This window comes from Chloroherpetonaceae bacterium (genome assembly GCA_033763895.1).
Classification (GTDB): Bacteria; Bacteroidota; Chlorobiia; order Chlorobiales; family Thermochlorobacteraceae; genus JANRJQ01.
In genome coordinates, this window is the sequence record JANRJQ010000014.1 from 115,344 (window position 1) to 230,686 (window position 115,343).

The following is a 115,343-nucleotide window of genomic DNA, read 5'->3' on the forward strand; positions in this document are numbered from 1 at the left end:
TTGCGCAGGCAATGACGATTGAATAAAAATTGCAAGGGCAAAAATTATTGCAGGAACTTGATTCTTTAAAAATTTCATTTTTATCTTTTGACTAACCACCGTTCGGGGTCAACTTTTTCTTTACCACGCCAAACCTCAAAGTGAACCAACGCTCCGCCCTCTGGCGAATCGCCTGCGGTTCCAATTAAAGTTCCGCCATTAACTTGCTCTCCTTTCGCCACTTTGATTTCTTCTACATTCGCATAAACTGTAATAAATGAAGAGGGATGACGAATAAGCACGATATTCCCGAAAGTCGGCAAATAGGAAATTAAGGTGACCACCCCTCCAGCAACAGCATACACCGCGCTGCCTTTACTCACCGATATATCGACTCCATTATTGAACGAAACCGTTTTCAGTTCTTTGTTTTCGATTTGTCCATATTCTCGAATGACCACACCGGCACGAACAGGCCAAGGCAATTTACCTTGCAAACGCGCAATGTCTGAGCCTTCTGGAAAGGTATAGTCTGCTTCAGGAATTTTTCTTCCCTCTTCTTTATTCGGATTTCCTGCAAGAGCGCTTTCCCGCCGCTCCTTTTCTTCGCGCTCTCGCTTTTCACGCTCAGCGATTTCTCGCTCAATTAGGCGCTGAATTTCCACTTGAAGATTTCGACGCTTTTCCTCTGCGCGTTGAATCTCAGTTTGAAACCGCGTTTTATCAAGCCTCAGTTTTCCAATCAATTTCTCGCGGTCTTGCTTGGCATTCTCCATTGAAGACGCCTGATCCTTCTTCGATTTCAACACTCTCGCATTCTCTGCATATCGCTCGTTCAGTCCTTGTTTCACCAACGCAATTTCATTTTTTCTTTGCTCAATATCCTTAAGCTTTAACTTCCCAGCTTGTTGGAATTGACGAATATATTCGCTTCGAATCAAGCCTTGATTGAGGCTCGAAGCTGAAAACAACAGTTCCGTATTGCTTCGCTGGCCGTATTTATAGATTCCAACCGCATACCGCGCATAATCATCTTGGAGTTTCTTAAGGTTAAGTTCAAGCTTAGCCAGTTCGGTTTGCTGTTTTTCTATTTCTGTTGCAATTGCATGCAAGTTATCTTCTTGTTCATTGATGATAACCCGATACACCTCAATTTGCCTCGAAAGATTCTCCATCGCCATCACTGATTCTGTCTCTGATTCGGTCGCAGCTTTGATTTTCTCTCGATATTCACTCACTTGTTTTTCAAGCAATTTCAGGTTTGCCTCAATCTCCCTTCGATTTCTGGGTTTGCGTGATAGCAAAACACTCTCGCTAGTTCTTCCTTTGTCTCGCGAAATGGAATTGGACTTAGGTTGATTTCCTTTCCTTTTTATCGCTATACCATTTGCTTTTTTCTTACCCGGCTTCAATTTTGATTGTGCCTTCGATACCGGCTTCCTTTTTATTGCAGAGGGGTTCTTTTTTGTGGAAGTACTTGATGGAGCAGGTTTTTTTTGTGAAGGCTTACCCAAAAGCGTAAAGTAAGTGAATTCAAATGAACAACAGGCTATATTCAAAAACACTCCGTAGATTAGTGTTTGTAACAACAACACCCTCTTTTGAATGGTAAGAATCTGGATTTTTCTGTGTTTAAAATTCTCTTTCTGCACTCGCTTAGGAATGGTTATCGAAAACCGGAAATTAAAGAAAGACCGAATCAACAAGTGGAATTTGATATTAACGTAGCTTAAACGAAATCGGAATTGTGATAACACTTGGCACCGGTTTCCCGTCCATTATGGCAGATTTAAATTTCACTTCTTCCGTAATGACGCGAAATACTTCTTCATTCAACAATGGGCTTGCCGAGCTGATGAGAAGCACCTGAGAAACATTCCCCTCACGATCAACCGCTATTCGAACAACGACCTTCCCCTCAATTCCCGCTTTTTCAGCAGCCATTGGATAAACAAGTTTCTTATAAATTGTTTCCATTCCTCCTTCTACCTCAATTTCCTTTTCTGCAATCGTAAATTCAGATTCAGCAAATGTTTTTGCGTTGGCTTCGGCTTGTTTCATAGCAATTGCCAAAGATTCATCCTTCTGTTGGGCTGTGAATGGTGATGCTGGAGTTTCTGAAGTCTTAGCTTCATTGGGTTGTGAATCTTGCGCTTTTGAAGGAGAGGAAGTTATGGCACTCACGCGTTCCTTTGGCTTGTCTTCGCGCTTGGGTTTTGATTCCACAGGCACAGGCTGTGACGGTGAAATTGAGGCTACAATTGGCTCAACCCCTAATCGAATATCAAGACGCTGAGTTTGTTCACTTGAAATCGTAATATTTTGTCTCCACGGCGTAGTGCCACGGCGAGACGCTTTTAACTCATAATTTCCTTCGGGAACGGCCAAGAAAACATAATAACCTTTTGCGTTTGAAATAGTAGCTTGCGATGACGCAGAACCTGAAATAAACACGGCAACACCTGAAACAGGAGCTCCATCTTTATTTACAATTTGCCCCATCAATTTCCCTTGTGACAAAAGCTCGCCACTTGAAAATCCTGTTAAGAATAGGAAAAACCAACCTATGAATTTTTTCATGATTCAGATTATTTAGCCATTCAATCAAGGTTTAAGAGATTATTTAGCGCCCCTTGTCAGGTTTGAGATGAAACAACTCATTTCATCGAAATAAAAAAAGCCGACTTTCACTCGGCTTTTTTATTCGAACCCGATTCAATAATCGGCCGAGAATTTACAATCCGCAAAAGAATGCCGGATGGATTACTGCTTTAACTTGAACATAATGGGAATGGTCATAATACCAATCACCGGTTTACCGGCCGAAGTAGCAGGCGTGAATTGAACTTCTTCGGTCAATACTCGAACCACTTCATCACTCAAAAGTTTACTGGGCGATTTCATCACATCCAATCGAGAAATCACTCCTTGCGGGGCAATGTAAACCCTTACAATCACTTGCCCTTGAATTCCGGTTCGCTCGGCATCGCGAGGGTAAGTAATGTTTTTGTACACAGCAGTCATACCTCCAATAATATCAACTTGCGTATCCATTGAGGCTGCTCCATTTTCCATTTGAGTTAGGGTTTCCTCTTCCCTTTGCGCCTGCTCGACCGCCAGTTGCAAATCATTATCAACAGGTTTCGGTTGTGGTGCATTGATGACTGATGCATTCGGTTGCGAACTTGCCACTTGATTTTGTGCAGGAATCGGCCTTTCTTCCTTTTGTTGCTTTTCACGAGTTTGAGGTGATGAACCCGGCTTCACTTCTTCACGCTTGCGTTCAACGGAGGTCGAAGTGACCGCCACCGCATTTGTGACAACACCTGAAGGCGATTCTCCTAATTTCATATCAATACGATGCGTTTGAGCAGATTGAACTTGCACTGAACTTTTCCAGTTTGGCAAACCCCGCCTCGTTGCCTTCACTTCGTAAGTTCCTTCGGGAACAGAAAGAAAAACATAGTAGCCTTGTGCATTTGAAATTGTGGCTTGTGTGGCTTGCTGACTCGAAATAAACACCGTAGCGCCGGAAACAGGATTCCCGTCTGTTCCAATAACTTGACCCATAATTCGACCCTGCGCCTGAAGTTCAGTGAAATTTGAAAGTAAAAGGATTCCAAGCAGAATCACCAAAAAGCAACCTGCATGACTTACTTTCAATTTTATTTCTTGATACAACGAAAGGCGCATTTTTATCATCATGTGTTTTAAACCTACTTTTTAATTCGAATTCACTCTCTTCTGAAATTGACATTTCCTGATTACTAATCGAACACTAACATATCCTTAACGGTTCGTTAATGAACGATTCTTAACTTTCAATTTTGTCTTAAGGTTATCTCTTAAAAGGTTATCAAATGCCAATAAAATAATCTTCCCAACCTTTCAAGTTGCTGGGAATCATTGTTCAGGTGTAATTGGAAAATTCAGTAATACAGAAGGCAAAATTTATGGAAATTGGTGAGAGGAATGGACACCTCTGATTTCCGTGTTTATTTGTTTTGGATGTAACACAAATATATAGATTTCTTTTTGTTAGATAAAAATTTTAATTATCACGAGAAATGCGCTTACATTTTTTGACTTTTTCCGCTTTAGGGCTTGTGAATTTGAGGCCGAGTTTCTCAATGACATTAGTTCTCCACTTATCCGGAATTTTATTGTATTGCCTGACACAACACTCACCTCTTTTCTCGCAAAATAAAGTCTTAGGGCGTGTTACTGACGGCACCGGAGAACCCGTTTCTGCGGCTACGGTTTCCATATATAATTCTAACTCTACACTCGCTGCGATCTCAAATGCGCAAGGCTATGTCGTTTTTCTCAATGTGGGTGATGGAACCTATACCATAAGAGCGACAAAACGAGGGTTACCGGATTGGAAACAATCTCTCAATGTAAGTGGTGCCATTACAAAACGAATTGAAGTCCGACTCACTGAAGAGGATGTTACTTTAGCTTCAGCGACTCCGTCCGCCACTACTCCTTCGTCGAAAAGAGAGAAGCCCGCCGCCTCGCAGAAACCTCAAGAACAAAAGAATGAGCCCAAAGTTGCCCAATCCGCAAAGCCCACAGTTCCTTCGGTAACCCCACAGACAGCATCATCTCCGTCCCAATCTCCTGCATCGTCACCGGCTGCAAATGGGCCGCAGTTGAAGTCGGATGAAGAGAAAGCCCTTGCCGACGCCGAAGAGGCCCTTTTGGCAGAGTCGGGAGTTCCAGATACCGAAGCAGAAGTTCAAGGAGGAATCGAAATGGTGCAGCGAAAAATTGTTTATCCTGATGTGGCACGGAAACTTAAAATATCCGGCAATGTCACAGCAAAAGTCTTTTTAACAAAGGAGGGAACCGTTTCTCGCATTGAGATCCTTAAAGGAACTGCCGAACCGCTTAACAATGAATTGATCCGTGTTTTGACCGAAGAAGTGGACTATATTCCTGCAAAAATTAACGGCAACCCTGTTCCTAGCGTACTCGTGGTACCCGTAAAATTTGCAATCAATTAATCGTAGCCGTTTTTGGTTTATGATCAGCAATAAGAATCTCAAGTTCCAAATCGCAATTGAGATAACGCATAATCGGTAACGGAAGGGCAAAAAAAAACCTCGCATTTAGCGAGGATTTTTTTTTGCTCCGCGAGTAGGGCTCGAACCTACAACCCTGCGGTTAACAGCCGCATGCTCTACCATTGAGCTATCGCGGAAGGTAGATTGAATTGAGGGTGCAAAAATAATACTCCTTTTCATTTTTACAAGAGCAATCTGTGAATTTTTGTCTCAAATTCTAAAACAGCCTTTTGGCTTTGTTTTTCGAGTTGGATCGGCGGATGATAGTTTTTCATTTCATGTTTTTATGAAATGAATCGCTTTTTGTATCTTCGCAAGATTTTTTCGAAAGCAAAATGCTACTTTTTTAACACACTAATATCTCATTTTGGAGGAACAAATGACTGCAGAAGAAGTGAAAGCCAAAGTCTATGACATTATCGTCAATAAGATGGGCGTTGCTAAAGACCAAATTAAAGACGAATCAAAATTCACCGACGACTTAGGTGCAGATTCACTTGATACCGTTGAATTGGTAATGGAGTTCGAAAATCAATTTGGAATTCAGATTCCGGATGAAGCTGCCGAAAAAATTTCAACCGTTAAGTCCGCTATAGATTACATCGTTGAAAAGAAGAAGTAAATTTTCCAACGATTAAGAAGCTATTTAAGCCCAATTCCGTTTTTAGGAAAACTGAATTGGGTTTTTTATTCCAACCGCTTTTCAAATGACTTGTTGATAAAGTGACAAATAGAAGAAGAATTGCCATTACCGGAATTGGTGCAATTACACCGATTGGCGAAGGAAAAGATGCCTTTTGGGAATCTCTCAAAAACGGCGTTAGTGGTGCCGGGCCGATAACAGGCTTCGACGCTACCGGTTACGACACCACCTTTGGATGCGAGGTAAAAAATTTTGAGGTGACGAAGTATATCGATAAGAAAAGTTCACTAAGAATGGATCGTTATTGCCAATTCGGCGTTTCTGCTGCTGAAATGGCAATTAAAGACTCAGGGATTGATCTTAAATCGATTGATACCGGTAAGTTTGGCGTTGTCGTTGGGAGTGGTATAGGCGGAATGATTACCTACGATGCACAGTTTCGAAACTTATTGCAAGGCGGGCCAAGCCGTGTAAGCCCCTTCTTTGTTCCAATGATGATTTCGGATATTTGTGCAGGTCAAATTTCGATTCGCAATGGACTACGAGGGCCAAACTACGCCACTGTTTCAGCTTGCGCAACATCGGTCAATGCGATTATCGATGCCTATATGATTATGCAACTTGAACTTGCCGACTATATGATTTGCGGAGGAGCTGAAGCTTCCATAACGCCGATGAGTGTTGCAGGATTTAACTCTGCTCGTGCACTTTCTACAAGAAACGACGACCCTCTCAAAGCTTCACGACCGTATGATAAAGACCGTGATGGTTTTGTTATTGGTGAAGGTTCAGGGGTTCTTCTTCTTGAAACGGTTGAATCTGCAATTGCTCGCGGGGCTCATATTTATGCGGAAATTGTTGGTGTTGGAATGAGTGCCGATGCCCATCACATCACGGCTCCGCATCCGGAGGGTGAAGGCGTTATTCTTTGTATGAATATGGCAATGAGAACTGCTGGAATAAAGCCAGATCAGGTTGATTATATCAATACCCACGGAACTTCCACGCAACTTGGCGATATCGCTGAATTGAAATCAATCAAAAAAGTTTTTGGTGAGCATTCCTATAAACTTAACATCAGTTCTTCCAAATCGATGACAGGGCATTTGCTCGGAGCAGCCGGGGCCATTGAATCAATCGCTTGTGTTCTTGCAATTGCAAATCAAACCGTGCCGCCGACGATCAACATCGAAAATCTTGATCCTGAAGTTGATGTGAATGTCACGCCTAATACCGCTCAAAGTCGCAAGATTGACTATGCGCTCAATAACGGCTTCGGTTTTGGTGGTCATAACGGAACCATCATCTTTAAGCGCTATCAAAGTTAACTTCAACGATACATTCTTGTTTCTGGGCACTTACTGTAGGGTGCCCTTTTTTTTGACGATATTCAGCGGAAGTCTCATTAAAAAAGATATCACCAAAAACCCTATATTTCATTTTGCGATATCGCTGAAAAGCAACACAAAGTGAAAAAATGAGGGCAATCAAAAGTTTTGCGTATTGGCTCAAAGAGCGTGCACCCATTTTTTTTGGTTTACCTTCTCCCTCAAAAACGGAATTAATCGCCCCGTTGCAATATCCCTCGGTGTCTTTACTTGACATTAATCTTCATGAATTGAAGCGGAGCGCATCTTATTTATCGGGTTATCCGATTCGCGATGTTTCGCTTTTCGCACTTGCGCTTACTCACCGCTCTGTGTTGGATAGCCTTCGGGACGAGCGAATTCTTTCGAACGAACGTTTAGAATTTTTAGGTGATGCTGTGCTTGACTTAGCGGTTGGAGAATATTTATTTCACAATTACGCTCAGTTTGATGAAGGGAAGCTAACAAAATTACGGTCTCAAGTGGTGAATGCAAAAACCCTAAGTATTTTTGCACGCAAACTTGAACTCGGAAAGCTCTTAATTGTCAGCGATTCAGCTGAGTCGATTGGTGTTCGAGATAGCGAAACCACTCTTTCAGATGCGTTTGAAGCCTTAATTGGGGCAATATATCTGGATGGTGGATATGAAAGAGCCAATCAATTTCTGCATCACCACCTTCTGAGTCAACTTGACTTTGCGGCGCTTATTGATACAGATGAAAATTATAAAAGTGCCTTGCTTGAATATGCACAAGCTCAGCGATTGCCATATCCCACTTATCTCGTCCTAAATGAAGATGGGCCTTCCCACAAAAAGATTTTTACGGTTGGCGTTCGCTTAGGCGATGACTATCTGGGTTATGGATCAGGCAAGAACAAAAAAACGGCGGAGCAGTTGGCGGCAAAAGAAGCACTTGATAAAATCAAAACAAAAAAACTGGAAAAGTCTTTAAGGGCTAATGCATTCGCAGCAGAAAAAACAAATATTGAGCTAAATTCCGGAAGGATGGGATAAGAAAGCCTTCCGTGAAGAATTGGTTCAGGACGGTTCTACTTGTTTCAGTAACCGCTCCCGCTCTCCGGCCTCAACCCAAGTGGCAACGGTTAAATCTCCGGTAACATTTACCACTGTTCGGCTCATGTCTAAAATTCGCTCAACCCCTAAGATAATTCCAATACCCTCCGCCGGGACACCAATTTGTTGAAGCACAACCACAATCAGCGGAAGCGACGCCCCCGGAACGCCGGCAGTTCCAATGCTTGCAACCACGGCTAAAAAAACCACTTGAATTTGCTGCACAAAGGTTAAATCAATTCCATAAAATTGAGCGATAAAAAGAACCGTCATCCCCTCGAAAAGCGCTGTTCCATTATGATTAGTTGATGCCCCAATTACCAACACAAAATTTGAAACATCCTTATTGAGCTTCAATTCTTCATGCGCAACTTTCAGGGTTGTGGGTAAGGTTGCCGATGAGGAACTGGTAGAAAGCGCCGTGAGCATTGCTTCTCGAATTGCTCGGAAAAATGCCAATGGACTTCGCTTTGCGCCAAACCAAACCACAAGGCTGTAGGTCACAAATTGATGAAGGGCAAGGGCAAGAAGAACGGCCGCTACATACTTTCCAAGCAGCACAACCACTTGCAGCCCCAATTGTGACGATGTGGTGAAAATCAATGCTGCGACCCCCAGTGGCGCAAGCTTCATCGCAAACGAAATAATTTTCAACGAAACGGCGTAAATAGCTTGAATCCCACGAGCCAGTGGCCCAACGGTTTCCGCCGGAAGTCTTGTCATTGCGGCCCCAAACACAACAGCAAAGAACATGATTGCAATTAACCCACCGCCACGATAGTTTGGATCAAGGAAGAAGGTCAGTTCGATAAAGAGATTTCGAGGGATGATATCAAGCAAGGTTTGTAGTGAGCTTTTGGCATCACTGGCTTTGGTTACAATTGCGCTGGTTTGTTGATTATGTGCAAGCAACGAAAGAAGTTTTTCCTTTCCGGCGGCGTCAATTCCTTTGCCGGGCATAATGATATCGGTAATGATTGCACCGGTAACGACCGCGAGTGTTGCAACAATAAAAGTAAAGAAGAGGGTTTTTGCGCCAATTCTCCCAATTTTTCGTAGGTCTCCTAAATCATATACACCTAAAACAAGCGAAGTAAAAATAAGCGGCGCAATCACCATAAATATCATCCTGAGAAATATCTGTCCAATCGGATAAGCGACCGAAGTGGCAACCCACTTCACCTCCGGACTTTCAGGGAAAAGAAGATTTGCCCCAAGACCAAAAAAAAGTCCGATCAGAAGCCCAAGAAAGATTTGTGTATGAAACGGAATATTTTTGAACATGCCTTAAAATCTACATTGATGTGAAACTGCTAAATACGCATAAGTTTCAAAATGAAACGGAGTTCTCAAAAATGATGTCCAATCTGCCAAGATCATTAAAGGCGAAATCCAACCTCACCGTTACACGATATCCCCCCACCAAAACAATCCCGAAACCATACCCATATTTATAGGCTTGCCAATCGAATTTGGTTTGGCGTGATCCGTTAAATCTTGTGGCAGGGTTATACCAAATATTGCCTGCATCAAAAAAGGTTGTAATGAAAAGCGCATATTGAAAAAGTTGAAACTGCTCAAGGGGCATAAAATCGAGCGTGGTTGTTCGAAGTGAAATAAGTGGATATCGCATTTCCACTGAATTGAATTGGATATTATCTCCGGCAAAGATTCGCTGTGTATAACCTCGAACGGCTAATCGATAACCAAAAAATTGACGTTCAAAATTGGGAACGGGTTTATTGGTAGAAAGGCTAGTAAAGTTTCGGAAGCCTAGACTGAGTTCGCCCCAAATTTTTTCATAGATGCGAAAATCGAGATACGCTCGTGTAAGATTAAACGATTCTGTTGATTCGCTGGGGAACCCTTGCTGTTCAAGTCCGAAATAGGCAAAAATTCCTTCGCGCGGACACTGATTGAGATCCGTTTGTGAATAACTATATGCCAAAAATACGCTTGGGTAACGGTCTCTTCCGTTCTTATCGATTGCGGCGGCAGGTTGTGTGGAGAGTATTTCAGGAGGTTGCACATAGGAATTTAAGCTAAAGGTAGCCCCAATGGATTCGAAGGTAGAAAGCCGCTGAGTGATGGAAGCCGAAACACCGAGTGTGTATTGGGTATATCGCGCGACTTCCTCAGTTACGGGGTCGAGGGCAAGATTATTAAGCTCTCGGTATATGGTTGAAATCCCAAATCCAGTTCGGGTTCTTCCAAAAAAGTATGGTGTATAGTAACCAAGGCGAATATACGGGTCAAAGCCGACCCCAAAGCCCAAAGAGAGGGCGTCGCTATAACCGGTTAGATTTTGGTGCGTTACGGTTAATCCCCAATTGATATTCGCGATAGTCGGGTTCCGAATCCATTGCGTCATACTGATTCCGCGGAGTTCCGCACGCGGTTGTGGAAAGATGTACCACCTTTCATAAACGGAGATGAGAACCGCAATAATAGGTTCTCCTGTAGCGTCGGCTTCTGCTTGCAAACGGCGACGAACTGATGTGAGGAGAGTGTCTTCGTCTGTTAGGCTCACTGGTGTGCTATCTTGAGGTAAAAACTCACGGGCAGAAACTTGGACAAGATTAAATAGCTGAAGATTATAAACGCGCTGTTGAGAAAGTTGCATTGCTCGTAAGGTCAGGGTATCTCCGGGCTGAAGAAATAATTCTTGTTCAATCACAAAATCTTGGGTGAGAGAATTTCCAATGATTTGAATCTTTGTAATAGGCTTTCCTATGCAACGAGCGCTTTCAAGTGGGCTAAAACCTCGTCGGAGTGAAGGTTCATCGGCTTCAACGATGTTTGGCAAAATGAACGAAAGGCAAAGCCAAAAGATGACTAGACCAAGCCTCGCTATGCGTTTATTGCTGATGATGATTTTCAAATGGCTGAACCGTGTTAAGCCGATGGGCATTCAAAAAATTGAGGGCGTAGTGGTTGAAGATTTCAGGTTGATCAACATTGCAAACATGTCCTGAATTATGAACAATTTGCAATTTGGAATAACTGTGTCTTCTCACGATCGCCTGAACGGGAGGAAGAAACATATAATCTTCTTCACCCATTAAATAAAGGGTTGGTATAGGTAATTCTTTCTCTTTGAAATATCTCAATAAGGGATTGGCTTCATTGGTGAGCTTAAACCACTTAATAAACTCCTTTTGACATAATTTTTTGGCTTCGTTGATAAACATCAATCGAGATTCTTTATGCCTTTTCCGTGGCATAATAATCCAAGCAAAAAGTGAATAAAGCCACATGTAAGGAATGAAGCGCTTAACCAAGTGCCCTGAAAATATGAGCAATTTCGAACGAACATTCAAGCGAGTAATAGCACCGCCCAAAATCATGCTTTGGACACGATTAGGATCAATTTCGCCGATTGAGCGGATGATGATGGTTCCTAAAGAAATGCCAATAAAGTGAGCTTTGAAAATACCCGCATCGTTGAGTGTTTCGATAATTTCTTTGGCTATCTCATCGAAAGTGTAATTCGCTTTTGCGGAAGTACCAAAAGCTAGATGACTTGAGCGGCCGTGTCCTCGAAGATCAATCAGCATCAAATTAAAATGCTCTTTGAAATCGCGCAGCTGTTTGTACCAAATGCTCGAACTTCCCCCTGCGCCGTGAATAAACACAACCCAGTCTTTTTCGGGAGATAAAACAAAGGTTTTATAATGTAGTGCCGACATGTGTTTTTGACCCATCTATCCTCATTTCTCTGCGCCTTGAATATACAAACAAAATTTCCTTCAAGGTTTTGAAAGTTTTCGTTACGGTTTTTTTGGCAAAGGAACTTCTCAAGAATTGACTACGTTAGATGTTAAAAAAGGAAAGTTCACTTATGATTATGGCAACATTTTTGAAATCCCTCAAATGGTATCACGGTATTATTTTTTATATCGCGATTAACCTTCTATCCGGCGGAAGATTAGCAACTCGAGAATATCTTGATACGGTGGGAAGACCCCCTTTTATGCCACCGGATTGGGCTTTTGCTCCGGTATGGATTACCCTTCAAATCTTCATGATTATTGCCGGATTTAAACTTATCCAAGTCCTAACTGAGGAAACTCGCGGAGAATCTCTTTTAATCAGTTACTCTCTTCTTTGGGCATTTTTTTCAATGTTCAGTTGGTTTTATTTTGGGCTTCACAGTCCTATCCTTGGGTTTCTGACAACATTCGGAATGTTTTTGAATAATGTCTTTAATTTATCCTCCGGCTTTCAATTAAAGAATAAAGCATTTGCTTGGCTTCTTACACCGCTGATGGTTTGGCTCACAATCGCTTCCGCCATCGCGGGATGGCAGATGCTTTACACGCCTGATGAGCTTTTTGGAACCTCAGCTTTTTTGAATTAAATAATGGTTGCGGTTGCATTTATTCTTATCGTTCTTGTTGCCTTGCTTCACGCCTATTTTTTGGTTCTTGAAATGTTTCTTTGGGAGACCGTAGGAAAACGAACATTCAAAGGGTCAATGCCCGATGAAATGTTTGCATCAACGAAAACACTGGCTGCAAATCAGGGATTGTATAACGGGTTTCTCTCACTTGGACTATTTTGGAGTCTCTGGATTTCAGATCCGATTTGGAAGTGGAATGTTGCACTATTTTTTTTAGGGTGCGTAACCTTAGCGGGAATCTATGGGGCGTATTCGGTATCTCGTAAAATATTCTTCGTTCAAGCACTCCCGGCAATCCTCGGAATTCTTGCAATCCTTTTGGCATCTCGTTAAAAGAAGAATCGGCAAGATGAGATTCATTTCAAGTAATTTTCTAAAACTGCTCTGAATGTGTTTCATCTTATCAATTCTTCATTACGCTTAACTTTTTTTTTACCTTTTTACAAGTTAATCAGTTATTCATTTTCGCGTTCGGGAGCCTCAGGTAATCCGCCGTTTTCTTTCATTTGCTCGCGCCTTGCTGCACGAATGACTTTAGTGATATCGCGAAGAAAATCACGCTCGAAGATGACAAGTTCTGCGGCTTGACGGGCAGAAAGCATTTCTCGAAAATTTGAAAGATACTTCGGCAAAATTTCGGTAGAAGCGTTTCGCAATTCGAGCACTTCGCGTGTTTTGGCATCGATTTCTTTTTCAGAACCATTTCCCATTTGCAATTGCTCTAAGTCTTTCATTGCGCCTTGAAGCCGCTTGAAATTATCGGTAAATTCATCTTGATATTTGCTATAGCGTTCCATAAAGCGTTCGCGCTGTTCTGCGGAAAGTTTTAAGCGCTCCGACATTTTCTCTGCTTGAAACTTTCTCACCATCAGTGTGAAGCGATCTTGCTGTTGAGCTCGGTTTTCGAGGCGATCTTGAGCCCCCGGTCGCTCGCGATTTTCGCGTTGTTCAGCGCGAGCTTTTCGCTGTTCTGAAGTAGGTCGCTCTCTTTCTTGAGAAAACCCGTTGGATGCGCCCACAGATAGGCTTATAGAAAGTATCAGCAATGCCAAGAAATGCCTTGAAGCAAGTAGAACATTGTTGCACCGGCTGAAATAAAAGGAAATCATCGATTGATTGTTATAGTGTTTGAATAAGTGTTTGAATGTCTTCTGGTGAAAGGGTTTGATAAGCATCGCCTTCTTCCTCATCTGTCGATTCAGATTCTGCCGCCTCAAAAGCCCGACTCAATTCTTCCATTGAAAATTCGCTGACGGCTAAATCCTTTTCAGCATTGACTTCCGCCTCGCTGGCAGTGAACCCTGCAGCAAATTGCCAAACCGAAAGTGAAGTAAGGTCTTCCTCAGAATGTTTCACTGCAAATAAAATTTGACGCTCAAGTTTCACGGCATTGAGTTTGGCCATTACAGGAGCTTGTTCAGTTTGCAAATCAGATGCTTTTGTGAAAATGAACACCGCAAGAATCACGGAAGCCATAGCTCCTGAAAGCCTTGCATAAGCGAAACTGCCGCTTTCGAGAATAAAAAATTCTTTTACGGTTTTTATCAACCCGCGCCAGCCCAATTCTTGCTCATTGGAAATCCGTTGAATTAGCCGATTCGAAAAGTTTGCGAAGTAGAGTGGCGTAGCATCCTTCTTTCCCTTTCGAAACGATGCATCAGAACCTCGCTTCAATATCGAAGTAACTGAACCTGAACTTTCGTACTGTGATTGATTTCGTGACATGTTTTTCTTCTTTTCCGTCTTTAATACACTTTTTCGATTGTCTAAAAAAGAATTTCGTTTCTTTTTTTAATCTTCTTTAAGATGATCTTTAAGAGACCCCAAAGGTTCTTTCAAATTAAAGCGTTGTTTTAAAAAGGCCTCTACTTTTGATAGGGCGTGAAAGTAGTTCGCTTTCAAACCACCCACACTTGTACCCGTTACTTCTGCAATTTGCTCGTAACTCATTTCATCATAGTATCGCATCACAAAAACGGCGCGCTGCTTTTCTGGTAATGACGCAATTGCATCTTCGACAGCGGCACGCTCTTCATCAAGCATCATCGATTCATCCGGCGAAATATCCGAAGCGGCCGGGTCTTCGACCAAGTCGTCAATTGAACTTGCCCGCCGAACCGTTTGCGAGCGAATCATATTGATGGTTTCGTTGGTTGCAATTCGATACGCCCAAGTAAAAAACTCCGATGTTTCGTTAAAATTATCCAACGCATGATACATTTTGATAAATGCATTTTGCGCGGCGTCATCGGCATCGTCGTGCGAATTGAGCATTCTTCGACATACCCAATAAACCCGTTCTTGATACTTTCGGACAAGTTCATTGAAAGCCTTCTCGCGCTCGTTTCCTTTTGAAGTTTTGAAAACGGCGATAATCTCGCGGTCAGCCTTCATTCGAGAATTTTATCTTATGGCCATTCGGCATTCATTTGCTCCACTGCCCATTCGTTTTGAGTATGACTCAATCAATGGTATTTCGGTTTAATTGAAAATCACATTTTTTCTTCAAAATCACCTCGATTTCGTTAAAACCGGATGATTTTTCAATCGGATGATGTTCAGCACCGATTTTTTGTTTTTAATTAAGATTAAGTTATTAGAAATTTCTGATGCAGTTGCTCAATTTTTTTGACTGCTTTTAATTTTATACACTCTGCTCATTGCGGTTCGTGAAAGCCAATCATTGACATTGAACACCGTCATCCACTCTGGAATCGTTTGCGCAAATAGCATTGTTTGAAGACCGTACTCCTCAAATTCATTTGTTCGGTCGCGCCCTTCACACACCACCCAAATCTCTTCACCTGATAAGGTCAGTTTTGCCAAATTTTCAATAGAATCGACCCTTTCAATTTTAAGCCCTTCAGGTTTGTAGAACGAGGCATTAAGCCCCACATTGCCGTAAAATGTGGCTTGATAGCCATAAATCACCCGTTTTTCTTTCGGCAAATTTTGAAACTCATGATAAATGGCTTGATAAACGGGGGCGGTCTCGTTTGCAGGTCGAAAAGAACTGATAACAAGTAAAATCCCGTTAAGAGTTACAAAGGTGATTTTCAGCCCTTTTGTAAGAAAAGTCGTTTTTAGATTTTCCCATTTCTTATGGAGATTTTCGTTGCTTAGGAGTCCATCAACTCCCAAAGCAGCGATTATCGATAGGAGATGCACAACAGGAAAAAGAAATCTCATTTCTTTATGCCCTACAGCGGAGTGACCAATCACGAATGCAAGAAATGCCCAAACAGCGGGATGACGGAATGATTTCCACAGAGCCAAGGTAACAGCTCCTAAGAGTGCGATACTCAAGGGTGGCGCTGCTGTAGCGATAAACTCCGTCAGATACCACCAAATCGGTTGAACACCGAATTCAGCGGCTTTATGTTCAAGTATGTTGATTCGAAAATAATTCCACGCCACGGGTTCAAAGCCTCCATAAAACCAAACATCAGCCATTACCCCAATTCCGGTTGCAACGAAGAAACCAAATGCCATTAACGCCCATTTCATAAAAGAAAATCTTCCACAAATCAGCATCCAAAGCCCAAAACCAAGAATTCCAAATGCCATTTGATATCGAAAGAGAAACGCAAACCCAAAGAATAAACCGGCTGCAAAAAAGCTTTGGCTCTGCATTGGTTGATTCGATTCTTTTTTGTTCAAAAACGAGGAAATACCAAATGCAAAAAACGCAGCTGAAAAGCTTTCTCCTGAAAATCTTGAATGCAAATAGGGTAAGAACCATAGAATGAAGCTTCCCCATAAAAAGCTTGTGCGCGCTTCTTGATGACTTAGCCCTGAAATGCCGTTCTTAATCACCATTAATCCTGCCAATAAATTAACACCTGCAGCGAGCAAACGAAGAATGAAAGCAAGGGTAAAGGGCGAGTAGAGATTGAAGGAAATCATTGCTTTTCCGATGACGAAGGCAATGAGGGGCTGAAGCGCCGGTCTCATGTTATTTTCAAATTCCCACGCCAAATCGACTTCGGGCGTGAACCCGAGCTTATAGGAAGCGAATTCAAGGACTTGGAAATGCTCGTCTGCCTGATGATACCCGATGTTGAAAAAAGCGGCAAAGAAGTGAAATCCGAGAGAAAGGAAAAACCATTTGCGCCACACCTTTTTTTCTTCAATGCTTAGCCCAAGCGTGAAGAAATCGTGAAGTTGATGAATCATTTTCATGTTGATTTTCCCTAATCTTTATAAGTTTTTGGGGTGAAGCAACTGAGTTAATTTTTCGAGCGATTCGGCGAAATGGCTCCACGAATATTTTACCCGTTCATTTTTGATAGCCTCATGAAAGTTATGACTCGTACGATGTTCAAAGAATTCTTCCACGCCATCGACGATTGCTTTTGGTGACTCCGGCAGCACGACAACGCCTGTTTTTTTGTGAAGAACCACTTCAGAAAGTCCGCCGACGTCAGTCACGAGCGCAGGAAGCCCAAAGTGATAGGCAATTTGAACAATTCCTGATTGCGTTGCAGAGCGGTAGGGTAACACAGCAAGATCTGCAGCTGAGAAAAATTTAGCTACTTCACCGGTAGGGATGTAATCCGTAGCCAACAACAAATTCGGCGCAATGCCAAGTTGGGATATTTTTTCTTTGTAAAAGGCTTCATCGCCGTAGAATTCCCCGGCAATGATGAGTTTTACTTTAGGCCGTTTTGAGATGATTTCCGGCATTGCTTTAAGTAAAATATCCAAACCTTTGTAACGGCGAATGTAGCCGAAGAATAAGAGTACATCTTCATCGTCGTTTAGATTTAGAGAACGCCTCGCATCGGTTTTTGAAATGGGATTTCCAAAGATATGGTAAATCGGATGTGGTGATTTGACATAAGTCGCATTTGGGAGCGCGATTTTTAAGTCTCGTTCCACAAGGTCAGACATTGCGATATAACCATCCGTCAATCGGGTGGCGAGCCAAAGAAGCAGCGAATCGCCGAAGCGCTTTTCATGAGGCTTGAAATTATCTAGGATGAAAATCACCTTGGTATTTCGCCGGAGTTTTGCAATCAATGAAATCACAAAATATGCCGGTGCAAAAAAGGGGATCCAGTATTTAAAGAGTAGAATCTCAGGCGAGCCTTCATAGACTCGGAGTCCAACACTTAGCCACGAAAGTGGGTTAATTGAATCGAGTAAGATTTCTGCTTGTGGGCGTAACTCTTCTTCGGTGGGTGAAGCGAGTTCCTCTTGTGATTTCCCCGGGAAGAAAAGTTTCGGATACTGACGCGAAAAGGTTATGGCTTGAAGGCTATGCCCTCGCTTTTGAAGTTCTTCAAAGAGCAGGGCATTAAAATGTGCGATTCCCCCGCGAAGCGGATAAAATGTACTGATGTAGAAAATTTTCATTTACAGTTTTCCTGCTTTTCGCTGAATAACCCATTCATAATGAGTTTCCCTTTCTAACTCACTCGTTTAAATTTCTTGGTTTCAAGCTTCATCAGCTTTAGTACCCCTTCTTCAAAAATAGGAAGGGCTTGTGAAGAGTCGATTCTTGCAGCATGAGCGATATCTGCGCTAAAGCCAATGCTTGTAAGATATTTGCCGTGTTCAGAATCTTTCAGTGCCGAAAGCTCATTGCCTCTGTACTTTTCATAGAGAACGCGTGAGGCGCCGGCGGTATCGGTGAGCAAAAAATTAATTTGGCGTTTATCAGCAATGAGTTTATCGATTAGCAATCCGGCGCAAATGGTGTCTTCAAGCGCGAAGCGGTCATCCCTTCCGGCACAAACGATGACCAAATGACAATCGGCATATTCTGGTTTAAGGATAAATTCTTTGACGATTGAAATGTTATTAAACCCTGCAATAGCAAGTGCTCGCGCACCTTTCGCCGCAAGCAAGGCCTTCGTTCCGTTTGTGGTTGAAAAAACGAGTGACTTTCCCTTTACGCGTTCTTGAGTGAATTCGCCGGGGGAGTTCCCAAGGTCGAATCCGTCGATCATTTTTCCCAAACGCTCACCGCAAAGAAGCGGATGATCTTTAGAAAAATCATTGCCTAATCCGCCGGTGGCCACTTGTTGTGCATCGGCAACGGTAAGCACGGGTATGATTTCTTTTGCGCCATTTTGAAGTGCTGCTATCATACTGGAGCTGGCACGGAGCACATCAATGACGACGACGACGCGCTCCGAGAGATTTTGCTCTTCAAGCCCAAACGGTGTAAAATATACTTCGATCTTCATCTGTTTTTATCGGGGTATCCGTTCTTCATTTTGTAGTTTCGTTTGCCGCAGTTTTTTTGTAAAACGGTGGTTTATGAATTTCTGCTTCCGCCATTTGACCCCGAACTTTAATCATGATACGGTTTCCTAAGGTTGATTCTTCGGGAGTTACAAATCCGGTCCCAATTGGCACATCGAGCATTGGTGACAGCGTGCCACTTGCAACCGCGCCAATGGTTTCTCCCCTAAGATTGCAAATTTCATAGCCCTGCCGAGCGACCATTCGCGAAAGCATTTTGAACCCAACTAATTTTTTATTGGGCGTTTTTTTCGAAAGCACGGCCGCTTCTTTACCTAAAAATTCTCCTTTATCCGGTTTTGTTACCCACCCCAACCCGGCCTCGTAGGGCGTGGTTTGATGGTCGATTTCATGTCCATAGAGCGCAAAGCCCATTTCAAGACGCAAAGTATCTCGGGCACCCAATCCGATTGGCTTCAATCCAAAATCTTTTCCCTTTTCGAAAAGTACTTGCCAAACCTTTTCGGCATATTGGTTTTCAAAACACAATTCAAACCCAATCTCCCCGGTGTACCCGGTTCGGGCAAGTATCATTGGAACGCCGCAGACTTCGGTTTCTTTGAAATGGTAATAGCCAATGTCTTCAAGCGGCTCATTTGTGAGGAATTGGAGAAGGTCGGCCGAGCGCGGCCCTTGCAAGGCAAGAAGTGAGAGTTCTTCCGATTGATTGATTAACGCCACATCGGAAGGCTTATGCTTCATAAGCCAAGCAAAATCCTTTTCAATGTTGCTTGCATTGACAATAAGCAGATACTTTTCAGATGAAAACGAGTAGATAATTAAATCATCAACAACGCCGCCATCGCGCATGCCGGGCTCATTTTCGTAAAGCATGATGGAATATTGCGCTTTTCCGGAAGAAAGCTGATTGATATCGTTGGTGGTTACTTTTTGCAAAAAGTCTTTTGCGCCTTTACCCGTAACAAGAAATTCTCCCATATGAGAAACATCAAAAACACCGGCGGCCTGACGAACCGCTTTATGCTCAGAAAGAATTCCTTCATACTGAACCGGCATCTCAAATCCGCCAAATGAAATCAACTTTGCGCCGGCGGCCTGATGCAAATGATAAAAGGGTGTTCGTTTCACAAGAAAGAAATGGTTGGAACAGAAAAAGAATGAAATGAAATCGCTTTAGAATGAATTCGCGAGTTTTTTTCCGAAGAATTTCAAGATACAAAATTTTCTCCTGTGATAAACTCCACACGACTTGATTTTGAGAGCACCCTTCAAGACTTGATTCTGTTAGGTTTGTTCATTCAAACTTTTTCAGATGACACACTACGACCAAAACACGATGCCAAACCGATTCGATGCCGCCGAAAGATTCATTCTTTCTGCTCACCGTTACACCTACCGCTCGATGTGGGTTCAAGCGATTGAAGATTATGAATCTGCTTTGCGATTAATGCCTACCAATGCGCTGCTTTATCGCGATACAGCCATTGCATATATCAAAATCAATAATATTAAAGAAGCAGATGCCAAGTTTTCGCGTGGTTTTTTGCTCGCAGTTCGTCAGGCGAAGATTAGCGAAGCCCAATTGATCTTGGATGAATTCACGCGTCATTTTCCGCATTCTTCTTCGATTCAAAAATTTAGAAACGAACTTCAAAGACTCCAATCTCATGCGGTTGAAGCTGAAATTTGGAGATTAAAATGGGGCGAGGGCTTTTCAAAGCCGGAATAGCGAAGTTCAATCTATTGTTCGTTTCGTAATTTGTTCGTTTCTTAATGGTCAAGGCCGTTTTGTATCTTCACCTACTCCTGAATTTCACAAAACCAAAAAGTGACCGTTCATGCCAGTTAAACCAAAAGCAACGATAAAGAAACGTCCGGCTTCTTCATCAAAAAGTGATTTTATGAAGCGATTTGAAAAAACGCTTCGCACCGTGCCGGATTTCCCCAAACCGGGCATTCAATTCAAAGACATCACACCAATTCTCCAAAATCCAATCCTTTTTAAAGAGACCTTAGAGGTACTAGCAAAACCTTATAAGGATAAGCGTATCGATGCTGTTGTTTCCATTGAATCTCGCGGGTTTATCTTTGGTGCAGCGCTTGCCATAAAGCTTGGTGCCGGATTTGTTCCACTTCGAAAGCCCAATAAGCTTCCTTATGAAAAGTATCGTGAAGTTTATGCGCTTGAGTATGGAACTGATGCGTTAGAAATTCATATTGATGCCCTCAAAAAGAAGTCGAGAGTTGTTTTGCATGATGATGTCTTGGCAACCGGGGGAACCGCTGAAGCAGCCGTAAAGCTCATCCAAAGAGCGGGTGGAAAAATTGAAGGGCTTTGCTTTTTGATTGAGCTTGGCTTTTTGGGCGGAAGAGCGCGACTTTCACATTTGGGAATTGACGCCGATTTGATTCGCTCGCTCCACAAGATCCAATAATCAATGAAATCATATTTGCTTGTCGGGTTTGGCTCGTTTCTTGGGGGTATCTTTCGATATGGGTTGAGCAATTTTATTCTTACCCGTTTTCCTTCAGCATTTCCGTTTGGAACCCTTTCTGTTAATCTCCTCGGATGTTTTGCAATTGGATTTATTTTGGGAATTCTTTCAAAAGCTAATAACGGAAGGGAGTGGCAACTTTTTTTAGCGACCGGGGTTTGCGGCGGCTTTACCACTTTCTCTTCATTTTCAAATGAAACTTACGCTTTATTTCAGGATGGACTTTGGACCTCCGCTTTGTTATATGCAGCTATTAGTTTATTGATTGGGGTACTCGCAACAATTGCCGGCTATGCTTTGGCACGAATATTCACATCATAACTTATGGAAAACCTCTCGCTAATACTGATTTTATTGGGAATTGCAACGGTGCTTGCGGTTGCAGCCAATCGCATTTCTCTTCCTTTTCCGATTCTCTTGGTACTGGTTGGTGTAGGCATTGGTTTCATTCCGAATTTGCCGCACATCGAACTTAACCCCGATATTGTATTTCTTATTTTTCTCCCGCCAATTCTTTATTCGGCGGCGTGGTACACCTCTTGGCGCGATTTCAAGCAGAACTTAAGACCCATTTCACTTTTAGCTGTTGGATTAGTTTTAACCACGACCACCGCAGTGGCCACAGCGTTGCATTTTGTTTCTGGAATAGAGTGGAGCATTGGTTTTGTATTGGGCGCAATTGTTTCACCTCCCGACGCCGTAGCCGCAACGGCCATCACACAGCGGCTAAATGTGCCAAAACGCATCATTACAATCCTTGAAGGGGAGAGTTTGGTGAATGATTCTACCGGCCTTATCGCTTACCGCTTTGCTGTGACTGCTGTCGTAACAGGCTTTTTTTCATTTTGGAAGGCAACCGCACAATTTTTTTTGGTTGCGATTGGCGGAATCGCGATAGGACTTGCCGTCGCTTATGCTGTGGCGTATTTACACAAGGTGCTCCGAAATAACCCGACCATCGAAACCAGTTTAACATTATTAACCCCCTTTTCGCTTTATCTCTTAGCTGAAAGTTTGCATGTTTCGGGGGTGCTGGCTGTTGTTGCTGCAGGGCTTCATCTTACTTGGAAAGCACCACTTCTCTTTTCTTCTCGAACTCGTTTACAAGCGGTTGCCGCGTGGGATACTTTAATTTTTTTGCTTAATGGATTCATTTTTATTCTTATTGGGTTACAGCTACCCGATATCATGAAAACCATTTCCGGTCAGTATGCACTCCCTGAACTTTTTTTGTATGCATTTGCGGTTTGCTTCACCGTAATCATTATCCGGATTGCTTGGGTTTTTCCGGGGGCTTACTTGCCTAGATATTTTTCGAAGCGGATTCGTGAGCGTGAAACCACGTTCAATTGGAAATTTGTAACCGTTGTTGCTTGGACAGGTATGCGCGGTATTGTTACACTGGCTGCTGCTCTCGCTTTACCATTAAAAACCGCTTCAGGAAGCATTTTCCCTCATCGCGATTTAATCATCTTCCTTGCATTTTCAGTCATTCTTGCAACGCTTGTCATCCAAGGGTTTTCATTACCTTATTTGATTAAATCACTCAAAATTGACGCTGTTGATGAATCTGAATTGGAAGAAATGCATGCGCGCAGTAGTGCCGCAACTGAAGCCTTGATTCGCATTGAAGAGATGTATGATTCGGGGTTAATCACGCTTGATATGAAACAGCGACTTCGAATTCGATATGACCTTGCTTTGGCACGCCTTACCTCAAGCCCTGTAATCATTGATGGCGCTGCTCATGAAAGTTATGCAGAAACCGAAGAACGATTGATTGAGGAAGAACGAAATTTGATTATTCATTTGAGGAATCAAGGCATTATAGGGGATGAAGCGATGCGCCGAATTGAATATGAACTTGATTTGGAGAGTTCACGCTTGGAGCGAAGTCGGCAATTATGGGATTCAAAATCATATTAAATTTTTCTTAATCCCCTTTAATATTACTTTTTAAGTTTGAAATCACTAGTAAAGTTTGTTTATTTCGGTTGTTATAAATGCTCTTTATTTAATTTTCGCCATTTCCTAATCGGTTTTTAACGATACATTAAACAGCAAAAACTATGGAAGCTCAAAAGGTTGATATGTATTTGATGACCAATTCGAAGTACTTCGAAAGCCATCAATTGCCTGCGATTCGTCAAAGGCTTTTGGATCTCGATGATTCAAAGTGGGTCATGACACAAAGCCTTGAATTGAAAGACCCGACCATCATTCTGGTTGTTTCGATTCTTGCCGGCACACTCGGAATCGACCGGTTTCTTATCGGCGATGTCGGTCTAGGAATCGCGAAATTGCTCACTTGCGGCGGCTTAGGCATTTGGGCAATTGTCGATTTATTTTTGATTATGGGCGCAACCCGCGAGAAAAATATCGAGAACTTTAATCGTACATTGCTCTAAGGGGTAGCGGAGAAAAGAAATGCTGAAATCAACGCGTTCTTTTTACCTTTTTTTCTCCGCTTTTTTACTTTCAGGTTGGATTTGGCTCTTATTTCAATTCTCAACTTTTCCACACTTCCCATCTCATCCCGTTTGTATTTTTAAACATGTAACGGGCATTCCTTGTCCTTCTTGCGGCGTTACGCGTGCGTTGGAGGCATTTTACCAAGGCGATTATCATTCTGCTTTTCTGATTAATCCCCTTTTTTTACCCATCTTTTTCGCCCTTCTTTTTTTCCCTTGTTGGATTGTATTTGATTTTATTTCTAAACGCGTTTCTTTTATGAATGCGTATGACTCCTTTCAAAAGGTTTTCCAAAAACCAATCATTTGGATTCCTTTTTTTGGGTTACTCCTTGTAAACTGGATTTGGAATATTGCCAAAGGCAATTGAAGTTCAACCATTAGTTTTTTCATAAGATTTTAAGTCATATTTGTTGAAGATGTCATCGAAAAAGAAAACTTGGGAAGAAAAATTTCACACGCGAATTGAACCCGAAATCAAGCGGATTGATAAGGCTTTTGCTGATATCCCTGAAAACGGGTTAATGCTCATCGCAACGCCTAAGATCATCGAAGATTATGTTCGTCAAATTCCGAAGGGAACGGTCGTCTCAATCAAGCAAATGCGCCGTGATTTAGCCGCTGAATATGGCGCTGAATTCACATGCCCCGTAACTACCGGAATTTTTTTACGGATTGTTTCTGAGGTCAATTATGAGCGTTATCTCTCAACTCAAGATGCCTCTCAAGTCGCTCCATTTTGGCGAGCGATTGAAGCGAAATCTTCAATTTTGAAAAAATTGACATTCCCTGTTTCGTTTATTTCCGAATGCCAAACACACGAAGCTTCGGTTTCATAACACATGACCTCACCGAATTTTATTGCGAACTATCTTATTTTTCCTTGATAAGTTTTTGAATGATTTCTATGCGCACTTTTTTGATTTTGTTGCTTTTTTTCTCCCTTCTTTTTTCTAGTTGCCAAACAACGATTGTCCCAATTGAGCAACCTTTTTCGACTGAGCTGATAAAGCCTGTTCAGGTTGACTTGAGGGATTCCATAGGTCTTCACGAGCACTATGTTTTAAGGGCGAATTCAAACCGTCGAAATCAGTTGGTCTTGTTTTTGGGAGGAACTTCAAGTGTCCCAAAACACTATTCCTATCTGTGTGAATTTCTTGTCAATAAAGGATTTGATGTGATCAGTCTTTCTTATCTCAATAGTGTATCTACGCTGGCATTCAAGGATTTATCGGATTCACTCGCGTTTACACGCTTTCGGGAGGAAGTTACTTTTGGAACCCCAATTTCTCCGCTTGTTCAAGTTGATTCCCTTAGTTCAATTTATTCCCGTGTATCAAAACTTCTGAACTACCTTATAAAAACACACCCCGAAAGTAATTGGAGTATCTATTTGACTTCCTCCGGCGAAATTGATTGGTCTAAAATTGCCGTTTCAGGACATTCGCAAGGGGCAGGGCATGCCTGTTTTCTTGGAAAAAAATTTCATGTCCAAAGGGTGGTTATGTTTGCAGGCCCTAATGATTACAGTACTTACTTTAAGCGACCGGCCTCTTGGTTAAGAGCCCAAGGGCGAACCCCACTTTTTAAACAGTTCTCCATTATTCACCCACAAGATGAGTATGTCCCGTATGAATGGCAACTTGAAAATCTCAAAGGATTGGGAATCCTTCGTTCAAATGATTCATTGTTTCAGGCCGCGAATGAAAATTTGCAGCTGATTCGTCATCAAGTGATTTCTGTTGGCTTTAATCTCGGTTCGCCTCATGCGGTTCCTGTCGGAAGTCATCCGTCTATGCCGGCAATTTGGTCTTATGTGTTTTTTTCACATCAAAACCCATAAGGGGTGATTTTGTTAATCACTTTTCAGAATCACGCGCCACGAATCCGATTCCTTCCACTCGGGTTGCTCTTTTTTTGAAAAGATGAAATCACCCAAGGCAAGGTAGTCCATCTCCGTTCGCATAAAGCAGCGGTAAGCATCTTCGGCTGTGCATACAATCGGCTCGCCGCGAACATTAAAACTTGTATTGACAATGACACCAAACCCTGTTCGTGCCTTAAATTCTGAAATCAAGCGATGATAGCGCGGGTTGGTTTCGGGGTGAACGGTTTGAATTCGAGCAGAGAAATCGATGTGCGTGATTGCCGGAAGTGCAGAGCGAAGTGTGTAAAGCTTCTCTTTCATTGGCAAGGCGTGGTAATTGCTCGGCAGTGGATGTCGATACTTTGTATTCACATTCTGAACCAAAAGCATATAAGGTGAGCCTTCCTGAAGTGGGTTTTCAAAATACTCGCCTTCATCTTCAATCAATACTGATGGCGCAAACGGGCGAAACGACTCGCGATATTTGATTTTCAAGTTCAATTTTTTTTGCATCTCGGGGTTTCGTGCATCACCCAAAATACTTCTCGCCCCAAGTGCCCGTGGGCCAAATTCCATTCGTCCTTGCACCCACCCAATCACATTGCCTTCATCCAAAAGCCCAGCCACTTCTTTGCACAGCGTTTTTTCATCATGCCGAGTGGCTTGCGCTTTATATTTTATCATCACACGCTCGACGCTCTCGTTTGTGATGCTATTCCCCAAAAACGCGCCTTTCATTGCATCGTTTTGAACTACGGTAATTTTCCGCTCCGACCCGAAATACACATACTCCGCCCCAAGCGCCGCACCGAGCGCCCCGCCGGCGTCTCCTGCGGCTGGCTGAATAAATAACTGCTTAAAAATCCCTTCATTCTGAAGTTTTCCATTTGCCACACAGTTGAGTGCCACACCGCCGGCAAGACATACAGCATCGGCATTCGTAAGGCGCTTGGCTTCGCGAGCCATTGCCATAACAGCATCTTCGGTCACGCGTTGAACCGCAAGTGCTAAGTTGCAATAGGGTTCTGTGAGTTCCGATTCCCCTTCGCGTCGTTTCAACCCAAAAAGCGATTCCCATTTTTTATCGCGCGTCATTCGAAGCCCCGTAGCATAGCCGAAATATGCTTGATTGAGCCAGAGGCTTCCATCCGGAAGTATTTTGATGAGATGCTCTTTTATCTTTTTTTCAAACGCTGCAACCTCCGCCGATTCCGGATTCCCGTACGGCGCAAGCCCCATCATTTTGTATTCTCCCGAATTGACGCGAAAGCCGAGGTAGTATGTAAACGCAGAGTAAAAAAGCCCGAGTGAATGCGGGAAATGCAATTCCTTTAGGGTCGTGATTTTATTTCCTTCACCAAGCGAAATCGAGGCGGTGGCCCATTCCCCAACCCCATCGAGCGTGAGAATCGCGGCGCGTTCAAAACGGGATGGATAAAATGCGCTTGCTGCATGCGAAAGATGATGTTCCGAAAAGAGCAGCGGCGCAAGCGATGCCGGATTCCCCATTTCCTCCCCAAGCGATTTCAATTCTTTTTTTAGCGTGCTTTTCAGGAAGAGTTTTTCTTTAAGCCAAACAGGCATTGAGGCGATGAATGATGTTAGCCCTTGCGGTGCAAAGGCGTAATAGGTTTCAAGCAGGCGTTCGAATTTCAGGAGGGGTTTATCGTAAAAGACGATAGCATCGATAGAGCCAAGGGTTTCCCCATTTTCTTCCAAGCAAAAGCGAATGGCATTTTTCGGAAAGGCGGGGTCGTGTTTTTTTCGCGTAAAGCGTTCTTCTTGCACGGCGGAACAGATTTCCCCATTACGGGTAAAGACCGCGGCGGAATCGTGGTAGTAAGCTGAAATACCAAGAATTTTCATTTCACTTCAATTTGGGGAAATATAGAAATCCTTTCGCTTTTGCGCCTTTATCTTTTCATAGAAGTTTTTTATGATTTTTGAATCAATCTCAAGTTAATGATTCAAAATGCGCGATTTAGATTTCAAACTGTAAGTTCAGTGCGTTTGAATTCGCGCGGTTTTTCTTGGTTCAGCTTCCTTTTATGAAAAAGGTCTTGCATAAATTCAATGCAGGCATCGCCATCGAGATTCATTGGGTCGAAGGTCGTTTCGTGGCTGTATCGAAGATATTCGGGAAGAAATTCATTTGAAGTTGGAAAAAAAACAAGCGACATTTCCCAACCGCTGAAGGCGCGTTTATGTACTTTTGAGAAGTCAATAAGATTGACATTTTTATGGCGGAGATCAAGCAAGATGCGTTGAAAAAGCTTATTGACAGGGTGAAGCCCACCTTCAAGAATTTGTAAGAATTTTCCTTCGCAATACAGCAAACCTCCCGTGAGAGCATTCGCACGGTTTTTCACACTTGCCTTGGCGGCGATTTCGCGCACATCCTGCACGGTAAGTCCTTCGGCGGCTTCACTGTAATAGACCAATCTGTAGAGTTGCATAAATCATTCGGTTTAGATTGATGTGATAACATATGATTTCAACTAAATCGTTGCAATTAATCACATTATTTAATGACACTGAACGATAATCATTTTTCTCGTTCAAATCCCATATTTCCAAAACCCCAACCTAAATTGATATAAAATATTCCACCATTGAGGGCTGATTCGCGACTCATCATAATACTATATCCCACCTGAATTCTTCCAATTGATCGAATCTCTTCACCCATATTAAAATCGAAAATTAATCCACCTCCTATAATCGGAGAATTAAAAGAAAATTCTGGTTTAGGCTCTTCATTCTGCATTTTGGTGTTCTCAACTATACGCATACCCCCATTAATAAATCCAATTAGATGAAAATTTCCTTCGTTTTGAATTAAATAACCCAAAGCACCTGTAATGTCATTTATCGAAGTATTTTGACCTTTTTCCCATATTTGATTTAAAAATCCAGTATTCTCCTTCGTTTTGATTGCACCAAAAAAATTCCAATTTAACCCGAACAATAGAGAATTTTTATAATATTCTATACCCATACCAATTGTGGCTGCGTCATTAGTAAATTGTTTTCCAAATTCACCTGTAATTCTTCCATAACCCAAAGAAAACATAAATTTTAATCCGCTTTCAATAGGTTTTACTACAAATCTTATATCTTTAATTGCTGGGTTAAAGGGTGAGTTTGGATAATTAAATAAGTATGTATTACATAAAGAATTTAATGAATCTTGGTAAGCAATTTTATCTACAATTACTCCTTGATTATCATCTGCAAAATAATAATTTACTATTAACAGAAAATCCTTCTCAAATCCATCAAGATTGAGTGCTTTAATGTTCTCGTCAATAGTATTCTTTCGTTTTATATGAGTGTTAATTATCCTTTTCCAAAAGTCGTCTTTATTTGGATATATATCATATATACTTTGCTCACTTTTATCTGAATTGTAATGTTTCTTATACTCTGAAATAATCTGTAAATATTCTCCAAAAAGTAAGTTTATTGAGATTTTCTCGAACAGATAAAAGGGAATAATAGATTTATTTTTATATTTTTCAATTAAATAATCTCTTGTTTCTTTGGCCTTATCATAGTTTCCTGCTTCGATTTGTTCAATAACAACCCTTCTTCCCTTTGAAATAAATGAAATATCAGCTTCCTCCGCTTTATTGATTTCCCTTTCAATTTCACGATTTCGTAAAGAATCAATGTTTTGTGCAAGTGTTGTCTTACTTGTAAAGTATTCCATTCCAAATACAAGAATCAGAATGAACGATACATGAAATTCTTTTGGTAAAGCCGTTACGTTTATTTTTGAGTTTTTTGATTGATGCGTAGGCATAAGAAGGGCGGTTTGGTTTTTGAATAGGTAAAATTATTGCTTTTTTGTAAAAATAAAAAGGGAGCCCTTTCAAGCTCCCTTTCATCATTCTAAAAACAAATGGTTTATTTCACCAAAAGCATCTTCATTGTTTGGTTGAAACTGCCTGCTTGTATTCTGTAAAAGTACACCCCTGTAGAAAGTTGCGATGCATTGAAAGGCACTTCGTAACGGCCGGCGTCTTGGCGGCTGTTCACAAGTGTTGCGACTTTTCTTCCCAAAACATCAAAGACTTCCAATTGAACCGAAGCTGCGCTTGGCAATTGATATGCAATGCGGGTGCTTGGGTTAAACGGATTCGGATAGTTTTGCGAAAGCGCAAATTCTCTTGGCACAGCGACTTCTCGCGGCGAAGAAAGTGAGGTTTCATCCTTAAAGGCATAGACAGTTGTTGTTCCGCTGATTTCATTAGCAACAATCACAAGCGGATAGCCATAAGGGCTTTGTGCTTGCGGTACAAACAAGATGCCTTCCGGTCCTAAATCTCCTGAGAAGGAAGTTAACACAGCACGGTTTGTTGTTGGCCCAGAAACTACTGCAGCTCCACCGGGAGAAACACTGAGATTACGGTTATTCAAATATTGCACAAAACCGGGTGCGTTTGGATTGGTCACATTATAGACCATTACTCCGCCCATTCGCTCAAGCCCGATAAAGGCATAGACGCTATCGCCAATGGTTGCAAGTGTGACTGATTCAGGTTCCGGACCTTTGTCGTCGCTACGGTTATCTAATGCATTGCTTGTATTACTGGCATTAAAGTTACGTGGATAGAGTGACGCGGTAATTTGTTCAAACTGATCTCCGCTGTCATAAACTCGAGTGAGCGAATTGGCATTAACGCGGAAGATGCTGAATGAGCGTGCGCCAAAGGAATAAATCGCTCGAAATTGACCTGATGAATTGGTATCGGCTAAAGCGGTTGTAATTGTTAAACGGCCTAAAACAGCATTGGAACGAACGGTTGCCGCATTGGCTGCACCTCCGAAAACAGTGGTGTCGAGTGTGCGTGAAGAACCAAGTCTTGATTCTTCGGAAAACCCTGTATAGTCGCGTGCGTCGCCTTCATTGGCTGTAATGACATAAGTTTCGCCGGCAACACGATAGGAAGCAATACCATCCGGTTGATAGATTCCAAATAGCGGTTGAGGAAGAATACGGATAGCAGCGACATTGGCGCTATCACGATCGCTCGCATCAAGTCCGGCACCTTGAACATTATGATTTTTTACACCGAGCGGGCGGATGGAAATCACTTGCGCGGTGCTGATACGAACTAATACCATTGCGTTATTTTCTTGGCAAGAGACAAACGCGGTATCGCCTTGAACGGAAATGTACTCCGGCTCTAAATCTTGCGCTACGGTTGCTCGAGGACCAAAAATACGCACGCCGGTGTTGGTGGTATCGGTGAGTTCAGCGCGGCGACTTCCACCAAAGTTGAAATCAGTAAAACGCACGTGAGACACTGTGCTTGCAGGAACATTGCTTCGGTTAAGCAGAACAATTGTCACAGAACCCTCAGGATCAATATTTCCGGCGTTGTAGTTGTTCGGTTCTCCTTCGTTTGCCGTGAGAACATAAGCCCCATCGTTTGAAAATGTGACCATATCGGGCAGTGCTCCGGTTTTGAACGACGCGGCAAACACCGGATTTTGGCCGGAAGCAAGCGTATAGAAATCGACCCGGCCGCTGTCGGTTTTGGCGGTAGCATCAATTGCGATTGCAAGGAGGTTCCCGTTTACGGCAACGCTATTTGGCGCTCCGTTGGTGATGGCAATTTTCGTTACAAAAGTCGGCGCACCCGCAGAAACCGGAAGTTGAAGCACATCGACGCTTGGGTCAGTGCCATTGGTACCATAAGGATTGACGACAAAGATGTGGCGATTGATAGGATCATAAGCGGGAATTTCTGATGATCGAGGGTCAGCATCTCGATAAACCCCAGTGCCAAAAGAACCAATGTAGGTCAACGCTTTTCGACTTTGCGCTTTGGCGATTGTTCCCGAACAGATTGCTGTTACAAGAAACAATGCTACAAATACATTTTGTAATCTCTGTTTCATAGATTATTGAATTTTTGAATTAAAGAGGTACTACTTAAAAAGTTTGAAGGTAATTGGCTCAATGTTAAGCGAGTCTTAACGATTGATTAACAAATATTTACCTTACCAAGTCACCTTTTTGATGCTGAAGTTCAAAGGAACAACGATTGATGAAGCAACGGGTTTGCCGCCTTGTTCTGCGGGACTAAACTTTGCTTCTTCGGTGAGTACACGAACAGCTTCTTCGTTCAAGAGCGGATGTGCTGTTTTCAGAAGGGTGACAGAGCTAATCATACCTTTAGAATCCAAATTTAATTTGACCACCACTTTCCCTTGGATTTTGAAGTTGATGGCCGTTTCAGGATAATTGATTTTTGCCATTACGGCTTCGATTCCGCCAATAATCTCTGCTTCTTTTTCAACGGTTTCAGAAATAGAATTTTCCAATGCTTCAGCCTCAGCCTCAATGCGCTTCAATTCTTGGACTTTGGCAGCGGCCACCTCTAAAGGCTCTGAATTTTCAACTGGTTTCTTTTCTTTTTCTGAAGCCACCGATGACGATTCTTTCTTCGATTGAGCCGTGCTCGCAAGTTTAACCTCAGATTGTACCGGTTTCTTTTGTGCGGCGGGTTTTGAGGTTTCTTTTGACTTGGCTTGTGTCAGTTCGGCTAACATTACCGTTTCGGATTTATCACCTAAAGCAAGATCTAGTCTCAGTGTTTGTGCAGCGTTGAGTGAAATTTTTTTTGGGATAAAATTGCTCATCCCTCTTTTGAGGGCCTTCAATGTATAATTTCCTAAAGGAATCGATAAAAAAACAAAATACCCTTGCGAATTGGTAATAGAGGCATAATTATGTTCTTCATTGGAGATAAAAATCGTAGCCGCAGGCACGGGCGATTCTGATTCATCGACCAATTGTCCCAATATTCTCCCTTTTCCCTCCTGAGCTTTAGTAACTTCAAACCCTAAAAACAATAAGAATAAAATTAAATTTTTCATAATTCGGGCGTAATTATTTGATAATAATAACCATCTAAACCTTGTAATTTTATTTGTTCAAAAGTACAATTTTCAGATTACCCCAATGTTAAGCCGCCGTAAAGCCTAACCGAATTATCTTATTTTTTACACTTATTTTTCCGTTATTATTAAATTTTATTTCTGTTAATTATTTTTTTTGAAATAGGAGTTTATTTTTTATCAATTTTTATTGATAACGGAATTTATAAAATTAAAAAGGGGCTTAAAGCCCCCTTTTTTATTATTTGACAAGAGAATTAATAATTCTTTTTGACATCCAGCCGATTTCTCAATCGATCTAAAATACCGGCAAGACCAAGATTGGGTGTAATTGGCGGAGGCGTTTTAGAAATAAATATTTCCTCTTCAATTCGGCGTGGATTTGTTTTAGGAGCCTTACGGTAAAAATTATGGGTCAAAACAGATTGAAAAACAATCTGCTGTAAAACATCATTTGAAACTGGTTTCAACACATAGCGGAAGATATTTCCTTCATTGATAAGCCGCCCAGCAAGCTGCGTATCACGAGCGTGGGTGTACATTACCAAAGAGGTATCGGGGTAAAGCGTGCGAAGCATTGTTAAGAATTCAACTTCATCAATATGATTGTCTTGAAGCGATTCAAAAAGCACGACGGATACATTCCAAACCGGAAGTTTTGTAAACACTTCGCTCACGGTTGAGGCCGTTATAACTTCATATTGAGAGGCAAACAATGCCCGAAGTGTTTCCAATTGGGAGGCATCGTGACTAACCACCAAGATGTTTTGCCGTTCAGTAATTTCGCCTTGAAGCGGGATTAATGCTCCCGGGGAGGCAATTCGATCATAAATTTCTGTTGCCAGTTTCACGGTTTCAAGCAACCGCGCTGCATTCCAAGGTTTATTGATATATCGGAAAATTTCGCTTTCGTTAATTGAGCTTACAACCGCATCAAGGTCGGCAAAGCCGGTAAGCAAAATTCGCATTGTGGCTGGGCTGATTTCCCGAGCTTTTGCAAGCACTTCGTTCCCGAGCAATTTCGGCATCCGTTGGTCACTGACAATCACCTTAATTTCGGTTGATTTCAATCGTCTAAAGAGTTCATCAGGTTCGGTTGTTGGGTAAACCGTGTAATCATCTTCGAAAAGGCGTTCTAAAGAACTTAAAATCATCGGCTCATCATCGATGAGAATAATATTGGCTGATGCTGGCATACTGATAGAAATAGGATAGTGCGAGTGCTTTTTGGTGCGATGAACTGATGCAAGATAAGAAAATTCAGCTGAACTCTTTCAAAAAAAATATAATAATTTTAAGTTTTTTTAATAATAAGCTTAATTTATTTAGGGTGAACCGCAAAATACTTAAAAATAAGCGTTATCACGGCTGACGACCAATATAGGTTCGAAATGTGAGGTTGACACGCGGTGTTTTAACCTTTGCCGATTTCGGCAGCTCATGCAACCAAGCCCTTTGGGTCTCGCCGCGCATTAGAAGCAAACTCCCGTGTTCAAGCGTGATTTCTATCTGTTCTTTGGTTCGCTTATGCTTAAACCTGAATTTACGTTCTGCACCAAGCGAAACCGATGCAATAGCCCCTTTTGGCAGAAGTGTTGCTTCGTTATCGCTGTGCCAAGTCACTCCTTCATCACCTGAATGATAAAGGTTTAAGAGGCACGAATTAAACGTTGCACCGGAAATAGATTCGCAAAATGACTTTATTTCTGCAACTCTTGGCTGCCAAGGCAATGCTTTTTTTTCTGTGTGAGAATATGCGTAAGTGAAATCGCCATCTGCCATCCACGCGACTTTTCGTTTGGTGGTTATTAATCTTCCCATCATCTTTACCACGTCGTGTTCCCACGCAACGCTAAGAAGCAATTCGTTATATAGCGCTGTGGCTTTTAACTCATCGAATACTTTTCCAAAGTAAATCGTCTCTCCATCATAGGGAAGAATTTGAATTGACGAGAGCAAAGGGAATAGCGATACCATTAATATGAATCCTTGGGTATAAACTCGACGAGGTTTAACACAGATAAGTTTAGACTACCCCGTTCAAACCGAAACGGTGAGTGTTTCACCGGGCAAGTTCAATTGGGTTAACGCCGTTTCGACTTCCGCCAGCGCAATTTCAAAGGCCTGATGTGCCTCTGGTTTTTCCAGAGTCATTTTCGGAGAGATGATTTTGTAATAGCGAATGCCTTCCAAAAGATTATCTCGAAAAGTCTTAAAGTAAGTACTTTGTTTTGCAGAGACCAATCGCTCGCTTGCTTCAACTTCCGACTTCAAGTAATTCAAATAAAGATGCAATTCATTGATAAACAGATGCGGCCGAGTAATATCATTTAGCAAATTGGTTCTACCATAAATATGGCCCACCATTTCTTCAAGTGTTGAAACTTTGGAAAAAAAGGCAAGATTCGGGCCGGGGCAAAGCGTCACTGAAACAAGGTTATGCGGCTCAGGAACTTGATTTTTCAGGAAGAACGAAGTTGAAAGTCCTTGGCACAAACATTCCTTTTCAGTAATATTTTCAACACGCTCCGCCACCTCGGCTTCAGAGAGATTTTCTGTGACTTGCACCTCTTTTAATTTAAGGAATTGATACTCTCGCGAAGCCGTGCAAATTGGCCGCTCGGTGAATTCGGTATTGAATGTGAGGTTTTTATTAAAGCATGCGCTTCCGGGTCTTTCTTTATCGATTTTCTCCAAGCGATCTTTGTTTCCGCTGCTTCTTCGGAAATTATAGAATTTCACTCCGAGCGGCGAGGCGTTGCTGAGATAAAAATCCTCGGGCGAAGCGTTCGAGAGTTCTTGCAATGTGGATTCATCAACATTCGTTGCCTCGGGCACCAATAAAAACGGGCTTCCCCAGCCGGTGCTTTCTACACCATAATAACTCAGCAAAAATTGATCTTCTTCATAAGTTCCGATTCCGCCTTGAACGGTCACGCGGATTTCGGGTGGCACAGAAAATGAATGAATACCCTTTTGTGCATGTGCTTTCGAGACTATTTCAAAAAGCTCTTTGCGCAATTCTTCGCGTTTATTTTTGAATTCTTCAAGAATCGGACCAAGCAAAAAGCCATCGGTTGCAAAAGCATGTCCGCCGCAATTAAGTCCCGATTCAATTCTGAACTCTGAAATCCACAATCCTTTTTTAGCGAGGAATTTTCCTTGAATCATCGCCGAGCGAAAATCACTTACTTTTAATATGATTGATTTTTTCGCCAATCCGGTTTCATCTGGAAAAAATTCGGGAAGTGATTCGGCGTAGCTGTAAAGTCTTGGATTCATTCCGGCAGAAAAAACAACGGCTGAGCGCAAAGTGCTTTTCACAAAGCCGCGTAATGCGCAAGAGGCATCTGAAAATTCGGGCGGAAGTATCTCGCCATTTGGGGTGTAATTATTCTTATCAATTTTCGTCATGATATTGACTTCGATCTTCCCCGGTTTAATGGCTGCTTTTAATTCGTTTTCGATGGAAGTTTTCTCTGAGCCTTCGGGTAAGTAAAGGAATTGATTATAGCGTGCTTTGAGTGGCGATTGTTCAGGGAGCAATTCGAAGTATTTGGCCGTGTCGGTTCCGGCAAACAAAGGCGCTGCCTTCATTTGGTCTACTTGTGCTTTTAGCATTCGGTCAAGCAAATCAAGGTAATCTTGAATGCGGCGCGCTCGGAAATCGGGTTCTTTCTTAGAGATTGGAACAACGGGCGAGCCTTCAACGCCGTGGTAAAATTTTCGCACTTCTTCAATCAGATTATCCTCAACGATTGAGACCACAGAGGTAATCCCAAACCGCCCGACTTTGAGTGGAGAATCGATTGTAAATGCCAATCCCATAACAGGGATATGAAAGGTATGGTATGCGTTCATAGTCACCTCGCTCATTTTAATTCAAACTTTTAAAATGTACGGAAATTTTCCTCGAAATACACCGAATTTACTCCCCTGTATTTAGGATGGAAGCTTCTCGGGCGATCATTGCTGCTTTGCGAGTTTTTCCCCAATGATACTCACCAAAAATTCCGGTAGATTGAATTACGCGGTGACACGGAATGAAATAGGCAATAGGGTTGTCTCCAACAGCTGTCCCGATGGCTCTTGCCGCTTTTTTATCTCCAATTTGTTCCGCGATTTTGCCATACGAAGTTAACGACCCAAAGGGAACTGAAAGCAGCAGTTCCCAAACCTTTAATTGGAATGGGGTTCCTTTGAGATGCAAGTCGAGCTTTGGCAGACTTGTGGCTTGTATTTTGTTTGATCGGGTAAAGAGAAACATTTTAGAAACGCTTCCTTTTCCTTGAGAGGGGAAGAAATCAGTGTTGCATTTGGAAATTCGTTGGATATCAATTCAAGAAATTCTTTGTGCTGGTTTACAAAAGACGCTCGGCATAAACCGCGGTCGGTTGCAGCAAGCCCTACAAGACCAAAAGGCGTTTGAGCAATTTCATAATGAATACAAAGCCCTTTGCCGCCGCTTCGAAATTCCGCCGGGGTCATTGCAGTGATGTTCACAAATAAATCGTGAAGGCGAGCCGTTCCTGAAAGTCCGGCATTGAAAGAAACATCAAAGAGCGAGGTGGATTCGGTTTGAAGTATCGCTTTTGCGCGTCTGTAAGAGAGATACTGTTGAAACTTTTTTGGGCTCACACCCGCCCACGCTTGAAACAACCGTTGGAAATGAAATGGGCTTAAGCCAAGATGCGCCGCGGTTTCGTCAAGCGAAGGCTTTCGGTGCGCTTCCTCAACGAGGAAATGAATGGCCTTTTCAATTTGAAGAAAATGATGATTCTCTTTCATTTTTTTTTCTCAAGATGCAAACGGGTTTCATTTTATAAAACCCGATTCTTGCGAATTGCCGTTTTGAACCGTGAGAATCTTTAGTAGCTCAATTTGTAGGCTCGCATTTTTTCCCATTCCTCTGAAGTGAGAATTGGGCTTAGGGTATCACTTTTTTCAGACGAAAGACTGAGGATATGTTTTGCTCTTTCTTCCAATTCGGGGTGAGTGCTAAACCAAGATAAGGCTTGCAAAGACGCCTCGTCTTCATCTTTAAGTTTATAAAGAAACTCGGCCAAGCCTTGTGGGTTAATTCCGGCATTTTCCAAAAAGGTTACTGCCGTTTCATCGGCTTCTGTTTCCAATTCACGGTCATACGCCGATGAGGAAAGGGTTTTGGCGATTGCACCCAATTGTTCGGTTGCAGAATTGTTGCCGCTTGCAGCGGAGAGTAAAAAGGCTAATCCTAATTCTTTCATCAATTTTTTCATCACATGCCGCTTGGCGATATGTGCCATTTCATGCGCTAAAACACCGGCGAGTTCCGCTTCTGATTGAACTTCTTTCAGTAAACGACTATTGACCACAATAAACCCGCCCGGCAGTGCAAAGGCATTGATTTTTGAAGAGCGCACAACAATGACTTGAATTTTTACTGTATCGAGTCCATTTTTTTCGGTTAAGCGAGATATCAACTTCATCACCGGCTTTGTTACAACCGGCTCGGTAATTACTTCCTCGGTATTTCGAATGGATTTGCGAATCAATTCTCCTAAGTGGGTTTCAGAAGATTCGTTGACTTCTTTGACTTTCAGAAATGCGCGCCAATCGAGAAATGCAAGCGCTTTCCACATCCCAAAAAAAAGAATGAGAAAAATGGCAATGTCTCTAATCAACCGATTCATTTTTTGAGTGAAGATTCTGGTTATGAATTATTGTTTTGGGTGGAAAATTGAAATTCACTTGTTTCTGGTTTGCACAGTAGATTTGTCAAGTTCCCATAAAGCCACCACTCGACATGAATTCCTTTTCGGGTTTGAACGGCAGTATAAATAGTGGCGATGAATTCTATGAAATTGAAAAAGAGAACGGTTAGGATGTAAGCCACATATTCGTTTGAAAGCAAGGTTTCAGTAAATAAAATATCCATACTCCACCAAAAACCGACACTATTCATTACCACAAACGAAACCTGTGAGAGAAGGGCCTGTGTGCAATGCCAGCGCACAAAGTAAGTTGATTTGCGATTGGCCCAATAAAATGCAGCTGTCGCCAAAAGATTGATAATGGGTAATGGAAGACCGGCGATGACCGCCACAACGGACATCAAATAACTTGAAGATGCTTTTTCTGACTCCGCAATGCTTGGGCGTAACATGTGTTGCAATTAAATTTAAAGGACTTCCTTGCCAAAGTGTTATTTATTCAATAGTGGCGAAAGATCTTGACTTTTCGAAGCATTTTCTAATTCAGACTTTTTGGCTCGTTGCAAAATATTCCAAACCATTTTTGCGAAGAGCAACAGTGCACCAAAATCATCTGCAAATCCGAATGGCCCAAAAAAGGCTTCAGGGAAGAGGTCAATGGGAGAAATTGCATACAATACCAACACAAAAAAAGTTGCTTTTTCCCACCCGGTGGCGAATTTCCAAATCTTTTTGAACATGCGTTATACCATTTGGTTTATTGAATTTAAGTAAATCATCTCTACGAAGAATATAAAAGTATGTTAAGGCTCTTTGACCATAGGGGAATCCTCAACATTCTCAAAGGAGGTTTCGTTGCTGCTTAGCAGCACGCCGCTTTCGGGCGTAGGCAATTGATGCGCCAAATAGATGCACGCAAGTGTTGCAGAGACGGCGATGAGCCCTACCAGCCAATACAGTGTCACCTGCCCGGCTGAATTTTTCCCGATAATCAACCCGGCACCAAATGAGCCGATTCCCGCTGCCAATTGCTGCGCCGAGGAATTAAAGCTCATAAAACTGCCGCGATACTTGGGTTCGATAACCGTTGTCACCATTGCCGTTGCGGGAACAAACCGCCCGTTCATTGTCACCATAAAAAGCGTTGTGACAATCAGCGCAGCTGCCAGTGGGATTGGTGGAACAGAAGTAATTCCAATCAGCGGCCCAATCGAGAGAATGGCCATTACAGTAAAGACTTTTCGCTTGCCGAATTTATCTGCCAAAACACCCACAATGCGTGAAGAAAATATTGTCGCCGCGCCGCCAAAAAAGTAAATCAAAGGGAGATCAGCTTCGGTAAGGCCAACATTTGCAACAAAATACGGGCTGATATAAGGAATAACGGTGAAGCCCGCAATCATCAGCATAATCATCATCACCAAGGCTTGTTGATGGGTTTTGACTTGGATCATTTCTCGTACGCCTTGAATTTGATGACGCAAATTGAATTCTTTTGGAAGACTCGCTAAATGACGGTCAACCTTAGGCAGCGAGCGATAAGCCAAGCCCCAGACAATCACCGAAAGCAATGTGAGCGTAAGAAAAACCATTTGCCACCCGAAGTGATTGGCTAAATAAAGTCCTGCAGGCACACCGGCAATTGAAGCGACTGCAAATGACGACATCAAGGTGCCCATTGCCGCGCCGCGCCGATTTTCAGGAATGCAATCGGCGATTATCGAAAGTGCCTGTGCACCCATTACGCCGCCGAAAAAGCCGGCTACAACTCGCGCCATCGCGAGCAAATAGGCTGTCGGAGCCAAGCCGCATAAAAGTGTTCCAATTGAAAACCCTGCGTATAAAAAAAGAAGTGCCTTGCGCCGTTCGAAACGGTCAATAAAAAAAGAGGCAATAAATCCGGAGATGCCTGCGCTAAAAGTGTATGAGGCAACAATCAACCCGAAGCCTGAAGCAGAAATGTCAAAAACCCTCATTAACTGTGGGCCTAAGGGCATCATAATCACAAAATCCAACACATTGGTAAATTGGATTGCAGATAGGGTTAAAAGCAGGAGCCATTCACTTCGCGGTGCTTTTTGAGACGGTGTGATTTTTATCGATCCCGAATCCTGCTCGGGTAAACTATCTTTCATAGGTGATCCAAATTTTTTATTTCGCTAAGTTAAGCCTTTCATTTCGGCTTTTTGACGGCTCAATGTTAATTCTCACCGTCTTCTTTGATGTGAATCGAAATAAGTTGAGCTTCTCTTACAGACTATTGTTCAATTTTTCTTCATGAGCATTTCAATCAATTCCAAAAACCGTGCTGCGATTCTCATATTTTTTAAGGAACCGATTGCGGGTAAAGTGAAAACGCGCTTGCAGCCGCAGCTTTCAGCAGAGCAGTCCGCGGAACTGGCCCATCTATTTTTGAAAGAAACCTTACTTGAAACAAAGAACGCTTTACTTACCCTTGAACGATTGGGAATCACCACAGATGTCTTAGTTTTTGGAGATTCTACTCCCAATACGGATTTCCATTTTTCACTTCTTGATTTTCTTTATCCGTTCCGCACGCTCTTACTTCAACAAGTTAAAGGCGGGTTAGGAGAGCGAATGTCTCATGCGTTTCATCATGCATTTGAATTGGGTTATCGCGAGGCGGCCATCTTCGGGACAGATTCACCCGATTTACCACTTCAGACTCGCGTTCAATCGATCCTTTCACTTCGAAAGGGAGAGGCAGAAATCGCAATCGGGCCAACAGAAGATGGCGGGTATTACACCTTAGCAATGAACCGATTTCACCCTTCTCTCTTTGAAGGCATTACTTATAGCAGCCATTCAACTTTTGAGGAAACCCTTGCAAAAGCTCAAAGCTTAAAGACAACGTTGACACTCTTGCCGATGTGGTATGATATCGATGCATTTGAAGACCTTTTGCGTTTGAAAATCAATGTTTTTTCAGCCAATGCTAAAAGCGAAAACTTACGCTTGATTCGGGAGTGGTTTCTTAAACGCAGTGATGATTTGTAAGTGAATCTTCTGTCGGCTTACTTTTCTTTGATTGAATCGGAGGTTGAAACTTCTCTTTTTTTTAGAACGGTATTTAGAATTAAAAATGCACCCAGCATTCCAATCGCACATCCAATAAGAATACTTCCCCACATTGTTAAAGTTTTACTTCCACTTGCACGCAAAATGAGTCCGGGCAGACTGATTTCAAGATAGAGCGCGAAAAGATTGTTCACCACCGGAACAATTTTTGTGATTACTACTGAAAGCGCCGACCCCACCAAACCCATTGGCGTTCCTCTAATGATTGCTTTGAAAAACTCTTTGGGATTAAATTCAATTGCAATCGCATCCTTTTCTTCCCACACTTTTGGAAGTGCACTCGCAAATAGAACGGCAAGAAGCAGCCCAACCCCACCATTAATTAGAATAAAAATGACAGAAAGACTTCCATCCTCTCCTTTAACAATCGCATTTGATTCGCTTACTTGCTTGACTTCAATGCCGTAGTTCGTGATTACCCAATCAAGCCCGGTGAGAATAAGAAAGGGAATGGCGAAGATGAGAAATGAGGCAAGAAAAGATGGTGTTCTTTTTCGTCCTATCATTTGCTTTTTTCTACCAACGATACGGCTTCGTTATACCTGTGTTGCAATGCTCTCCAGAATACAAGCAAATCACTTTTTTGTGCATATTCTTGCTCCACCCGCTGCATCTTCTCAGTTGTCATTCGAAACGGAAAAAGATAAACGGGGATTTCTTTTTGCCCGCTTGATTTGGCATACACGGCAAGGAGATAAATTTCTTTGATGAGGTCATCGGTCATTGGCAAGCAGCCGATGGTCACACAGTCGCCGTGGATGTAGATATCGCCGCCGAGCTTTTGGGCTTTGCTACGCTTGCGATCTTCCTTATTGGGGTAATTGAGCCCGAGCGAAAGATGAAAGTTGCTCTTGGGGTTGAAGTGTGCAATGTGATAACGGCCTTCAGGCACTTGTTCATCACCTTCTTGATTTTTCGGCCCAAGTTCACCTGAACGAGCGCAAACTTTGTAGGTTTTCAAGATTTGGTACTGAGGCACGGCGGGCGGTTTCGCATAGACTTCGAGAATCTCTTCTTCTTTAATGTGCACCATCATGATTTCGATAGAATCCTTTCGAAGTCTATTTTTTTGGAGAAGATCGGCCAAGAGTTGTCCTTTTTCCTTTTCAGCATCTCGAACGCGCTCAAACTTGAGCTGTTGCGAAAGGAAACTATCGTCTTGAGCGATTTCAGTCAATGGAGAAGCGATGAATACGGTTGAAAATTGAAGCAACGTTGTAAGAAGAAAAATAATGTAAATGAAAGGCAAGGCTACTCGTGTCATTATGAAATTTGAGAGATTCATTTTTTTGATTGGCCTTATGTTTCTTTCTAACCTTCAAGCAGTTGATAATCCAAGTGCATAATAAAGCCTCGTTCCGATTGTTCATAATGCCCCACGCCTTCAATACCTTTTAGTTCTCCCCGGCCGGAGTCTTTCACGATCGCAATATCACCCATAATTTTTCCTTCATCATACAATCCGATTTCTGCAATCAAAAAGCTTCCTTGCTTTCCATCCAATTTTCCACTGAAATGAATAAAGCTATGATAAAGACATCTTGATTTATGACCATCCTTTGGGTCTTGAAATTCGTAATACATTTGTGAGGTTACTTTTCCGGTTCCTTCCAAATTTCCGGTGAACTGATAGGAATAAACCACAGAGGTAATTTTATTTTCGGGCGAGGTTTCAAGCAAGGTTTGTTCTTGCCAATCGTGAACAGTGATGCTGCCGGTTGTATGCATACAGTTTTGGTATTGAATGATGAATGTGATGATGCTTTTGGAAGATAATGAGAAAATGAATCGCTCAAAGTGATATATGTCCTCTTTAATGGATCTTATGAAAGCGTCAGGAGCGATTTTTTTTAGGTCTATGGATCGTAATTGTCCTTCAAGTATTGCCGTTTTAACGAAGGCTGTTATTTCATTGTAGAAGACGTTATGTCTTTGCAATCAAGGATTCGATTGATTTTATCGTTTCACGCACGCATTTCTTCCACGAAAAGCCGGCGACACGCTGTGCCCCATTTTCAATGAGCCTTTGACGCGTAGCTTCATTGGTTGAGGCCTCGTAAAGGGCATTAAAGATTGCATCGACATCGCGCGGATTCATCATCAGTGCACACGCGCCATTTTCTGTCATTTCAGGAAACGAGTGAACATTGGCCGAAACCACCGGCACACCCGATGCCCACGCTTCGAAGAGCGGATTACCGAAACTTTCATAGCCGCTTGGGTAGGCAAAAACACGCGCATATTTGTAAAGATATTTGAGTTCGCTGTGTGAAAGCTGCCCGGTAAATATGACGCGGCCTTCAAGCCCGCGAGATTTAACCAACTCCCTCAGTTCAATTTCGTAGGCATCGGCTGTCGCAAGTCCTTTCCCAACAATCAACAGCTGATAATCCAATCCCTTTTCTTTCAATAACCTTTCGAAGGCAAGAATCAATTTGTCTTGATTTTTATATCGCCACAATGCCGAGGCATAGGTGATAAAGGGTTTGTTGATTCCATATTTCATGAAAACGGATTCTCGTTCTTCATCATGATAATTCTTTTGGAACATCTCCGTATCCACGCCGTGATTGATGACCTTAATTTTTGAAGCATCAATGCCCAAAAAATTCACCACGTCGTTTTTAATGTCCTCCGAAGGCGTGATTATGATTTGCGAAAGTTTTGCGGAAGGTGGGGTTAGAAATTTTCGGAAGTAAAGCCTTGCTTTATCAATGGCTTCGGGGTAATGATAATACAGCATACTGCGAATGGCGACGGCATTGCTCTTTGGAGAAAAAAGGGTGATGAAATTCCCGGGAAAGTAAGCGATATCAGCATTTGATACAAGCAAGTAGAATGGCATCAATACTTGCTCTGCAAATACTTTTAAAAGTGCATTGCTGTAGCTGAACGGCACTTCAACCACAGTAAAATCATCTGTAAGAACTGAATCTATCAAATGTCGTTGCTTGGGGCTGAGGTAGAGTGTAAATCGATGACCCCACTTTTCTTCACGGTTTAAGGTTGCAGCGGCCTTAATAAAATTTATCAAGTAATTTCGCCCGCCGGTATCTTGCGAGACATTCCCTAGAAGAACAAAAGCAATATGCACGGTATGTTAGGCCTTTTCGGCGATAAGGTTGTTTTGCAAATTCGCGCTAAGATACAACCAAATGCTTCCCCCAACACCAGCAAGAAATGATGCAAGGAGAATTCCCATTTTTGTAATGATAATCAGTTGGTCTATCTCTTTAATTTATGGAGCAGAGGGCGGCTGTTTCATTACAAGAGTGAGATCGGTTCCCCTGCCTTCATCTCCCTTTTCAGGAAAAAGTAACACTCGCCTTGGAAGAGCAAATGCAATCCCTGCATTGCAGAGTTCTGTATGAATTTGCTCGCGAAGCATCACCTCGGTATCGAACCTTTTGGTAAAATCAGTTACAAAAGTTTCTAAACGGCATAGGACTCCGGAGTCTTGCAAATCCATTACTTGCATTCCGCTTGGAAAGGCATCGCTGTAATCAGGTGCGGCGGTTGCTAATTTCAAGACTATCTCTCTTACCTTGCTTAGATCAGTTCCATAAGCCACTGAAAAGAGCACCAAAACACGGATGGGATCATTGGGGTAAGCGAAGTTAATGATACGGCTTCGTATCAGTTCCGCGTTTGGCAAAATCACCAAGTTGTTATCAAAATCCTTAATCTTTGTTGAGCGCAATCCGATCTCGTGTATATCCCCAATCTTCCCGTCAAACAATTGCACTCTGTCGCCAACACGAAACGGCTTATCAACGGCAATAATGATACCTGCAATGATGTTCGCAAGTGTATCCTGTGCCGCGAGTGCCACAGCAAGCGAGCCCACACCAAGCGAAACGAGCAAACTGCCAATGTTTATATCAAAGTGATCAAGTACGATGACCAACACAATTGCGATACTAACGAGTTGCAACCCCCGCCGAATAAAGGGGGCTATACTTGCAATTTGTTTTGACTCAAGGTGTGAGGGCAAATTGTGCAAATACCAATCCACGCCTTCACGAATAATTTTTCCAATTACCCGTGCTGCAACAAATACCAACCCAATAAAGGCAATGTGTCTTAGCACTTCAATGGCATCATTCGTTCGCTTTGAGGTTTCGGGCAAAGCCAATTGAAATTCCATTAAGGCATACTTAAGCGCCAAGACGAAACAAAATGCAGCCGCGTGATCTTTAAGAATCGTTACGATTTTATCATCAATGTTCGTATCAGTTTTTGCAAAAATAAGCTTATGTGAGAGCGCCAAAATCAACTTCAATCCAATTGCAATCGGGTAACTTACCACGAGGATCAAAACAGCGCGAACAATACCAAATAGAAGCGGGTTAGCTTCGAGCGAAGTGTTCCACTGTTCAAGAAATAGATTTAAACTTTCCATTTTAGATCGAAGGATAACTTTGGATCAAACGGCACACCGTTTGAATCATTACATTGCTAAAATCTTTATGAGTCACAAGTCGAATCATTCCGGGTTTAATGCTTGAGACAAGCACCTCATTTTTTTTGAAATAATCGATTACGCCGGCTTCGCGATTTTCGCAGCGGCTTACATCAACCGCTACAATGTTCGTTTCGACACTTGAAAGATCAATTTGAAAGCAGCTATTGGCAGAAAATGCAGCAGCAAGCTTTTGGGCGTTCTCATGATCGTTTTTTAGTGCTTGATAATTTTCTTCCAAAGACTTTTTCGCCATCGTTGCAATAATGCCCGATTGCCGCATTCCACCGCCCCACATTTTTCGGATACGCCGCGCTTTCGCAATCGCTTCTTTTGAGCCTGCAAAGATTGAACCTATCGGTGCTCCCAAACCTTTTGAAAAGCAAACTGACACCGTATCAAAATGCTTGGCATATTCTTTTACTGAAATTCCACTTGCTACCGAAGCATTCCAAAGCCGCGCACCATCCAAATGCATTTTTAGGTTGTGTCGTTTTGCAAGTTCGCTGATTGCCGCAATTCCATCAAGAGGCAAAATTCTTCCTCCTGCGCGGTTATGTGTATTTTCAAGGCAAATGAGCGCAGGCGAGGGATACCAATCTGCTTTTGGCCGCAGGGCACTTTTAATCATCTCAGCGGTTAAAATTCCATTTTCACCTTTCACCGGCGAAAGCTGCACGCGTGAAAGCACAGCCGGCGCTGCCGTTTCATAATGAAATATGTGTGACTCTGCCTCAACAATAACTTCATCGCCCTCGTTGGTGTTTACCCTCACGCCGAGTTGATTGGCCATTGTACCACTGGTTACAAATAAGGCCGATTCTTTTCCTAATAAATCCGCTACAAAAGCTTCACATGCCGTTGTGGCCTTGTCTTCGGCAAATACATCATCACCGATTGAGTCAAGCAAAGTACCAAGCGACTCTTCGTTGAAAATCTTTAGAAGCAATTCTTTCGAAGGCTTTGTAACAGTATCGCTGCGTAAATCAATCATTTGAATTCTTGTTAAGATGCATCCTCCACCGAAAGAATCGCAAATTTCAAATATTTGGTTTCAGGCATGATTGGATGAATGGGGTGATCGGGTGCTTGAGAGGCCGTCTCTAAAATCCTCACATGCTTTTTTACCCTTACCGTGCTGTTGAAATCGGTAATTGCCTTTTCAAGCATTTCATAAAACAGTGTTTCACTCAAATGATGCGAGCACGACGCTGTTGCAATCACGCCGCCCGGCTTTGTCAGTTGCAACCCCAACCGATTCAATTTCCGATAAGCCTGTTGTGCCGCAGAAAGATTCTTTTTTGATTTTGCAAGCGACGGTGGGTCAAGAATGACAAGGTCATACGATTTCCCCTCTGCCACCATTGCTTCCAGCCTTTCAAATGCATCTGCTTTTTCTGTCATGATGTTTGTAAAGCCGTTCAATTTCGCATTGGTTTTGATGCGAGCCAAAGCAGTTTCACTGCTGTCAAGAGCAAGCACCTGACTTGCCCCCGCCTTTGCGGCATGCAGCGCAAAACCGCCATCGCTTGTAAAGACATCGATCACATTTTTTCCTTTTGAAAGTCGCCGAATGCGTTTTCGATTTTCACGTTGATCTAAAAAGAACCCGGTTTTATGACCGTTCCACAAATCAATCACAAAACGCAAATCGCTATCGAAAATCTCGACACCCTTTTCCGCTTCGCTTTCTGAACCAACAATCATCTTTTTGTAAGTCTCAAGCCCCTCAAGCTCCCGAAGCACCGATTCATTGCGAATCACCAATAATTTCGGCGAAAAGATTTTAATCAATGCTTCACAAATCAAGTCGATATGCTTTTCCATTCCGATTGAAAAGATCTGAACCGAAAGTGCACTTCCGAAGCGGTCAATAATCAGTCCCGGGAGCTCATCCGATTCAGAATAAACCAATCTATACGCGTTGGTTTCGATTGAAGGATAAAGCAATTCGCGAAGCTTTTGCGCTTTTCGAATCCGGGTTTCAAAAAAAGCCAAGTTCACTTCAAATATGATTTCAAGACTCCCTTCATTTTCAATTTCGATGTTCTTATCTATTGCAGACTCTTCGATCCCGATTAGAGGCAAATTGGCAAGTTTTCGAAAGGCAATTAGGGACTTAGGATTATAAAACCCTACTGCGAGCGGTTTCCGATGAAAGGAATACAAAGCAACGAGATCGCCGGTGGTTACCACTTTAGGAACATCCATTAATTCATTGCTAAAGACCCACGGATGTCCGGAAAGAAATCGTTTTTCTTCCCCTTTTCGTAAATATATTTTATTCAATGGTTTTTACTTTTTGTGTATGATTCAGTTTGCACCCACTCGTATCTAATGGTTGAACCCGTTGTTGGTCTTTTACGAAGCCAATACGACTTAAGGCAAAGACCCTTAATTTACGATAGCCACACCGTATTGATGAAGAAACTTTTGGACGAATCCTTTTTGAAACGAAAAACCCCATAATTTGGGTTTTCAATGAGTGTGTTTTTAAATGTTTTCTGCTTAATTGACTCATCTCTTGAAATGACCACTGAACTCAATCCATCCCTTACTTCAACAAATTCCTTCTCTGTAGGCGCAGATTACACCGCTGATTATCTCGTTCCGGTTGAGCGGATTCGGCTCATGAATTTCCTTTCTAACCCAGAGACTTTTGAGCGATATATGCCCAATGTCGAAGCTGTTCGTTATGAAGGGAAAAGCGATAAGGGAGCGGCTCTTTATCAATGGATATATCTAATTCCAATGCCTTTTGCCTCGCCGCTTCGTTTAGAGATTCCAACAGTTTACGAAAAAGCAGATTTTGCGCTTTACCATCGGGCGCGGAGAATAGATTTGCCCAATTTTATGCAATGTGAGTTGAAGTTCAACTTGGGTAAAGATGAAAATGAAACGTTGGTATCGATGCATTTGGAGATTCAATTACACCGATCAAGCGGATTCGACATTCATCCTTTAGCGTATGTTATGGGAGAGCGTTTTATTTCGTCTCAAATGCGAAATCAAATGGAAGAGATTGCCACCACTTTTCTTCAAAAGAGTGTGGAAGCAATTTATTTAGCATCTTCTGAATCAAGTCCGTCTTAAATCTTAATATTCAATTCGTTTGAACTAATGCCGCTTCGTCTTATTTTGGCACGCGAAAATGACTCAGAAGAGTGTTTTCTTCCACTCGGGTTAAGCGGGGAAAGCATTCAAAGTCTTGCTGCCAAAGCCAAGAAAACTTTAGGCGGTCTTTGCGGCGGTATCGGTCGATGCACCACATGTAAGGTAGAAATCCTTTCAGGCGCAAGCGCGATTTCTCGGCTATCAAGAGAAGAGAAAGAGTTCAGAAATCGCGGATTGTTATTGGACAATGAACGTCTTGCCTGCCAAAGCTGTGTCGAAAATGGCACACAAGAAATTGTCGTAAAATATCTGTTCTAATTTTTTTAACATCAATCATAAACTTATGCCATACACAGCAAAAAAATTTACGCTTACCGGCCTTGAGGGCATCTCCGATAAGCAACTTGATAGCCACTACAAATTGTATGAAGGCTATGTCACCAATTGCAATAAAGTCAACGACCAACTGCTCGCTCTCGCCAAAGAAGGCAAAGGCGGCACACCCGAATACAACGAGCAGAAGCGCCGCTTCGGCTGGGAATTTGACGGCATGCGTCTTCATGAATTCTATTTCTCCAATCTCAAAGCCAATGGCGGTGAACTTTCCGCCACGAGCCCGCTTTATGCAAAGCTTGTTGAAACTTGGGGCAGCTACGATGTTTGGAAAGCCGATTTCGTGAACACCGGTCTTGTGAGAGGCATTGGATGGGCGGCACTTTATATGGATAATCTCACCGGACATCTTTTCAATGTTTGGGTGGCCGAGCACGAAGGTAATCATCCCGCCGGCGCTACACTTCTTCTCATTATGGATGTTTGGGAACATGCCTATGTAGGTGACTATCTTCCCACAGAACGCAAAAAGTATGAAGAAGCCTTTATGAAGAATATCAACTGGGCAATTGTTGAAAAGCGCTTCTCGCAAGTGAAAGTCGGCGATGTCGCTGTATTTGAATAGTATTCAAGGCTATCAATTTCCAAAAAAGGCTCTCGGTTTCGAGAGCCTTTTTTTATTTTTGAACAAACTCTGACTTTTACATCAAGTTATGAACGTAATCTTTCCAAAGCATTTAGAAGAAATTTCATCTATATGCAAGGCGCATCAAGTTAAACATTTAGATCTTTTTGGATCAAGTGTTTCACAGTCTGCAAACAATCCGCATGACATAGATTTTGCAGTTAGTTTTGATGATTCTTTGATTGAAGGATATACTAAAAACTTTTTTTCGCTTGAATCGTCGCTTCAAAAATTGTTTAATCTCCCGGTTGACTTGATTGATTACACAACCATTAAAAATCCAATTCTAAAAAATTCCATTGACGCCTTTCGGGTTACTCTCTATGATATATCCTCAAACATTAAAATAACTTTTTGATATTCTGTCTTCTATTGAAGAGATAGAAAGTTATTTTGACGAACAAAGTACCTTTTCAGACTTTGTAAAGGACAATAAGACCCAAAGAGCCATCGAAAGAAATTTAGAAATTATTGGTGAAGCACTTAATAAGTTTACTAAGCAAAATCCTTCAATTTCAATTCAATATTCAAGAGAAATTATTGGCACTCGAAACAGAATTGCTCACAGTTATGATTCTATATCTTATAAATTGCATTGGGATATTTATCAATCTTATCTTCCACAATTGAAACTTGAGATTCAGCTATTGATTGAACAATCCAATAGCTCACTTTAGATCATAAACATTTCTCTTTGCAACCCCGACTTCCTTTCCTTAAATTAAGTCAGTTTATTTCGTGCACATGCCCGTAAAGATTTCAATGAACGACAGCTTCGGCTGAGAAATCGTACGGTTGTGGCTTGCCTCGCGGCGCCCAAATGCACACATTTTTTAACAAAAGGAGGACGCTATGATCATCGATTCCACATATCATGCCACAAGCGAAACTGGGGAAAAAATTGATACCCAAAAGTTTCTTGCGGTTATGAAGCAATTCAAATTGAAACACAACCCCGTTGCAATCACCTACTGTCGGGAAACACCGCCCGAAGGCTATTCACCACTCGCCGATGTGCCGTGTTCACTCGTGCATCACGCCGATATTGGGAAAAAGGTGTACATCAATGCCAATAACCACGATTGCAAAGTTGGTCTTTATCATCTCGGCATGCTCGAAAACCCGCCTGAATACATTACCGAAGGCATTTATATGACCGATGTTCAGCAGTTTTATACCGTTGATGCCGCCCGCTCGAATAAGCATAACACCATCAATTTGCCGCAAGGCGAATTCAAAGCGCTTGCTGCTGCACCGCTCGATCAGGTAGAGGATGAAACTCTCATTCATTCCATCATTGTCATTTGCGAGCCACAGTATGCAATGATTTTGGCCGGTGCTGCCTCAACACGAATTGGGAAGTTCCCAATTGGTGAACTCGGAATGAGTGCCTGCGCCTCGATTTTCAGTATGCCGTATTTGGAAAACAACAGCATGTTTGTTGTCGGCGATGGTGGCGGAAGAATTCATAATAAACTCACCACCGGCGAAATGTTTGCGATTATCCCGCGCGATCACATCAAGCATCTCTTCGATGTCGCGGATAGCTTTAAGATCACGCCCGGCGAAATGCGCAAGCGAATTCGCCCATCTTATTTTGTAAACGGCGTTGAATCGCCGGTGTATGCCGCACCAAAGGTTAGTGCACCAACCGCGAGGGTGTAACTGATTTTTACCCTAAACAAAAAAGGCTTCGAGTTTTCGAAGCCTTTCTGTTTTGAAACCGTTTTTTTATTAGAAATACACCATCGCCTGCACAATCAATTCACCGCGGCTGTCGGTTTTTTCAACGCGCGTGAGCCCATCAGGCCCATCGGTTGAACCAGTTACCGTAGTATAGATTGGGCGTTGACGCCAGAGGAACGAATATTTTGCATGATGCCCTTCGATCAGATAATTTGCACCAAGCTCCCAAGTTAGTCCTGCATCTTTGAGCCGATCAAATTTCATAAAATTTGCTGTAGCAAAAGGCTGAAGTCTTCCTCCAAAGTTGAAAACTGAAGATGATAAAAGGTATCCTGTTTCAACCCGAAAAAGATTACCTGTTCCAATGAGTGGATAAGCATTTCCTGCGCCATTAAAACTCGTGGCGCCTGTGATGCCTGTTGAGAAATTCATGATTCCGACATTTCTAAAATAATTTGGTCCAAAATCATATTTGTAAAAAACGCCGTAGGTTGTAAGTGCGCTTTTTTCTTCCCCTTCACCAAAAGGTAAATCCAAAAAGACATCAACACCAATTAGAAGTTGGTTATGTGTTGTTAGAAAATTTTCGTAATTGAAACCAGCTGTATTTGGTGTGCTCACGGTACCTGCGGGAAGTGCATCAATCACACTTTGCGCTTTACGAGTCGCACTACCTTTAGGATGGAAATAAAAGCCTGCACCGATGTTAAAGACTTTTTTTGTACCAAGGTAAGTTCCCACAGTAAAAGGCAACAAGTTCGATTCCTGATCCCAAAATTGCCAGCTGAAATATCCGCCAAAAGACCACGTGTTTGCGAAGCCGTTGAAACTTGCAATCTTATCGTTATAGGCAACAGCGGTAACTTGATCGGGTGCAACAACTGTACTGGGGCGAAATGGCTTATTGACCATTATACGATAATCCAACTGTTCGATCTTACCTTTGAAATACACGCCAAATTGACGTGCAAATTGATCTGTTGCTTCAATTTCCGGCCAGTTATATATCGGCGCATCAAGGGCTAAGAAGTTGAGCGTGCTTGCATTGGCTTCGCGTGAAATTCCCCACCAATAGTGCAACCCAACGCCCATCGAAAGTGCTTTATCAACAATTTTCTGCTCATACCAAAAATCGTGAATAAACACTTGCGGTTTTTTTCCGGGGCCTGTTCCTTCGCCGGGGGCACCGCCATTAAGCCACGTTTGGTTATTGATTCCAATATGAAACAAGAACAGGGAACCTTTTCCAAATTCCCCAAAAGCAAGGAATCGACCACGCCGCATACCTAAATCTGTTGATGTTTCTGAAGGCATTCCGTTGACACTTGACCCGGGGTTCAGTTCTTGATATCGTGCCCACATTTGCACCCAAGTGATAAAGCGAATGTAGTGCGAGCCGCTTTCATTGAGCTTGATTTTTGCACCTCCTCCGTAATTGTCCATTCCCTGTGCGAAGAGGGACGATGCTGAATTTAAAGTAATTGTAATTAAGATGAGAATAGATAAGGTTAAGAATAAAATTGACTTACCTAAACTTCGTTTTGCTGAATCGTGATTGTTCATCATTAGCCTCTTAGAGTTTTTTTTGCCAATCGACGATGATTTTGACATATCGATTGATAGACTTAAAATTTAAACTTTCATTACAAAAATTTTTTCTTTGTACTTCTTTCAATTCATTTCACAAAAATTAATTGCTTTCATACTCTCCCTTAAAAGCGAAATACCCAAAGAGAATAAGGCTTGAAGCAATGAGCGGCATCAAAACTACAATCACGATAGACCAGAAAATCCAGTTATCAGTTGTGCCTTTTTCGCCAATTTCATGTGAAGCCCTCATCAGGACGAGCGGAATAACCGATGCCCCCATTAGCATCCACACAATTCCGGTAAATTTCTTTAATGCATTCATTGTCTACGTTTGTTTTAAGGGTTGATTATTCAATTTCATTTTCATGAGACTTATTCGGCAAATAAAGCACGCCTATCACAAAGCATACAGCGGCAATGAGCATTGGGTAAAAGAGCCCGGCAAGCGGATCTGCTGGTGGTAATCCCGGACCCGGTCTGCTGGCTTCAACCAACCGCGTTGAAATTAGCGGCACAAGTCCCCCAAATACGCCATTTCCGATATGGTACGGCAGCGACATTGATGTGTACCGAATTCTTGTCGGAAAGAGTTCGACAAGGAAGGCTGCAATTGGGCCGTAAACCATCGTCACAAAAATGACCTGCACTAAGATGAGAAACATCATCATCCAAAAATTTCCGCCGCCAAGCGATGTTTCTTTTTTCACTTCAGGTGGCGGTAATTTCTTTTCCGCTACAGCCGAAGCGCGTTGTGCACTGTCAGCAGGAAAAGTTTCCTTTTTCACTTCTTTGTAAGTCGTCCCATCGGTGTAAGTCTTCAATACTTCCGTTGTTATAACGGAATCCGCACCGACCAACGCCGGTTTAATCGAAGTCATGCGTTTATCTTCGACTTCCGTCTTTGCTTTAAGGTTTGCCAATTCGAACATCGCCGTATAAATTGGGCGATAGGCAAGCACGGCAATAATCATCCCAGCCATCATAATCCATTTTCGCCCCACCTTATCCGAAAGCCACCCAAAGACAATAAAGAATGGCGTTCCTACCAACAAGGCAATTGCGACCACATTATTGGCTTGAACAAATTCAATACTGCAAGTATTTTGAATAAATGAAAGCGCATAAAATTGCCCTGTGTACCACACAACGCCCTGACCCATCGTTGCGCCTAAAAGGGCAAGCAGGACAAGTTTCAAATTGGCCTTTTTCTTAAAGCTTTCTGCGAGCGGATTGCTCGATGTTTTTCCTTCTGCTTTCAGCTTCGCGAAAAGCGGCGACTCCGCCATCTTAAGCCGGATATAAATCGAAATCGCAACCAAAAACACGGAGAGCACAAATGGAATTCGCCAACCCCACGAATTGAAATCAGCTGCTGTGAGATTCAACCTAACCAATAATATCACACCGAGCGAAATAAAGAGCCCAAGCGTTGCAGTGGTTTGTATGTAACTGGTGTAATAACCGCGCTTTGCAAGCGGGGAGTGCTCAGCCACATAAGTTGCAGCACCGCCGTATTCGCCACCTAAAGCAAGCCCTTGTAAAAGACGAAGCACGAAGACAATCGCCGGCGCCGTGAACCCGATAGATTCATAACTTGGAACGATTCCAATCGCGAACGTGGATCCTCCCATTAAGACCAATGTGAGTAAAAATGTGTACTTCCGTCCAACGATATCGCCTAAGCGCCCAAAGAGCAGTGCGCCAAATGGGCGAACGACAAACCCAGCCGCAAATGTTGCGAGCGTTGAAAGCAGTGCCGCCGTTGGATTTGTTTTTGGGAAAAATTGGGTAGAGATAATGGCAGCCAAGCTACCAAAGATGTAAAAGTCATACCATTCAATAAGCGTGCCGACCGAAGATGCGGTAATAACTCGCCTTATAACGGATGAATCTTCATTCGTTTGTGTCATAGTTTATTGCCCTCCAAAGAGGTTGTTTTGTTAAATGTAATTGTTGGCAAAAAATGTTCTTCGAGATTACTTTTCTTTAACGACCATTACAGGGCATTGCGCACGGCGGACAACCGATTCTGCAACACTTCCCATTAAAAGACGCTTTAACCCACGCCTACCGTGAGAACCCATAATGATCAAATCCACATTGTGTTTTGCGGCGTGTTCAATAATACTTTCTTCCGGCATTCCTTGATAGACGACCCATTCGACTTGGTAACCCGCATCAACTTCCTTTTTGGCAAGCTGTGCGATTTTTCTTTCAGTTTCAGCTTCCAACTCTGCCACGGGCACTGCCGAATTATCCATCATCGGATCCAGTTCCACGACACTTATCAGCATCAACTTCGCACCATACCGTTTCGACATGTCATGAGCCGTATCCAATGCTTTATGTGATAGCCCCGAGAAATCTGTAGGGCATAAGATTGTTTTAAACATAGTTTTATAGTTAGCGTTAATAATGCACATCAAAGAACCTCTTCAATACTAAAGCGGCTCTTACGACGGTGATTTTACCAAAGAACAAAAAATCGACTTAAGAAAAAAAACGCATAACTTCTGTAGACGTGGGTACACATTGGGAATAATGTTTTGGCCGCCAGACTAAATTCTTTCGTTAAAAAAAGCTTAATTCTTTGCGGTGACTTATCTCACAAGTTCTTAAAAGGTACAACGAAATCTCACTAATTTTACAAATGATTTTCAAAGTTCAAACACATTTTTTTTATTTTTTTTTCAACATCCTGTTGCGTCCTTAATTCTCATCAAATAAATGTGGTGCTTAAGTTCATTATTCTTGCCGTGTCTTTTTCATCTGTTCTCAAAAAAGCAATCCGTTAAATCGATCTCTCATCTTAACTTCCATTGATTCTAATCCCCTTTGTTTATAACATTTTCTTGATTTTTTATAAATCCTTTTACTTATCTTACACTGAAAGTAAATGCCTTTTTGGGTTACTGCGTTACTCTGATGAAGTATATTCCGATTCATTATGCCTGCTGCCGTCACTGATATTACCGAATCCTTTACTATTTTTTCATCTCTTCCCATCCCTGTGTTGGTTACAAATCACGAGGGTTTAACGGTTTGGATAAATGAGCCATTTACTTTGCTCAGCGGATACACCCTTGATGATTTGTATGGAAAGAAGCCCGGCAAATTTTTGCAAGGCGCATTTACCGATAAAGAAACTGCGCAAAAAATAAGCACAGCCATTCGCAAACAGCAAGCAATTGAAGATGAAATTTTGAACTATACAAAAGATCAAAAACCGTATTGGGTTAGGCTTCAGATTTATCCTTTCTATAATGAACAGAATGAAATAACCCATTACATTTCCTTTTCACACGATATCACAGAACGGCGAGAGATGGAGCGCCAATTGGTGATGCTTCAAGCGAAGATTGCCAAAGTAAAAATTCCTCAGGGGTGGGTTACGAGGTGCGCTTGGAAGAATACTTTAGTAAGTTCCGACGGCTCCTACCGAATGATTGAAGAATGGTTTGCTCATAATTCAGAAGCAAGAATTTCACACGGGATCTCCCCGGAAGCAGCCGAAGAACAGCGTGAAATATGGTTGAATCGAAAAATGCAACAAAACATAGCCTCAGGCTCTAATGCTGCAGAGCTTCCTTGATTCTCACGGTTTATTTTTATTTGTATTCCTTACATATCAGGACGAGGATCATCGACAAGAATTTTCATTTTTCACTTTATTTTATGCGTCTTTTCTTTCTTACTCTCTCCTTGATTTTACTCCCTCATTTTCGATTTGCTTATGCACAGTCTTCTCAAGTACCCAAAAAGGCGCTCATCATCATTGATATTCAAAACGATTACTTTGAAGGCGGCAGTTCAGCTTTGGTGAACCCGCTAAAAGCAAGTGAAAATGCAAAACGCATTTTGGAGTGGTTTCGATCTGAGCGATTCCCTGTTATTCATATCCGACACCTTTCTGCCAACCCGAAATCGAAATCTTTTAATGGCCAATCGTTTGGATCACAAATTCACAACAATGTTGCGCCAAAATCCGATAGCAGTGAAAGAGTAATCATTAAGCATTTTCCCAATAGCTTTCAAGAAACCTCACTTCGCGCCTATCTCAATGAATTGAAAGTAACCGATTTAGTTATTGTTGGGATGATGACTCACATGTGTGTGGAAGCCACGGTACGAGCGGCAAAAGATTTTGGGTTTCAGAATACCGTGATTGCAGATGCTTGCGCAACAAAGGATTTAGAACTCAATGGTGAAAAGATTGCGGCAGAAACCGTTCATAAAGCCTTTCTTGCAGCAATGAATGGGTACTATGCGAAAGTAACATCAACAGATGAATTTCTTCCACCCACAAGACCATAATTGAGGTATCTTTCAGCAAAACAAAAAAGCGAGGGGTTGCCTCGCTTTTTTGTTTACTCATTTATTTACGATTCCTGAAGTGCATTGGCACCACTGACAATTTCAATCAGTTCTTTTGTGATTGTGGCTTGACGCGCACGATTGTATGTAATGGTGAGTGATCGAAGCAGTTCTTTGGCATTGGAGGTTGCCGCATCCATCGCGGTCATTCGTGCTGCTTGTTCAGCCGCATCTGATTCCAAAAGCATACGCCAAATTTCTGTTGTCAATTGTAACGGCGCTAAACCGCCAACAATGGTTTCTGCATCGGGCTCAAAGATATAATCAATCTTTTGCTCCTTCTTTCCGCCGGCAGGTTTCAATGGTAAAAGAATGTCTGTTCGAAGATTCGGAGAAATCGCATTCTTGAATTCATTGTGAATAACGACCACTTTATCCACTTCCCCATTGATGTAAAGTCTTGAAACCGTTTCAGCAATTGCTTTTGCCATTTCGTACTTCAATGCACCGGTAAAGAGGGCGGCATATTTCTCAACAATCGGATACCCACCTTTTGCGAAGTGCTCCGATGCTCTTCGTCCTAAGGTTATCATCTTAAATTTTTTGGCAGCCGAATACGCTGCATACTCTTTATCAATAACTTGATGCGCCACCTTAAACAATGCCGAGTTAAAACTGCCACATAAGCCGCGATCCGAAGAAATCACAATGAAGAGCACATTTTCAACTGATTTTCTTTCAGTCAAAAGTGGAAATCGTGAGGTATCAACCGATTGACTTAATTCAGTCAAAAGTTCACGAAGCTTTTTAGCATAAGGCCTCGCTTGTAACGCGCGCTCTTGAGATTTTCTGAGCTTTGCTGCGGCCACAAGCTTCATCGCTTTGGTCAATTGTTGGGTTGTTTTCACCCCTTTAATCCGCCCTCGGATTTCTCTCAGCGTTGGCATTTTAGTTCAGGTTGTGCTTTGCATTAAACGAACTCAAAAACTCTTTACAAATGTCGTTAAGCTTGGCTTGTGTTTCTTTATCAAGATTTTTTGACTTAGAAATAATTTCCAAAATGTCTTTGTAGCGCATTTCAAGCATCTCAATAAATTCTTGCTCAAAAGTGCGAACATAGTTCATTGGCACAGTATCTAATACGCCTTTAGTACCAATGTAAATTGATATGACTTGCTTTTCGACCGAAACGGGAGAGTATTGATTTTGCTTCAAGATTTCGACGAGGCGAGAGCCGCGTGTGAGCTGTTGCTGCGTGGCCTTATCCAAATCGGCACCAAACTTTGCAAAAGCTTCGAGATTGCGGTATTGCGCAAGGTCTAAACGTAAAGTACCTGCAACCGATTTCATTGCTTTGATTTGTGCTGAACCACCAACACGCGAGACCGAGATACCGACATTAATTGCAGGGCGAATTCCACTATTGAAAAGATTGGACTCCAGATAAATTTGACCGTCGGTAATTGAAATCACATTGGTTGGAATGTAGGCAGAAACATCGCCTGCTTGGGTTTCAATAATCGGAAGCGCAGTCAGCGATCCTCCGCCTTTAACCATCGGACGAATGTCATCAGGAAGATCGTTCATTGCCTGAGCGATTTTATCATCTCGATTGATTTTGGCAGCCCGTTCCAACAAGCGAGAGTGCAAATAGAATACATCTCCGGGATATGCTTCACGTCCCGGCGGACGGCGCAGGAGCAAAGAAACTTGGCGATAAGCCACAGCTTGTTTCGATAGATCATCGTAGATAACAAGCGCATGACGGCCAGTATCGCGGAAAAATTCGCCCAAGGCTGCACCGGCGAAAGGTGCGATAAATTGCATTGGAGCGGGGTCACTTGCGGTTGCAGAAATGACGGTGGTGTATTCCATAGCGCCATACTTTTCAAGCGTTCCCACCACTTGCGCAACGGTTGACCCTTTTTGACCGATGGCCACATAGATACAGTAAACCCCTTGTCCTTTTTGGTTAATAATGGTATCGAGCGCAACGGCGGTTTTACCGGTTTGACGGTCGCCAATAATTAACTCACGTTGTCCGCGGCCGATTGGAATCATTGCATCGATGGCTTTAACACCCGTTTGAAGCGGTTCTTTAACCGGTTCGCGGAACATCACGCCCGGCGCACGGCGTTCAATCGGCATGCGAACGGTGGTTTTGATTTCCCCTTTTCCATCAATCGGTTGACCAAGCGAATTAATGACACGACCAACCATTGCTTCACCGACAGGAATAGATGCCAAAATTTTCGTGCGTTTAACGGTATCGCCTTCGCGAATCAGTTCACTTTCTCCAAAGAGCACGGCACCTACATTATCCTCTTCAAGATTGAGCACCATTCCCATTACGCCGTTTTTAAATTCGATAAGTTCTCCGGCCATAACTTGCGAAAGTCCATAAATACGCGCAATTCCGTCTCCGACTTGCAGAACCGTTCCAACATCATAAACATCGGCCTCGGTATCGAAACCTGAAAGTTGTTTACGTAAAATTGCTGATACTTCGTCGGGTTTAACTGATGTTCCCATAATTGTAAGTCAGTAAATTGATATAATTGATAATAACTTAGAACCCTTCTCAAGACGATCTCAATAACTTGTCAGCACTATTTCTAACAGAATCTTTAGCCTAACAGAATCTTTAGCCTAAACAGTCTTTAGCCGAACAATTTTGGGGATGCTAGAACCGTACTTGATTTAGAAAATAGGGCGCAAAGTTACATAAAACCCTGTAGAAACAAAAGGAATCCCTTTTTAAAACCGATCGAATTTTTCTTGAATGAAACACGGAATGTGTTCGATTTATTCATCGATTTTGAACAATACTACTTTTTTCACTCCATTTAACCGGTTTGCATCGATACTTTGCCTCTGATTTCAATTATTCAAGTTTTTTAACCGATAAGAATTTGTCATTTTTTTTGAGATTAAATCTTATAGATATTGACATTCATAACTTCAAGAGTATTAACTTTGTTTACACTTGGACATAACTGACTGCTATGCGTACCGCGATTCTGACAGATTCAAATTGCGATCTGCCTCAAGATTTACTCTATCAATATGACATTCGTGTCATTCCCACAAAAGTCATTGTGGAAGGTAAAATCCGTTACGACAATTATCACGATTTCGACCGCACCCAATTCTACCAATCTTTGTTAGATGGCAAAAAGTCACCGGACTTAACCATCGAAGCCCCTTCTTCCGAAGAATTTCTCCAGACTTATCGAAAGCTTTGTTTAGACTACGATGTTATTCTCTCCATTCACGAATCCTCTAAATTTGGCGATACTGTGAAGAATGCAAGACAAGGCGCCGTTGATGGATCAGATACTTTCAAGCGGCTTCGGCTTTTGAAAAATATTGGTGCACCGTTTCAGATTCGAATCATTGATTCGAAAAATACTTCCTTGGGGTTAGGACTCTTGGTGCTTCGTGCTGCTGAATTGCTGACTCAGCAAGTTTCTTCAACAAAGCTTGCCAACGAATTGGAAGAACTTGCTGATAAAATTTTTCTCTACCTTATTCCAAATGATTTGGGGTTTCTTCGCAATGCCAAAAAGGGCGTTAAGGTTGGGCTTCTTGGCGCAGGGCTTGCTTCGATTACCGATACGAAACCTGTTTTTGCCGTTCACAGAGGTGAAATTATTCAGATAGAAAAAAAGCGTGGATTTGATGCGGCCATCAACGATGCAATGCAACAAGTGATGAAAAAATTAAGTGAAGAACGCTCTTATGATAAGGTTGGTATTACCTACGGCGGTGAAGCATCGCTTTTGGAAACAATCGAGACCGTCACTGAATTTAGGGTGCAATTGGCCGGAATGGGTTTGGGATCTTTGCTTTCAAATTTGACCCCTCAAGTTGGTATTTTTATGGGCCCGAAGTCTTTGGGGTTATCAATGATTCATAGTGATATCAACATCACTTCTGTTTTTTCAAAACCTACCTGACCAAAAAAAACCGCCTGAGCTCATTTCAGGAATCGCCGCTGCTGCTCCGGCAACTCAACCTACTTTGACACTCAAGCGGATAAAATGAGTCGATAGTTATGAACCATTGTATTTTGTGTTGAGCGATTTAAGATGATGACTTCTGCTAATTAAGCATTTGTTTGCCGTTGAAATGTGCGAAGTATCACACGGCTCTTTTGGGCGCTGTCTTTTTCGATTTTCAAATTTTTCTCTGATATGTCGGTTGATTTAAAACAAGAAATTGCATTGGAGTCGGATGCCCTATTTAATGATGTGGTTCGGCTACGGCGTGATTTTCATCAGCATCCTGAACTTGCTTATGAAGAACACCGCACTTCGGCCATTGTCGCAGAATATTTAGAAGGCCTTGGCATTGAGACGATTCGCGGCGTGGCAAGAACCGGTGTGGTGGGACTATTGAAAGGTACTAAAGAGACAAATGAAAAGCCGAAGCGCGTTGCGCTGCGTGCCGATATGGATGCTTTGCCAATGCCTGAAAAAACCACCCACGCATTTCCTTCGAAATTTGAAAACAAAATGCACGCGTGCGGCCACGATGCACACACGGCTTCACTCTTAGGCGCGGCAACGCTTTTGGCCAAACATCGAGATGATTTTTCTGGCACGGTTCAATTCTTATTCCAACCTGCCGAAGAAGTTTTGCCCGGCGGCGCAAAGCCAATGCTCGAGGCGGGCGTTTTTGATACACCGCCCGACGCCGTTTTTGGCCAACATTGCATTCCACAAATCCCCGCAGGGAAAATTGGATTCTGCCCCGGCCCAATGATGGCGGGCTCGGATGAGCTTTATTTTAAAATCACGGGAACCGGCGGACACGCTTCGGCGCCACATCGCTCGCGTGATCCGATTGTTGCGGCCGTTCAACTCATTACTTCGCTCCAAACCATTATCAGCCGCAATTTTCCACCGGCATCGCCTGCGGTACTTACCATTGCTTCGATTCACGGCGGCAGTGCAACCAATATCATTCCCAATGAAGTAACAATGATGGGCACTTTGCGCACAATGGATGAATCTTTACGGGAAATGGCACACGAGCGGCTTCGGGAGATGACCGAATTTACGGCCAAGGCGATGGGTGTTACGGCAGAGGTGGAAATTCGCCGCGGGTATCCGGCACTTGTGAATGAACGAGACGCAACACATTTTGCGTGGCAAGCCGCGAAGGATTACTTGGGTGAATCCAATGCCATAGCCGCTGAACCGATTATGGGAGCCGAAGATTTCGCGTATTTTCTCCAACGCGCCCGCGGAACATTCTGGCAATTGGGTGTAGGCAATGAATCACGCGGAATTGTGCACAATATTCACTCCTCCCACTTCGATATCGACGAAGAAGCCCTTCGCACGGGCACCGGATTGCTTACCTATGTGGTGCGGCGGTTTTTGTTCTGACATTCTTGGTGAAGGTTCTACTTTTGGCAATGTGGACTTTGGCCATCACAAAGGATTATTCAAACCCTATCACGACTTTAAGGTCATTAAATTTGCTAAAATCCTTGCTTTCATGTTGTAAACGACCCGCCACAATACCCGGAGAAATACGAAGGCTTTTGGCAAAGTCAATTATTCTTGGCTTAGTGAATGGTGTGATTGAAGTAAAGTTTGCCCATTCCTGAGGTGGAATAAGGAAGTCGGCGGCGAAACGGTTTGCCTCAATTTCCTTTTGTGATTCGTTCTCTATGCCTTCCAAAAAGACATCGCGTTTACCGTGTTTCAGAATATGCCCAACTTCGTGGAAGAGCGTGAACCAAAAGTAATCATCGCGCTTACCTCGTAAGCTAAGTTGAATTACAGCTTTCTCAGGTGAAAGCCAATGGGTTGCGCCATAGACGCGGGTTTTTGGCAACGCGGGTGTAAAGACCAATGCTACACCTGCTTCTGCTGAGATTGCCACTAGTCTCTTGGCAAAATCATCATGCATTTCGGGAATGAGTGTTCGCATTTCTTGAATTGCGGATAAAAATCGTTTTTCATCAAACGGTTTTGTGGATTGCTGTTGGGCTAGGTGTCTCCCTTGTTGTAGCCACGTGGTTGTACTATGAAAATGGCTTGTAAAGCTTTTTTGGCGTTTATAATTGACGGCAAATTGATTCCATATATCCACATGTTTTTCTGGATTTGAAATTTGAAAAAATGAAAGTAACTCCTGAATTGACTTTACGGATGCTTTTTTTTCACTAATCCAACCTTGTACATAAAGTTCTTTCAAAGGAAATAGCTTTACCCAATCTTCATAATCAGCTAAACGCTTCGCCTCATTGCGTTTTGCGACACACTCCTGATACTGCCGTTCTCGCTCATTCCAAAATTCGGCTGGTGTTCCTAATACACGTTCAAGGCGTAATGACATTTCTGCTGTAATAGATGCTTTACCATTGATGATTTCATTGATATGTTTTGGTGTAACATCCATACGCTTTGCAAGTTCGGCTTGCGTAAGATTCCTTTCTTGCAATAAGTCGGCAAGCGTTTCACCCGGAAAGCTGACGCTATCGGGTTTATAGGTGTATGTTTTACTCATCGTGTTTTTAGTGATAATCTTCTACTCTAAGAATTTTTACAGTTTGAACGCGTCTCCAATCTAACCCGCCGTCTGTTTTGAGCGGGAGTGGTTCATCACTGCTTTCAAAAATTAGACGCCACCCGCCATCAAGGTCAAGCGCGAGAGTCTTTTGACGGTTGCCGTGCAATTCGTGGCAACGTCCCGGAAGGAAACGCATCGCTTCAAGATTCGGTGCGGCAGATAAGTCATCTAATCTTTTGCGAATCAGTTTCGCTCGCTTATCCCCGAATTCCTTAGTTAATTTTTTTATGCTGTTAAATAGGTCGGCTTTTTTTCCCGATTCAAATATAACTATCATTGAGGAGTATCACTAATTTAATTAACCAAAAAGGTTAAGACAATCGTTCCCATTATTTACGAGCCGAGCGCGGTTTGAAGCTCATCAAGTAGCACTTGAAACTCGGTGCCAAACAGTTTGTATAAATTTCCAAGGGTAATTGAGATATGACCTTTCATCATTTTTATCCATACCATTCTTGATAGCGTTTTTCTAATGTTACTTAATCGCGCATGAGTTTCCGAAAGAGAGTTTTCTTGATTCACCCATTCCCGTAAAGTTTTGGGTTTATGAAGAAGAGTTCATGTAGAATGGTGTTGGATATTAATTTTTTCTAATCTTAAAATAAAGGTGTCATAATTTCAAGATTTATTTTTACGCAATTTTTTTTGGCTTACCTCATTGCATCTTCTTATCGTTAGATCCTCATATAAATGCTCGTAACAATCAAAAAGCCGCCTTGTGGCGGCTTTGCAATTTGAAGTATAGGTTTGATTTTTCAGATTATTGAGAATGAATTTCTTTTTTTGTGTTTAAAACTCGTGAATTTTCTCGAAACCTACCTTTACGGGATAAAGAACGTTCACCTTTTTTATTACTCGTTTGTAAGTCCTTTTCAAGTATCTTTTGAAAATTCTTTACGATGGCTTTTGTTGCAGTCTCAAATCCGCTTACCGCTGCGCTTGATGATAAAAGGCTTACCACAAATTGATTCAAACTCGTGCCTTCTTCTTGGGCTCGTTGCGCTAAACTTCTATGGAGTGTTTTTGGCAAGCGAAGAATGAATTTCCCACTGTATTTTTCTTCATCTTCATTTCTTGGTTCTGGAATGGGTATACCTTTTTCCAAAAATTCTTCAAAGAGCATTTTTTTTGATACTTCAAGTTCTTGAAGTGCCTCTTCAATGGTTGCCCCATCGCCCTGAAAAGCATAGCGCCCTAACTGAGGGATGCAGGCATAAAAACCTCCCCCATCTTCTTGGGTTAAGCGTGATATTTCAATTGGGTAATTAAGACCGAGATAGTAATTGAGTGATTTATTCATTTTCAAGTTGATATTTGCGGTATAGCTCAATTGCTATTAGAATTTGTTTAATGTAGAATGGCTTTACCTTGTTGCCTTTTACAGGAATTAAAAATGTGCCTTTGGGCGCAAAGTGTGGATTCTGTTTCAACGCTGGATGCGAAATTATATATCGATGAGAAGTCCCCTCTCTAATTTTAGTATCTGGGAAAAAACGAAAAAGCACCGACTTAACCTCGTTTGTTGGAACAGGTTGATTTGAATTTTTCCATTTTTCAAGTGTTTTTTCAACTTTGGACATTTACACAGGGAATTGAATTAAAATACTACGGGTAGTATCAATTTCCAAGAAATCGATATTCTCATTTTGGGGCTCGAAGTTGCTCTTTACACCTCTGCCAACTTCTTACACGATAGAATTGAAAGAGATGAGTCTTTGAAATCGAGATAAAAATTCAGTGATTTTTATAAATCAAAAAAGCCGCCTTGCGGCGGCTTTTCATTCCCGTTGGAAGCTTAGGTTTCCTCTTCGTAATAAATCTTGTAGAACTTGCGGCCATCCTTTTCTTTGCCCTGCACAATGAGCTCTTTGCTTCCGCCCAAAATGTGAATCTGAAAATTTTTATCAAGCTTAATCACCCGCTTAAAAATCTTGGCTTCTCGCTTCACCGCATCTTCCGAGATATCGAAGGTATCGACAGCCTCGAGTTCGCGGCGCTCGCGATATTCTTCGTCATATTTGCGGAAAGATTTAATGATTTCCGGCTCTTGAAACACATCCTTTTCGAAGGTTCGCTTCGTGAAGGTATCGCGGTTTTTGAAGTAATCAACCGTGCGGTTTAAGATTTCAATCTGCTCCGATTTTGGAAGTTCCAATTCCGCCGCAAGCTTTTTGGTCACAAAGTTTTTGGTGAGCGCAAAAATTTCTTTGGTTTGATGGTACTCGTCGCTGCGAGGCTTAAGCTGAAGGAAGGTATCTCGCCAGTATTGAGCTTCAAAGGCTTTATTGGATTTATCGACGATACAGACTTTATAGCCAAGGTCGGCGTCACTTTCAAAAATGAGGCAGCCTTTATCGAGCTTATCAATTGCGATTCCATCGTCGTAATGAAGTTGAAAGTCATTCGATTTTGAGTTGAGCTTTAAGAACGGCTGCCTGTTTTCAGATTTGAAAATACCGATGGCATCGGTGACTTCATTTTCCATCACAATGTTTGTGAAGTGCGCCACAAAAAGGTCTCCGGGCTTAATCTGCGGGTGGGTAGAAAGCTCGTAAAGATGCTTTGCCACATTGATTGAACTGCGATGAAAGGGTTTCCCTTCAAACATTTGAGAGGTAAATGTATAAATCGGATTGAGCTTGAAGTCGCCGTTGGTGAAGGTGAAGGCATAAACCTCGAGGTCGCTGAATGAGGAGAGAAAGTATTGCATTAAAAGTTCTTTCAAGCGCTCATCCGTCACTTCAAGCGAATTCGCGGAAAGCTGCAATTCTTCACCATTCGTTTTACTTCCGATATGATGAACGGAGACACTTTTTAACGTGCACTTTGAGTAATCAATCATAGTATTATTAGAACTTAGCCTTTAAGAATAAATGTTGCAGGTTGCACTACGGCAGGTTTTTTCTCACAAGGAGATTTCTCAATATGTCAAATTTTTGGGAATTGAATTGTGAAAAATTGCTTTGATGAAACAGTATTACGCTCCATTTTTTTCATCATTTTTTCACCAAAAACAGTACATTTTATTATTTATGTCCAGTTTCGTTAGGCTGTTGAATCATCTGGTTAAGCAAATAAACCTTGGCTTTCTTTGGCATCTTAAAAGTGAAACGAATCTCGGCAGGGTTTAAGTTTCTTTTTTGATATTGAAAGGTAAGGCGTCTTTCATTTCCCAATGAATCAGCCAGCGCTCTTGAAAGGAAGGTAATTTCTTTCGGTAGGGTTACGGTTCCTTCTCCAAGAATTTCCGATTGAAACCGAGAGAAAAAGACGCCGGTAAATATGCCTTTGATGCTGTCGCTTCGGGCAATGCTTTCTAGGGTGCCGCTCGCTGAATCAACCACAATTTCCTCACGAGCTCCACCTTGATTTTTGAAGAGATAAACAATTTTTCCGGTGGTGTTGATGACATCCGTCAACGAATCAAGTGCTGACTCCGGGTCAGGTAAACCCAGAAAGAGATTGATGATAGATTCAAACTCCGCGTCAATTCCGCTAACCGCGCGAAGGTTTTCAGGTTTGTTTTCACCAATAAAAACCGATGATTGAAACGGGACATAAACAAAAGCGCTATCAGGTCGAAGAAGCATATCAAAGGCTGTGAAGCCAAACATCACACTGCCTAAAAGTTGAACGGCTTTTCCACGCTCAAGCACCACCCTACACGATACACTTTGATTCATTTCAGGCGAGCGAATCGCAAGCGTCCCTTCCCCGGAAAGTGAGTGAATTAGTAAACTTTTTCCTCTGAGCGTTTGATAAAGTGAATCAGAATAAAGGCTGCGTCCGGTATGAATGACATTCGAAACATGTTTCTCTATCAAAATCCGTTCTGCTTCTGACTTGACCGATTCCTTTTCGCCACAAGCACTAAAAAGTAAAATCGCAAAAAATGCAAGAAGCCCAAATAGCAAATGCAGTCGTTTACTGAATATTAAATGAAGAGCTAATTCAATCATGAATGAAGGTTTTGAAAGGCATTTCTGAAAGTTACCTATTTCTTCGGCGGCATTCAAGTCGCTTGATTTCCCAATAAAAAACGGGGCAAATTGCCCCGCTTAAAAAAATCATGTCTTGCCAAAATTCTTGAGTTTATTCGAATCGAAGTGCTTCAATCGGGTCAAGAGCGGCAGCTTTGTATGCAGGGTAGCTGCCAAATCCGATACCAATCAGTGAACACACAAAGAGCCCAATGAATGCCCAATCCCACGGGAAAATAGCCGTAGCACTCATTTGCGCCGCAATCACATTGCCAAGAAGTGCACCGAGCAGAATCCCCAATAAGCCACCAAGCTCCGAGATTACCACAGATTCAATTAAAAATTGAATGAGAATCGATTGGCGTTTTGCGCCGATTGACTTTCGGATTCCAATTTCTTTTGTACGCTCAGTAACGCTGACGAGCATAATGTTCATAATTCCAATGCCTGCGGTAATCAATGCGATAAAGCTGATTACAAAGGCACCGGCGCGGATGACGTCGGCAATTTCATTGAAAGACTTGACAAGTGATTCATTGGCATAAAGTTCAAAGTCATTATCCTGATGCGCTTGCAAGCCACGCACAAGCCTCATCGCGCCTTGCGCGCGATCCATCGTTTTTTGATAGGTTTCTTGAGACGATGCTTGAACAGCGATATTAACCGTACGGTTATTTTTGCCAAAGTCGGCAAAGAATCGCGTGATCGGAACTAAAGATAGATCATCTTCACTCCCGCCAAAAGCTTGCCCTTTTGCAGCAAGCACACCCACCACGGTGTACACTTTCCCATTCAGCTTGATGCGCTCGCCCAAAGCCGATTGGTTAGGAAACAGCTTTTTCCGTACTTCTTGACCAATCACCGCGACACTGCGCATGTACTGAACATCTTCTTCAGTTAAATTTCTGCCTTCGATGACATTATGCTGATTGACAAAGAGAAAGTGTTTGTTGGTCCCAACAATCGTTTGATTCGCATTGGTTTTATAATTCCCATAGCTTGCAACACGCCCGCCATCAAACGACTTTAAACAAACACCCGCTGTTTGTTCTTCAATCATCTCTCTGAAACGCTCGGCTTGTTCAAGCGTGATGTTTCTGCGGTTATCGAGATCATCACGGTTTGAAAAACTCATCGCGGGGTATTTCGCAATTTGGAATGTATTTGTTCCCAAAAAAGCGAGACCTGAAGTAATTGAGTTCTGAAGGGCACCGATAACAGTCATAACCCCAATAACAGAGAAAACGCCGACTGTGATGCCGAACATTGTCAGCCCCGAGCGCAATTTATTTGCTTTGAGCGAACTGACCGACATTTGAAAAATTTCTTGAACCCTCATTGTGGCTGTGCGAATGAATATTTAAAAGACTGCTGACCAAAAGAGGAGTGATGCGTGGTAGGTTTCCTTACGAAGGAAGGAAAAGATGGTTTCTCAATTAAGAAAGATTTTACGAAATGGATGCGGGGAGAACTTCGTCTTCGAAAAGAGTTTTAAGCCAGTTGATATAACCATTCGCTGAACTTAAATCGAGTAATTGAGGATAATTTTTAATACTCTTTCCCATTGGCATCCCTGATTCTTCTTGCCAAGCAAGCCAAGTAAGAACTAAGGCTTTCGTTCTTTTGGTGTAACGATTTAATTTTTCCTTTTCTAATCTATCCAATGCTTCATTGATTGGTCTAATTAAATCGTCCTTTTTGGGAATAAAGCCAAGAAAAAAATCCTCTAATTCCCCCTCCGTATTATTATCGGGCATAATCCATATACCTATCTTTTTACTTTTATTGCTTTCGATATACGCTTTACCGTTTGGCCAACCTTCAAGCACAAACCCATATTTTTCAAGAATTTCTTTTATTCTTACCCATTTCTTGGAAATGTTGGTATCGGCGTCTAATACAACACCTAATTTTTGGTATGTTCCGGCTTTTAAGCGTGTCTCTAAATTGGATAAAATTTTGGGATATCCGTCGCATACATGTATATAAAAACAATCGGGAAGTGCGGCTTGATCGGCAAGTTCGCCTGTTAAATAAAGATCGTCGTTACCTTCTACAAGTAAGGGATTTAAATTTTCTAGATGTTTTGTTCTGGTTTTTCTATCGGAGCTCGATATCATGACTTATGGCAACTTCAATATTTTCCAAATTAAAATCTACACATTCTATTTTAACCCCATCATTCTTTAGTTTAAGTATTTGGCCACGTTCCGCATAAGTTTCATTTAGTAGTAACGAACCAAAACTCTTAATTACATCATTGCTGTGCGTAGTGGCGAATACTTGAATATTCAGTTTTTCAGATAAATGAAAAATCACTTCCCACATTTTTTCCATTACCGAATAATGCAGTCCGTTTTCAATTTCATCTATCAGGAATATTCCATCTTTGCAATTGAGCATTGCAAGGATGATTTGAAGCAATCGATTCATCCCATCTCCCATCATTCGAAGCGGGGTTCTGTCGATATCTCCCTTCTTTAAAACGGTGGAAATTCTTTTGGTCTCACTTTCGCCTTTAACGAATCGAAATTTTTCTATCGGGGTGATAATCGATAATGCAGAAATCAATTCATCCTCTGTTTGTGTGCCATCGATATTATCCCAATAGGCATTAAATTTTTCATTATTCCCAAAATCATAAGAATCGATGATTATTACATTCCCCCACTTTAGTTCATTTTGAGAATTATTCGGGAGGTCAAAGACTTCTTTACCTTCTGACATCATTCTCATTTTAGGGGGACTGCTTTTTTGATATTTATGCGTATTAATTTTTACTCCCTTCCCGTTTCTTGAAGAAGTAAATACAATATTAAATGTATGTGGGTCTTCATATTCCCCTGCTTTTACTTCAACATTCTCTATCGAATCATTCGTAAATGAGAAATTGTTTCTAAGATACTTTAGTGCCTTTTGCATTTCTTTTACTGAAGCACCAAACATTCCATTCCTTTTTCTTAAAATAAATGCAATAAGTTCTGGACTAAAATCGTTTTGATACAATAAAATTGCTTCAAGCAGGGTGGTCTTTCCGGTATTATTTTTTCCTGTTAGGAGATTGACGCGGGATAGTTTCTCAATCTTAAAATTGTTGAGAATTCGGTAATTGGAGATATAAAAAGAGTTCAGCATAGTCTCTATTGAAATTGGTTGTGACGCATCGCTACGCCTTAAAGATGCTCAATTTCCAACCTTTACGCAAATGGCAGTAATGTCGTCAATTTGTTTTCCGGGTGGTTGGAAGGCACGAACGGCATCAATGACACGATTCAAGATGGAAAGGGCGGTTTCATCTCGAGTGGCTTTTAAAAGTTCAAGGAGTCGGGTTGGTTCAAAGAGTTCTTTCGAGGCATTTTCTGCTTCCGTGATTCCATCGGTATAAAGAAAAAGTACTTCGCTGCGTTCAAGTTTTGTTTTTTGACTCTCGTAGGTAATTTTAGGCACCACACCCAATATTACCCCACCGGCGGTAAGTGATTTCACCTCTCCTTGCTGAGTGATTACATAGGGCGGATTATGCCCGGCATTTACGGAGTGAAAAATGCGGGTTTCCAAATCTAAAATGCCACCAAAAAACGTGATGAATTTATCGGCAGGGGTGTTTTCGTATATAATGTTATTAATATTGGCGATAGTTCCCGCAAGGTCAAATGACTTTACTTGAAACGGTTGCATATAGGCTTTTATGGAGGCTTGCAAATTTGCCATCAATAGCGCTGCGGGCGTGCCTTTGCCGGTGACATCAGCGATACCGATAAAAATATGGCGGTCATCAAGCTTGATGATATCGTAGTAATCGCCGCCAACTTGAAGCGAGGGGATATTTACCGCCGCGATTTCTACGCCCCTGAACTTCGGTAACTCCTTCGGCAGCAGCATTGCTTGAATTTCTCTTGCAACCTGCAATTCCTTTTCAATCACTTCTTTTTCGAGTGCTTCTGCAAATAACCGTGATTGCTCGATTGTCGTCGCGGCTTGCGAAACTGCAAGGAAAAGAAAATCAAGATCAGAATCGGAAAAGGATTGATCGCTGAATTTTCCACTGCTGAGAATCACGCCCAAATTCTTCGTGCTTCCGCGCATCGGTATTGCGATAACAAAACCCGCGTTTACCAATTCCGGATATTTTTCCTTTGACAGTTTTTCGGGTAACGAGAGATTTAAAAGCGATTGAAGTTCAGACTTTGGGATATGTTCAATACTCAATCCACCACGCGTAAGTTCAACCACCAAATTTCCATCTTCTTCTCTTAATGCCACCATTCCGCGAATCATCATTTGTCCCGAAACCGCATTAAATAGCATTTTCAGAAGCTCTTCGCGAGGCATATTTGGCGAGTAATTTTTTGCCTGTTCAAACAGCGTTTTCAATTTTTGTACTGAAAGATCAAGGCTGCGATTAACCCGTTCCATTTCATCAATTCGATCAGCATTATCAATGGCTATTGCTGCAAGTGAGGCCAATGTGCCAATGAAATCGCGTTCGGCTTCGCTAAACTCCGATTTGTTTAATTTTTTTCCGAGGGCGATAAAGCCAATCATCCGCTTTTGTGAAGCAATAGGAACAAGGAGATTCAGGTCAAATTGAATTCCAAACGCTTCAAGGTCGGTAAAGTTTTGTGGCGCTCCGGTTAGTCCGCGGGAAGAAGCAAGATGATAAATATCAATGAGATCTTCACCGGTGGAAAATGTAATAATCGCGGCTTTTGAGACTAAAAACTTCCCCATAGCGGTTCGCAAAATATGGGAAAGGATAAATTCAAGGTTAAGAGAGGCATTGAGGATTTTGCTGGTTTCGAGGAGGGAATTGAGGTCTAAGGTCCCGAGTGCTTCGGTGGATTTATCCAACGCAGAGAGAGGTGATGGTGCTCCCGATTCGGGCATAGTCAGCGTAAAATTTTGGTCAAGATAAGGCGGTTTGAACCGGCATCGGTTTGATAATGGATTTCATCCATTACCATTCGGATTATCTTGATTCCAAGTCCACCCTTTTTATGCTCCCGCTCAATATAGTCTTTCATATCCGGTATTTTATGTGTGAGGATATCATAGCTTTTACCATTATCATCTATAAGAACGGTGAAACGGCGTTCGGAGCCAAGCGCGGTTTTGATAATGCTGATTTTGAGATCTTCATTGCTGTCTTGATTATACGCGTGGCGAATAATATTGGAGCACGCTTCATCCACAGCGAGTTGGATTTTATTGCAATCAATATCGGAAAAGCCGAAGCGCCCCGCTGCTTGCGCAATAAAAGCGCGGATGGCCTGCAATTCTTCAAGGCGGCTATGTACCGTCAAAGAATCCAATAGCTCTTCGTTTAATCCGTTCGACATTGTTAAAAAAATCTCCTTACAAGTTGTATTAAGGGGTTGGGGCATTAAATTTTTCAACAGCTTCTTGCTCTTCCTTAAAAATCTCATAGAGCAAAGGAAAGCCCAAGAGATCAAATACTTGAAAAATTTTATCTGACATATTTGAAAATTTGATATCGCCGCCCTCTGCACGTACATCATCAATAAATGCCATAAACACTCCCAAGCCGGCGCTAGAGATGTAACTAAGTTTTGCGCAGTTGATTATGATATGAACGCGTTTCTTTTCAATTTGCTCCTGAATTGTTCGCTCTAATTGCACCGACGTGTGAGCGTCCAATTCGCCAATAAGATCAATGGCGGAGGTTTTTCCCAGTTCTCTGACTAAAGTGCTAAACATCGCTGAAATGGTTTCAAAATCCTGTTAAGAGTGTTGGTGCTTTAACTTCCTTACTTCAAAAATTGCTCTTAACACTACGGCAAACTTTCGATTACTTATTTGTTATGCGAGCCTTTGAAGAAAGTGTTTCGAAAATCTAGGGGGCTTAAATCGCTCCCGTAGAAATTAACTACAAGCAAATAATATAAGAAGGTTATGCCCTTCTTTGAAAATTCGCTTGTTAAACTTGTATATAAAAAAATAGCAAGGCATTAGGCCTTGCTTTAATTCTAATCGAAAAACCTTTATCTCAAATTTTCATCCACAACGAAAATTAGGCGGTTCAGGATAGTACATTTGAAGCGCATATAGCGCATTCATAACCTCGCGACGCTCATCTTCAGTGAGATTTTCTTGCGACTGCTTACCGTATGTTGCAATCGTTTGTTGAAGCTCGTCATACTGGGCTTTACAGCCCATTTCCAAACATTTCCATTGAGGAAATGCATGAACACAAGTTGGCTTGACCGCCGAAAAATCTATTCGCTTTTCTGTATTTCGTTTCAGTGCCGTTTCTTCCGTTTTCATCTTTTTATCTCCTTACTTATGTTATTCAATTCAACATAATTTTTCAGGGATTCACCTTCGCACGGCCTACTGTATTGAAAAACCAAAAAAAACGGAATTTTCAAATTGCGAAACAACGGTGACACAAACCCTTGGTTGTACCACAAATGATAAGTGTGCCGACTCTTTGTCTTCACCACTTATTTAATTTTCTTGTTATCAACTTACCTCATTCGTATTCCATTTCCAAGTGAAATCTTTCCTGTTTCCCTTTAGAAATAAGCCTTTATGGACGATTTCTTTTTCTTTCAAATCCTTTTTTTGAATCGAATTTTTTGATCGTCAAACCCTTGTATATTTATCTTTTGAATTCTTTATCATCAACTCAAATTTTTATGATTCATCGTTTATCCTATCGTTTAAATGTCCTCGGTTCCCTACTTCTTTTGGTTATGCTGTTTTGCGGATCGCTTTTTTCTCAATCGAAGTCTAGCAAGGTTGAGTCAAAGGGAGTGACTTATAATTCAGGTAATGAGAAGGTTTCTGGATATTTTTCTAAACCTAAAAGCAAGGGTACTTTCCCCGGTGTGATTATGATTCACGAATGGTGGGGATTGAACGACTGGGTGAAGGCAATGGCCGATTCCTTGGCCGCTGAAGGCTATGCGGTGCTTGCGGTAGATCTCTACCGCGGTAAAGTTGGAAAGACCCGCGAAGAAGCTACCGAACTTATGCAAGGCACCCCGAAAGACCGCGTTAGTGCTGATTTAAGCGCTGCATATGCATTCCTTAACACCCTGCCAGAAACCAAAGGAAGGAAAATTGGAAGTGTAGGCTGGTGTATGGGTGGCGGCTATTCTCTAACTGCCGCGAATTTGCTGGGTGAAAAACTTTCTGCTTGCATTATATGCTACGGCCGTGTAACCACCGAAAGCGGATTTCTTAAGCCTGTTGCAGCACCGGTTTTGGGAATTTTTGGCGGTAAAGATCGCGGTATTCCGGTTGACTCCGTCAAGGCGTTTGCAGCTGCACTCAATGCAAGCGGAAGAAGTGCCGAGCTCGCCGTGTATGACTCAAGCGGCCACGCCTTTATGAACCCCAATAATGAACGCGGTTACAATGCTACCGATGCAAATGATGCTTGGAGCAAAACACTCACCTTTTTTGCAACTCGGCTTAAGAAGTAAGGCGAAGTTACCTTGTATTTTTGATGAGCGATATGTTTTCGAAACAACTCTATATCGGCACTTCCACGTGGAGTCAAAGCGATTGGGTGGGGAATTATTACCCACCCAATGCGAAACCCGCCGATTACCTTGTTCATTACACAAAAGGCTTTCGGACGGTTGAAGTGGACTCAACCTTTTATGCCATTCCGCGCCCACAAATTGTTCAAGGCTGGTATTCAAAAACACCTTCCGATTTTCGATTTTGCGCCAAGCTTCCTCAAAGAATCACACATGAGAAACTATTGCTTGATGTGAAGGATGACCTTCTTCATTTTTTGAATGTCATCTCAGAACTGCGCGAGAAATTACTGGCTATACTGATTCAATTTCCGCCGTCCTTTGCCGCTTCGCTTGAAACCGTTGAGGAGATGAAAGCTTTTCTTTTTCAGCTTCCGCCATCCATTCGATTTTCGCTTGAAGTTCGCCATCCCTCGTGGCTGCGTGAAAAATTTTATGAGCGGCTTTCGAAACACAATGTGGCACTTACTTTAACCGATCAACCGGCAATGAATCAAATGGGTGAACCACTTTGGGTTGAAACCGCCGATTTCCTTTACCTGCGTTGGCTTGGGAATCGGAAGCTCATTCATGAACCATTTAACAAAGTGGTGCTCAATAAGGATGCGGATTTGCGGCAGTGGGCGCAAAAAGTAAAAGCAACGAAGATTCAGACCGTGATGGGGTATTTCAATAATCACTTTTCGGGGCATTCACCTACATCGGCAAAGGAATTCATCTCCTATCTCGAATCGCCGGAGTAATTCAATCTCTTGCCCAAGCTGAGCAATCTTAAAATTCAATTCGAAAAATGGTTGTCCGGTGGTTCGAACGTGATAAAGAGAAAACTGCACCGTGCGCGGTAAGGATTTCTTGAACCAGCATCAAGCCAAGCCCTTGCCCCTTTTCTTTGGTGCTAAAGAACGGGGTGAACAGATTTTCTTCAACGCCTTTTGGAAATCCCTCGCCGTTATCTTCAATGGTGACGATGGATTTTGAGTTGCTTTCATTTTTTTCTCCAAATACTCTGATTAAAACAAATGCGCCGCTCATTGTTTCAATTTCGTTTTTTTGGAGTGGAACAGAGGCAGCTTCAATGGCATTTTTCATCACATTGATAAAAACTTGTTCAAGTTGTGCACGGTCGCCATTGATGGTTAATGACCCCTTTTCAAACTCCAAGCCCATTGCCACACCAGCGTTTTCGGCGGTTTCATGAAAAAGCTTGCACACGCTGCCGATCAAATCGGCCAAATTCACCGGCTGCATTTGAGGCGGTGGCAACCGAACGATGCTTGCATAACTTTCCATAAAACTGCTCAGAGCATTTAATCGACTGATTGCGACGCGTAACGCTTTTTCAAAATCATTCCGATCATCTTCTCCCAACTGAGGTGAATAATTAAGACACGAGTGCAAGAGTGAGCGCGTTGCACCGGTCGTGTTATTGACTTCGTGCGAGAGCATCCGAATGACTTTTTCATACGCTTGCTTTTCGAATTGACGAAGTTCTTTGGTGATCTCTTCGATTTGAATGAACGCTCGGCGAAATCCCTGATCGATAAATTCACTTTTGGTGACTTTGTACTTTCGATTTCCGGATAAAGCAAGAATTTCGGGTGAGCCGATTTTTAATCGGGTGAGTTGTTTACAAAAATCTTGCAATGCCTCCTGCACAAGTGATTCCAAGGTTTTCCCTTTGTAGTAGTTATCAGATATTTGGAAAAGCGTTTTGGCTTTTGGGTTTAGAAGTAAAAGGCGGTAATCGAAATCGTAGAGAATAATTGCGGCCGGCGAGGCGTGAATAAGTTTAGAAAGGAGCGCCGCTTGCTCGTTGGTGCGAAGCCGTTCGTCGCGTAAGCGGGTGATCATTGTGTTATAGACTTCAATGATGGCATCATACTCACTTTGGCCAATCGGGCGAAGGGTAGAGGAGAAGTCGCTTTCGCGAAGGAGATCGGCTCCGTTTTTGAGAAGCGTTATCGGAGCTTGTAGCCGATAGAAAATGGCAACGGTTGCTGAAAGTGATAGTGCGATAAAGCCTTCAACGGCCAGCATCCACACGCGGTTTTCGGCGAGAAGCCAATATGCTGTGCCTCCAAACGCGATGTGAATGACAACGAGGTAGATGATGATGATAAGTCGTAATGGCATAGAGCAAATGCTGGTTTATCCAAAGCCGAGATTTATATCCACAAAATAAGAAACGGGCGTGAAGGCGTGTAGAATTTGGAAGAGGTTTTGAATCAAATATAGTGGTTTAGGGAATTTCCAATGAAGGTGATGAAGCTCGAAGACTTACGTAAAATCGCTTTGTCGCGATTTGGCCTACAAAACTTATTATTAAAACAATGATTGTAGTGAGGTTGAATGCATAAAAAATCAATAACCACAATTTAGCAATACTCCTCGTAGCGGTTCGGGCTATTTATCAAATAGTTGCTTTTCAAATTCAGCAGGTGTTAATATTTCTGCCGTTTTGAATGGATTATTTTCTAATAAATCTTTGTCTCCAGTAACTAAATAGTCTGCTTTAGAATAAGCAATTAAGTCAAGGAGAAAATTATCTTTTGGATCTCGATTAATAAAATGTTTCGGCTTAATTTCAACTTTAATTGCGATTATTTCTAGCAATACAATTAAATCATCTATACTTTCTTTTGGAAAGTATTTTTTTAATTTTTCCCGGCTTGTAACAGCTTTGATTTCAGTTAACAATTGTTCCGTTATGATAATTCTAATACTTCCATCTGAAATTAGGTTTTAGATTTTAGCCAATCGTTTGCCGATTAAAAAACTAATCCAAACATTAGTGTCAAAAATTACTTTAACGCTTTTGTTTGTCATAAATCTGCTGCCTTACAATTTCAACTTCTGAGTTTATTGTTTTTAATTCAAGATCTTTTGTTTTGAAGGTCTCTAAAAGTTGTGACAGTTTTGTGCTGATTGCTTCTTTCTCCAACTCCTTTGTCAACTTTATTTTTTGTTTTCGAGGGAGTTGTTTCACCACAGCCAATATTTGTTCAAAACTTAGTTCTATTTCTAATTCAGTTTTCATGTTGTACCTTCATTTAAGTTTATTAGACTTTGCATATAAATCATTTGTATTTATCATTTTTTTTCATCCCTACCTTAGCCTAAGTGCAAATTTGGTGCGGCTTTGCGAGGGCAAGTGGGCGCGAAGCAGCCCGAAGACAGAACTAAATCCTATGTTGGTCAATGGGCTTGATTATCAAGTTAATTCAATTCCAATTTTTCGGGATTTTGTCGTGTATCCCAAACTCTAATAATTTGGATACTATCTTGTTGAATTAGATAAAAAAGCTTGTAGTCTCTTATTACTTTAATTCTTATATTTTCAAAATTTGTTTGAGTTCCAATTTCCGGGAATTCTGATAATAGCTTTGCTCCTTCAATAAATAGTCTTTCTAACTTTTCGCTATAAATATTGTTTTATTTTTATCGACCCAATATTGATATATTTTTAGTCGATCTTGAATCGATGTGTAAGACCATACTATTTTTTTAGCCATTCCTTTAACACATTATTGGCTTGTTCAGAGGTGTAAACCCTTCCTTCTTTGATGTCTTTAAGTCCAATTTCAACTGCTTTTTTCTCATCCTCTGAGAGTTGATAAATTGTGTCCATTTCAGATTCGATATTCACAAGTCTAAGGATTTCTTCAAGAACAAACTCATCTGTTATTGATGATACCTTGTTTATAATCTGTAATTTAAGTTCAGTTGCTGACATAATTTTTGTCGTTGATTCACTTAATTTAGTTATGATTTTATTTATAGACAAAATTGACACTATAACGGAGCAGTTTTGGGTATAGCGCGAAGCAGCCCGAAGACTCACGCAAAACCGCTGTTCAGCGAAGCGAAGCGAGCAGCAGCGGTGGAGCCGCTCCCCATCCAGCTAAACGGAGCGAAGCGGAGTTTAGCTGAACGTTTCTGCGCTTGGCGTTCGTGCGGGATTTCGGAGCACCAAACTGTCAACCCAGCACTAAAGTTGATTTGAAAAACTGCACTTGAATTTACCACCGTCACCCCGCATGACGCCAAACGCATGTTGTAAGCCGTATTTTTCACTCTACATCACTAAAGCATCTAACTCTAATTTCACTTATCCCGTCAGTTGTCGGAATATGTATCGCACTTGGTACTTCTGTCGAATTGAACTCTTGTCTTTGTTTAGAACATATTTTCCTAAAGTCGCATTCTTCACATTTACCACTACTTGGTCTCATAGGAAATTCTCCCTCAAGAATTCGATTAACTGCCCACTCAATATTTTGAATAGCCGAAGCAATTGCTTCATCTGTAATCGGAACATTAACTCTATTTGGCACATCTTCCGTATTTGGTGCTTTTAATAAATGAACCGAACCTGTTTTCGCATTCTCTCCTAAAACTATTTCTGCTGCATAAGCATAAAGCTGAACTTGCAAAGACAGATTTATCCAGAAAAAGGGATTTAACTGTCCCTCCGGAAAATCCATTGACTTGAAATCTATTACTCTTGCCTCTAAAATATTTCCATCATTATCCTCTCGTAATAGTAAATCAATTGAACCGGTAATTAATGCTTTGTCAGCTTTTATCTCGAAGCGCTGCTCTAATGACCGGCTTTGCACAAAATCTTCTGGATAACCTACTGCATAATTACCCACTAAACGTTTTGAGGCGTTTTTGGCTCTTTCATAAGGCCCTTCTCTTTCAAGATCTCTTGATGGAAACACATGCTTTAAATGAAAAACATCCTCAGCAATTTCTTCGGCTTCTTCTCGTGTCGGTGCAGTATTTGCAAAAAGTTGATGAGTTCTATTAATAGCAGTATGAGTAGTTAATCCATAACCAAATAACTCAGGTACAGCAGGACTGTAGCCGTAAATTTTACGAAATTTATACTTCATTGGACACTCTAAATAGTCCTTAATTTCTGTAAAACTTGTAGGCATTGACTCTTCGTCTATGCGAGGGCGTTGTTCAGTTCTCTCAATATTATCAGGTAAATGTGTTGTATCAGTTATCACCGCAGGGTCATTCAGTCCTTGAATTCTAAGTTTGAATGGACTTGGGTTTTTAGGCCTTTGCAATCCCGGTTGAATGCTGCTTCCTGTTATATACAAAAATCTTTCTGCCCTTGTTAAGGCTGTATAAAAAAGTCTTGCCTCGCCAGCATTATTTGATTGATATAAACCTCTGGATAATGGAATTTGAATAAGGTTTAAAGGTAACCAGCCATTATAACTACTTCTCTTGCCGGGAAAACGTTGTTGAACAACATCCACGATAAAGACCACTGGGAATTCAAGCCCTTTCATTTTATGAACTGTCGAAATTGTAACAGCATCTGGTCTCGACATTAGCTCTACTTGGGTTGTATCATATCCAGACTCAGCTACATTTTCTAGAAAATTTAATACACTTTGGTATCTCTGACCTGTATCAATACTTACAAATACCTTTTCAACATCCAAAATAATTCCACTAAAAACCCCTAAATCACGCATCACTTGTTCATGATTTTGAAATTCTGTAGTTGAAACTCTGAATGCCTCTAATAATTCATGAACCAATAATTGTGGGTATACCTTTCTTCTTGCTCCGCCAATTGGCCTATGAATTTGATTATTCCAAGCAGCCAAGATTTCTAAAAATTGATTTAAATCAGCATTTGGAAATACTGGTAAAATATTAGAGTTGAAAAAATTAATTGCTTCTCTTCGAGGATACCCAGGAGACCTTAAAAGGCTCATAGCATCTCTAAGGGTTTTTGCATGAAGTCTTTCAAAAATAGAGCCCTCTGCTTCGATTATATAGTTAATGTCAGCATCCGAAAGTGCATTAGTGTAGTCTCGATGATATGGTGCTCCACCATTTCGAGTACCTCCTTGTACTGAACGCATCAATATTGCAAAGTCAGATTTAGTGAGTCCTCTTTCTGTTCCGTCCGTTTCTATATATCTTGTACCAAGTAATTGATTTATTCGGTTAGCTATCCACTCAGCTTCATCTTGCTTTGTTCCAAACCATAGGTTTCCGAAGTGTTGTATATTTCCATCTGAGTTTGATACTGGTGCTTTATCAATCCTTGCAGTACTTAGCTCAAGTTGAATAAATCTGTCTGATGTAGAGACAATAGTACTTGTGCTTCTAAAGTTTGTAGAGAGGGTATGGGTAGAGCAATTTGGGTATCTCTGGTCAAATTCAATTATATTTCGAACATCTGCACCTCTCCAACCATAAATGGATTGGTCATCGTCACCTACTACAAATAATGAGTTCAGGCGGCTGTATAATCCCCTGATTAAACGTTCTTGGGAAATATTAACATCTTGATACTCATCAACCATTAGATGCATTGCATTTTCCAGTGCTGTATTTATTTCTGGATTATTGTTTTCTAATGCTTCAACAACCAACCGAATCATTAATGAAAAGTCAATATATTGGTCAGAGGTTAATCGATTATTTATGCTTTTTAAGCAAGAGCCCAATGGAGCATCTTCTTCTTCAATTTCATCAAGGGATAACATTTCATCATTAGCCATCTTCCAAGCATTAGATACTTCAGCGATGGTTTGGAACATCCTCGCATTTCTATTTGCTTGTAAGACGTTTAATTCTAATTCATAATATCTTGACAATAAAAATAATTTCAATCGGTTCTCGTCCAGTACTTCATATTGCCGATACTTCGCATTCATTGCGCCTAAAAGATTTTGGCAAAAAGCATGTATTGTCCCTATGTACATTGCCCCAACTAAAGCTACAGGTAATTCAGCCTTTTCAAGGGCAGAAGCAACACGTCTTTTTATAGACTCAGCGGCTTTTTCTGTAAAGGTAAATGCAATGATACTCTCTGGTTTAGCGCCTTCATGAATTATTCTTGCTATTCTGAAGGACAGAGTTCTTGATTTTCCAGAGCCTGCACAAGCCAAACATAAAATTTCATTTGTGTCATCTATGACTGCATTGTATTGGTCATCAGTTAAAGATAAATCAGTAGCGGAATATGTGTCTCTGAATAGCGGCATTTAAAAATTTTTTTGTTGAAGGTGAGTCAAAATGTGCGATTTAATATTATCAGCTTGGATTTTACTAAACTCAGGTGGTAATGCATTCCCAATCATTAATGCAATTTTAGTTCTTGGAGCATCAATTGGAAACTTATATGTCTTTGGGAATGATTGAAGCATAGACGCTTCTCTTGCTGAAATACATCTATTTTGTTCTGGATGAAGAAAACGACCTTTGGAAGGGTTTAAACAACCACCCGTGATTGTTGTCGAAAAATCATCCCATCTTAAGCGACCATATACATCATTAAATCCTACATTTTCTTTTTGATGACATTTTAATTGCCGGTCTTTCCCCAAATCTTTCCTACTTCCACCATTTTTGGGAATGTCTTTAATCAAATTCAATATTTCATCTGAGTGATTAGGAAAAATCTGGTGTAATGGGTCTTTTGAGTTCTCAGGTTTTGGGAGTTTACCTATAACTTGTCTAACTGTCTTTTTCTTTTTTGTTGGTTCTGCAATCGTTAATGGTGCTAATCTTGAACCAACTAATACCAATCTTTTTCTGCTTTGAGGCACACCGTAGTCTTTAATGTTAACTATTTTCCAATCTGGTTTATAGTAGCCTGCTTTTTCTAATTCTTTGAGTGCGGATTTAAATGATTTGTCAAGTGCTAAACCGGGCACATTTTCCATCATGAAAGTGTAAGGTTTTAATTCTTTCACAAATCGTACAAACTCATTAATTAGCTGATTTCTTTCGTCTTCAACAGGTTCTGGTTTATTAAGCCTTCGTATTGAACTGAATCCCTGACAAGGAGGGCAACCCGCAAGTAAATGAATCGTTTTGTTGCCAAGTTCTTTCTTTACATTTTCAGTTGAGATGTTTCTGATGTCATCTGTTATGACTTTGGTCTTTTTATGATTCAGTTTATAAGCCTTTGATGCAAGCTCGTCAATTTCAAAAGCAAGCTGTGTCTGGAAACCAGCTTTGTGGAGTCCTTGTGTAAGTCCTCCAACTCCACTAAATAAATCTATTGATATCAATTTCATAGGTAGAATATCGGTTTTTCTAATATGGCTTACAATGGGGAGCGGCTTTGCGGGGGTCAGGGGGCGCGAAGCAGCCCGAAGACTCACGCAAAACCGATGTTCAGTGAAGCAAAGAGCGGTGGTGCCACACCCCAAAAAACTCTTTTATGAAACACTGATTTCTAGAATTTAGATAAGGTCAAGGAATTTCGGAAGTTATTTTTTGTGTCCGCAACTCAAAAGAATGGGACACGGAGGACGCGGATGAACTTGATTCGCGCGGGTCATCGGCGTTCGTCTCCTAAATCTGTGTCTTCTGTGTTCTATGGGACTTGGGGTGGTTTCGACACTTCGACAAGCTCAGTGCGGCGCAAGCTCAACCACCACTTAAATTTATGGCCTGTCGGATACCGGACAAGCCGGTATGACATGCATTTATCGCTACGTGCGAAGAGTCGGAGAGTTCTCGCTGCGCTCGAAATGACTTTAACCTCGTTAGGTGGTTTCGACAAGCTCAACCACCACATTTAATTATAGGGCATGTCGGATTCCGAACAAGTCGGAATGACATGCCCTTTTTAATACATTCATTATTGCCGAGAAGCCGATATGACATGCCTTTGAATTTGCATTTGGGGCAGTAAAGACTAAAAGCTATTTGCTTCCGCCGGTGGCGATGACCGATTTCACCGGCTTTCGCGGCAGCTTTTCACTGCGCATTGCCGTGTGATACACAAACGACGCCACAATGGCGGCATTGCGCATCATGTCTTCAGCCACAAGCCGCTCGTAAGTATCCATATTCGAGTGGTGAGTAAAGGTGCCGTATTCCATCGGATCTTGAATGAATTGAAAGCCCGGAAGTCCGATGGCATCAAACGAAAGATGATCGGTGCCGCCGGTATTGCTCGAAGCCACGGTGGTTGAATTCCATTCTGCAAATGGCTCAAGCCACGCGCGGAAGATGTTGCGGCAGGCGTCGTTTTGCTGAAGATAAATTCCGCGAATATGCCCGCCGCCGTTATCGAGATTGAAATATCCGGCGAAGCGGTGATAAGCTTCTTTGACGAGAATCGTGTCTTTGCCTTTGCCTTCATCGTCCCACAGGAGATAGTCGGGCAAGTCGCCGAAGTTTTTCTTCACATGATAGAATGAGCCGAAGAGCCCTTGCTCTTCGCCCGACCAGAGCCCGATTCGGATGGTACGTTTTGGTTTTACGCCGGTTGATTTAAAGACTTCTTGCAACACACGGACGGCTTCCATCATTGTGGCGGTTCCTGCGCCGTTATCGGTAGCGCCTGTGCCCGTGTGCCACGAATCGATATGCGCGCCAAGCATCACCACTTCATCCTTCAGTTTCGGATCGGTTCCGGGGATTTCCGCAATGGTGTTAAAACATTCTTTGCTTTCGTTGAAGCTCACTTTCATGTCAATCTCCATTTCAACCTTCATTCCCTTTTTGAGCGCGCGGAAAATTCGGCCGTAATGCTCCGGGTTGAGCGAAATTTGGGTGAGCACGCCTTTCGGTTGCTCGTAGACTTTTGGGCGGCTTTGCCACGGCGTATCCATTGCAGGCGGCGGCATCGTGGCGCCTGAGATTGAGACGGAGCCCGCTGTACCGCGGTAGGTGAGGTCTAAAATGGCGGCGGGTTCTTCCTCAAATAAAAATTTGGTGCGAAGGTAGGTAAGCTGTCGCTGCTTGAGCTCTTCGGGTGAAGTGGGCGGAATCTTAAAGCTTTGCAAGGTTTGTGTTGTGGAATTTGAAAGTGGCAAGAGCGATTCGTTATCGTGCCGCTTGGCGATGGGTTTATCGTTTAGTTTTGGAGCGCGGAAATCGGAGACCATAATGAATTTGCCTTTGAGCTTGCCTTTATACTTGGCGAAATCTTCTTCCGATTTTATCTCCAATAACACAACTTCACCCTTTTTTGCTTTTGGCTCGGCTGACCACGCTTTAGGATAAGAGATAACAGGGAAGGAAGCCAAGCGAAGATTTTTTTCGCCCAAAATGGTGGCGCCTAAAGCGTATCGCTCGAGTGTCCAGCCAAAGCCAAAAGGCCCCCACGCTTCAAGGCGTGCATTTTGCAAACCCCACTCCTCGAATTTTTTCTTTGTCCATTCGTTGGCACGCATGAGTTGCGGGGAGCCGGTGAGCCTTGGACCATAGACATCGGTGAGACTGCTGGCGATATCCATCACCTGCGAGCGTTTCAGGGCTTCATCTTTTATTCGATTGACAATGGCTGTATCGACATATTCTTTCTCCTGCGCTAAAACGGTTAGAGAACTGACGAAAATCAAAAGAACAAGGCTCTTCAAAAGAAATCTCATCATTGATACTGTTTAACTTTTACTTACTTCCAAATTGAACAGTTTAAAATAGCAGTTTCGCATCAAACTTCATTTTGGATATTGATTCTGATCCATTTTCAATACCTCTATATCGATGTTCTTGTCTCAGACACTGTAATTCAATCTCCGCTTTCAATGACTATACCAAACCGATTTTGAGCCACTATGAATCATCCTTGAAAAAATTTGCAATAAAAAATAAAATTTAGGTTTCTATCGCACTTAACATTAATTAATTAGGCGTAAACCTAATCCTACTAAATTTTTTAGGTTTATACTTTGAAATAATTTAATAATAAAGTATTTTTGATGAGTTTTTCATGATTACTTCTCGTAAATCCAACTTTACAACAACATGCAACAGACCAACAACACTCGTTATTGCCTTTTAATACTTTGTTTTGCACTTTTCTTTATGATTCAGAGCACATCAGGACTTTTTGCTCAATCGACAGAGAAGAAGGAAGACGATTCGAATTATTCGATGTCCGTTTCACTTACCACTGATACCTTCTTTGGATTTGCGCCAATGGCATCAGGTACCTATAAGTTCAGCGATAAACTCAAATTTTCATTTTATGGAATTTTTTGGTCGGGTGGTACGCCTGAAGCGTGGGGAAATTGGACAGAGTTCGGTATCGGCTTCTCTTATGCCGCTTCAGATGCCATAACTGTTACTCCACAATTGGGGGTACTTGGCGGGACATTACTTTCAGGCGGTGCGACAAACTCAGCCACTCGAGCATTAGGTGATGGAATTGTACCGAATTTGACGATTGATTTATCGACATCGTCGCTACAAGGTCAGCTTTATGCCGGTTATTATATGCCTATTCGAGATTTAACCGCAAAATCCGGTGCGCCAAGTACCTTGGCGTATCTTCATTATTGGGCAAACTTGGGTTATAAGGTTAGTTCATTCTTTTCTCTTGGTGTTCATTATGAACATCTCATCAATACAGGAGGCTCAAAAATCACCACTTCGACCGATGTATATCAATGGATCGGCCCTTATGTTCAGTTCAGCCATCCGAAGGGTGGGCTTTCGCTGCGTTTTGCCGGTGGCTCTGATTTAACCGTGGGTCGAGATTCGTTTTATAAAATGACTGCTATGTTCACTTTCTGAGACGGGCTTAATCACAAACGTTTAAGTTCAAACAAAAACCCGGGTCTTCCCCGGGTTTTTTTGCGACTATTGTTTACAGTTCAAAGTATCGCATAATGGTGTTCAAGTCTTTATCGCCGCGGCCGGAAAGGCAAATGACGATGCTTTCATTTGGGGTCATTTGCTTGGCTTCTTCAATTGCGGCGTGAACGGCATGCGCGGTTTCAATGGCGCAGATAATTCCTTCCGTTTGCGCGAGGCGTTTTAAGGCGGTCATTGCCTCGCTATCGGTGGCCGGGACATACGAAACCAAGCCGAGATCTTTGAGATAGCTGTGTTCGGGGCCAACGCCCGGGTAATCAAGCCCCGCCGAAATGGAATGCGCAAGTTCAATTTGCCCGTTTTCATCTTGCAAAAGGTACATCATTGCGCCGTGAAGCACGCCGGGCTTCCCTTTGGTGAGCGTTGCCGCGTGCCGTCCTTTAAGCCCTTCACCGCCGGCCTCAACACCCACAAGTTTGACCTGCTTTGCCGCGGCTTCTTCCAAAAACGGATGAAAAATTCCCATTGCATTGGAGCCACCGCCGACACAAGCGACAATCATTGTGGGCAGTGTGTTTTCGCGTTCGAGAAACTGCGATTTCAATTCTTTTCCGATAACACTCTGAAAATCGCGCACCATCATTGGGTACGGGTGCATTCCTACGACCGAGCCGATGATGTAGAAGGTATCATCGGGGTTCGTGACCCAATCGCGAATGGCTTCGCTCGTGGCATCTTTGAGCGTTCGGCTACCGGAGGTGACGGGGACTACGGTTGCGCCGAGAAGTTTCATTCGTGCGACATTCGGCGCTTGGCGGTGAATATCCTCTTCGCCCATATACACAATGCACTCAAGCCCGAAGAGCGCACACACCGTAGCCGTTGCAACGCCGTGCTGACCCGCACCCGTTTCGGCAATGATGCGCTTTTTGCCCATTCGCCGTGCCAAAAGCACTTGACCGATGGCGTTATTAATTTTATGTGCTCCGGTATGGCATAGGTCTTCGCGTTTTAAGAAAATGCGTGCGCCACCGATTTGGCTTGAAAGCCGTTCGGCGAAATAGAGCGGGGTTTCGCGGCCAACGAAATCGCGCAGGAGCAGATTGAATTCGCTCCAAAATGCAAAATCGTTTTTTGCGGCGGTGTATTCGCGCTCTAAGTCGTCGGCATTTTTGATGAGGGTTTCAGGCACATACTTGCCGCCATAGATTCCAAAGTGGCCGCGAGAATCAGGCGCTTGATAAGTGGTACTCATTGCTGTTGTTTGTGGTTACCAAATTCTGGTGATGCAGTAGGCATCGAACTGCTCATCTTTCAAAAGAATCGGAATTTTGTAATTGATGGATTGCGCAATCAGCATGCGGTCGAAGGGATCTTGATTTCTATTAAATAAAGGTACAGGCATAATAACTTACGATAATCTATCGATTTCTCTTGCTATCTGATCAATTACTTCATTATTTGCTATTTTATCATCGACACTGAAAACTATAAATACTTTACCCCCATATTTTTTGGTAAAGTCTTCAAAACTTGCCTTCATTCTTTCAGTTGCTGAATAGTTTCCGAAATTTGCTTTAACAGTTACAGGTTTGATTTGAATGCCAATCGCTTTTCTACCAACCCAAGCGAGATAATCAATGTCGCCTGCGTGGTCAAGTTCAGGGTCGCTTTGTTCAAACTTGATATTTGGAAATTCCTTTGCAAGATTATCTTCAATTACAGATTTTTCCCTGATAAACCCATCAAAAGTCCTATTGATGGTAAGATTATGAATATAGTCTATACAGTCTTGCAGAGTAAGTTGATTAAATGCTTCCGTCCATTCAGGTATAACAATCTCCTTGATTTTTACATAAAGCCGCTCGCCAAGTTCTTCTAAACTTTCTTTTGTGATTTTTGCGGGTTCTTTTCCGTCAGTCTTTGCATTTTCAAAATACCATTTTTCCCATTCTTCGATTGTTTTTGGTTGGCACTCACGAATTAAAGCCATTACCGCACCCACTTTGTTTGGTCTTGAAAGCTGATATGTTTGTGTTGCGTAATTAAGAACCTTCTCCTTTTTGCCAAATTCTTTGGAGTGACGTTTTAAGGATTGTTTAGCCATTTTGTTGTTGCAAGAGGTTCAAAAATTTGTCTTTGTATTTGAAATCAATATCGCTGTCCACTTGCACCAAACCGTTTTTGATTAAATGAGCATTGATGAATGTTTTATTTTCAAGATAGAGATAGCAAAGCAAATTATTTTCCTTATCGTGTTTAACTGCATCATATTTAAGAAATACTCGCTTCCCTTTTGTTTTTTCAATTAGGAATGAAGTTGCTTTGCCATTAATTTCAGGGTCTTCTTTAACTCCAATTAACTTTATTATTAAGTCATTATTTAAGCGAATCTTTTCAGGACTAATTATTTCTTTTACTGTAAATAATTCTTCTCGTTTATTCGGGCTTTCTTGATCAAATTTTGAACCGAATTGAAGTTTTTTTACATCAATTTTTTTATCGAGTGTATGAGGGTCTCTAAAAATATACGGGAGTTTTTGAATCTCATCTTTTAGGTCAATACATGTAGCTTTTTGTAAAAGAAATTCATAAGTAGTTCCATTAATATTTTCTTGATTAATTTCTAATTTTTCTTTGATAAAGGGAATAAATTGTGGGTTTATTTCATAACCTATTGAATTTCTGTCTGAGTTTTTTGCCGCTAAGGCTGTTGTTCCGCTTCCAGCGAATGGGTCAAGAACAGTTTCTCCTACAAACGAAAACATTTTGATAAGTCGTCTCGGCAATTCTTCGGGGAACATTGCTATATGCCCGTTTTGTCTGGCACCTGCAAAATTCCAATGACCTGCAAAAAATGTGTTCCATTCATCGGCACTCATTTTTGAAGCCTCTTTTTGTTCTTTTGTCGGTTTAGGGCTTTCTCCCAATTTCTTAAATACAAGAATAAATTCGTAGTCCAATTTCAAAATACCATTTCTTGGGTAGGGATAGGAACCCATTTGAACACCTCCACCTGTTGTATTGGATGTCGTTACTTTCTGCCAAATGATTGCTCCCATATAATCAAATCCAATATTCTCGCAGAACTTAATGATTTCTTCACGGATTGGAATGACTTTGTACCGTCCATAATAAACGGCGCGGGCAAATTGGTCACCAATATTGACGCATAACCTGCACCCATTGTAAAGTGTACGATAACATTCTTTCCAAACTAAATTTAGGTTGTTTATATAGTTTTCATAACTATCATGAAATCCAATTTGAGTTTCCGTTCCGTAGTCCTTTAACTGCCAATAGGGTGGCGATGTAATAACCAAATGAACTGAATTATTTGTTAATTCAGACATTTGTCGGCTATCTCCATTTATTATTTGATGATGTGTTTTCAAGTGAATAATAAAATTTTATATAATTAATTTCTTTAATCGAATCTCAATCAAACTTATCGGTTTCACTAAATGAATTCAACGCGTGGGTATCAAGTAATAGGCTCATTTCATATAATCCTTAAAACTGTCTAAGGGTTCATCGAAATCTTTCGGAAGCGGTAAAACGAAAATTCCGACAGGGGCATCAAAATCATCTGCCATTTTCCCGAAGGCCCCTTTTAGCGGCTCGAGACTGCGTTTGCTTTCGGGTTCTTGATTTCCCTCGTTCTTCAGCGGTTCATGCGGCTCCTTTGCAGGCGCATTGCTTTTGTGAATCAAAAATTCTACAAAATGCAGCACTTCCTCTGCTTGTGCCTGAGTCAGTTTCTTAAGAGCTGCTTCAAACTCTTGAGAGAGCTGTTTCTCAGTCGGTTCTACAATTGAGGTTGTGTTTGGTGTCATCGTTCAATAGAATAAGAACTATTTTCTCATCAAGGCCTATTGTGTATAATATACAAACCAAGTTTAAGAGTTTTTTCTGCTTTTCAATTGGCTTCATCGCAAGATTGAATTAGCCATATACTTATTCACATGAACGATCTTTTTGAATCGGAAGAATCACTTCCCGATGAACGCCACACACCTATTGGAACATCGGAGTCGGCACCGCTTGCCGAGCGGATGCGGCCTAAAGTGCTTTACGATGTGATCGGTCAAGCCCATCTCTTGGGTGAAGGTGCGCCGCTTCGCCGCTTTTTCGACTCCGGTCGGTTTCTTTCAATGATTTTCTGGGGGCCGCCCGGCACCGGAAAAACCACACTTGCCCGGCTCATTGCTAAAAAAGCCACAGCACATTTTATCTCTCTTTCTGCCATCGACTCCGGCGTGAAGGAAGTTCGCGCGTCACTCGAAGACGCCAAACGCATGCAATCGCGCGGGAAGAAAACGATTCTCTTTATCGACGAAATTCATCGCTTCAATAAATCGCAGCAAGATTCACTTTTGGGTGCGGTGGAATCGGGCTTGCTGACACTCATTGGAGCCACCACTGAAAACCCGAGTTTTGAAGTCAATGCTGCGCTCCTTTCGCGCTGCAAGGTGTATCATTTGCACCCGCTTTCTGAAACCGAGATTCTTCATATCGTCAACCGAGCGTTAACCACCGACCCTTGGCTCTCATCACTTCAGCCGCAATTGGAATCGCCGCACGCGCTTTTTGCTTTTTCGGGCGGTGATGCCCGCGGCGCACTCGGGGCAATCGAAGCAGCGGCTTTGCTGGCTGCTTCGGAGCGCGAGACAAGTATTGAAAAGGATCCATCTCCGCTTGTCATTTCAATCCGTCATCTTGAATTGGCACTACAACAAAAAACGCCGCAATACGACAAAAAGGGTGAATCGCATTACGACACCATCTCGGCGTTTATCAAATCGCTCCGTGGCTCCGACCCCGATGCTGCGCTTTTTTGGCTTGCGAAAATGATTGATGCCGGTGAAGAAGCGCGCTTTATCGCTAGGCGGATGGTTATTTTCGCCAGCGAAGATATTGGCAATGCCGAGCCGCAAGCTTTGCAGGTTGCCGTTTCGGTTTTTCAAGCGGTTGAACTAATTGGAATGCCGGAGGCAAGAATCAATTTGGCTCAAGGCGTGACATTTTTAGCGTCATGCCCGAAGTCGAACGCCTCCTATAACGGCATCGAAGCAGCACTTTCGCGAGTGAAGGGAGGCGCAGACCTCACGGTCCCATTGCATCTTCGAAATGGGCCTACTTCGCTGATGAAAGCCGAAGGCTATGGCAGAGAGTACAAGTACCCCCATCTTTATGATGGGCATTTTATTCGCGAACACTACTTTCCACCAAACGCAACCCCTGAAGCCTTTTACAAACCCACGGAAGAAGGAAAAGAAAAAGCACTGAAAGAGCGGTTAGAAAAGCTTTGGAATGAACGGTATAATCAAGAGTGAAAAAAGAAGTTCAAATGAATGCGTTAATTGATAACCTCATCAAATTCTTGAACCCAAGGTTCTTTGTCTTTTCATCCCTTTTTCTTTATGGCTTTTGTTCGATGTTAATTCCCGAGCAATCATTTGCATCAACACAACTTTATTTGCTATTGATTTTGTGCGTGAAATTATCCATCCTTCTTTCTTTTCAAATGAATCAATACTATGGTTATGGTTCACTATTTCAGAAGCTTGGCGTGCTTCAATTCGCTTCGTTTGAAATTCTTTACCTATTTCAACTGATTGCGAGATCTGGATTAATGGGTGTTGTAAAGAAACTCTTTATTGGAGTACTTTTTTTGATCCTTGGGATGTGTATCGGTGTGATAAGCGAACCACTTTTGGACATACACTCATCTTCGATAAAATAAGTTAACTCTCAACTCCTTTTAGATTTCTTACAACAACTTTTTCTTGAGAGAGATGACTGCACTTTATTGGGTTTGATTTAACTTCGCGGCCGTATAACAGTTAAACACCAGATGAAATCGTCTCAAAAAAAATCGAAGAAGCAGACTGGCGCCGCTCTGCAAGCACAGGCTTCAAAAGCTGAACAGCCAAAAAAACCTGCACCGTGGTGGTTTTATCTTGTCGCGATTTCGCTGCCACTGTTCTTCTTATTGCTCCTTGAAGTCGGGCTTCGGGCGGCTGATTATGGTAGAGACTATACCGTATTTGTTCCTTCCTCACGCGATTCCAATAAGCTCACCTTGAACCCATACATTGGCTACAAGTATTTCCGTACTACAGAACCACCTGCCGTGATTCCCGTTGAATTTGACCGGGTGAAAGCACCCAATTCATTGCGCGTGTTTGTCTTTGGCGAAAGCAGTGTCGCCGGTTATCCGTATCCCTATTCTGTTTCGTTTCCGGCTTATGTGCAAAGGGCGCTTGAAATGCAATATCCCTCGAGAAAGGTAGAAGTCATCAATCTCGGTATGGCAGCTATATGTACCGAAACGATTAAAGATTTTTTTGCTGCCGCACTTGAGCAAAAGCCCGATGTGCTTGTCTTTTACAACGGGCACAATGAATATTATGGCGTAATGGGCGCGGCCTCCTCGATTCGCTTTTCCGGCGTTGGCTCAATTCAATCTCTCCTGCTTTCAATGCAAGACAGTCGTTTGGTACAACTTGTTCAAAACGGACTTGCCACTTTTACAAAGCCAAGTAAAAACGAGAATGCCACTTTAATGGCGAAAGTGATTGGCGAAAGCGCGATTCCGCTTGGCTCCAAGACTTATGATAACGGGCTTCGTCAGTTCCGTGAAAATATGAGCGATATGTTATCGGTAGCACAGAAAAAGAACATACCTGTTGTTATTGGAACGCTGGCAAGCAATCAAAATGGCCAAAAGCCTTTTGTTTCCTTGGCGCGTTCAGATGGGAAAACTGCCCAAGCTATTTTTGAAGAAGCCGCTGAGCAACTTGCTGCCGGAGATTCCGTGCTCGCCAAACGATTATTTTTAGAAGCGAAAGATCTTGACGGATTGCGGTTTCGCGCTCCTGAAGCAATGAACCGTATTATCGATTCCTTGGCTCAGCAATATGGATGCACGATTGCCCGGGTTTCGGAAGAGTTCGCCGCGGCTTCACCGCAAGGAATTGTTGGAAACAACCTGATGTGCGATCATCTTCACCCAACCGTGAAAGGCTATCAAGTAATGGGACGCGTGTTTGCCTCAACGCTCATAAAGGTGTTGCCCCCAAGTGCGTCTTCTGTGCCTATGCATTTCATTGACCAACTCATTCTCTCGCAACTTCCTTTCTCAAAACTTGATTCTACGATTGCCGATATGCGGCTTCGAATTTTGATGGGCACTTATCCCTTTGTTCCTGCCGGAGAGCCGAATCGATTAATCAGTTCTTATCCATTTCGAAACCACATTGATACACTCTCAGCAAAGGCGATTGATGAGCAAATCGCGATATACGATGCGCACTTGGAGGCCGCTGAATTTTATCTCTATGAAAAGAATGAACCCGCAGCGTTTTTAGAATTCAAGTCGCTCATTGCCAAATACCCGAACTATGAACGCTTCTACCGTGATGCCGGGCAGGCGTATTTGAAATTTGGTTACCACGCAAAAGCGCGAAATTGCTTTCTTGATGCTTACTCGCTCAAAAAGACGGCGTTTGCGGCGGGGGCGATTGGGCAGATTGATGTGTTTAATCAAGACTTTGCAAAAGCGATTCCGTTTTTAGAGGAAAGTATCGCATTAGGAAATACGGAGGACGCTTCATTATACTACAATCTTTCGGGCGCATATTTCTACACAGGGCAACGGGAGAAAGCCATTGCGGCGATTCAACGCGCGTTGCAACTTCGCCCGAATTACCCGGCTGCGCGCGCATTTTTAAGTGAGATTCAATCTGGCCAATAATCACAATTTTTTCACAATTCCACTTCAAACATATGTTTAAGAACCTTCGCCCAAGTCAACTTGTAATAGTTCTATTCAATGTGCTACTTCTTATTTGTTTTGCAAGTTGCAGCAGTTCTAAACCGCTTGAATCCCCAAAAGAATCGTTGCCCGTTGCTTCAACGACTGTTACGCCGATTCTACCAATTGCTCCGGTTTGGCAATCGGAAACCGATCAACAGTTCAATGTTATTCAAATGACTTTGGCGAAATCGGCACCCGATAGCATTCGGCAAAAAGCTGTTCGTGCCGATACTGCCGATATATTCATTGGCGATTTTGTTTCGCTCACCTATCTAACCCAATCCGTTTTAAGAAACGCCGTGCCAACGCTCGATAGCGTTTCTACTTTTTTATTAAAAACGCTGCCCATAGAGCCCGATTCACTTGCAAAGAGCCGTGCTGCGCGAATGCTTGAAGGCGCGGGAATGGCAACTTCATACCGGCTTGATTCACTAACGCGTGCTTCTTACAGTCTTTTTGATTCGCTCGCAATGGCGTTACAGAACCGATATCGCGCAAGCGAGAATTGGACTGCCGCCGATGCCGCCTTTGCTGCCTCTCATCTTGTGAAGTGCCGCGAACTGATACGGCTTCAAGCCCTTCTTGCGGAGCGGAGCTACTATGAATACAGCAAAGTGTTTGAACGGAATCGGGAGCTACAAGTGGCTGCACCGCCCGCAGAGTTTCAACGCGCTGCCCGCGACTTGCTTTTGCTTACCACGCAGCGGCAGAAGATGAAAGCGCTTACACTCACCGCTGTTGCGGCTGATTTGGAATCGAAAAATGCGTTGATAATGGACACTCAACTCGATCAAGGGAAAGTTCGGGAGAAAGGGCGAAAGAAATCGGCCAAACCCGTAAATCCGTATTGGCTTCGTGAAGGCGCTGCTGAATTTGGCAAACTTTCGGAACAGCTTCGCCAAACGGTGGAACGCTTGGAGCCGCTTTCGCTTCGTCTTCAATTGCTTGTGCAGCCATAATGTTACTTTTCAATCCAAGGTGAATCTCAATGGCCTTTACTTCAAAACCAATTGCTTTAGGCAGTGATGAATCGAATTCGCTCACCGCAGCGATTACCGATGCCCTTTCCAAAGAGCATCGCTTGCGGTGCTTTGGCGCGCTCGTTACCGGAAGCACCGCGAGTGAAAAGCTGTGGGTTCCCGCTGCGGCCTCTGTGGCAAAGGCAATTCAATCGGGCGAATGTGAATACGGGGTTTTATTTTGCTATACCGGAACCGGTGTTGCAATGGCAGCCAATAAATTCAAAGGGATTCGTGCAGCACTTTGTGCCGATAAGGAAACAGCGATTGGCGCACGCCGTTGGAACAATGCCAATGTGCTTGTGATGAGCCTCAGGCTTACAACGCCTACACTCGGACTCGAAATTCTGGATGGCTTTTTTTCCGCTCATCCTGATTCGGACGAAGAAACCCGATATTGCTTAACTGAACTTGAAAAGTTAGATTCTAAGCTTAAGTGATTATCCAATTGAATTTTTTTGATTTGTTCGATAGACTAACCAATGCCTGATACCGTTTTATCGCCACTTGTGGGCGTGATTATGGGTTCCGATTCCGACCTCGAAACAATGCGTGGTGCAATTGATATTCTGAAAGAGTTTTCGGTGCCTTGCGAAGTTCGAGTAGTTTCAGCGCATCGTACGCCGGATGTAATGGCCATCTACGCCAAATCGGCCAAAGACCGCGGCATCAAGGTCATTATCGCGGGTGCGGGCGGTGCCGCTCACTTACCCGGAATGACGGCTTCGTACACGACTTTACCTGTTATTGGCGTTCCGGTTCCAAGCAAAGCTTTGAGTGGACTTGATTCACTTTATTCCATTGTTCAAATGCCCGCCGGAATTCCGGTGGCTACGGTTGCTATTGGAAATGCCAAAAACGCCGGTCTTTTAGCCATTCAAATTTTAGCACTTTCCGATACAACTCTTGCGTCTTCTCTTTTAGCTTATCGAAAGCGATTGGAAGAGGAATCGATGCGTAAAAACAACACACTTCATGATCAATACTGAGCAAAACGGCGATTTCCCGAGTGATGCCTTTAAGCTTTCGGATGAAAAACAAGCAGCTTTTGAAAAGATTGTCAATGATAAATACGGAGGCAATCTTCATAAAGCCCTCGAAAAGGCCATTGACTACTTCATCGTTTATGAGAATTCAAACGGGATGAAAAGCGTTTCGGAAAAACTTCGGGAAATTCAAGAGAAGATTGAGCGGATGAGGGCGGCCAGTTCTCAAATCACATCAACGATTAAGAACATCAATCAAACCAACGCGCAAATTCAACAAAACTTGAAAGACAATGCTTCGAAAAAGGAATAGTTGCTATTACTTTTTCTTCAATCACTCTTAGCTTTAATGGAACTTAAAAAATCGTTTACCGAAAAGGAAAAGCGTTCGTCTCAGATTGCCATTCTTACCGGGTTTCTTATCATAGCCTATTTCACAAGCTCGTGGAATGTTATTCTCATTGCAGGATTGCTTGGCATTGTTTTTCTTTTTTCAGAAACGATGTCGATGTGGGTGCTTAAAGGGTGGTTTTTACTGGCTTTTGTTTTGGGCTGGGTGAATAGCCGAATATTGCTGACGCTTGTTTTTTTTGGTGTGTTATTCCCGCTTGCATTCTTATCGCGACTTCGCCATAAAGACCCACTCAGACTGAAATTCCCGCACAATAGCAAAACACTCTTTACCGAGCGCAATCATACCTTCACAACTTCTGATTTCGAAAAGCAGTGGTAACTAAAAAGTATTGGTGGGTGTATCGAACCTCGCTTCGGCGGTTTGTGGAATATCGGAGCGAGTTGTTTATTGATTTGCTTGGGAAGTTGTTTATTCCCATTACGGTTCAGGTGGTGTTATGGTCGGCCATTTTCGAATCGGATTCTAAGGCGGAAATTGGTGGATACAGCTATTTGCAGATGGTTCGATATGTGGTGATGAGTTTGCTCATTGCAAACCTGATGCGGGTTGACCGGATTGAGCGAGAAATTGCCGCTTCCATTCGCGATGGCGATCTCAGCCGATTCCTCATCAAGCCCATCGACTTTATGACCTATCAATTCACAGCCTTCCTTGCCGATGTCACGCCTGTTTTTGCTGGTTTTTTTGTGTTGTATCTCGGGTCACTTGTGATTGGGGTGGTTGAGCTCAATGGGTACGCAGTCTCCATTGCCTTTATCACCTTACTTGTAGGAATGTATCTTTCGTATATGATGGGGTTTTTGATTGCGCTTTTTGCTTTTATGATGGATGAAATCTGGACACTCTTTGTGATGAAAGGGCTTCTTTTTTGGTTTATCACCGGCCAAATACTCCCGCTTGATTTTTTACCGAAACCTCTCTTTGAAACGCTCTCTTTCTTACCATTTCAGTTTCTCTCATATTTCCCGGCAAAAGCGTTTTTAGGTCAGCTTTCTACGGAATCCTTGAATTTAGGGCTACTTCTTTCGCTCGTTTGGTCGATGATCTTTTATGCGGCTTATCGGCTTATTTGGAAACTTTCCATTCATCGATATGCCGCTTTTGGGGGGTAATGTTTCACTTACTTTTGTTTGGTTTGAAGTGGAAAAGTGAGTATAAATTCGCTGCCTTTTCCTTCTTCACTTTGGCATTCGATGCTTGCCCCGTGAAAATCGAGCACCATTTTTACGAACGACAGCCCGATTCCAAACCCGCCTTGACCTGTGCTTTGCGCTGATTCACTGCGGTAATACGCGTCAAATATTCTTGGTAAATCTTTTTCGTTAATTCCGATTCCATCATCTTTGATCCTGAGAACAACCGATTTATCCCAACGAAGTTTCAAAGTAATTTTTTTGGTTTCCTGAGCGTATTTGATTGCATTGGATAATAAATTCTCAATGACTTGTTTCAGAAGCCCTTCATCGGCATATATCATTGGCTCATCCAAATCCGACTTCGCTTGGATTTCGGTTTCAACGCTAAAGTTTTGCAGGGAGAATTGATACGCCATTGATTGTAATACTTCCGTCATTGCTTTAGAAAGGAAAATTGGCTTTAGTGAAAAGAGTGTTTCATATTCGCGCGATTCCAGCCGAGCATAATTCAGAATAGATGAAATCAATCGCGACAGCCGGTCGCTTTCGCCCTCAATAATCGAAAGATATTTTTCTTGCTGATCCGGCGCTACACCGTTTTTAAGCAGTTCGGAAAAGAGCTTTATCGATGCCAAGGGGGTGCGCAAGTCGTGCGAAACACCCGCCAACATTTTTGTTTTTAGCGAACCGATTTCCCGAAGTCTTCGACTTTCTTCGGCCTGCCAGAGCGCTTCCTGCTCCATCATCCATTTTTCATCATACGCCTGAAATCGCTTTGCCAATTGTAGCAGATTCTTGATATCATCATCATAAAAGAGTGCGCCTTGGAGCTTTGGAGGAAAGATGCACATGAACCTACTTTTTTCGAATTTCCTTGATTGCGGAGTCGTGACCGAAAACGAGATGATACCGCCGATTTCTCGTTCAACGAGTGCCCGTGGTAATGTGCAGATCATATACCCATTTCCTTCACTTTCTCTGACTGTCGAGACTGATGGATTGAGCCATATCCCGAATCGCCCTTCCATCAAACGGGTTTTACGAACAATAAATTGAGCGGTGTGAATGAACTTAGGAGACCTTTTTGCACTTCTGTTTCGCTCACGCGTAAAGCAAAGTAGTGGTGATTCCGAAGCACCGAAGAGAGGCGCCTCTTCAACGCCCAGCGCTTTTGAGAGATATAGTTCCATTGTCTCTTGCATTGCTTCTCTTGTCAAGCATTGTGACAAGGCATCGTCAAAGCCGGAAAGGAGCTCTCTGGTGTTTTGCTGGGCTTGAAAAAACCATCGTTCAGACAAATTTTTTATACCAGTGGCCGCCGGTTGAAATGAAACCGCCGCAACAAGCGATATCAATACCCACATCAAGATTTGCTGATTCAGCGGCAATGCAAAAATTGAAAGGACTGCATAAAGACAACCGCCGATTAGCATCAAAGCAAGCCACTCCGAAGCGCGTTTGATTCCACGCGGTGTAATCTGTTCGATTCGCTCTTCAGTAAATCGAAGCTCAGCAAGAAGTATCATCAGCAAGCCACCTATACATAAACCCACTGCAAGCGGCATTGAAAGAAATACACTCAATGCTGACGGCGGTTTTGTGTGTATGATTGCAGGAAGCAGGGTAGAAATGAAGTAGCCCGAAAGAGGAATCAGAAAAGCAATTAGATAAAAGCCCGATTTGCGCGCAAGCGCATCGCGCTCGCGAATTCGCAAGTTTGGCATCTTGACTTCTTCAATCAAACTGACAATCGTTTTTAGAAAAATAATCATCCACACCCAATGCCAAGCTACATACCCCCATTTTTGAATTTTAATATTGATGAATTGGCTTTCACCGAAACCTGCCGATTGAAACCAAAGCGTGCATTCAAACCCGATTGCAATGAGGAACCCTATCCCTGAACTCCACACCACTTGATTTACATTCGGTTCTAAAGGGAAATTTTGAAACTTATTCAAGAGCCCGTTTCGCAAAGCCAGTCTTTTCGATCGAGCTTTCCAGAGCGCTTTAAACCGACTGAGAAGAAAAAGGGTAAGGATTGGAAAAAGCATGACATGAGTCGCTCGATAGGCCAACGCTTCCCATTTTTCACCCGGAAAGTGTGCCCCTAAAAGCAGAAATAACGAAATGCCCGTTAACCATAATGCCTGCCAGTCCTCGCCTTTTCGTGCTTCTCGCTTTGCCTTCCCCCGGTGATTCAAAACGAAAAGGATGGCTGTCGAAATCCCTAAAAGAATGAAGAGTAACCCACGATGTAATGGAGAAATTTTTTCTTTGAACACAACGCTGCTTGAAATCGCTCGAGTTGATATGACTGAATCGGGCGTCACAACGACAGAAGGCGACAGTGACACCGAATAAAATCGAAGGATCGTATCTCGCTCGATGAGGAGAGAAATAGAATCGCCGGGCTTTGCATGTCGAAGTGGAAAGAGAATCTCCTCTTTATCTCGTATTCGCCTCCCTGAAATTCCGATGATTCGGTCGCCGCTTTTAATTTCAATCCCTTCCTCAGCATCTGCAATGACATACTGTTTCAGTTTTGGGGATTCGCTTGCTTTTGGTTTCTTTTCTTCTTCCTTGCTTTCCTTTCTTTCTGTGTTTTTATTTTGAAGTGCCTCTTTATGTTCAATTTCAAAAACAGAAAAGGGATAAGACGGAAGCATACTCGCCTTATAAATCATTTCAAAAGCAAGTAGAATTACGGCGACTTCAAGCGAAATAAAAAGGGCTTTTTTCAATTGAAAACTTCTTGACATCGATAAAAAAATGGTCGATAAGTGGAAAAGCCGAATTTTTTTTCACCTATTTTTTGAACAAGATCACATGCTTCAGTCCTCATTCATAATCGTATGATACTCATACTTTTTGAACTTTTTTACTTCATCCTTTCTTAATACCTCTCTTGTCAACGGCTACGGAAAAAATTCTTATATTGAAGTTTTGTAGGAGAGTTTCCAATAAATCAGCATTAACTCAATCACGCACAATTGAAGAGTCAATTTGAAATCTAAAGGCTTTGCAATTTTCGGTGATTGTTTAGAAAAATGAATTTGACCAATCCAGTTGAATCCTTCAGTCGATATTATCATTCCTCATTTTAACGGAAGCGCAATTCTCTTGGGTTGTTTAGCCTCGCTGAAAAGAACAGATTACGCGGCAATGAAAATATTTATTGTCGATAATGGAAGTACCGATACAAGCATTCAAGAGGCGCGCACACTTTACCCTGAAATTGAAATTCTTTCTTCTCCAGAAAATTTAGGTTATGCCGGAGGGTGTAATTTTGGGTTCGAAAAAACCAACTCACCCTATGTTGTTTTCTTAAACAACGATACCGAGCATTCACAGGATTGGCTTAAGCATCTTGTTGAGAAAGCACAAAGTGACTTCAAAATTGGGGCACTTCAGCCCAAGATTCTTTCGATTCAATCGATAAAGCAAGGGAAGCGCGTTTTTGATTATGCCGGTGCCGCCGGAGGCCTTTTAGACCGATTGGGTTACCCGTATGCTTATGGGCGGATGTTTAGTCATGTTGAGTCTGATTCCGGACAATTCAATCATGTTTCTAAAATCTTTTGGGCTTCAGGTACCGCAATGTTTGCTCGTCGCTCAGCCCTTGAAAAGGTTGGCATCTTTGATACCGATTTCTTTGCTCATATGGAAGAGATTGATGTTTGTTGGCGTCTTCAATTGGCAGGGTATAAAATTTTAGCTGAACCGAAATCAGAAGTTTATCATTATGGCGGGGCAACATTAGCCGCAGGAAGCCCGCAAAAAGTCTATCTCAATCATCGCAACAATGTGATGATGCTACTTAAAAATCTATCAACGGTCAATCTTTTTTTTATTGTACCGGTTCGCTTATTGCTCGAAGTGCTTTCAATTGCTTTTTACTTGAAAAAAAGCGGTTTCGAATATGCTGGGTGTGTGGTCCGTGGCCTTGTTTGGAATCTTAAAATGCTATTTAGAAATCTGCGAAAGCGATCTGCCATTCAGTCTTTTCGAATCAAAAGCGATTCGGAGATTTTTCAAAATCTCCCGTTTGCAAAAGTTTTACTCAGTGTGGCTTTTCGGCCATCTCAATCAACATAATCAGTTACTGACACGAGCGATGCTCTCTCGTAATCCATAAACATGAAAAACGCGCTTAAAATCATTTTATCGTTGGGTATCGCCGGTTTCTTTTTTTGGCTTGCCTTTCGCGACTTCACCGCCAAAGATTTTCAGGATGTAATGGCAGCCATAGCTGATGCAAATTTTCCACTCCTTGTCATCTCCTTCTTTATCTTGATTCTCAGTCATATCATTCGCGCTTGGCGTTGGGGGCTTTTGCTATCGACAATCAAGCCAAAATTAAGTTTGATTAATCTTTTCAATTCCACAATGATTGGCTATGCCGTCAATCAAGCCTTGCCTCGAGTTGGAGAGCTCACCAAAAGTTTTAATCTATCAAAAGCAGAATCTCTCGATCCTAAAAAAGTATTGGCATCGGTAGTTGTTGAACGTATCTATGATACCCTGCTTTATGCTGTTCTTTTGGCGGGGTCAGTATTTCTGTTTCGCACCCCAATCAATGCTGCCTTTAATAAAATTTCTTTATTCGGCTTTCAAGTCACCGTAGAATACGCTACTTATTTGATGCTGCTCGCTGCCATTATTATTTGGTTGATTGCCACTGCTATATCGTTTTATCCTGAACAGATTTCAGAAAAGATTGCCTCAATATTAAAGAGCAATAAAATTTCGGATCATTGGTCGGAGCGTATCAGGCGTTGGATTTCCTCTTTTATTGAGGGCTCAGCGGCTTTGAAAGACAAAACGAAGTATGTTGAAATTATTTTTTCATCGCTTGCCATTTGGAGTCTTTATTGGATGGCGTCACTCCTTCCGGCATTTGCCGTTGACTTCGGAAAATACGGAATTGGTTTTTGGGAGTCGCTTGTGGTGATGTGCATTTCTGCTTTAGGGCAGTTGATAACACCGGGCGGCGCAGGAACATATCAATATGCCTGCACAGTCGCCTTGGAAACGGTTTTTCATGTACCTAAAACCGATGCTGCAGCTTATGCATTAATCACTTTTTTCATTCAGTTGTTTTCTTCGGCACTCGTTGGCGTTTTTTGCTTTTTTTGGCAACAAATTCGCTTTGCCGAAGCGGCACAAGACTTGACTTCCGTCAAGGCCAAGGGATAAGGCAATCCTTATATTGATTTGTGAGATTGCCTTTTTCCATTTTAATGACTTGATTTTATGATTGATATTCATTCACATCTCTTGCCGGGCGTCGATGACGGCGCCAAAACCATTTCAGAATCCTTGAAAATTCTTGAAGCCTCCGCTCGCATTGGAATTACGGCCATTTCTGTAAGCCCCCACTTGTATGAGATGGATTTTAAGGAAGAGACTTTCCCCAAAATTCATCGCGCAATGCAAGAGGTCAAAGAAGCCGCTCTTAAAGAAGGATTTGACATTTTTCTTTCTCAAGGCTATGAAGTTTATTTAACCGACCAAAGTCACCGCTTTGTATTAAATCATCACGCATTTTTAGAACAAAGCGGCGTTGAGCGAAAAGAGGAAAAGTTTGCCTTAATTGAGATGCCTGAAATGAGCATCCCGATGAATTTTCTTCATGTCTTGTTTGAATTGAAACTTTCCGGTGTTACCCCAATCATTGCTCACCCCGAGCGAAATGCTTTGGTTGAAACCCGCTTTGATATTCTTGATCGCGCCTTTGAAATGGGAGCTTTGTTTCAATTGGACGCCGGAAGTATTCTTGGGGCATTTGGTGAATCGCCTAAATTAAATGCGGAAAAATTGCTGAAAAGGAGAATGATACATCTTGTTGGTTCCGATGTTCACAATCTCTCTTCTCGCCCGGTTGATTTATTGCATCTCTCCCGAGAAGCAATTGGGAGTAGGCTTGGAGACGATTTCTATGTAAAATCCATCTTCGTTACTAACCCCGGCGCTGTTGTTAAAGGGAAAACTGTATTGGCTCATCAATTTATGCGTCAACCTCACGAACCGCAAGAGCCACAAAATGAACCTTGGTGGAAGCGTTCTTTACGAAAGTGGGTCGCATAAACGCTTGCTTTCCTTTGAAGAATTTAATGGAATAAAAAGTGGGCTGAACCAATCGGTTTAACCTGCTATATTTGTTTTTTCTAACGGCAATAATTGCCAATTATCTTTGTATCGATTATACTATGGAAGACACGCGTAACGGCTCACGACCAAACACTCCAAACGGAGCCTCACGTAATGGAGCGCCTTTTCGCCCACAACAAAATGAAGAGAGCGAAGACGTTAGCATTCAAGAGTTGCTTTTTACCTACTGGCGTGCGGTTAATCGAGGGAAGTGGATTATTCTTATCATTTTTATTCTTTCCATCAGCGCATCCATCTACTTAAGCTCGCTTCAACCTGACATCTACGAAAGCAACACCACAGTCATGATGTTCAATCAACGTAGTTCTGCTTCTGTTGTAGTTAGTTTGGGAATGACAGCTGAGCGAGAAACACAAACGGCCAATGAAATCTTTCTTTTAGAAAGTCGAACGGTACTTGAAGAAGTTGCTTACCGATTGGTGAATACACTGTATCAAAACCCACAGCTTAAACGAGACACCCTCAAAATAATTCAATCACCTTTAGGCGGGATTGACCGCATAGACGCAATTGCGGGAAAAATCAGGGGTGGAATGACCATTTCTGCCGTTATCGGAACCAATGCGCTTTCCATTGCCTTTCGTGCCGTTGATCCTTATGAAGCCGCGACGGTTTCACGCGCAATTGCTGAAACTTATATCGAACGGAGCCGCAATAGCCGCAACAATGCCGCGCGCGTGCTTCGCTTGTTTATTGAAGATCAAATGCGCCTTAAGAAGGATGACCTTGCACGAAAGGAGCAAGAGTTGCAGTCATTTATGGAAGAAAATCATTTAGTTTCAATCGACGCAGAAGCCGAAAAGTTAATTGCCCGTCAATCAGAAGCACTCGCTAAAATTGATGAAGCGAATATCGTTTATAGCGGTCTTGCGGCTTCGCTTGAGGCCTATAACCGTGAAATTGAAGAATTGCAAGAAAAACTTCCAACGACCGTCATTCAAGCCACTTTAGATCCTTATACCAAATCTTTCCAATCTGAAATTGCTCGTTTAGAATTTGAACGAGATCAAATTTTAGCCATTCCGAATACAAGAGACAATCCAAACACGAAAAGCCAATTGGATGGAATGGAAAGCCAAATTGTGGCCTATCGGTCAAAGCTTGAAGAAGCTGTTCGGAAACAATTGCAACAAGGTTCTACAAGAAATTTGGGTCAAGAATATCTTAATTCATTAATTGGGAAAAAAATTGAAACTGAATTGCAAATGGTTTCAATCGAAACCCGCCTTAAAGCCTTAAAAGCCTTGGCTGAAAGTTACGATAAGGCATTTTTGAAAACACCTATAAAATCAATTGAGTACACCCGATTAAAGCGGAATTATAACATTGTCGAGGATTTATATACACTTCTGATGAAACGCTACCAAGAGGCGTTAATTGCTGAAGAGCAAGTTCCAAGCACCGCCGAAGTTGTTGATGCGGCAGTTCCTAATTTTTGGCCTGTGGCGCCCAATCGATCGAAAAATATCTTCATCGGCGCTTTTCTTGCATTTGCGCTTTCGGTGGGTTTTGTTGTACTCCTTCAATTTTTAGATCGCGCTGTTTACACCCCAGAGCAAGCTGAATTAATGGGGACTCTTATCGGCACTGTTCCAGTGATTTCTACCTTCGACGAAACCGTTAGAACTCGAAGTGATGCCAAAAAGGCTCAAGATATTCTGGATCTGGAACGCAAAGTCGCCCCTCAGCTCATCACCCATTTCGACCCGAAAAGCACGGTTTCAGAAGCCTATCGTTCACTTCGTACCAATTTGCTTTTTTCAGGCTCCGCCTTTCAAATTGACATCCAAGGTAAAGGGAAAGCTTATATCGTAACCAGCTCTTCACCTAAAGAAGGGAAATCAACCACAATTTCAAATCTTGCCATCACTATAGCGCAAGGTGGACAAAAAGTACTGCTCGTTGATACCGATTTACGTCGCCCGGTTTTGCATAATATTTTTGGATTTAATAAAGAGCCCGGTCTCACAAATTACTTGGTTGGACGAACCAGCCTCGATGATATCATTCGCCCAAGTTTGGTTCAAAATCTTGATGTCATTACTTCAGGAACCATTCCTCCAAACCCCTCTGAACTTTTGGCAATGAGCCGTATGCGTGACTTTTTAGAGCAAATGCGCGAACGCTATGAAATTATTCTATTTGATACACCACCGATTATAGCTGTTACAGATGCACAAGTTTTAACCAAAATAACTGATGGGGTTGTCTTAATTATTTCCTCAGGGACAACACAAGCCGATCTCGCTAAACGCTCACGCGATGCCGTATTAAAAGTTAACGGAAACTTACTTGGATTTGTACTTAATAACTTCGATGTGACCAATACCTACGGTTCTTACTATCGTTATTACAGGTACTATAACTACTACTACGATCCAAAAAATACCAAACAACTTCAAAAAACACTTTTGGATCGAATAGCAGAAAAACTCTTCTTAACCGAAAATAAATCATTGTAAAGCCATCAAATCATAAAGCGCCTCTAAAAGGCGCTTTATGATTTATGATTGAAAGAAGCCAAGTGGCACAATAACCTTACAGACTTTGCAACTCCGCCTTGTGCAAATCACTGATACCCGCAGAACCCGTTAAAAACATCGCTGCTCTCAAATCATTTTCCCACGTCGTCAGTAATTGATGAAGTGCATTCAGAGCCCCTGTTTCATCTAAAAGATCATTTGTCCCTTTGCGAAAAATGCATTTTAGAAACGGGGTGGCAGCCGCTGCGAGTGTAGCCCCTAAGGCAATTGATTTTGCCACATCCAATCCATTACGAATACCACCGGAAGCTATGATTTCGATGCCTTGATAATCAGGTTTTATCGCTTTAAGAGATTTAATTTCCATCAAGCATTCCGCGGTTGACATTCCCCATTCCAATAACTCTCGTCTTGCTTCGGGTGAAAACCGACGGTCTTCTCCGAAGGTGCCTTGATATCGAATGGCCTCAACCCGTTGCCAGTTCGTTCCGCCCGAACCGGCGACATCAATCACCTTAACACCGGAATCCATCAATCGTTTTGCGGCTTTTGCAGAAATGCCGTTGCCAACTTCTTTTGCAATGATTGGCTCCGGAATCGATTTGGCAAGCCCTTCGATTTTGGAGAGTAATCCGAAAAATGCGGTGTTTCCTTCCGGTTGAAAAAGTTCTTGCACCGCATTGAGGTGAATAATAAGGGCATCTGCGCGAATTAAATCAATAATCCTACGAATTTCTTTTACACCCATTTTACCAGCCACTTCGGGAGCGCCAATATTGGCGAAAATCATTGCATTTGGTGCTGCCTTTCTTAATACCGAATAACTTTCTTTGTATTTTTCAGATTCGAGCGTTTGCCGCATACTTCCTACGCCCAATGGGATGTTTTGCGTTTCGGCAAATAACGCAAAGTATCGGTTGATTTTTTCTGCGGCTTCATAACCCCCGGTCATCGAGGAAATCATGAATGGGCGATTCAATTTTCGTTCAAGAAATATTGTTTCTAATGATACGGAATCATGATTCACCTCTGGCACAGCCAAATGCTTAAATCGGAGGGATTCAAAACCGCTTTGAACTTCTTGAAATGAGACTTGCTCACCAAGACACAGTTCCACATGCTCTGCCTTACGCCGCGATGTATTGACGCTGTTTTCAGGTTTTGTCATTAGATAAATGGAAAAACCTTTTGAATTGCTTAATTTGTAAGTTTAATTTCATTTTTACTGGTAACCCTCTGGTCAAAAATAAAATTGATGCATGAATTTATTTCACAATAAGTTAAGACTTAAGTAATCGACTCTCGTCAAATTCTGAAATGATCCTAACGGATACGAATAAACCTGTTCGCGAGGCAATGGAACTTTGGGATCCATTTGTATCGCTCATTGAAAGTAGTGAAAATTTTATCCTTTCCACTCACGAAAACTCCGATGGCGACGGCCTAGGCAGTGAATCCGCATTGGCCGGGGTTCTCCGACAGTTGGGCAAAAATGTTACAATTCTTAACCCTACCCCGATTCCAAAAAACTACCAGTTTCTTCCTTTGCTTCGCGATGCCGAAATCTTCGCCGAATCTTATCAAGGCCACAAACGACTTCTTTCTGATGCCGATGCCTTTTTCTTGCTCGACACCAATCGCCTTTCAAGAACCCGCGGAATTGAGCCGCTTGTTCGCCACAACCGCGAGCACGGAATGCTTCGCGTGGTATGTATTGATCATCACCTTGACCCAGAGGATTTTTCGGATTTGGCCATTTGCCAAAGTTATGCCGCTGCCACGGGCGAGTTGGTTTATGAATTGGTCAAAGCGTTGGAGCAACACTACGCAACGCCGCTCATTACCCGCGAAGTCGCTGTTGGCCTTTATACCGCTATTATGACCGATACAGCTTCATTTAAATTACCAAAAACGTCTCCTCATCTCCACCGAATTACCGCCGAGTTACTTGACACGGGAATCACCCCAATGTCTATTCACGAAAAAATTTATAACACCTATACTGTTGGCGTTATGCAGCTGATTGGCACCAGTATGCAAAGTGTGGTTCAAATTGCCAATGGAAAAGTATCATTTATCAGTGTTACACAGTCGCTTTTAAAGAAAACGGGAACTGGAATTGCCGATACCGAAAAGCTCACAGAATATTTAATGGGAATGCCTGAAACTGAATTGGGAATTCTTTTTATTGAATTACCGGACGGTAAAACAAAAATCAGTTTCCGCTCTCGTGGCGATATCGCCGTTAACAAGTTAGCCGCACAATATGGCGGTGGTGGGCACAAAAATGCCGCGGGATGCACGGCACCATTTCCTTTAGAGACGGCCATTAAGACAATCTCAGCAGAAGCATCTTCCATTGTTTCTCTTTCATCTGCACTTTTTAACTAAACTTTTTTCAGTAATCCAATCACCATTTGACATGAAATTTATTGTTTCTAAAAGCTCAAGCTCGGCGTCGCTTGATGCAGTTGCTTTTTTTATCGCAAAAGCCCATTTGAAAGACGAGCTATCAGCAATTGCAAAATTAACCGGGAATTCGCTTGAAGGTTTGAAATCTGATTTTCACGCCAAGGAGGGCGAGGTCTCTGTTATATATAACAATGAAACATCGCTTAAATCCCCGCGGGTTTTTCTTTTAGGGCTTGGTGAAAAAGTTACCCTTGACGCTCTTCGAGCCTCTTCGCAATCTTTTGCACGACGCCTACGGGAACTCAAACTCGCTAAAGTCGCACTCGACTTTTCCAAAGCCCAGCAATTTGCTTCTGATTCCTCCGAATCGGTTTCATATCTCGCACAAGCAATTACAGAAGGTTTCATTTTTGGTGCTTACGATTATACCCTCAAAACGGATAATGTGGATGCACTGAAAGGAAAGAAAAGCACCGCCCCGAAGTTTGATTTTAAGGATGTGACTCTGCTTTGCGATGATGCCTCAATGCAACAAGCAAAAGAAGGCGTTTCAGTTGGTGAAATTATTGGCAGCAGCCAATCGATGGTTCGAGATTTGATTAATGCTCCAAGCAATTACCTCAGTGCCACCGACCTTGCCAACGCTGCAAAGTCTTCAGGGAAAAAGTATGGATATACGGTTACTGTTTTCGATAAAAAGAAAATTCATGCCCTTAAAATGGGTGGTCTTATTGGGGTGAATCAAGGAAGCACCGAACCGCCAACTTTTTCAATTCTTGAATACAAGCCTAAGAATGCCAAGAAAACCATTGCGATTGTTGGCAAAGGCGTCACGTTTGATACTGGCGGGATTTCAATCAAGCCGGCAGATAATATGGGGGATATGAAGTCGGATATGTCTGGGGCAGCGGATGTAATTGGCGCCGTAGAAGTTGCTGCTAGATTGAAACTTCCCGTTCATGTTGTTGGCATTATTCCTGCAACCGATAATAAGCCGAGCGGCTCAGCTCAAAACCCCGGAGATGTGCTCACCACATACGCCGGCATCACGGTTGAAGTTGATAATACCGATGCAGAGGGTCGGTTGATATTAGCTGATGCACTTACCTACGCCAAAGAGCAGTTTCAGCCCGATACTATCATTGACTTAGCGACATTAACTGGAGCTTGTGTAATTGCCCTCGGCTATCAAGCCGCAGGAATGTTTACCAATAATGATGCTTTAGCCGAACGACTAAGCAAGGCCGGATTTCGTTCCGGTGAAAAGGTTTGGCGTATGCCGCTTTGGGAAGAATATGATAAACAAATCAAATCTGATATCGCCGATGTCAAAAACACCGGTGGACGCGGCGCAGGGGCTGTCACCGCGGCTAAGTTTTTAGAAAAATTTATTGGCGATCATCCTTCGTGGGCACACTTAGATATTGCTGGACCTTCTTTTCCTTCGATGGGCTCAAGCGGCTCACGAGGCAGCTCCGGTTTTGGTGTCAGGCTTCTTGCAGAAGCATTACGGCAATGGAATTAAGATTGCGATGTTTCCGTTTATTTTGAGGCGCTTGAAGCGCCTCTTTTTTTTCTCAGTTTCTTTTTTTTATTCACCGAGAATTTTTCGATTTAGGCGTAATGGAATTTCAGTATGCGTATTTTTCATAAACTGCTGCTTTCTTTTTTAACGGTTGGGATTGGAGCCACGGTTGTTATTAGTTTTCTTTTCTACCGAGATTCAAAAGAAGCACTTCTCAATCGTGCTTTTGAACAGCTTTCATCCGTCAAAACGCTTAAGTCGAAAAAGATTGAAGACATTCTTCGTGGCTCTGTAGAGGAAGCCAAGGTCTGGCGTTTAGCTGTTCATGAAGCTCGCAAAACACGCGCTCAAACTGATTCAACCATTTTTTTATTTGATCCGGGGCTTACACCGCTCGATTCAATTGATAAAGACCCGATTCTTTTATCTGCCGCCAAAGAGACTGTTTTTTTACTTCTTCGCGAGGGTCGATTAAGCAACCCAAAATCGATTCAAGCTTTGAACCAAGAACCTTTAGCTTTAATTGCAATTTCAGACGTGAGGCTTCATCCCTCAACCGGTGAGCCATTGATCTTTGCTGTTTGCTCATTTGATAGTGGTTTTGCCGCAAAATCCGTTTCATTTTCTCGATTGGAAAGTGTCCTCTTGGAGCGAAGCGGGCTTGGCGAATCCGGAGAAAGTTATCTTGTCGGCCCCGATTTCAAAATGCGCTCTCAATCTCGTTTTTTTTCTGAATCGACTGTCATGAAAACGGAGGTTTCAACAGCGGCGGTTCAATCTGCCTTTGCTCACGGTGATGGGTATATGATTACGAATGATTATCGCGAAGTTCAGGTCATGAGTTCTTTCACGGCGATTAATGTCCCTTTTGGGCCGAAATGGATTTTGCTTTCTGAAATTGACGTTTCGGAAGTGATGATTCCGTTTGAGCAAAGCTCAAAAAAAATTCTTCTGACAGGGTTTATGGTTGTAGTGATCGTTACTTTGGGTTCTTTTTTTATCGCCCGTCATCTTTCTTTGCCTCTTTTACAACTCAGCCGATTAACTGATAACTTGGCGCAAGGAATTTTAGAATTTGAGCTTCACCCAATAACACAGCGAAAGGATGAAATCGGCGATTCCGCACGATCCCTTGCCCGATTGCTTCAAGCACTTCGTCAAACACGCGACTTTGCCGTTGAAGTCGGTAAGGGAAATTTTGATACACCGTTTCACCCTCTTGGCCTAAAAGATGAAACTGGGATAGCTCTTGAAAAAATGAAGCGTGAACTAAAGCGGCTCGCAGAAATTGCAGAACACGAACGGTTAATGAAAACCGCAGCCCTGTTAGAAGGGGAGGAATCTGAACGAAAAAGGGTGTCTCGTGAATTGCACGACGGGTTAGGCCAAATCTTAACGGCCATTCAATTTCAAATTCAATCACTTCCGGAAAGTGAAAAACGGCAAGAACTCCTGCATTTGCTTTATGATGCCATCGAAGAAGTGAAGTTGCTTTCTTACAACCTGATGCCAAGGGTACTTGTTGATTTTGGCTTAAGAGCCGCGCTCCAAAAACTTTCGCTTGAAACTGCAAAACATACCGCGATTCCCATTCGTTTTGAAAGCAATGTGCCTACCGACAAAAGATTTTCCGAACCGCTTGAAATCGGTTTATTCCGAATTGCCCAAGAAGCCATCAACAATGCCGTTAAGCACGCTAATACCGGGTCTCTATCCGTCAAGTTTTTATTAAACGATAATCGATTAAGTTTGTCAATCAGTGATAAAGGAAAAGGTATCGGAGAAGGAATATTTTCGGCTGAAAATCGCAAAGGCAATGGGCTTAGAAATATGGAAGAACGAGCTAAAATATTGGGTGCGGCGTTTTCAATTCACTCGACCCCAGAACAAGGCACAGAAGTGCGACTTAGTGTCAGTGAAATATCGATATGAAAAAGAAACCTTCAATTCGCATCGCTATCGCCGATGACCATCGGCTTGTACGTGACGGTATTAAATCGTTGCTACACCAAAATGAGCGTATCGAAATTATTGGAGAAGCTGAAGACGGCGAAGCCGCGGCAAAGATTGCAGAAATCAAAAAGCCGGAAATTTTTTTACTTGATATTTCGATGCCTGTATTAAATGGTTTAGAGGCTCTTAAAGCCATTCGAATTCTTTCACCAAACACAAGAGTTTTAATGCTATCGATGCACGAAGAGCCCGAGTATATCATTAAAAGCCTTAAGCTTGGTGCGAGCGGTTATTTGCTAAAAAGTGTTGAAGAAAAGGAGTTAAGGCATGCGATTGAAGAAGTTTATCTCGGTAAAATCTATCTGCAATCGGGTATTGCTCAAGGGGTTTTAGAGCGAATGACAAAAGCGCAAGAAGGTGAAGAAAAATTAACCCCTCCAGAAGTGCCGGCGTTATCTTCAAGAGAGCGGCAGGTTTTGGAAGGAATCGTTTCGGGTCTCTCGGCCAAACAAATTGCAACAAAGCTTTTCATAAGCCCACGAACGGTTGAAGTTCACCGCGCCAATATTTCAAGAAAACTTGGGGCACAGAATACGGCTGAATTGGTTAAGATTGCCATTCAATTCGGGTTGATAGAGTCGTGATGTTCATTTGTGACAGTTGACTCACGAAAAAACCTTTGAAATTTACTTGATTTATAAGAAAAATACTGTATTTTGATTTTAATTCAGCACTCTTCCAAACAAGGCGTGTGCACCCCTCATGAATTAAATTTCAATAAAGCCCATTTTTTCCTCTTACCCACTTAGGGTAATTTTATATTTTTTGTCAAACATTTGAATTCAATCTTTAACCGATAAAAAAGGAATTGCAAAAATGACGCTGCCAAAAGGGATCAAAATTCTTGAAACCCCAAATCCAGAGTCTGAAGGAGGAAGTATCCTTTACGGCTATGCTGTTACGATTAATCGTAATGGAAAAGATTACCGTAAACAATTTTCCGTCAAAAAGATGAAGACCAAAGAAAAGGCGCTTGAAGCCGCCCTTTCTTTTTACAATAGAATGATGGAAACGCTTCCGCCAAAAATTGTAAAACCCTTTGCTGCCTTCCACTCTCGCAATCAAACCGGGGTTATAGGGGTTCGCAGATTTTGTAATGAACGGCAAAAGGGCGATAAGATTTACAAAGACGAAGCCTATCGAGCGACGGTTTACATTGCGCCCTATAAACAAATCTCAAAGCGATTTTCCATCGGTAAGCACGGTGAAGAAAAGGCTTTCCTTTTAGCCATTGAGTGGCGCGAAGAAAAGATTCAAGAGCAGTTGGATAAATATACTTCGATAGTTGACCCGGAGGCTATGTCGCAATGGAAGGCTGAATTTGAAAAACAAAAGCTTGATGCAAGAAGATATAAATCGCTTTTGCCGGAAGATATCAAACGGGCCGAATCATCGGCTGAAGGCCAACCCTCGTAAATCAGCAAAAGCGCACCCACATGATGAATAAGGTTTTGATTCTCGACTTTGGTTCTCAATATACTCAGCTCATTGCCCGACGTACACGAGAGCTTGGGGTATATTCTGAAATTATGCCTTATCACACTGGGCTGAATAAGATTCGAGAATTTGCTCCAAAAGCTATTATTTTATCTGGCGGTCCGGCAAGTGTTTATGAGCGATTTGCTCCCTTACCCGACAAAGCCCTTTTTACAATGCAAATTCCAATACTTGGCATTTGCTATGGCCTGCAAGCCATTGCTCAACACTTTAAGGGAAAAGTTCAATCAGCAAAAAAGCGAGAGTTTGGGCGAGCCATAATGCGGGTCACGAAGCCCTCTTTGCTCTTGAAAGGCATCGGCGAAAGTGCTGTGTGGATGTCTCACGGTGATAAAGTATCAGTATTACCTCCCGAATTTATCATTACCGCTGAAAGTGAGAATTCCGAATTTTGTGTGTTGGAGAATCATGAGCGAAAGTGCTATGGTTTGCAATTTCATCCGGAAGTTCAACATACGGAACAAGGGAAGGCGATTCTTGCAAATTTTCTGTTTGAAATTTCGGGAATTGAACCCGATTGGTCAATGTCCGGTTTTATCGATTCTGAAATTGAACGAATTCAGTCTATTGCCGGAAAAGAGAAGGTTATTTGTGCGCTTTCGGGTGGGGTTGATTCAACTGTTGCGGCAACACTCGTCAGCAAAGCTATCGGTAAAAACCTTAAGTGCGTTTTTGTTGACAATGGACTCCTGCGGAAAAATGAAGCCAGTGAGGTGAAGAAACTTTTGAAATCGCTTGGGTTGAATCTCAAAACAGTAGATGCCTCTGCAC

The 115,343-nt window shown here is 42.3% G+C and carries 116 protein-coding genes and 1 tRNA gene (2 of these 117 cut by a window edge); 47 read left to right on the plus strand and 70 right to left on the minus strand.

The features are described from left to right. The 4 genes from SFU91_14145 to SFU91_14160 form a co-directional block, all read right to left on the minus strand. Positions 1-78, minus strand: the beginning of a protein-coding gene (locus tag SFU91_14145; GenBank protein MDX2130171.1) for a VanZ family protein. It extends 294 nt beyond the left edge of the window; only the first 78 of its 372 coding nucleotides appear in the window; its start codon is at positions 76-78; its stop codon lies beyond the left edge, outside the window. A gap of 2 nt (positions 79-80) precedes the next feature. After that, on the minus strand, positions 81-1,538 hold the full coding sequence (locus SFU91_14150; GenBank protein ID MDX2130172.1) for a peptidoglycan DD-metalloendopeptidase family protein: 1,458 nt from the start codon (positions 1,536-1,538) through the stop codon (positions 81-83). A gap of 160 nt (positions 1,539-1,698) precedes the next feature. Further along, positions 1,699-2,559 (minus strand): TonB family protein, encoded by an 861-nt coding sequence (locus SFU91_14155; GenBank protein ID MDX2130173.1) that lies wholly within the window; start codon positions 2,557-2,559, stop codon positions 1,699-1,701. A 183-nt stretch (positions 2,560-2,742) separates the two neighbouring features. After that, positions 2,743-3,684 (minus strand): TonB family protein, encoded by a 942-nt coding sequence (locus SFU91_14160; GenBank protein MDX2130174.1) that lies wholly within the window; start codon positions 3,682-3,684, stop codon positions 2,743-2,745. A gap of 425 nt (positions 3,685-4,109) precedes the next feature. On the opposite strand from SFU91_14160, the gene SFU91_14165 reads away from it, so the two are divergent. Beyond that, positions 4,110-4,988: a TonB family protein gene (locus SFU91_14165; protein ID MDX2130175.1), complete on the plus strand. Its 879-nt coding sequence runs from the start codon at positions 4,110-4,112 to the stop codon at positions 4,986-4,988. A 125-nt stretch (positions 4,989-5,113) separates the two neighbouring features. Here SFU91_14165 and SFU91_14170 read toward each other — a convergent pair. Then, a tRNA-Asn gene (locus SFU91_14170) sits at positions 5,114-5,185 on the minus strand. 242 nt (positions 5,186-5,427) lie between these two features. On the opposite strand from SFU91_14170, the gene SFU91_14175 reads away from it, so the two are divergent. From SFU91_14175 to rnc, 3 genes are all read left to right on the plus strand, one after another. Further along, a complete protein-coding gene (locus SFU91_14175) occupies positions 5,428-5,670 on the plus strand; it encodes an acyl carrier protein (protein ID MDX2130176.1) in 243 nt (80 codons plus the stop codon). Positions 5,671-5,771: 101 nt separating this feature from the next. Next, the gene (fabF, locus tag SFU91_14180; protein ID MDX2130177.1) at positions 5,772-7,019 is read left to right on the plus strand and encodes a beta-ketoacyl-ACP synthase II; all 1,248 of its coding nucleotides are present in this window, start codon (positions 5,772-5,774) and stop codon (positions 7,017-7,019) included. A 149-nt stretch (positions 7,020-7,168) separates the two neighbouring features. Further along, positions 7,169-8,074 (plus strand): ribonuclease III, encoded by a 906-nt coding sequence (gene rnc, locus SFU91_14185; protein ID MDX2130178.1) that lies wholly within the window; start codon positions 7,169-7,171, stop codon positions 8,072-8,074. A gap of 24 nt (positions 8,075-8,098) precedes the next feature. Here the strand turns inward: rnc and SFU91_14190 are convergent, their stop codons facing one another. From SFU91_14190 to SFU91_14200, 3 genes are read right to left on the minus strand one after another with little or no spacing between them, the layout of a single operon-like run. After that, on the minus strand, positions 8,099-9,418 hold the full coding sequence (locus SFU91_14190) for a dicarboxylate/amino acid:cation symporter (GenBank protein ID MDX2130179.1): 1,320 nt from the start codon (positions 9,416-9,418) through the stop codon (positions 8,099-8,101). A 46-nt stretch (positions 9,419-9,464) separates the two neighbouring features. Next, the gene (locus SFU91_14195) at positions 9,465-11,045 is read right to left on the minus strand and encodes a POTRA domain-containing protein (protein MDX2130180.1); all 1,581 of its coding nucleotides are present in this window, start codon (positions 11,043-11,045) and stop codon (positions 9,465-9,467) included. Next, the gene (locus SFU91_14200; protein MDX2130181.1) at positions 10,993-11,823 is read right to left on the minus strand and encodes an alpha/beta hydrolase; all 831 of its coding nucleotides are present in this window, start codon (positions 11,821-11,823) and stop codon (positions 10,993-10,995) included. Before SFU91_14200 ends, SFU91_14195 begins: the two co-directional genes overlap by 53 nt. 128 nt (positions 11,824-11,951) lie before the next feature. Between SFU91_14200 and SFU91_14205 the strand changes: the two genes are divergently transcribed. Both SFU91_14205 and SFU91_14210 read left to right on the plus strand, forming a co-directional pair. Further along, complete coding sequence (locus tag SFU91_14205) at positions 11,952-12,494, plus strand: TspO/MBR family protein (protein ID MDX2130182.1); 543 nt, start codon at positions 11,952-11,954, stop codon at positions 12,492-12,494. A gap of 3 nt (positions 12,495-12,497) precedes the next feature. Next, positions 12,498-12,869: a DUF1304 domain-containing protein gene (locus SFU91_14210; GenBank protein ID MDX2130183.1), complete on the plus strand. Its 372-nt coding sequence runs from the start codon at positions 12,498-12,500 to the stop codon at positions 12,867-12,869. A gap of 122 nt (positions 12,870-12,991) precedes the next feature. Here the strand turns inward: SFU91_14210 and SFU91_14215 are convergent, their stop codons facing one another. From SFU91_14215 to gcvT, 7 genes are all read right to left on the minus strand, one after another. Continuing rightward, complete coding sequence (locus SFU91_14215) at positions 12,992-13,645, minus strand: hypothetical protein (GenBank protein MDX2130184.1); 654 nt, start codon at positions 13,643-13,645, stop codon at positions 12,992-12,994. Positions 13,646-13,655: 10 nt separating this feature from the next. Continuing rightward, a complete protein-coding gene (locus SFU91_14220; GenBank protein MDX2130185.1) occupies positions 13,656-14,261 on the minus strand; it encodes a hypothetical protein in 606 nt (201 codons plus the stop codon). Between the two features lie 66 nt (positions 14,262-14,327). Then, on the minus strand, positions 14,328-14,930 hold the full coding sequence (locus tag SFU91_14225) for a sigma-70 family RNA polymerase sigma factor (GenBank protein MDX2130186.1): 603 nt from the start codon (positions 14,928-14,930) through the stop codon (positions 14,328-14,330). Positions 14,931-15,155: 225 nt separating this feature from the next. Continuing rightward, the gene (locus SFU91_14230; protein MDX2130187.1) at positions 15,156-16,718 is read right to left on the minus strand and encodes a hypothetical protein; all 1,563 of its coding nucleotides are present in this window, start codon (positions 16,716-16,718) and stop codon (positions 15,156-15,158) included. A gap of 18 nt (positions 16,719-16,736) precedes the next feature. Then, positions 16,737-17,894, minus strand: a complete 1,158-nt coding sequence (locus SFU91_14235) for a glycosyltransferase (GenBank protein ID MDX2130188.1) — start codon at positions 17,892-17,894, stop codon at positions 16,737-16,739. A 53-nt stretch (positions 17,895-17,947) separates the two neighbouring features. Further along, a complete protein-coding gene (locus tag SFU91_14240; protein MDX2130189.1) occupies positions 17,948-18,730 on the minus strand; it encodes a 2-phosphosulfolactate phosphatase in 783 nt (260 codons plus the stop codon). A 25-nt stretch (positions 18,731-18,755) separates the two neighbouring features. Continuing rightward, positions 18,756-19,877, minus strand: a complete 1,122-nt coding sequence (gene gcvT / locus SFU91_14245; protein ID MDX2130190.1) for a glycine cleavage system aminomethyltransferase GcvT — start codon at positions 19,875-19,877, stop codon at positions 18,756-18,758. A 184-nt stretch (positions 19,878-20,061) separates the two neighbouring features. Between gcvT and SFU91_14250 the strand changes: the two genes are divergently transcribed. The 8 genes from SFU91_14250 to SFU91_14285 all read left to right on the plus strand — a co-directional run bounded on the left by SFU91_14250 (position 20,062) and on the right by SFU91_14285 (position 25,558). After that, positions 20,062-20,478 carry a hypothetical protein gene (locus tag SFU91_14250; protein MDX2130191.1) on the plus strand — a complete coding sequence of 139 codons (417 nt, stop codon included), beginning with the start codon at positions 20,062-20,064 and terminating at the stop codon, positions 20,476-20,478. 109 nt (positions 20,479-20,587) lie between these two features. Continuing rightward, a complete protein-coding gene (locus SFU91_14255; protein ID MDX2130192.1) occupies positions 20,588-21,184 on the plus strand; it encodes an adenine phosphoribosyltransferase in 597 nt (198 codons plus the stop codon). A 3-nt stretch (positions 21,185-21,187) separates the two neighbouring features. After that, positions 21,188-21,565 carry a fluoride efflux transporter CrcB gene (gene crcB, locus SFU91_14260; GenBank protein ID MDX2130193.1) on the plus strand — a complete coding sequence of 126 codons (378 nt, stop codon included), beginning with the start codon at positions 21,188-21,190 and terminating at the stop codon, positions 21,563-21,565. Between the two features lie 3 nt (positions 21,566-21,568). Continuing rightward, positions 21,569-23,170, plus strand: coding sequence for a Na+/H+ antiporter (locus tag SFU91_14265; protein ID MDX2130194.1), 1,602 nt, complete (start codon positions 21,569-21,571; stop codon positions 23,168-23,170). Between the two features lie 143 nt (positions 23,171-23,313). Continuing rightward, positions 23,314-23,652: a TM2 domain-containing protein gene (locus SFU91_14270; GenBank protein ID MDX2130195.1), complete on the plus strand. Its 339-nt coding sequence runs from the start codon at positions 23,314-23,316 to the stop codon at positions 23,650-23,652. Between the two features lie 19 nt (positions 23,653-23,671). Next, positions 23,672-24,085, plus strand: a complete 414-nt coding sequence (locus SFU91_14275; GenBank protein ID MDX2130196.1) for a DUF2752 domain-containing protein — start codon at positions 23,672-23,674, stop codon at positions 24,083-24,085. A gap of 49 nt (positions 24,086-24,134) precedes the next feature. Next, the gene (locus SFU91_14280) at positions 24,135-24,554 is read left to right on the plus strand and encodes a hypothetical protein (protein MDX2130197.1); all 420 of its coding nucleotides are present in this window, start codon (positions 24,135-24,137) and stop codon (positions 24,552-24,554) included. A 188-nt stretch (positions 24,555-24,742) separates the two neighbouring features. Beyond that, positions 24,743-25,558, plus strand: a complete 816-nt coding sequence (locus tag SFU91_14285) for a hypothetical protein (GenBank protein ID MDX2130198.1) — start codon at positions 24,743-24,745, stop codon at positions 25,556-25,558. Between the two features lie 12 nt (positions 25,559-25,570). On the opposite strand, the gene SFU91_14290 is transcribed toward SFU91_14285, so the two are convergent. The 14 genes from SFU91_14290 to SFU91_14355 all read right to left on the minus strand — a co-directional run bounded on the left by SFU91_14290 (position 25,571) and on the right by SFU91_14355 (position 40,322). Beyond that, on the minus strand, positions 25,571-27,448 hold the full coding sequence (locus SFU91_14290; protein MDX2130199.1) for a carbamoyltransferase: 1,878 nt from the start codon (positions 27,446-27,448) through the stop codon (positions 25,571-25,573). Between the two features lie 122 nt (positions 27,449-27,570). Next, positions 27,571-28,038 (minus strand): BLUF domain-containing protein, encoded by a 468-nt coding sequence (locus tag SFU91_14295; GenBank protein ID MDX2130200.1) that lies wholly within the window; start codon positions 28,036-28,038, stop codon positions 27,571-27,573. An 89-nt stretch (positions 28,039-28,127) separates the two neighbouring features. Beyond that, the gene (locus SFU91_14300; GenBank protein MDX2130201.1) at positions 28,128-29,387 is read right to left on the minus strand and encodes a hypothetical protein; all 1,260 of its coding nucleotides are present in this window, start codon (positions 29,385-29,387) and stop codon (positions 28,128-28,130) included. Between the two features lie 104 nt (positions 29,388-29,491). Next, on the minus strand, positions 29,492-31,492 hold the full coding sequence (locus SFU91_14305; GenBank protein MDX2130202.1) for a choice-of-anchor I family protein: 2,001 nt from the start codon (positions 31,490-31,492) through the stop codon (positions 29,492-29,494). Positions 31,493-31,594: 102 nt separating this feature from the next. Next, positions 31,595-32,473, minus strand: a complete 879-nt coding sequence (locus SFU91_14310; GenBank protein MDX2130203.1) for a TonB family protein — start codon at positions 32,471-32,473, stop codon at positions 31,595-31,597. Between the two features lie 278 nt (positions 32,474-32,751). Continuing rightward, positions 32,752-33,690 carry a response regulator gene (locus tag SFU91_14315; GenBank protein MDX2130204.1) on the minus strand — a complete coding sequence of 313 codons (939 nt, stop codon included), beginning with the start codon at positions 33,688-33,690 and terminating at the stop codon, positions 32,752-32,754. Between the two features lie 166 nt (positions 33,691-33,856). Beyond that, positions 33,857-34,471, minus strand: coding sequence for an alpha-ketoglutarate-dependent dioxygenase AlkB (locus SFU91_14320; GenBank protein ID MDX2130205.1), 615 nt, complete (start codon positions 34,469-34,471; stop codon positions 33,857-33,859). Between the two features lie 63 nt (positions 34,472-34,534). After that, positions 34,535-36,355 carry a hypothetical protein gene (locus SFU91_14325; protein ID MDX2130206.1) on the minus strand — a complete coding sequence of 607 codons (1,821 nt, stop codon included), beginning with the start codon at positions 36,353-36,355 and terminating at the stop codon, positions 34,535-34,537. Positions 36,356-36,422: 67 nt separating this feature from the next. Continuing rightward, a complete protein-coding gene (locus tag SFU91_14330) occupies positions 36,423-36,704 on the minus strand; it encodes an MGMT family protein (GenBank protein ID MDX2130207.1) in 282 nt (93 codons plus the stop codon). Next, on the minus strand, positions 36,674-37,282 hold the full coding sequence (locus tag SFU91_14335; protein ID MDX2130208.1) for an AraC family transcriptional regulator: 609 nt from the start codon (positions 37,280-37,282) through the stop codon (positions 36,674-36,676). The genes SFU91_14330 and SFU91_14335 overlap by 31 nt, the downstream gene beginning before the upstream one ends. 80 nt (positions 37,283-37,362) lie before the next feature. Further along, positions 37,363-38,166: a M48 family metallopeptidase gene (locus tag SFU91_14340; GenBank protein MDX2130209.1), complete on the minus strand. Its 804-nt coding sequence runs from the start codon at positions 38,164-38,166 to the stop codon at positions 37,363-37,365. A gap of 20 nt (positions 38,167-38,186) precedes the next feature. Then, a complete protein-coding gene (locus tag SFU91_14345) occupies positions 38,187-38,639 on the minus strand; it encodes a hypothetical protein (GenBank protein MDX2130210.1) in 453 nt (150 codons plus the stop codon). A gap of 39 nt (positions 38,640-38,678) precedes the next feature. Beyond that, positions 38,679-38,927, minus strand: coding sequence for a YkvA family protein (locus SFU91_14350; protein MDX2130211.1), 249 nt, complete (start codon positions 38,925-38,927; stop codon positions 38,679-38,681). A gap of 63 nt (positions 38,928-38,990) precedes the next feature. After that, the gene (locus SFU91_14355; GenBank protein MDX2130212.1) at positions 38,991-40,322 is read right to left on the minus strand and encodes an MFS transporter; all 1,332 of its coding nucleotides are present in this window, start codon (positions 40,320-40,322) and stop codon (positions 38,991-38,993) included. A 142-nt stretch (positions 40,323-40,464) separates the two neighbouring features. Here SFU91_14355 and SFU91_14360 point away from each other — a divergent pair, with 142 nt between their 5' ends. Further along, entirely contained in the window at positions 40,465-41,205 is a 741-nt protein-coding gene (locus SFU91_14360; protein MDX2130213.1) for a TIGR04282 family arsenosugar biosynthesis glycosyltransferase, read from the plus strand. A 17-nt stretch (positions 41,206-41,222) separates the two neighbouring features. Here SFU91_14360 and SFU91_14365 read toward each other — a convergent pair whose 3' ends face one another. From SFU91_14365 to SFU91_14395, 7 genes are all read right to left on the minus strand, one after another. Next, positions 41,223-41,792, minus strand: coding sequence for a hypothetical protein (locus SFU91_14365; protein ID MDX2130214.1), 570 nt, complete (start codon positions 41,790-41,792; stop codon positions 41,223-41,225). Next, positions 41,789-42,550: a L,D-transpeptidase family protein gene (locus SFU91_14370; GenBank protein MDX2130215.1), complete on the minus strand. Its 762-nt coding sequence runs from the start codon at positions 42,548-42,550 to the stop codon at positions 41,789-41,791. The genes SFU91_14365 and SFU91_14370 overlap by 4 nt, the downstream gene beginning before the upstream one ends. Positions 42,551-42,597: 47 nt before the next feature. Further along, on the minus strand, positions 42,598-43,014 hold the full coding sequence (locus SFU91_14375) for a DUF3224 domain-containing protein (protein ID MDX2130216.1): 417 nt from the start codon (positions 43,012-43,014) through the stop codon (positions 42,598-42,600). A gap of 196 nt (positions 43,015-43,210) precedes the next feature. Continuing rightward, positions 43,211-44,380: a glycosyltransferase family 1 protein gene (locus SFU91_14380; GenBank protein ID MDX2130217.1), complete on the minus strand. Its 1,170-nt coding sequence runs from the start codon at positions 44,378-44,380 to the stop codon at positions 43,211-43,213. 144 nt (positions 44,381-44,524) lie between these two features. After that, positions 44,525-45,688: a mechanosensitive ion channel family protein gene (locus SFU91_14385; GenBank protein MDX2130218.1), complete on the minus strand. Its 1,164-nt coding sequence runs from the start codon at positions 45,686-45,688 to the stop codon at positions 44,525-44,527. Between the two features lies 1 nt (position 45,689). After that, positions 45,690-46,742 (minus strand): GntG family PLP-dependent aldolase, encoded by a 1,053-nt coding sequence (locus SFU91_14390; protein MDX2130219.1) that lies wholly within the window; start codon positions 46,740-46,742, stop codon positions 45,690-45,692. A gap of 11 nt (positions 46,743-46,753) precedes the next feature. Continuing rightward, on the minus strand, positions 46,754-48,037 hold the full coding sequence (locus tag SFU91_14395) for a class I SAM-dependent rRNA methyltransferase (GenBank protein MDX2130220.1): 1,284 nt from the start codon (positions 48,035-48,037) through the stop codon (positions 46,754-46,756). Positions 48,038-48,277: 240 nt separating this feature from the next. Between SFU91_14395 and SFU91_14400 the strand changes: the two genes are divergently transcribed. The 5 genes from SFU91_14400 (at position 48,278) to SFU91_14420 (ending at position 51,545) form a co-directional block, all read left to right on the plus strand. Beyond that, positions 48,278-48,841, plus strand: coding sequence for an SRPBCC family protein (locus SFU91_14400; GenBank protein ID MDX2130221.1), 564 nt, complete (start codon positions 48,278-48,280; stop codon positions 48,839-48,841). Positions 48,842-48,868: 27 nt separating this feature from the next. Then, positions 48,869-49,180, plus strand: a complete 312-nt coding sequence (locus SFU91_14405) for a 2Fe-2S iron-sulfur cluster-binding protein (protein MDX2130222.1) — start codon at positions 48,869-48,871, stop codon at positions 49,178-49,180. A gap of 25 nt (positions 49,181-49,205) precedes the next feature. Next, positions 49,206-49,820 (plus strand): Fe-Mn family superoxide dismutase, encoded by a 615-nt coding sequence (locus SFU91_14410; GenBank protein MDX2130223.1) that lies wholly within the window; start codon positions 49,206-49,208, stop codon positions 49,818-49,820. An 88-nt stretch (positions 49,821-49,908) separates the two neighbouring features. Next, positions 49,909-50,238 (plus strand): nucleotidyltransferase domain-containing protein, encoded by a 330-nt coding sequence (locus SFU91_14415; protein ID MDX2130224.1) that lies wholly within the window; start codon positions 49,909-49,911, stop codon positions 50,236-50,238. A 494-nt stretch (positions 50,239-50,732) separates the two neighbouring features. Continuing rightward, the gene (locus SFU91_14420) at positions 50,733-51,545 is read left to right on the plus strand and encodes a DUF169 domain-containing protein (protein MDX2130225.1); all 813 of its coding nucleotides are present in this window, start codon (positions 50,733-50,735) and stop codon (positions 51,543-51,545) included. 69 nt (positions 51,546-51,614) lie between these two features. On the opposite strand, the gene SFU91_14425 is transcribed toward SFU91_14420, so the two are convergent. The 4 genes from SFU91_14425 to SFU91_14440 all read right to left on the minus strand — a co-directional run bounded on the left by SFU91_14425 (position 51,615) and on the right by SFU91_14440 (position 55,549). Further along, the gene (locus tag SFU91_14425) at positions 51,615-53,177 is read right to left on the minus strand and encodes a hypothetical protein (protein MDX2130226.1); all 1,563 of its coding nucleotides are present in this window, start codon (positions 53,175-53,177) and stop codon (positions 51,615-51,617) included. A 79-nt stretch (positions 53,178-53,256) separates the two neighbouring features. Next, positions 53,257-53,478, minus strand: a complete 222-nt coding sequence (locus SFU91_14430) for a hypothetical protein (GenBank protein ID MDX2130227.1) — start codon at positions 53,476-53,478, stop codon at positions 53,257-53,259. 25 nt (positions 53,479-53,503) lie between these two features. Next, on the minus strand, positions 53,504-55,066 hold the full coding sequence (locus SFU91_14435; protein ID MDX2130228.1) for an MFS transporter: 1,563 nt from the start codon (positions 55,064-55,066) through the stop codon (positions 53,504-53,506). A gap of 66 nt (positions 55,067-55,132) precedes the next feature. Further along, on the minus strand, positions 55,133-55,549 hold the full coding sequence (locus SFU91_14440; protein MDX2130229.1) for a universal stress protein: 417 nt from the start codon (positions 55,547-55,549) through the stop codon (positions 55,133-55,135). Positions 55,550-56,103: 554 nt separating this feature from the next. Here SFU91_14440 and SFU91_14445 point away from each other — a divergent pair. Then, positions 56,104-56,748: a PAS domain-containing protein gene (locus tag SFU91_14445; GenBank protein MDX2130230.1), complete on the plus strand. Its 645-nt coding sequence runs from the start codon at positions 56,104-56,106 to the stop codon at positions 56,746-56,748. Positions 56,749-56,831: 83 nt separating this feature from the next. Next, a complete protein-coding gene (locus SFU91_14450; GenBank protein MDX2130231.1) occupies positions 56,832-57,470 on the plus strand; it encodes a cysteine hydrolase family protein in 639 nt (212 codons plus the stop codon). Positions 57,471-57,535: 65 nt separating this feature from the next. On the opposite strand, the gene atpG is transcribed toward SFU91_14450, so the two are convergent. Further along, on the minus strand, positions 57,536-58,417 hold the full coding sequence (gene atpG, locus SFU91_14455; protein ID MDX2130232.1) for an ATP synthase F1 subunit gamma: 882 nt from the start codon (positions 58,415-58,417) through the stop codon (positions 57,536-57,538). A gap of 1 nt (position 58,418) precedes the next feature. Then, entirely contained in the window at positions 58,419-60,002 is a 1,584-nt protein-coding gene (gene atpA, locus SFU91_14460; protein MDX2130233.1) for a F0F1 ATP synthase subunit alpha, read from the minus strand. A gap of 473 nt (positions 60,003-60,475) precedes the next feature. On the opposite strand from atpA, the gene SFU91_14465 reads away from it, so the two are divergent. Continuing rightward, a complete protein-coding gene (locus SFU91_14465; GenBank protein MDX2130234.1) occupies positions 60,476-61,429 on the plus strand; it encodes a DegV family protein in 954 nt (317 codons plus the stop codon). A 237-nt stretch (positions 61,430-61,666) separates the two neighbouring features. Further along, entirely contained in the window at positions 61,667-62,866 is a 1,200-nt protein-coding gene (locus SFU91_14470) for a M20 family metallopeptidase (protein MDX2130235.1), read from the plus strand. 55 nt (positions 62,867-62,921) lie between these two features. On the opposite strand, the gene SFU91_14475 is transcribed toward SFU91_14470, so the two are convergent. The 13 genes from SFU91_14475 to SFU91_14535 all read right to left on the minus strand — a co-directional run bounded on the left by SFU91_14475 (position 62,922) and on the right by SFU91_14535 (position 74,323). Then, positions 62,922-63,995, minus strand: a complete 1,074-nt coding sequence (locus tag SFU91_14475; GenBank protein MDX2130236.1) for a HigA family addiction module antitoxin — start codon at positions 63,993-63,995, stop codon at positions 62,922-62,924. Positions 63,996-64,002: 7 nt separating this feature from the next. Further along, positions 64,003-64,335, minus strand: coding sequence for a killer suppression protein HigA (locus SFU91_14480; protein ID MDX2130237.1), 333 nt, complete (start codon positions 64,333-64,335; stop codon positions 64,003-64,005). Between the two features lie 483 nt (positions 64,336-64,818). Continuing rightward, entirely contained in the window at positions 64,819-65,358 is a 540-nt protein-coding gene (locus SFU91_14485) for a toxin-antitoxin system HicB family antitoxin (GenBank protein ID MDX2130238.1), read from the minus strand. Next, the gene (locus tag SFU91_14490; protein MDX2130239.1) at positions 65,351-65,638 is read right to left on the minus strand and encodes a hypothetical protein; all 288 of its coding nucleotides are present in this window, start codon (positions 65,636-65,638) and stop codon (positions 65,351-65,353) included. The genes SFU91_14485 and SFU91_14490 overlap by 8 nt, the downstream gene beginning before the upstream one ends. Positions 65,639-65,853: 215 nt before the next feature. Then, positions 65,854-66,900, minus strand: coding sequence for a nucleoid-associated protein (locus SFU91_14495; protein MDX2130240.1), 1,047 nt, complete (start codon positions 66,898-66,900; stop codon positions 65,854-65,856). 184 nt (positions 66,901-67,084) lie between these two features. Further along, a complete protein-coding gene (locus SFU91_14500) occupies positions 67,085-68,017 on the minus strand; it encodes a DUF4292 domain-containing protein (protein ID MDX2130241.1) in 933 nt (310 codons plus the stop codon). Positions 68,018-68,150: 133 nt separating this feature from the next. Further along, positions 68,151-69,377, minus strand: coding sequence for an ABC transporter permease (locus SFU91_14505; protein MDX2130242.1), 1,227 nt, complete (start codon positions 69,375-69,377; stop codon positions 68,151-68,153). A 109-nt stretch (positions 69,378-69,486) separates the two neighbouring features. Further along, entirely contained in the window at positions 69,487-70,158 is a 672-nt protein-coding gene (locus SFU91_14510; protein ID MDX2130243.1) for a DUF3226 domain-containing protein, read from the minus strand. Continuing rightward, positions 70,139-71,173 (minus strand): AAA family ATPase, encoded by a 1,035-nt coding sequence (locus SFU91_14515; GenBank protein ID MDX2130244.1) that lies wholly within the window; start codon positions 71,171-71,173, stop codon positions 70,139-70,141. Before SFU91_14515 ends, SFU91_14510 begins: the two co-directional genes overlap by 20 nt. Positions 71,174-71,221: 48 nt before the next feature. After that, positions 71,222-72,925: a SpoIIE family protein phosphatase gene (locus SFU91_14520; protein MDX2130245.1), complete on the minus strand. Its 1,704-nt coding sequence runs from the start codon at positions 72,923-72,925 to the stop codon at positions 71,222-71,224. Between the two features lie 2 nt (positions 72,926-72,927). Then, positions 72,928-73,377 (minus strand): ATP-binding protein, encoded by a 450-nt coding sequence (locus tag SFU91_14525; protein MDX2130246.1) that lies wholly within the window; start codon positions 73,375-73,377, stop codon positions 72,928-72,930. Between the two features lie 28 nt (positions 73,378-73,405). Then, positions 73,406-73,756: an STAS domain-containing protein gene (locus SFU91_14530; protein MDX2130247.1), complete on the minus strand. Its 351-nt coding sequence runs from the start codon at positions 73,754-73,756 to the stop codon at positions 73,406-73,408. Between the two features lie 297 nt (positions 73,757-74,053). Next, positions 74,054-74,323, minus strand: coding sequence for a hypothetical protein (locus tag SFU91_14535; protein ID MDX2130248.1), 270 nt, complete (start codon positions 74,321-74,323; stop codon positions 74,054-74,056). Between the two features lie 374 nt (positions 74,324-74,697). On the opposite strand from SFU91_14535, the gene SFU91_14540 reads away from it, so the two are divergent. Continuing rightward, a complete protein-coding gene (locus SFU91_14540; GenBank protein MDX2130249.1) occupies positions 74,698-75,489 on the plus strand; it encodes a dienelactone hydrolase family protein in 792 nt (263 codons plus the stop codon). Between the two features lie 32 nt (positions 75,490-75,521). Next, positions 75,522-76,292 carry a DUF72 domain-containing protein gene (locus SFU91_14545; GenBank protein MDX2130250.1) on the plus strand — a complete coding sequence of 257 codons (771 nt, stop codon included), beginning with the start codon at positions 75,522-75,524 and terminating at the stop codon, positions 76,290-76,292. A gap of 28 nt (positions 76,293-76,320) precedes the next feature. Here SFU91_14545 and SFU91_14550 read toward each other — a convergent pair whose 3' ends face one another. The 3 genes from SFU91_14550 to SFU91_14560 form a co-directional block, all read right to left on the minus strand. Then, positions 76,321-77,682, minus strand: coding sequence for an ATP-binding protein (locus tag SFU91_14550; GenBank protein ID MDX2130251.1), 1,362 nt, complete (start codon positions 77,680-77,682; stop codon positions 76,321-76,323). A gap of 270 nt (positions 77,683-77,952) precedes the next feature. Further along, entirely contained in the window at positions 77,953-78,285 is a 333-nt protein-coding gene (locus SFU91_14555; protein MDX2130252.1) for a putative toxin-antitoxin system toxin component, PIN family, read from the minus strand. Between the two features lie 70 nt (positions 78,286-78,355). Then, entirely contained in the window at positions 78,356-78,586 is a 231-nt protein-coding gene (locus SFU91_14560) for a hypothetical protein (protein MDX2130253.1), read from the minus strand. Here SFU91_14560 and SFU91_14565 point away from each other — a divergent pair. Next, the gene (locus SFU91_14565; GenBank protein ID MDX2130254.1) at positions 78,585-78,815 is read left to right on the plus strand and encodes a hypothetical protein; all 231 of its coding nucleotides are present in this window, start codon (positions 78,585-78,587) and stop codon (positions 78,813-78,815) included. The genes SFU91_14560 and SFU91_14565 overlap by 2 nt on opposite strands. Positions 78,816-79,045: 230 nt before the next feature. On the opposite strand, the gene SFU91_14570 is transcribed toward SFU91_14565, so the two are convergent. The 5 genes from SFU91_14570 to SFU91_14590 form a co-directional block, all read right to left on the minus strand. Continuing rightward, a complete protein-coding gene (locus tag SFU91_14570; GenBank protein MDX2130255.1) occupies positions 79,046-79,282 on the minus strand; it encodes a hypothetical protein in 237 nt (78 codons plus the stop codon). A 104-nt stretch (positions 79,283-79,386) separates the two neighbouring features. Next, positions 79,387-79,602, minus strand: coding sequence for a hypothetical protein (locus SFU91_14575; GenBank protein MDX2130256.1), 216 nt, complete (start codon positions 79,600-79,602; stop codon positions 79,387-79,389). Between the two features lie 17 nt (positions 79,603-79,619). After that, the gene (locus SFU91_14580) at positions 79,620-82,574 is read right to left on the minus strand and encodes an ATP-dependent DNA helicase (GenBank protein ID MDX2130257.1); all 2,955 of its coding nucleotides are present in this window, start codon (positions 82,572-82,574) and stop codon (positions 79,620-79,622) included. Continuing rightward, positions 82,575-83,612, minus strand: a complete 1,038-nt coding sequence (locus SFU91_14585; protein ID MDX2130258.1) for a DNA cytosine methyltransferase — start codon at positions 83,610-83,612, stop codon at positions 82,575-82,577. Positions 83,613-84,245: 633 nt separating this feature from the next. Next, complete coding sequence (locus SFU91_14590; GenBank protein ID MDX2130259.1) at positions 84,246-85,925, minus strand: M20/M25/M40 family metallo-hydrolase; 1,680 nt, start codon at positions 85,923-85,925, stop codon at positions 84,246-84,248. 433 nt (positions 85,926-86,358) lie between these two features. On the opposite strand from SFU91_14590, the gene SFU91_14595 reads away from it, so the two are divergent. Beyond that, a complete protein-coding gene (locus SFU91_14595) occupies positions 86,359-87,069 on the plus strand; it encodes a DUF6733 family protein (GenBank protein ID MDX2130260.1) in 711 nt (236 codons plus the stop codon). A 73-nt stretch (positions 87,070-87,142) separates the two neighbouring features. Here the strand turns inward: SFU91_14595 and trpB are convergent, their stop codons facing one another. The 5 genes from trpB to SFU91_14620 form a co-directional block, all read right to left on the minus strand. Beyond that, positions 87,143-88,345, minus strand: a complete 1,203-nt coding sequence (gene trpB, locus SFU91_14600) for a tryptophan synthase subunit beta (protein ID MDX2130261.1) — start codon at positions 88,343-88,345, stop codon at positions 87,143-87,145. A 15-nt stretch (positions 88,346-88,360) separates the two neighbouring features. Then, complete coding sequence (locus SFU91_14605; GenBank protein ID MDX2130262.1) at positions 88,361-88,495, minus strand: hypothetical protein; 135 nt, start codon at positions 88,493-88,495, stop codon at positions 88,361-88,363. Between the two features lie 6 nt (positions 88,496-88,501). Beyond that, on the minus strand, positions 88,502-89,197 hold the full coding sequence (locus tag SFU91_14610) for an MjaI family restriction endonuclease (GenBank protein ID MDX2130263.1): 696 nt from the start codon (positions 89,195-89,197) through the stop codon (positions 88,502-88,504). Then, a complete protein-coding gene (locus SFU91_14615; GenBank protein MDX2130264.1) occupies positions 89,190-90,485 on the minus strand; it encodes a DNA methyltransferase in 1,296 nt (431 codons plus the stop codon). Before SFU91_14615 ends, SFU91_14610 begins: the two co-directional genes overlap by 8 nt. A gap of 102 nt (positions 90,486-90,587) precedes the next feature. Further along, on the minus strand, positions 90,588-90,926 hold the full coding sequence (locus SFU91_14620; GenBank protein MDX2130265.1) for a DUF2281 domain-containing protein: 339 nt from the start codon (positions 90,924-90,926) through the stop codon (positions 90,588-90,590). A gap of 129 nt (positions 90,927-91,055) precedes the next feature. On the opposite strand from SFU91_14620, the gene SFU91_14625 reads away from it, so the two are divergent. From SFU91_14625 to SFU91_14665, 9 genes are all read left to right on the plus strand, one after another. Beyond that, positions 91,056-92,426: a replication-associated recombination protein A gene (locus SFU91_14625; GenBank protein MDX2130266.1), complete on the plus strand. Its 1,371-nt coding sequence runs from the start codon at positions 91,056-91,058 to the stop codon at positions 92,424-92,426. 191 nt (positions 92,427-92,617) lie between these two features. Next, positions 92,618-92,836, plus strand: a complete 219-nt coding sequence (locus SFU91_14630; protein ID MDX2130267.1) for a hypothetical protein — start codon at positions 92,618-92,620, stop codon at positions 92,834-92,836. Between the two features lie 111 nt (positions 92,837-92,947). Further along, positions 92,948-94,849, plus strand: coding sequence for a tetratricopeptide repeat protein (locus SFU91_14635; protein MDX2130268.1), 1,902 nt, complete (start codon positions 92,948-92,950; stop codon positions 94,847-94,849). A 32-nt stretch (positions 94,850-94,881) separates the two neighbouring features. Beyond that, entirely contained in the window at positions 94,882-95,871 is a 990-nt protein-coding gene (locus SFU91_14640; protein ID MDX2130269.1) for a hypothetical protein, read from the plus strand. A 29-nt stretch (positions 95,872-95,900) separates the two neighbouring features. Continuing rightward, positions 95,901-96,371: an RpiB/LacA/LacB family sugar-phosphate isomerase gene (locus SFU91_14645; GenBank protein MDX2130270.1), complete on the plus strand. Its 471-nt coding sequence runs from the start codon at positions 95,901-95,903 to the stop codon at positions 96,369-96,371. A 42-nt stretch (positions 96,372-96,413) separates the two neighbouring features. Continuing rightward, complete coding sequence (gene purE / locus SFU91_14650; protein MDX2130271.1) at positions 96,414-96,920, plus strand: 5-(carboxyamino)imidazole ribonucleotide mutase; 507 nt, start codon at positions 96,414-96,416, stop codon at positions 96,918-96,920. Continuing rightward, positions 96,907-97,230, plus strand: a complete 324-nt coding sequence (locus SFU91_14655) for a hypothetical protein (protein MDX2130272.1) — start codon at positions 96,907-96,909, stop codon at positions 97,228-97,230. Before purE ends, SFU91_14655 begins: the two co-directional genes overlap by 14 nt. Before the next feature lie 36 nt (positions 97,231-97,266). Further along, the gene (locus SFU91_14660; GenBank protein ID MDX2130273.1) at positions 97,267-97,650 is read left to right on the plus strand and encodes an SxtJ family membrane protein; all 384 of its coding nucleotides are present in this window, start codon (positions 97,267-97,269) and stop codon (positions 97,648-97,650) included. Then, positions 97,644-98,444, plus strand: a complete 801-nt coding sequence (locus tag SFU91_14665) for an ABC-2 family transporter protein (GenBank protein MDX2130274.1) — start codon at positions 97,644-97,646, stop codon at positions 98,442-98,444. Before SFU91_14660 ends, SFU91_14665 begins: the two co-directional genes overlap by 7 nt. 8 nt (positions 98,445-98,452) lie before the next feature. Here SFU91_14665 and SFU91_14670 read toward each other — a convergent pair whose 3' ends face one another. Beyond that, entirely contained in the window at positions 98,453-101,230 is a 2,778-nt protein-coding gene (locus SFU91_14670; protein MDX2130275.1) for an ATP-binding protein, read from the minus strand. Between the two features lie 307 nt (positions 101,231-101,537). On the opposite strand from SFU91_14670, the gene SFU91_14675 reads away from it, so the two are divergent. The 4 genes from SFU91_14675 to SFU91_14690 all read left to right on the plus strand — a co-directional run bounded on the left by SFU91_14675 (position 101,538) and on the right by SFU91_14690 (position 107,104). Then, entirely contained in the window at positions 101,538-102,566 is a 1,029-nt protein-coding gene (locus tag SFU91_14675; GenBank protein ID MDX2130276.1) for a glycosyltransferase family 2 protein, read from the plus strand. Between the two features lie 42 nt (positions 102,567-102,608). Then, positions 102,609-103,667 (plus strand): lysylphosphatidylglycerol synthase transmembrane domain-containing protein, encoded by a 1,059-nt coding sequence (locus SFU91_14680; GenBank protein ID MDX2130277.1) that lies wholly within the window; start codon positions 102,609-102,611, stop codon positions 103,665-103,667. 57 nt (positions 103,668-103,724) lie between these two features. Then, positions 103,725-104,558 (plus strand): CpsB/CapC family capsule biosynthesis tyrosine phosphatase, encoded by an 834-nt coding sequence (locus tag SFU91_14685; protein MDX2130278.1) that lies wholly within the window; start codon positions 103,725-103,727, stop codon positions 104,556-104,558. A gap of 122 nt (positions 104,559-104,680) precedes the next feature. After that, the gene (locus tag SFU91_14690) at positions 104,681-107,104 is read left to right on the plus strand and encodes a polysaccharide biosynthesis tyrosine autokinase (protein ID MDX2130279.1); all 2,424 of its coding nucleotides are present in this window, start codon (positions 104,681-104,683) and stop codon (positions 107,102-107,104) included. A gap of 76 nt (positions 107,105-107,180) precedes the next feature. Here the strand turns inward: SFU91_14690 and fni are convergent, their stop codons facing one another. Beyond that, positions 107,181-108,293, minus strand: coding sequence for a type 2 isopentenyl-diphosphate Delta-isomerase (fni, locus tag SFU91_14695; GenBank protein MDX2130280.1), 1,113 nt, complete (start codon positions 108,291-108,293; stop codon positions 107,181-107,183). A 149-nt stretch (positions 108,294-108,442) separates the two neighbouring features. Between fni and SFU91_14700 the strand changes: the two genes are divergently transcribed. From SFU91_14700 to guaA, 6 genes are all read left to right on the plus strand, one after another. Beyond that, on the plus strand, positions 108,443-109,516 hold the full coding sequence (locus SFU91_14700) for a bifunctional oligoribonuclease/PAP phosphatase NrnA (GenBank protein MDX2130281.1): 1,074 nt from the start codon (positions 108,443-108,445) through the stop codon (positions 109,514-109,516). A gap of 31 nt (positions 109,517-109,547) precedes the next feature. Then, positions 109,548-111,062 (plus strand): leucyl aminopeptidase, encoded by a 1,515-nt coding sequence (locus SFU91_14705; protein ID MDX2130282.1) that lies wholly within the window; start codon positions 109,548-109,550, stop codon positions 111,060-111,062. Between the two features lie 111 nt (positions 111,063-111,173). Then, positions 111,174-112,994 (plus strand): histidine kinase, encoded by a 1,821-nt coding sequence (locus tag SFU91_14710; GenBank protein ID MDX2130283.1) that lies wholly within the window; start codon positions 111,174-111,176, stop codon positions 112,992-112,994. Then, a complete protein-coding gene (locus SFU91_14715) occupies positions 112,991-113,659 on the plus strand; it encodes a response regulator transcription factor (GenBank protein ID MDX2130284.1) in 669 nt (222 codons plus the stop codon). The genes SFU91_14710 and SFU91_14715 overlap by 4 nt, the downstream gene beginning before the upstream one ends. A gap of 232 nt (positions 113,660-113,891) precedes the next feature. After that, positions 113,892-114,491 (plus strand): AP2/ERF family transcription factor, encoded by a 600-nt coding sequence (locus SFU91_14720; GenBank protein ID MDX2130285.1) that lies wholly within the window; start codon positions 113,892-113,894, stop codon positions 114,489-114,491. 23 nt (positions 114,492-114,514) lie between these two features. After that, positions 114,515-115,343: the 5' portion of a glutamine-hydrolyzing GMP synthase gene (gene guaA / locus SFU91_14725; protein ID MDX2130286.1), read on the plus strand. It continues 689 nt past the right edge of the window; the window shows 829 of its 1,518 coding nt (coding positions 1-829); it begins with the start codon at positions 114,515-114,517; the stop codon falls past the right edge of the window.

Coding starts and splice junctions, on each gene's coding strand:
- SFU91_14155 (MDX2130173.1), bottom strand. CDS start 2,559: ATGAAAAAATTCATAGGTTGGTTTTTCCTATTCTTAACAGGATTTTCA.
- SFU91_14160 (MDX2130174.1), bottom strand. CDS start 3,684: ATGATGATAAAAATGCGCCTTTCGTTGTATCAAGAAATAAAATTGAAA.
- SFU91_14165 (MDX2130175.1), top strand. CDS start 4,110: ATGACATTAGTTCTCCACTTATCCGGAATTTTATTGTATTGCCTGACA.
- SFU91_14175 (MDX2130176.1), top strand. CDS start 5,428: ATGACTGCAGAAGAAGTGAAAGCCAAAGTCTATGACATTATCGTCAAT.
- rnc (MDX2130178.1), top strand. CDS start 7,169: ATGAGGGCAATCAAAAGTTTTGCGTATTGGCTCAAAGAGCGTGCACCC.
- SFU91_14190 (MDX2130179.1), bottom strand. CDS start 9,418: ATGTTCAAAAATATTCCGTTTCATACACAAATCTTTCTTGGGCTTCTG.
- SFU91_14195 (MDX2130180.1), bottom strand. CDS start 11,045: ATGCCCATCGGCTTAACACGGTTCAGCCATTTGAAAATCATCATCAGC.
- SFU91_14200 (MDX2130181.1), bottom strand. CDS start 11,823: ATGTCGGCACTACATTATAAAACCTTTGTTTTATCTCCCGAAAAAGAC.
- SFU91_14205 (MDX2130182.1), top strand. CDS start 11,952: ATGTTAAAAAAGGAAAGTTCACTTATGATTATGGCAACATTTTTGAAA.
- SFU91_14210 (MDX2130183.1), top strand. CDS start 12,498: ATGGTTGCGGTTGCATTTATTCTTATCGTTCTTGTTGCCTTGCTTCAC.
- SFU91_14215 (MDX2130184.1), bottom strand. CDS start 13,645: ATGATTTCCTTTTATTTCAGCCGGTGCAACAATGTTCTACTTGCTTCA.
- SFU91_14220 (MDX2130185.1), bottom strand. CDS start 14,261: ATGTCACGAAATCAATCACAGTACGAAAGTTCAGGTTCAGTTACTTCG.
- SFU91_14225 (MDX2130186.1), bottom strand. CDS start 14,930: ATGAAGGCTGACCGCGAGATTATCGCCGTTTTCAAAACTTCAAAAGGA.
- SFU91_14230 (MDX2130187.1), bottom strand. CDS start 16,718: ATGAAAATGATTCATCAACTTCACGATTTCTTCACGCTTGGGCTAAGC.
- SFU91_14235 (MDX2130188.1), bottom strand. CDS start 17,894: ATGAAAATTTTCTACATCAGTACATTTTATCCGCTTCGCGGGGGAATC.
- SFU91_14240 (MDX2130189.1), bottom strand. CDS start 18,730: ATGAAGATCGAAGTATATTTTACACCGTTTGGGCTTGAAGAGCAAAAT.
- SFU91_14250 (MDX2130191.1), top strand. CDS start 20,062: ATGACACACTACGACCAAAACACGATGCCAAACCGATTCGATGCCGCC.
- SFU91_14255 (MDX2130192.1), top strand. CDS start 20,588: ATGCCAGTTAAACCAAAAGCAACGATAAAGAAACGTCCGGCTTCTTCA.
- crcB (MDX2130193.1), top strand. CDS start 21,188: ATGAAATCATATTTGCTTGTCGGGTTTGGCTCGTTTCTTGGGGGTATC.
- SFU91_14265 (MDX2130194.1), top strand. CDS start 21,569: ATGGAAAACCTCTCGCTAATACTGATTTTATTGGGAATTGCAACGGTG.
- SFU91_14270 (MDX2130195.1), top strand. CDS start 23,314: ATGGAAGCTCAAAAGGTTGATATGTATTTGATGACCAATTCGAAGTAC.
- SFU91_14275 (MDX2130196.1), top strand. CDS start 23,672: ATGCTGAAATCAACGCGTTCTTTTTACCTTTTTTTCTCCGCTTTTTTA.
- SFU91_14280 (MDX2130197.1), top strand. CDS start 24,135: ATGTCATCGAAAAAGAAAACTTGGGAAGAAAAATTTCACACGCGAATT.
- SFU91_14290 (MDX2130199.1), bottom strand. CDS start 27,448: ATGAAAATTCTTGGTATTTCAGCTTACTACCACGATTCCGCCGCGGTC.
- SFU91_14295 (MDX2130200.1), bottom strand. CDS start 28,038: ATGCAACTCTACAGATTGGTCTATTACAGTGAAGCCGCCGAAGGACTT.
- SFU91_14300 (MDX2130201.1), bottom strand. CDS start 29,387: ATGCCTACGCATCAATCAAAAAACTCAAAAATAAACGTAACGGCTTTA.
- SFU91_14305 (MDX2130202.1), bottom strand. CDS start 31,492: ATGAAACAGAGATTACAAAATGTATTTGTAGCATTGTTTCTTGTAACA.
- SFU91_14310 (MDX2130203.1), bottom strand. CDS start 32,473: ATGAAAAATTTAATTTTATTCTTATTGTTTTTAGGGTTTGAAGTTACT.
- SFU91_14315 (MDX2130204.1), bottom strand. CDS start 33,690: ATGCCAGCATCAGCCAATATTATTCTCATCGATGATGAGCCGATGATT.
- SFU91_14320 (MDX2130205.1), bottom strand. CDS start 34,471: ATGGTATCGCTATTCCCTTTGCTCTCGTCAATTCAAATTCTTCCCTAT.
- SFU91_14325 (MDX2130206.1), bottom strand. CDS start 36,355: ATGAACGCATACCATACCTTTCATATCCCTGTTATGGGATTGGCATTT.
- SFU91_14335 (MDX2130208.1), bottom strand. CDS start 37,282: ATGAAAGAGAATCATCATTTTCTTCAAATTGAAAAGGCCATTCATTTC.
- SFU91_14340 (MDX2130209.1), bottom strand. CDS start 38,166: ATGAATCGGTTGATTAGAGACATTGCCATTTTTCTCATTCTTTTTTTT.
- SFU91_14345 (MDX2130210.1), bottom strand. CDS start 38,639: ATGTTACGCCCAAGCATTGCGGAGTCAGAAAAAGCATCTTCAAGTTAT.
- SFU91_14350 (MDX2130211.1), bottom strand. CDS start 38,927: ATGTTCAAAAAGATTTGGAAATTCGCCACCGGGTGGGAAAAAGCAACT.
- SFU91_14355 (MDX2130212.1), bottom strand. CDS start 40,322: ATGAAAGATAGTTTACCCGAGCAGGATTCGGGATCGATAAAAATCACA.
- SFU91_14360 (MDX2130213.1), top strand. CDS start 40,465: ATGAGCATTTCAATCAATTCCAAAAACCGTGCTGCGATTCTCATATTT.
- SFU91_14365 (MDX2130214.1), bottom strand. CDS start 41,792: ATGATAGGACGAAAAAGAACACCATCTTTTCTTGCCTCATTTCTCATC.
- SFU91_14370 (MDX2130215.1), bottom strand. CDS start 42,550: ATGACACGAGTAGCCTTGCCTTTCATTTACATTATTTTTCTTCTTACA.
- SFU91_14375 (MDX2130216.1), bottom strand. CDS start 43,014: ATGCATACAACCGGCAGCATCACTGTTCACGATTGGCAAGAACAAACC.
- SFU91_14385 (MDX2130218.1), bottom strand. CDS start 45,688: ATGGAAAGTTTAAATCTATTTCTTGAACAGTGGAACACTTCGCTCGAA.
- SFU91_14390 (MDX2130219.1), bottom strand. CDS start 46,742: ATGATTGATTTACGCAGCGATACTGTTACAAAGCCTTCGAAAGAATTG.
- SFU91_14400 (MDX2130221.1), top strand. CDS start 48,278: ATGACCACTGAACTCAATCCATCCCTTACTTCAACAAATTCCTTCTCT.
- SFU91_14405 (MDX2130222.1), top strand. CDS start 48,869: ATGCCGCTTCGTCTTATTTTGGCACGCGAAAATGACTCAGAAGAGTGT.
- SFU91_14410 (MDX2130223.1), top strand. CDS start 49,206: ATGCCATACACAGCAAAAAAATTTACGCTTACCGGCCTTGAGGGCATC.
- SFU91_14415 (MDX2130224.1), top strand. CDS start 49,909: ATGAACGTAATCTTTCCAAAGCATTTAGAAGAAATTTCATCTATATGC.
- SFU91_14420 (MDX2130225.1), top strand. CDS start 50,733: ATGATCATCGATTCCACATATCATGCCACAAGCGAAACTGGGGAAAAA.
- SFU91_14425 (MDX2130226.1), bottom strand. CDS start 53,177: ATGTCAAAATCATCGTCGATTGGCAAAAAAAACTCTAAGAGGCTAATG.
- SFU91_14430 (MDX2130227.1), bottom strand. CDS start 53,478: ATGAATGCATTAAAGAAATTTACCGGAATTGTGTGGATGCTAATGGGG.
- SFU91_14435 (MDX2130228.1), bottom strand. CDS start 55,066: ATGACACAAACGAATGAAGATTCATCCGTTATAAGGCGAGTTATTACC.
- SFU91_14440 (MDX2130229.1), bottom strand. CDS start 55,549: ATGTTTAAAACAATCTTATGCCCTACAGATTTCTCGGGGCTATCACAT.
- SFU91_14445 (MDX2130230.1), top strand. CDS start 56,104: ATGCCTGCTGCCGTCACTGATATTACCGAATCCTTTACTATTTTTTCA.
- SFU91_14450 (MDX2130231.1), top strand. CDS start 56,832: ATGCGTCTTTTCTTTCTTACTCTCTCCTTGATTTTACTCCCTCATTTT.
- atpG (MDX2130232.1), bottom strand. CDS start 58,417: ATGCCAACGCTGAGAGAAATCCGAGGGCGGATTAAAGGGGTGAAAACA.
- atpA (MDX2130233.1), bottom strand. CDS start 60,002: ATGGGAACATCAGTTAAACCCGACGAAGTATCAGCAATTTTACGTAAA.
- SFU91_14465 (MDX2130234.1), top strand. CDS start 60,476: ATGCGTACCGCGATTCTGACAGATTCAAATTGCGATCTGCCTCAAGAT.
- SFU91_14470 (MDX2130235.1), top strand. CDS start 61,667: ATGTCGGTTGATTTAAAACAAGAAATTGCATTGGAGTCGGATGCCCTA.
- SFU91_14475 (MDX2130236.1), bottom strand. CDS start 63,995: ATGAGTAAAACATACACCTATAAACCCGATAGCGTCAGCTTTCCGGGT.
- SFU91_14480 (MDX2130237.1), bottom strand. CDS start 64,335: ATGATAGTTATATTTGAATCGGGAAAAAAAGCCGACCTATTTAACAGC.
- SFU91_14485 (MDX2130238.1), bottom strand. CDS start 65,358: ATGAATAAATCACTCAATTACTATCTCGGTCTTAATTACCCAATTGAA.
- SFU91_14490 (MDX2130239.1), bottom strand. CDS start 65,638: ATGTCCAAAGTTGAAAAAACACTTGAAAAATGGAAAAATTCAAATCAA.
- SFU91_14495 (MDX2130240.1), bottom strand. CDS start 66,900: ATGATTGATTACTCAAAGTGCACGTTAAAAAGTGTCTCCGTTCATCAT.
- SFU91_14500 (MDX2130241.1), bottom strand. CDS start 68,017: ATGATTGAATTAGCTCTTCATTTAATATTCAGTAAACGACTGCATTTG.
- SFU91_14505 (MDX2130242.1), bottom strand. CDS start 69,377: ATGAGGGTTCAAGAAATTTTTCAAATGTCGGTCAGTTCGCTCAAAGCA.
- SFU91_14510 (MDX2130243.1), bottom strand. CDS start 70,158: ATGATATCGAGCTCCGATAGAAAAACCAGAACAAAACATCTAGAAAAT.
- SFU91_14515 (MDX2130244.1), bottom strand. CDS start 71,173: ATGCTGAACTCTTTTTATATCTCCAATTACCGAATTCTCAACAATTTT.
- SFU91_14520 (MDX2130245.1), bottom strand. CDS start 72,925: ATGCCCGAATCGGGAGCACCATCACCTCTCTCTGCGTTGGATAAATCC.
- SFU91_14525 (MDX2130246.1), bottom strand. CDS start 73,377: ATGTCGAACGGATTAAACGAAGAGCTATTGGATTCTTTGACGGTACAT.
- SFU91_14530 (MDX2130247.1), bottom strand. CDS start 73,756: ATGTTTAGCACTTTAGTCAGAGAACTGGGAAAAACCTCCGCCATTGAT.
- SFU91_14535 (MDX2130248.1), bottom strand. CDS start 74,323: ATGAAAACGGAAGAAACGGCACTGAAACGAAATACAGAAAAGCGAATA.
- SFU91_14540 (MDX2130249.1), top strand. CDS start 74,698: ATGATTCATCGTTTATCCTATCGTTTAAATGTCCTCGGTTCCCTACTT.
- SFU91_14545 (MDX2130250.1), top strand. CDS start 75,522: ATGTTTTCGAAACAACTCTATATCGGCACTTCCACGTGGAGTCAAAGC.
- SFU91_14550 (MDX2130251.1), bottom strand. CDS start 77,682: ATGCCATTACGACTTATCATCATCATCTACCTCGTTGTCATTCACATC.
- SFU91_14565 (MDX2130254.1), top strand. CDS start 78,585: ATGTTGTACCTTCATTTAAGTTTATTAGACTTTGCATATAAATCATTT.
- SFU91_14560 (MDX2130253.1), bottom strand. CDS start 78,586: ATGAAAACTGAATTAGAAATAGAACTAAGTTTTGAACAAATATTGGCT.
- SFU91_14570 (MDX2130255.1), bottom strand. CDS start 79,282: ATGTCAGCAACTGAACTTAAATTACAGATTATAAACAAGGTATCATCA.
- SFU91_14575 (MDX2130256.1), bottom strand. CDS start 79,602: ATGCGTTTGGCGTCATGCGGGGTGACGGTGGTAAATTCAAGTGCAGTT.
- SFU91_14580 (MDX2130257.1), bottom strand. CDS start 82,574: ATGCCGCTATTCAGAGACACATATTCCGCTACTGATTTATCTTTAACT.
- SFU91_14585 (MDX2130258.1), bottom strand. CDS start 83,612: ATGAAATTGATATCAATAGATTTATTTAGTGGAGTTGGAGGACTTACA.
- SFU91_14590 (MDX2130259.1), bottom strand. CDS start 85,925: ATGATGAGATTTCTTTTGAAGAGCCTTGTTCTTTTGATTTTCGTCAGT.
- SFU91_14595 (MDX2130260.1), top strand. CDS start 86,359: ATGATTCAGAGCACATCAGGACTTTTTGCTCAATCGACAGAGAAGAAG.
- trpB (MDX2130261.1), bottom strand. CDS start 88,345: ATGAGTACCACTTATCAAGCGCCTGATTCTCGCGGCCACTTTGGAATC.
- SFU91_14605 (MDX2130262.1), bottom strand. CDS start 88,495: ATGCCTGTACCTTTATTTAATAGAAATCAAGATCCCTTCGACCGCATG.
- SFU91_14610 (MDX2130263.1), bottom strand. CDS start 89,197: ATGGCTAAACAATCCTTAAAACGTCACTCCAAAGAATTTGGCAAAAAG.
- SFU91_14620 (MDX2130265.1), bottom strand. CDS start 90,926: ATGACACCAAACACAACCTCAATTGTAGAACCGACTGAGAAACAGCTC.
- SFU91_14625 (MDX2130266.1), top strand. CDS start 91,056: ATGAACGATCTTTTTGAATCGGAAGAATCACTTCCCGATGAACGCCAC.
- SFU91_14630 (MDX2130267.1), top strand. CDS start 92,618: ATGAATCAATACTATGGTTATGGTTCACTATTTCAGAAGCTTGGCGTG.
- SFU91_14635 (MDX2130268.1), top strand. CDS start 92,948: ATGAAATCGTCTCAAAAAAAATCGAAGAAGCAGACTGGCGCCGCTCTG.
- SFU91_14640 (MDX2130269.1), top strand. CDS start 94,882: ATGTTTAAGAACCTTCGCCCAAGTCAACTTGTAATAGTTCTATTCAAT.
- SFU91_14645 (MDX2130270.1), top strand. CDS start 95,901: ATGGCCTTTACTTCAAAACCAATTGCTTTAGGCAGTGATGAATCGAAT.
- purE (MDX2130271.1), top strand. CDS start 96,414: ATGCCTGATACCGTTTTATCGCCACTTGTGGGCGTGATTATGGGTTCC.
- SFU91_14655 (MDX2130272.1), top strand. CDS start 96,907: ATGATCAATACTGAGCAAAACGGCGATTTCCCGAGTGATGCCTTTAAG.
- SFU91_14660 (MDX2130273.1), top strand. CDS start 97,267: ATGGAACTTAAAAAATCGTTTACCGAAAAGGAAAAGCGTTCGTCTCAG.
- SFU91_14670 (MDX2130275.1), bottom strand. CDS start 101,230: ATGTCAAGAAGTTTTCAATTGAAAAAAGCCCTTTTTATTTCGCTTGAA.
- SFU91_14680 (MDX2130277.1), top strand. CDS start 102,609: ATGAAAAACGCGCTTAAAATCATTTTATCGTTGGGTATCGCCGGTTTC.
- SFU91_14685 (MDX2130278.1), top strand. CDS start 103,725: ATGATTGATATTCATTCACATCTCTTGCCGGGCGTCGATGACGGCGCC.
- SFU91_14690 (MDX2130279.1), top strand. CDS start 104,681: ATGGAAGACACGCGTAACGGCTCACGACCAAACACTCCAAACGGAGCC.
- fni (MDX2130280.1), bottom strand. CDS start 108,293: ATGACAAAACCTGAAAACAGCGTCAATACATCGCGGCGTAAGGCAGAG.
- SFU91_14700 (MDX2130281.1), top strand. CDS start 108,443: ATGATCCTAACGGATACGAATAAACCTGTTCGCGAGGCAATGGAACTT.
- SFU91_14705 (MDX2130282.1), top strand. CDS start 109,548: ATGAAATTTATTGTTTCTAAAAGCTCAAGCTCGGCGTCGCTTGATGCA.
- SFU91_14710 (MDX2130283.1), top strand. CDS start 111,174: ATGCGTATTTTTCATAAACTGCTGCTTTCTTTTTTAACGGTTGGGATT.
- SFU91_14715 (MDX2130284.1), top strand. CDS start 112,991: ATGAAAAAGAAACCTTCAATTCGCATCGCTATCGCCGATGACCATCGG.
- SFU91_14720 (MDX2130285.1), top strand. CDS start 113,892: ATGACGCTGCCAAAAGGGATCAAAATTCTTGAAACCCCAAATCCAGAG.